Annotated in this window: 102 protein-coding genes and 1 pseudogene (2 of these 103 only partly in view); 56 read left to right on the plus strand and 47 right to left on the minus strand. The window is 72.9% G+C overall.

All coding sequences use genetic code 11. The features are described from left to right. Both ACIBST_RS14230 and ACIBST_RS14235 read right to left on the minus strand, forming a co-directional pair. Window positions 1–574, minus strand: partial view of a multicopper oxidase family protein gene (locus ACIBST_RS14230; RefSeq protein ID WP_397171756.1) — the 5' portion only. The gene continues 1037 nt to the left of window position 1, outside the view; 574 of the gene's 1611 nt are visible here — the first part of the coding sequence; its start codon is at window positions 572–574; its stop codon lies beyond the left edge, outside the window. Beyond that, on the minus strand, window positions 567–995 hold the full coding sequence (locus ACIBST_RS14235) for a hypothetical protein (RefSeq protein WP_397171757.1): 429 nt from the start codon (window positions 993–995) through the stop codon (window positions 567–569). The genes ACIBST_RS14230 and ACIBST_RS14235 overlap by 8 nt, the downstream gene beginning before the upstream one ends. Window positions 996–1100: 105 nt before the next feature. On the opposite strand from ACIBST_RS14235, the gene ACIBST_RS14240 reads away from it, so the two are divergent. Next, complete coding sequence (locus tag ACIBST_RS14240) at window positions 1101–2000, plus strand: LysR family transcriptional regulator (RefSeq protein WP_397171759.1); 900 nt, start codon at window positions 1101–1103, stop codon at window positions 1998–2000. Window positions 2001–2010: 10 nt separating this feature from the next. Here ACIBST_RS14240 and ACIBST_RS14245 read toward each other — a convergent pair whose 3' ends face one another. Then, window positions 2011–2982 carry a threonine/serine dehydratase gene (locus ACIBST_RS14245; protein WP_397171760.1) on the minus strand — a complete coding sequence of 324 codons (972 nt, stop codon included), beginning with the start codon at window positions 2980–2982 and terminating at the stop codon, window positions 2011–2013. Window positions 2983–3106: 124 nt separating this feature from the next. Between ACIBST_RS14245 and ACIBST_RS14250 the strand changes: the two genes are divergently transcribed. The 3 genes from ACIBST_RS14250 (at window position 3107) to ACIBST_RS14260 (ending at window position 6559) form a co-directional block, all read left to right on the plus strand. After that, a complete protein-coding gene (locus ACIBST_RS14250; RefSeq protein WP_397171762.1) occupies window positions 3107–4240 on the plus strand; it encodes a hypothetical protein in 1134 nt (377 codons plus the stop codon). Between the two features lie 177 nt (window positions 4241–4417). Next, window positions 4418–5110, plus strand: a complete 693-nt coding sequence (locus ACIBST_RS14255; protein ID WP_397171764.1) for a GNAT family N-acetyltransferase — start codon at window positions 4418–4420, stop codon at window positions 5108–5110. Window positions 5111–5389: 279 nt separating this feature from the next. Then, entirely contained in the window at window positions 5390–6559 is a 1170-nt protein-coding gene (locus tag ACIBST_RS14260) for an MFS transporter (protein ID WP_397171766.1), read from the plus strand. Window positions 6560–6589: 30 nt separating this feature from the next. On the opposite strand, the gene ACIBST_RS14265 is transcribed toward ACIBST_RS14260, so the two are convergent. Both ACIBST_RS14265 and ACIBST_RS14270 read right to left on the minus strand, forming a co-directional pair. After that, window positions 6590–6919 (minus strand): DUF3140 domain-containing protein, encoded by a 330-nt coding sequence (locus tag ACIBST_RS14265; protein ID WP_397171768.1) that lies wholly within the window; start codon window positions 6917–6919, stop codon window positions 6590–6592. Further along, entirely contained in the window at window positions 6916–7155 is a 240-nt protein-coding gene (locus ACIBST_RS14270) for a DUF2945 domain-containing protein (protein ID WP_397171770.1), read from the minus strand. The genes ACIBST_RS14265 and ACIBST_RS14270 overlap by 4 nt, the downstream gene beginning before the upstream one ends. A gap of 168 nt (window positions 7156–7323) precedes the next feature. On the opposite strand from ACIBST_RS14270, the gene gdhA reads away from it, so the two are divergent. Further along, window positions 7324–8667 (plus strand): NADP-specific glutamate dehydrogenase, encoded by a 1344-nt coding sequence (gene gdhA / locus ACIBST_RS14275; protein WP_397171772.1) that lies wholly within the window; start codon window positions 7324–7326, stop codon window positions 8665–8667. 47 nt (window positions 8668–8714) lie between these two features. On the opposite strand, the gene ACIBST_RS14280 is transcribed toward gdhA, so the two are convergent. The 8 genes from ACIBST_RS14280 to ACIBST_RS14315 all read right to left on the minus strand — a co-directional run bounded on the left by ACIBST_RS14280 (window position 8715) and on the right by ACIBST_RS14315 (window position 19082). After that, on the minus strand, window positions 8715–9128 hold the full coding sequence (locus ACIBST_RS14280) for a cytidine deaminase (protein WP_397171774.1): 414 nt from the start codon (window positions 9126–9128) through the stop codon (window positions 8715–8717). Between the two features lie 24 nt (window positions 9129–9152). Next, on the minus strand, window positions 9153–9899 hold the full coding sequence (locus ACIBST_RS14285; RefSeq protein WP_397171776.1) for an alpha/beta fold hydrolase: 747 nt from the start codon (window positions 9897–9899) through the stop codon (window positions 9153–9155). 251 nt (window positions 9900–10150) lie between these two features. Continuing rightward, window positions 10151–11899 carry a bifunctional metallophosphatase/5'-nucleotidase gene (locus tag ACIBST_RS14290; RefSeq protein ID WP_397171778.1) on the minus strand — a complete coding sequence of 583 codons (1749 nt, stop codon included), beginning with the start codon at window positions 11897–11899 and terminating at the stop codon, window positions 10151–10153. A 46-nt stretch (window positions 11900–11945) separates the two neighbouring features. After that, window positions 11946–12755, minus strand: coding sequence for a carbohydrate ABC transporter permease (locus ACIBST_RS14295; protein WP_397171780.1), 810 nt, complete (start codon window positions 12753–12755; stop codon window positions 11946–11948). Beyond that, window positions 12748–13680 (minus strand): carbohydrate ABC transporter permease, encoded by a 933-nt coding sequence (locus ACIBST_RS14300; protein WP_397171782.1) that lies wholly within the window; start codon window positions 13678–13680, stop codon window positions 12748–12750. Before ACIBST_RS14300 ends, ACIBST_RS14295 begins: the two co-directional genes overlap by 8 nt. A gap of 3 nt (window positions 13681–13683) precedes the next feature. After that, window positions 13684–14931, minus strand: coding sequence for an ABC transporter substrate-binding protein (locus ACIBST_RS14305; protein ID WP_397171784.1), 1248 nt, complete (start codon window positions 14929–14931; stop codon window positions 13684–13686). A gap of 63 nt (window positions 14932–14994) precedes the next feature. After that, window positions 14995–17397 (minus strand): phosphatidylserine/phosphatidylglycerophosphate/cardiolipin synthase family protein, encoded by a 2403-nt coding sequence (locus ACIBST_RS14310; protein WP_397171786.1) that lies wholly within the window; start codon window positions 17395–17397, stop codon window positions 14995–14997. Then, entirely contained in the window at window positions 17394–19082 is a 1689-nt protein-coding gene (locus ACIBST_RS14315) for a beta-N-acetylhexosaminidase (protein ID WP_397172576.1), read from the minus strand. The genes ACIBST_RS14310 and ACIBST_RS14315 overlap by 4 nt, the downstream gene beginning before the upstream one ends. Window positions 19083–19235: 153 nt before the next feature. On the opposite strand from ACIBST_RS14315, the gene ACIBST_RS14320 reads away from it, so the two are divergent. The 3 genes from ACIBST_RS14320 to ACIBST_RS14330 are packed head-to-tail and all read left to right on the plus strand — an operon-like array spanning window position 19236 to window position 22177. After that, the gene (locus ACIBST_RS14320) at window positions 19236–20408 is read left to right on the plus strand and encodes an ROK family protein (RefSeq protein WP_397171788.1); all 1173 of its coding nucleotides are present in this window, start codon (window positions 19236–19238) and stop codon (window positions 20406–20408) included. 49 nt (window positions 20409–20457) lie between these two features. Beyond that, window positions 20458–20916, plus strand: a complete 459-nt coding sequence (locus ACIBST_RS14325) for a MarR family winged helix-turn-helix transcriptional regulator (RefSeq protein WP_397171790.1) — start codon at window positions 20458–20460, stop codon at window positions 20914–20916. A 13-nt stretch (window positions 20917–20929) separates the two neighbouring features. After that, complete coding sequence (locus ACIBST_RS14330) at window positions 20930–22177, plus strand: epoxide hydrolase family protein (protein WP_397171792.1); 1248 nt, start codon at window positions 20930–20932, stop codon at window positions 22175–22177. 215 nt (window positions 22178–22392) lie between these two features. Here ACIBST_RS14330 and ACIBST_RS14335 read toward each other — a convergent pair whose 3' ends face one another. Together ACIBST_RS14335 and ACIBST_RS14340 are read right to left on the minus strand one after the other, a co-directional pair. After that, on the minus strand, window positions 22393–23292 hold the full coding sequence (locus tag ACIBST_RS14335; RefSeq protein WP_397171794.1) for an aminoglycoside phosphotransferase family protein: 900 nt from the start codon (window positions 23290–23292) through the stop codon (window positions 22393–22395). Window positions 23293–23568: 276 nt separating this feature from the next. Continuing rightward, window positions 23569–24792: an oxygenase MpaB family protein gene (locus tag ACIBST_RS14340; protein WP_397171796.1), complete on the minus strand. Its 1224-nt coding sequence runs from the start codon at window positions 24790–24792 to the stop codon at window positions 23569–23571. Between the two features lie 265 nt (window positions 24793–25057). Between ACIBST_RS14340 and ACIBST_RS14345 the strand changes: the two genes are divergently transcribed. Continuing rightward, window positions 25058–25729, plus strand: a complete 672-nt coding sequence (locus tag ACIBST_RS14345; RefSeq protein WP_397171798.1) for a TetR/AcrR family transcriptional regulator — start codon at window positions 25058–25060, stop codon at window positions 25727–25729. 28 nt (window positions 25730–25757) lie between these two features. On the opposite strand, the gene ACIBST_RS14350 is transcribed toward ACIBST_RS14345, so the two are convergent. Beyond that, the gene (locus tag ACIBST_RS14350; RefSeq protein WP_397171800.1) at window positions 25758–26198 is read right to left on the minus strand and encodes a hypothetical protein; all 441 of its coding nucleotides are present in this window, start codon (window positions 26196–26198) and stop codon (window positions 25758–25760) included. Window positions 26199–26547: 349 nt separating this feature from the next. On the opposite strand from ACIBST_RS14350, the gene ACIBST_RS14355 reads away from it, so the two are divergent. Next, a complete protein-coding gene (locus tag ACIBST_RS14355; RefSeq protein ID WP_397171801.1) occupies window positions 26548–29715 on the plus strand; it encodes an amidohydrolase family protein in 3168 nt (1055 codons plus the stop codon). Window positions 29716–29747: 32 nt separating this feature from the next. On the opposite strand, the gene ACIBST_RS14360 is transcribed toward ACIBST_RS14355, so the two are convergent. Continuing rightward, a complete protein-coding gene (locus tag ACIBST_RS14360) occupies window positions 29748–30254 on the minus strand; it encodes a hypothetical protein (protein ID WP_397171803.1) in 507 nt (168 codons plus the stop codon). Window positions 30255–30729: 475 nt separating this feature from the next. Between ACIBST_RS14360 and ACIBST_RS14365 the strand changes: the two genes are divergently transcribed. After that, window positions 30730–32289 carry an alpha/beta hydrolase gene (locus ACIBST_RS14365; protein ID WP_397171804.1) on the plus strand — a complete coding sequence of 520 codons (1560 nt, stop codon included), beginning with the start codon at window positions 30730–30732 and terminating at the stop codon, window positions 32287–32289. A 13-nt stretch (window positions 32290–32302) separates the two neighbouring features. Here the strand turns inward: ACIBST_RS14365 and ACIBST_RS14370 are convergent, their stop codons facing one another. Further along, window positions 32303–33988: a tetratricopeptide repeat protein gene (locus ACIBST_RS14370; RefSeq protein WP_397171806.1), complete on the minus strand. Its 1686-nt coding sequence runs from the start codon at window positions 33986–33988 to the stop codon at window positions 32303–32305. A 297-nt stretch (window positions 33989–34285) separates the two neighbouring features. On the opposite strand from ACIBST_RS14370, the gene ACIBST_RS14375 reads away from it, so the two are divergent. From ACIBST_RS14375 to ACIBST_RS14390, 4 genes are read left to right on the plus strand one after another with little or no spacing between them, the layout of a single operon-like run. Beyond that, a complete protein-coding gene (locus ACIBST_RS14375) occupies window positions 34286–35611 on the plus strand; it encodes an SWIM zinc finger family protein (RefSeq protein ID WP_397171807.1) in 1326 nt (441 codons plus the stop codon). Next, entirely contained in the window at window positions 35608–37098 is a 1491-nt protein-coding gene (locus ACIBST_RS14380) for a hypothetical protein (protein WP_397171809.1), read from the plus strand. Before ACIBST_RS14375 ends, ACIBST_RS14380 begins: the two co-directional genes overlap by 4 nt. A gap of 39 nt (window positions 37099–37137) precedes the next feature. Next, the gene (locus ACIBST_RS14385; RefSeq protein WP_397171811.1) at window positions 37138–38802 is read left to right on the plus strand and encodes a hypothetical protein; all 1665 of its coding nucleotides are present in this window, start codon (window positions 37138–37140) and stop codon (window positions 38800–38802) included. Next, window positions 38799–41558: a hypothetical protein gene (locus ACIBST_RS14390; protein ID WP_397171813.1), complete on the plus strand. Its 2760-nt coding sequence runs from the start codon at window positions 38799–38801 to the stop codon at window positions 41556–41558. The genes ACIBST_RS14385 and ACIBST_RS14390 overlap by 4 nt, the downstream gene beginning before the upstream one ends. A gap of 144 nt (window positions 41559–41702) precedes the next feature. On the opposite strand, the gene ACIBST_RS14395 is transcribed toward ACIBST_RS14390, so the two are convergent. Next, on the minus strand, window positions 41703–41912 hold the full coding sequence (locus ACIBST_RS14395; protein WP_397171814.1) for a heavy-metal-associated domain-containing protein: 210 nt from the start codon (window positions 41910–41912) through the stop codon (window positions 41703–41705). 151 nt (window positions 41913–42063) lie between these two features. Here ACIBST_RS14395 and ACIBST_RS14400 point away from each other — a divergent pair, with 151 nt between their 5' ends. The 8 genes from ACIBST_RS14400 (at window position 42064) to ACIBST_RS14435 (ending at window position 50112) form a co-directional block, all read left to right on the plus strand. After that, a complete protein-coding gene (locus tag ACIBST_RS14400; protein WP_397171816.1) occupies window positions 42064–43206 on the plus strand; it encodes an NAD(P)/FAD-dependent oxidoreductase in 1143 nt (380 codons plus the stop codon). A gap of 26 nt (window positions 43207–43232) precedes the next feature. Next, window positions 43233–43607 (plus strand): BlaI/MecI/CopY family transcriptional regulator, encoded by a 375-nt coding sequence (locus ACIBST_RS14405; RefSeq protein WP_397171818.1) that lies wholly within the window; start codon window positions 43233–43235, stop codon window positions 43605–43607. After that, window positions 43604–44554, plus strand: coding sequence for a M56 family metallopeptidase (locus ACIBST_RS14410; RefSeq protein WP_397171819.1), 951 nt, complete (start codon window positions 43604–43606; stop codon window positions 44552–44554). The genes ACIBST_RS14405 and ACIBST_RS14410 overlap by 4 nt, the downstream gene beginning before the upstream one ends. 364 nt (window positions 44555–44918) lie before the next feature. Next, the gene (locus ACIBST_RS14415) at window positions 44919–45164 is read left to right on the plus strand and encodes a hypothetical protein (RefSeq protein WP_397171821.1); all 246 of its coding nucleotides are present in this window, start codon (window positions 44919–44921) and stop codon (window positions 45162–45164) included. Window positions 45165–45290: 126 nt separating this feature from the next. Beyond that, window positions 45291–45878 (plus strand): DUF4396 domain-containing protein, encoded by a 588-nt coding sequence (locus ACIBST_RS14420; protein ID WP_397171823.1) that lies wholly within the window; start codon window positions 45291–45293, stop codon window positions 45876–45878. 1092 nt (window positions 45879–46970) lie between these two features. Next, window positions 46971–48410: an MFS transporter gene (locus ACIBST_RS14425; protein WP_397171824.1), complete on the plus strand. Its 1440-nt coding sequence runs from the start codon at window positions 46971–46973 to the stop codon at window positions 48408–48410. A gap of 32 nt (window positions 48411–48442) precedes the next feature. Further along, window positions 48443–48931, plus strand: a complete 489-nt coding sequence (locus ACIBST_RS14430) for a universal stress protein (RefSeq protein ID WP_397171825.1) — start codon at window positions 48443–48445, stop codon at window positions 48929–48931. 233 nt (window positions 48932–49164) lie between these two features. Beyond that, complete coding sequence (locus tag ACIBST_RS14435; RefSeq protein WP_397171827.1) at window positions 49165–50112, plus strand: NlpC/P60 family protein; 948 nt, start codon at window positions 49165–49167, stop codon at window positions 50110–50112. Window positions 50113–50249: 137 nt separating this feature from the next. Here the strand turns inward: ACIBST_RS14435 and ACIBST_RS14440 are convergent, their stop codons facing one another. From ACIBST_RS14440 to ACIBST_RS14455, 4 genes are read right to left on the minus strand one after another with little or no spacing between them, the layout of a single operon-like run. Next, window positions 50250–52490, minus strand: a complete 2241-nt coding sequence (locus tag ACIBST_RS14440; RefSeq protein WP_397171828.1) for a heavy metal translocating P-type ATPase — start codon at window positions 52488–52490, stop codon at window positions 50250–50252. Between the two features lie 28 nt (window positions 52491–52518). Next, entirely contained in the window at window positions 52519–53493 is a 975-nt protein-coding gene (locus tag ACIBST_RS14445) for a hypothetical protein (RefSeq protein WP_397171829.1), read from the minus strand. After that, complete coding sequence (locus ACIBST_RS14450) at window positions 53490–53702, minus strand: copper ion binding protein (RefSeq protein WP_358301136.1); 213 nt, start codon at window positions 53700–53702, stop codon at window positions 53490–53492. Before ACIBST_RS14450 ends, ACIBST_RS14445 begins: the two co-directional genes overlap by 4 nt. Before the next feature lie 22 nt (window positions 53703–53724). Continuing rightward, entirely contained in the window at window positions 53725–54006 is a 282-nt protein-coding gene (locus tag ACIBST_RS14455) for a metal-sensitive transcriptional regulator (protein ID WP_397171831.1), read from the minus strand. A gap of 114 nt (window positions 54007–54120) precedes the next feature. On the opposite strand from ACIBST_RS14455, the gene ACIBST_RS14460 reads away from it, so the two are divergent. Continuing rightward, window positions 54121–54702: an HD domain-containing protein gene (locus ACIBST_RS14460; protein WP_397171833.1), complete on the plus strand. Its 582-nt coding sequence runs from the start codon at window positions 54121–54123 to the stop codon at window positions 54700–54702. A 36-nt stretch (window positions 54703–54738) separates the two neighbouring features. Here the strand turns inward: ACIBST_RS14460 and ACIBST_RS14465 are convergent, their stop codons facing one another. The 4 genes from ACIBST_RS14465 to ACIBST_RS14480 are packed head-to-tail and all read right to left on the minus strand — an operon-like array spanning window position 54739 to window position 58834. Beyond that, window positions 54739–55500 carry an SDR family NAD(P)-dependent oxidoreductase gene (locus tag ACIBST_RS14465; RefSeq protein ID WP_397171834.1) on the minus strand — a complete coding sequence of 254 codons (762 nt, stop codon included), beginning with the start codon at window positions 55498–55500 and terminating at the stop codon, window positions 54739–54741. After that, on the minus strand, window positions 55497–56339 hold the full coding sequence (locus ACIBST_RS14470) for an amidohydrolase family protein (RefSeq protein WP_397171836.1): 843 nt from the start codon (window positions 56337–56339) through the stop codon (window positions 55497–55499). The genes ACIBST_RS14465 and ACIBST_RS14470 overlap by 4 nt, the downstream gene beginning before the upstream one ends. Further along, window positions 56329–57510 (minus strand): mandelate racemase/muconate lactonizing enzyme family protein, encoded by a 1182-nt coding sequence (locus ACIBST_RS14475; protein ID WP_352356031.1) that lies wholly within the window; start codon window positions 57508–57510, stop codon window positions 56329–56331. Before ACIBST_RS14475 ends, ACIBST_RS14470 begins: the two co-directional genes overlap by 11 nt. Beyond that, window positions 57497–58834, minus strand: coding sequence for an aspartate aminotransferase family protein (locus ACIBST_RS14480; protein ID WP_397171838.1), 1338 nt, complete (start codon window positions 58832–58834; stop codon window positions 57497–57499). The genes ACIBST_RS14475 and ACIBST_RS14480 overlap by 14 nt, the downstream gene beginning before the upstream one ends. 160 nt (window positions 58835–58994) lie before the next feature. On the opposite strand from ACIBST_RS14480, the gene ACIBST_RS14485 reads away from it, so the two are divergent. The 12 genes from ACIBST_RS14485 to ACIBST_RS14540 all read left to right on the plus strand — a co-directional run bounded on the left by ACIBST_RS14485 (window position 58995) and on the right by ACIBST_RS14540 (window position 74299). Next, on the plus strand, window positions 58995–59792 hold the full coding sequence (locus tag ACIBST_RS14485) for an IclR family transcriptional regulator (RefSeq protein WP_397171840.1): 798 nt from the start codon (window positions 58995–58997) through the stop codon (window positions 59790–59792). Between the two features lie 176 nt (window positions 59793–59968). Then, window positions 59969–61918, plus strand: a complete 1950-nt coding sequence (locus ACIBST_RS14490; RefSeq protein WP_397171842.1) for a hypothetical protein — start codon at window positions 59969–59971, stop codon at window positions 61916–61918. A 12-nt stretch (window positions 61919–61930) separates the two neighbouring features. Beyond that, window positions 61931–63997: a hypothetical protein gene (locus ACIBST_RS14495; protein ID WP_397171843.1), complete on the plus strand. Its 2067-nt coding sequence runs from the start codon at window positions 61931–61933 to the stop codon at window positions 63995–63997. Continuing rightward, window positions 63998–65218 carry a Gfo/Idh/MocA family protein gene (locus ACIBST_RS14500; RefSeq protein ID WP_397171844.1) on the plus strand — a complete coding sequence of 407 codons (1221 nt, stop codon included), beginning with the start codon at window positions 63998–64000 and terminating at the stop codon, window positions 65216–65218. Window positions 65219–65230: 12 nt separating this feature from the next. Beyond that, window positions 65231–66454 (plus strand): sugar ABC transporter substrate-binding protein, encoded by a 1224-nt coding sequence (locus ACIBST_RS14505; RefSeq protein ID WP_352356043.1) that lies wholly within the window; start codon window positions 65231–65233, stop codon window positions 66452–66454. Further along, window positions 66454–67308 carry a sugar ABC transporter permease gene (locus tag ACIBST_RS14510; protein WP_344207378.1) on the plus strand — a complete coding sequence of 285 codons (855 nt, stop codon included), beginning with the start codon at window positions 66454–66456 and terminating at the stop codon, window positions 67306–67308. Before ACIBST_RS14505 ends, ACIBST_RS14510 begins: the two co-directional genes overlap by 1 nt. Then, a complete protein-coding gene (locus ACIBST_RS14515) occupies window positions 67305–68150 on the plus strand; it encodes a carbohydrate ABC transporter permease (protein WP_344207377.1) in 846 nt (281 codons plus the stop codon). Before ACIBST_RS14510 ends, ACIBST_RS14515 begins: the two co-directional genes overlap by 4 nt. Further along, on the plus strand, window positions 68150–69172 hold the full coding sequence (locus ACIBST_RS14520) for an NAD-dependent epimerase/dehydratase family protein (protein WP_397171846.1): 1023 nt from the start codon (window positions 68150–68152) through the stop codon (window positions 69170–69172). The genes ACIBST_RS14515 and ACIBST_RS14520 overlap by 1 nt, the downstream gene beginning before the upstream one ends. Continuing rightward, window positions 69172–70188, plus strand: coding sequence for a dihydrodipicolinate synthase family protein (locus tag ACIBST_RS14525; protein ID WP_397171848.1), 1017 nt, complete (start codon window positions 69172–69174; stop codon window positions 70186–70188). The genes ACIBST_RS14520 and ACIBST_RS14525 overlap by 1 nt, the downstream gene beginning before the upstream one ends. After that, window positions 70172–71146: a hydroxyacid dehydrogenase gene (locus ACIBST_RS14530; protein ID WP_397171849.1), complete on the plus strand. Its 975-nt coding sequence runs from the start codon at window positions 70172–70174 to the stop codon at window positions 71144–71146. The genes ACIBST_RS14525 and ACIBST_RS14530 overlap by 17 nt, the downstream gene beginning before the upstream one ends. Continuing rightward, the gene (locus tag ACIBST_RS14535) at window positions 71143–72000 is read left to right on the plus strand and encodes a GNAT family N-acetyltransferase (protein ID WP_397171851.1); all 858 of its coding nucleotides are present in this window, start codon (window positions 71143–71145) and stop codon (window positions 71998–72000) included. The genes ACIBST_RS14530 and ACIBST_RS14535 overlap by 4 nt, the downstream gene beginning before the upstream one ends. Before the next feature lie 109 nt (window positions 72001–72109). After that, window positions 72110–74299 (plus strand): alpha-L-fucosidase, encoded by a 2190-nt coding sequence (locus tag ACIBST_RS14540; protein WP_397171852.1) that lies wholly within the window; start codon window positions 72110–72112, stop codon window positions 74297–74299. Window positions 74300–74333: 34 nt separating this feature from the next. Here the strand turns inward: ACIBST_RS14540 and ACIBST_RS14545 are convergent, their stop codons facing one another. Continuing rightward, complete coding sequence (locus ACIBST_RS14545) at window positions 74334–75884, minus strand: alpha/beta hydrolase (RefSeq protein ID WP_397171854.1); 1551 nt, start codon at window positions 75882–75884, stop codon at window positions 74334–74336. A gap of 138 nt (window positions 75885–76022) precedes the next feature. Here ACIBST_RS14545 and ACIBST_RS14550 point away from each other — a divergent pair, with 138 nt between their 5' ends. Both ACIBST_RS14550 and ACIBST_RS14555 read left to right on the plus strand, forming a co-directional pair. Beyond that, window positions 76023–77252 carry a histidine kinase gene (locus ACIBST_RS14550; protein WP_397171856.1) on the plus strand — a complete coding sequence of 410 codons (1230 nt, stop codon included), beginning with the start codon at window positions 76023–76025 and terminating at the stop codon, window positions 77250–77252. A 17-nt stretch (window positions 77253–77269) separates the two neighbouring features. Continuing rightward, complete coding sequence (locus ACIBST_RS14555) at window positions 77270–77956, plus strand: response regulator (protein WP_397171858.1); 687 nt, start codon at window positions 77270–77272, stop codon at window positions 77954–77956. A gap of 28 nt (window positions 77957–77984) precedes the next feature. Here ACIBST_RS14555 and ACIBST_RS14560 read toward each other — a convergent pair whose 3' ends face one another. Beyond that, window positions 77985–78692 carry an alpha/beta fold hydrolase gene (locus ACIBST_RS14560; protein ID WP_397171860.1) on the minus strand — a complete coding sequence of 236 codons (708 nt, stop codon included), beginning with the start codon at window positions 78690–78692 and terminating at the stop codon, window positions 77985–77987. Between the two features lie 82 nt (window positions 78693–78774). Here ACIBST_RS14560 and ACIBST_RS14565 point away from each other — a divergent pair, with 82 nt between their 5' ends. After that, window positions 78775–79722 carry a helix-turn-helix transcriptional regulator gene (locus tag ACIBST_RS14565; protein ID WP_397171862.1) on the plus strand — a complete coding sequence of 316 codons (948 nt, stop codon included), beginning with the start codon at window positions 78775–78777 and terminating at the stop codon, window positions 79720–79722. 346 nt (window positions 79723–80068) lie between these two features. After that, entirely contained in the window at window positions 80069–80455 is a 387-nt protein-coding gene (locus ACIBST_RS14570; RefSeq protein WP_397171863.1) for a hypothetical protein, read from the plus strand. 39 nt (window positions 80456–80494) lie between these two features. Here the strand turns inward: ACIBST_RS14570 and ACIBST_RS14575 are convergent, their stop codons facing one another. The 8 genes and pseudogenes from ACIBST_RS14575 to ACIBST_RS14610 form a co-directional block, all read right to left on the minus strand. Continuing rightward, window positions 80495–82189, minus strand: a complete 1695-nt coding sequence (locus ACIBST_RS14575) for a SulP family inorganic anion transporter (protein ID WP_397171865.1) — start codon at window positions 82187–82189, stop codon at window positions 80495–80497. Beyond that, window positions 82186–82527 (minus strand): ArsR/SmtB family transcription factor, encoded by a 342-nt coding sequence (locus ACIBST_RS14580; RefSeq protein WP_397171867.1) that lies wholly within the window; start codon window positions 82525–82527, stop codon window positions 82186–82188. Before ACIBST_RS14580 ends, ACIBST_RS14575 begins: the two co-directional genes overlap by 4 nt. Continuing rightward, the gene (locus ACIBST_RS14585) at window positions 82527–82742 is read right to left on the minus strand and encodes a hypothetical protein (protein ID WP_397171868.1); all 216 of its coding nucleotides are present in this window, start codon (window positions 82740–82742) and stop codon (window positions 82527–82529) included. The genes ACIBST_RS14580 and ACIBST_RS14585 overlap by 1 nt, the downstream gene beginning before the upstream one ends. A 339-nt stretch (window positions 82743–83081) precedes the next feature. Further along, entirely contained in the window at window positions 83082–84413 is a 1332-nt protein-coding gene (locus tag ACIBST_RS14590) for an amino acid permease (RefSeq protein ID WP_397171870.1), read from the minus strand. A gap of 181 nt (window positions 84414–84594) precedes the next feature. Next, complete coding sequence (locus tag ACIBST_RS14595) at window positions 84595–85383, minus strand: enoyl-CoA hydratase/isomerase family protein (protein ID WP_397171871.1); 789 nt, start codon at window positions 85381–85383, stop codon at window positions 84595–84597. Beyond that, entirely contained in the window at window positions 85380–86963 is a 1584-nt protein-coding gene (locus tag ACIBST_RS14600; RefSeq protein ID WP_397171873.1) for an AMP-binding protein, read from the minus strand. Before ACIBST_RS14600 ends, ACIBST_RS14595 begins: the two co-directional genes overlap by 4 nt. Further along, window positions 86960–87589: a TetR/AcrR family transcriptional regulator gene (locus tag ACIBST_RS14605; protein ID WP_364418813.1), complete on the minus strand. Its 630-nt coding sequence runs from the start codon at window positions 87587–87589 to the stop codon at window positions 86960–86962. Before ACIBST_RS14605 ends, ACIBST_RS14600 begins: the two co-directional genes overlap by 4 nt. A gap of 43 nt (window positions 87590–87632) precedes the next feature. Next, window positions 87633–87905, minus strand: a pseudogene (locus tag ACIBST_RS14610) (response regulator transcription factor); the annotation flags it as partial. A gap of 149 nt (window positions 87906–88054) precedes the next feature. Between ACIBST_RS14610 and ACIBST_RS14615 the strand changes: the two are divergent. Further along, a complete protein-coding gene (locus ACIBST_RS14615; RefSeq protein WP_397171875.1) occupies window positions 88055–89206 on the plus strand; it encodes a serine hydrolase domain-containing protein in 1152 nt (383 codons plus the stop codon). A gap of 1 nt (window position 89207) precedes the next feature. Here the strand turns inward: ACIBST_RS14615 and ACIBST_RS14620 are convergent, their stop codons facing one another. Beyond that, on the minus strand, window positions 89208–90647 hold the full coding sequence (locus ACIBST_RS14620) for an LCP family protein (protein WP_397171877.1): 1440 nt from the start codon (window positions 90645–90647) through the stop codon (window positions 89208–89210). 102 nt (window positions 90648–90749) lie between these two features. Continuing rightward, complete coding sequence (locus tag ACIBST_RS14625) at window positions 90750–90998, minus strand: hypothetical protein (RefSeq protein WP_397171879.1); 249 nt, start codon at window positions 90996–90998, stop codon at window positions 90750–90752. A 367-nt stretch (window positions 90999–91365) separates the two neighbouring features. On the opposite strand from ACIBST_RS14625, the gene ACIBST_RS14630 reads away from it, so the two are divergent. The 6 genes from ACIBST_RS14630 to ACIBST_RS14655 all read left to right on the plus strand — a co-directional run bounded on the left by ACIBST_RS14630 (window position 91366) and on the right by ACIBST_RS14655 (window position 95219). Further along, complete coding sequence (locus ACIBST_RS14630) at window positions 91366–92130, plus strand: ABC transporter ATP-binding protein (protein ID WP_397171881.1); 765 nt, start codon at window positions 91366–91368, stop codon at window positions 92128–92130. An 11-nt stretch (window positions 92131–92141) separates the two neighbouring features. Then, window positions 92142–92903: an ABC transporter permease gene (locus ACIBST_RS14635; protein WP_397171883.1), complete on the plus strand. Its 762-nt coding sequence runs from the start codon at window positions 92142–92144 to the stop codon at window positions 92901–92903. 10 nt (window positions 92904–92913) lie between these two features. Continuing rightward, window positions 92914–94122 (plus strand): cytochrome P450, encoded by a 1209-nt coding sequence (locus tag ACIBST_RS14640; protein ID WP_397171885.1) that lies wholly within the window; start codon window positions 92914–92916, stop codon window positions 94120–94122. A 77-nt stretch (window positions 94123–94199) separates the two neighbouring features. Next, window positions 94200–94526 carry a PadR family transcriptional regulator gene (locus tag ACIBST_RS14645; protein WP_397171887.1) on the plus strand — a complete coding sequence of 109 codons (327 nt, stop codon included), beginning with the start codon at window positions 94200–94202 and terminating at the stop codon, window positions 94524–94526. Next, window positions 94523–94879, plus strand: a complete 357-nt coding sequence (locus ACIBST_RS14650) for a DUF1048 domain-containing protein (RefSeq protein ID WP_397171888.1) — start codon at window positions 94523–94525, stop codon at window positions 94877–94879. Before ACIBST_RS14645 ends, ACIBST_RS14650 begins: the two co-directional genes overlap by 4 nt. 1 nt (window position 94880) lies before the next feature. Then, window positions 94881–95219 carry a DUF1048 domain-containing protein gene (locus tag ACIBST_RS14655; protein ID WP_397171890.1) on the plus strand — a complete coding sequence of 113 codons (339 nt, stop codon included), beginning with the start codon at window positions 94881–94883 and terminating at the stop codon, window positions 95217–95219. Here ACIBST_RS14655 and ACIBST_RS14660 read toward each other — a convergent pair. Next, window positions 95207–95965, minus strand: coding sequence for an ABC transporter permease (locus tag ACIBST_RS14660; RefSeq protein WP_397171892.1), 759 nt, complete (start codon window positions 95963–95965; stop codon window positions 95207–95209). The two genes, ACIBST_RS14655 and ACIBST_RS14660, sit on opposite strands and share 13 nt — an antisense overlap. Then, the gene (locus tag ACIBST_RS14665; protein WP_397171894.1) at window positions 95962–96888 is read right to left on the minus strand and encodes an ATP-binding cassette domain-containing protein; all 927 of its coding nucleotides are present in this window, start codon (window positions 96886–96888) and stop codon (window positions 95962–95964) included. The genes ACIBST_RS14660 and ACIBST_RS14665 overlap by 4 nt, the downstream gene beginning before the upstream one ends. Window positions 96889–97034: 146 nt before the next feature. Here ACIBST_RS14665 and ACIBST_RS14670 point away from each other — a divergent pair, with 146 nt between their 5' ends. The 6 genes from ACIBST_RS14670 (at window position 97035) to ACIBST_RS14695 (ending at window position 105214) form a co-directional block, all read left to right on the plus strand. Beyond that, window positions 97035–97712 (plus strand): helix-turn-helix domain-containing protein, encoded by a 678-nt coding sequence (locus ACIBST_RS14670; protein WP_397171896.1) that lies wholly within the window; start codon window positions 97035–97037, stop codon window positions 97710–97712. A 268-nt stretch (window positions 97713–97980) separates the two neighbouring features. After that, window positions 97981–98070 carry a K(+)-transporting ATPase subunit F gene (gene kdpF, locus ACIBST_RS14675; RefSeq protein ID WP_357972546.1) on the plus strand — a complete coding sequence of 30 codons (90 nt, stop codon included), beginning with the start codon at window positions 97981–97983 and terminating at the stop codon, window positions 98068–98070. Then, window positions 98070–99731, plus strand: coding sequence for a potassium-transporting ATPase subunit KdpA (kdpA, locus tag ACIBST_RS14680; RefSeq protein WP_397171898.1), 1662 nt, complete (start codon window positions 98070–98072; stop codon window positions 99729–99731). The genes kdpF and kdpA overlap by 1 nt, the downstream gene beginning before the upstream one ends. A gap of 1 nt (window position 99732) precedes the next feature. Next, window positions 99733–101838: a potassium-transporting ATPase subunit KdpB gene (gene kdpB / locus ACIBST_RS14685; protein WP_397171900.1), complete on the plus strand. Its 2106-nt coding sequence runs from the start codon at window positions 99733–99735 to the stop codon at window positions 101836–101838. Beyond that, the gene (locus ACIBST_RS14690; protein ID WP_397171902.1) at window positions 101839–102675 is read left to right on the plus strand and encodes a potassium-transporting ATPase subunit C; all 837 of its coding nucleotides are present in this window, start codon (window positions 101839–101841) and stop codon (window positions 102673–102675) included. A gap of 1 nt (window position 102676) precedes the next feature. Next, window positions 102677–105214, plus strand: a complete 2538-nt coding sequence (locus ACIBST_RS14695; RefSeq protein ID WP_397171904.1) for an ATP-binding protein — start codon at window positions 102677–102679, stop codon at window positions 105212–105214. A gap of 137 nt (window positions 105215–105351) precedes the next feature. Here ACIBST_RS14695 and ACIBST_RS14700 read toward each other — a convergent pair whose 3' ends face one another. The 3 genes from ACIBST_RS14700 to ACIBST_RS14710 form a co-directional block, all read right to left on the minus strand. After that, complete coding sequence (locus ACIBST_RS14700) at window positions 105352–105966, minus strand: hypothetical protein (RefSeq protein ID WP_397171906.1); 615 nt, start codon at window positions 105964–105966, stop codon at window positions 105352–105354. Window positions 105967–106098: 132 nt separating this feature from the next. Beyond that, window positions 106099–106737 (minus strand): response regulator, encoded by a 639-nt coding sequence (locus ACIBST_RS14705; RefSeq protein ID WP_397171908.1) that lies wholly within the window; start codon window positions 106735–106737, stop codon window positions 106099–106101. Next, a complete protein-coding gene (locus ACIBST_RS14710; protein ID WP_397171910.1) occupies window positions 106734–107783 on the minus strand; it encodes a sensor histidine kinase in 1050 nt (349 codons plus the stop codon). Before ACIBST_RS14710 ends, ACIBST_RS14705 begins: the two co-directional genes overlap by 4 nt. A gap of 87 nt (window positions 107784–107870) precedes the next feature. Between ACIBST_RS14710 and ACIBST_RS14715 the strand changes: the two genes are divergently transcribed. After that, window positions 107871–108404 (plus strand): hypothetical protein, encoded by a 534-nt coding sequence (locus tag ACIBST_RS14715; protein WP_397171912.1) that lies wholly within the window; start codon window positions 107871–107873, stop codon window positions 108402–108404. A gap of 88 nt (window positions 108405–108492) precedes the next feature. Here the strand turns inward: ACIBST_RS14715 and ACIBST_RS14720 are convergent, their stop codons facing one another. Further along, the gene (locus ACIBST_RS14720; protein ID WP_397171914.1) at window positions 108493–109617 is read right to left on the minus strand and encodes an FAD-dependent monooxygenase; all 1125 of its coding nucleotides are present in this window, start codon (window positions 109615–109617) and stop codon (window positions 108493–108495) included. Between the two features lie 63 nt (window positions 109618–109680). Between ACIBST_RS14720 and ACIBST_RS14725 the strand changes: the two genes are divergently transcribed. Then, the gene (locus ACIBST_RS14725) at window positions 109681–110133 is read left to right on the plus strand and encodes a MarR family winged helix-turn-helix transcriptional regulator (RefSeq protein ID WP_397171916.1); all 453 of its coding nucleotides are present in this window, start codon (window positions 109681–109683) and stop codon (window positions 110131–110133) included. 37 nt (window positions 110134–110170) lie between these two features. On the opposite strand, the gene ACIBST_RS14730 is transcribed toward ACIBST_RS14725, so the two are convergent. Further along, window positions 110171–111130, minus strand: coding sequence for an alpha/beta fold hydrolase (locus tag ACIBST_RS14730; protein ID WP_397171918.1), 960 nt, complete (start codon window positions 111128–111130; stop codon window positions 110171–110173). Between the two features lie 85 nt (window positions 111131–111215). Between ACIBST_RS14730 and ACIBST_RS14735 the strand changes: the two genes are divergently transcribed. After that, complete coding sequence (locus ACIBST_RS14735; protein WP_397171920.1) at window positions 111216–111803, plus strand: TetR/AcrR family transcriptional regulator; 588 nt, start codon at window positions 111216–111218, stop codon at window positions 111801–111803. A gap of 84 nt (window positions 111804–111887) precedes the next feature. Here ACIBST_RS14735 and ACIBST_RS14740 read toward each other — a convergent pair whose 3' ends face one another. Continuing rightward, on the minus strand, window positions 111888–114214 hold the 3' portion of the coding sequence (locus ACIBST_RS14740) for a type I polyketide synthase (RefSeq protein WP_397171922.1). 1486 nt of this gene lie beyond the right edge of the window; the window shows 2327 of its 3813 coding nt (coding positions 1487–3813); its start codon lies off the right edge, out of view — the gene reads right to left on this strand; its stop codon occupies window positions 111888–111890.

The raw sequence follows: 114214 nt of genomic DNA on the forward strand, positions 1-114214 counted from the left end.
CCAGCGGGAAGGTGTAGTCCCTGGTCCGCCTGCTCAGCACGGCCCGGGGGTCGCGCATGCCGCCCATGCCGGAGCCGTGCCCCATGTGCATGGTGGGCTCGGTCCAGCCCTCGGGCAGCACGAGGTCGGTCGGGTAGCCGTCGGAGGCGGCCGGGGTGCGCCCGCCGTGCAGGTGGACGACGGTCGGCACGGGCAGGTCGTTGCGGTGCGTCACGGTGATGGGCCGGCCCCGGCGGGCCTCGATGGTCGGGCCGGGGAAGGTGCCCCCGTACGTCCAGGCCCGGGTGCGCACGCCGGGCAGGATCTCCAGGGTCGTCTCGCGCTGGACGATCTCGTAGCGGTCGCCGCCGCCCGCGGTGCCGGACGGCGCCAGCACGGCGGGGATCGGCAGCGGCACCTGGAACGGCGGCGGCAGCGGCAGGTCGCTGCGCAGCTCGGCGCCGGTGATCGAGGGCCGCCGGGCCATCGCGGCCGAGGCGCCGAGCCCGGTGGCCGCCATCAGCCCGAGCGCGCCGCCGATGCCGAGCGCCTGCCGCCTGGTCACGCCGTGCGCAGGCCGGTCGAGCTCAGGCATCGCGGGCCGCCCGGCGCGGGAAGGGCCGCCGCCACACGTCGATGAACTGCACCGTGAGCGCGGCGACGGTCGCCACCCCCAGCGGGATGTGCAGCCACAACGCGCCGTCGAGCCCGGCGAAGTACTGCGCCGTCTCGGCCGCCACCACCGCCGCCGTGGCCAGGAACGGCCCGTTGCGGCGCAGGCGCGCCCACACCACGATCGTCACGATCAGCTGCAGGTATCCGATGGAGGTGACCACGTCGGCGCCGAGGGAGTGCCAGCGCAGGCTGTCGTAGTCGCCGGTCAGGTAGACGCCGGCGAACACCGGCTGCCCGGCGATCGCCGCCATGTGGGCGCTGACCGTCGCCCGCAACGTCCAGCCCGCGGGTGCCGTGCGGCGCGTGGCATCGGCTCGCGGTCCGTCGACCACGCTGAGCATCGAGGGTCCTCCTCATGTCCGTCCTGGTGAAACGCCTCCGACGCTATGGCTCCCGCGTTATCTTGTCCAAGATCTATATTGCTATGGTGTTATGCGTTGGGAGGCATGATGGATCTGAACGCACTCCGCCAGTTCCTGGTGGTGGCCCGGCTCGAACACCTCAGCGCCGCCGCGGAGGAGCTGCGCGTCGCGCAGCCGTCCCTGAGCCGGACGATCGCCCGCCTGGAGGGCGAGCTCGGCACGCCGCTGTTCGACCGCGGCGGGCGGCTCCGGCTGAACGACGCCGGCACGCTGTTCCGCGGCTTCGTCGAACGGGCGCTCGGCGAGCTCGACGCCGGGACGCGAGCCGTCGCCGAGGCCGCCGGCGAGGGGTTCGGCACCGTACGCCTGGCCTCGGAGACCTTCCTGACCCTCACCGGGCCGCTCGCGGCCTACAAGCGCGCCCATCCCTCCGCCGAGATCGAGCTCCACTGGGCCCCCGCCGACGACATGAGCCGCCGCCTGCGCGCCCAGGAGTTCGACCTGTGCGTCGCCTCCCAGCCGATCCACGCCGACGGGCTGGAGTCGGCCGAGCTGCTGGACGAGCCCGTCGGGCTGGCCACCGCGCTCGACCACCCGCTGGCCGGCCGCACGTCGGTGACCATCGACGAACTTGCCGACCAGCCCTTCGTCACCGCCCGCAAGGGACACTGGCAACGCCGGCTGCTCGACCGGCTCTTCGCCGCCAGGGGCCGCACGCCGCGGATCGTCTGCGAGGGCGACGAGTCCAGCGCCATCGCCGACCTGATCAGCACGGGGCTCGGCATCGGGCTCGTCCCGTCCCTGGCCCGCCGCTCCACCACCCGCGCCCCGCTGGCCTGGGTGGACGTCGACGACCCCGGCTGCCGCCGCACGCTCACCCTGTTCTGGGGCGCCGACAGCCACCTGTCCACCGCCGCCCGCCTGATGCGCACCACCATCACCAGCTGGGACTGGCTGGCCGGCGAACCCCAGGAGAAACGCTGAGCGTCGCGGTCTACGGAGGGGGTGGGGCGATCCAGCGGCGGTAGGCGTCCAGGTCGACGTTGGCGCCGCAGACGATGGTGACCACGTGCCGGCCGGCGAAGCGGTCGCGGTCTTCGAGGATCGCCGCGACGCCCAGCGCGGCCGACGGCTCCACGACCAGGCCGGCGTGGTCGAGGAGCAGCCGCATGCCGGCCACGATCGACTCCTCCCGCACCAGGACGGCGTCGTCGGCGACCACCAGGAGGTCGTCCAGGACGGCCGGGATCGGACGCCGGCCCGCGACGCCGTCGGCGATGGTGCGGGTCGGGCCGGTGGTGACGACGCGCCGCCGCCGCCACGAGCGGGTCATCGCGGGCGCGCCCAGCGGCTGGACGCAGATCACCTCGACGCCGGGCGCGAGCTCCTTCAGCACGTGCCCCACGCCCGTGGCCAGCGCCCCGCCGCCGAGGGCGATCAGCACCGCGTCGTACGGCGGCGCGGCCCCGGCCAGTTCCAGGCCGATGGTCGCCGCGCCCTCGCAGGTCTCGACGTCGAGGCTGTCCTCGACCAGCCGGATGCCGTCGCGCCCGGCCAGGGCCGCCGCCCGCTCGCGGGCCAGGTCGAAGTCGCCGTCGACGAGCTCCAGCACGGCGTCCAGGGCGCGGATGCGGTCGAGCTTGGCGGCGGGCGCCGAGCGGGGGGCCACGACGGTGACGTCGAGCCCCCGCCGGCGGCCGGACCAGGCCAGGGCCTGGCCGAGGTTGCCCGCGCTGGCGCACACCACGGCCCGCGCGCCGCCGTCGGCGAGCAAGCTCGCGACCAGCTCCGTGCCGCGGGCCTTGAAGCTGCGGACCGGGTTCGCCGTCTCCAGCTTGACGCTCACCGCGCACCCGAGGTGGGGCTCCAGCGCCGGACAGGGGAACAGCGGCGTGTCGAGGAACATGGGGTCGATCAACGGGCGTGCCGCCCGGATCCGGGCCGTGTCGAGCCGCGTCTGCCGCACGGCACAGGAGCGTAGCAACGGCCGGGTCAAGAGAACCCGGACACGCGGCGCGACCGTCCGTACACTTTCTGTCGCTGGTCTGCGTGGCCTTACGGCCCGGTCAAGAGAGGGCAGGTGGGGAGCGATGAGCGAGGTCCAGGGCGGCGGGCTGCCGCCGGGCGCCGCGGAGGCCACCGGGCCGGAGTCGGTGACCTGTCACGAGGATCTGGTGAGGCTGCTGGCCGAGCAGTTCGCCCGCGCCGACGTGTCGCTGCGGGAGTTGCAGGCGCGGGCCGACAGGGCGGGCGGCGTCCGGTTGCCGCGCAGCACGTGCGCGGACATGCTGGCCGGTCGGCGCTTTCCCAAGAAGGCGGTCATGGTGGCGTTCCTGCGGGGGTGCCGCGTGCCCGACCACCGGCTTCCCGCGTGGGAGCGGGCCTGGGACCGGGTGCGGATCAGTCGGCTGCCCGCCGGGGCCTGGGATGATCGCAGTTCGCAGGCGTCCGACGACCCGCCACCGTCCGCGCCCGGCCCGGCGGGACCGGCCCTTCCGGGTGAGGCGGCGGCGGTCCCGGCGGGGCCGGGCCTGCCTGGTGAGGCGGCGTCGGTCGTGGGCGGCGGTGGGGCGCGGCGGGCCGTCCTGCTCGCCGGGATCGCCGTGCCGGTGGCCGCCGCGCTGGCCCTGGCCGTCGTCGTCGCGCTGCGGCTGACGGGACGGCCCGAGCCGCGGCCCGAGGTCGCCTCCGGCCAGACCGTGGACCCCGGTCGAACCGTGGAGTCCGGCCAGACCGTGGATTCCGGCCAGATCGTCACCGACGACGGCCGGGCGTTCCCCCGCGGCGGGTCGAGCCGGTTCACCGTGAGCGTCAGCCCGGCCAACACCGGCGTACGGCTGATCCGCCGGCTCGACGCCGGCGTCGCCCTGCAGGACGCGACCATCACCGTCGACGGCGTGCCCGCGGCGAGGTGGCGGCCGCTGCTGGAGGACGCCGTACACAAGTGGCGGAACCAGATCGTCGACCTCCCGCCGCGTCTGACGGCGGGCCGGCGCGCGCTCACCGTCGTCAACACCTGCGTGTCCGACTCGGGGTTCAACGAGTTCCTCTACACCGTGGAGCACCGGATCAACGGCGTCTGGTCGGTCGCCGACCGGGTCGACGTGGGCCCCGAGCATCCCGCGAGCGAGGCGGCGCACGACTACCGCGTCGTACGCGGCGACTGGGCCCACCATCAGACCTTCGCCTACCCGCCGCGAAGGGAGGACTGGGACGTTCGCTAACGTAGCGGCCCGGGGGCAGGAGCCGGGCCGGGGTCGGGCCGGGGCAGGGGCTGGGCCTGGGCGGCAGGGGCTGGGCCGGGGCAGGGGCACTTTGGGGAGGTCATTAGGATGGCCGGCGCCGGATGGCCCCCCGTCCCTCAAGCCAGCCCCCGTACCACCCGAGAGGCGCACACCACGATGGCGGACTGCGACGCCACCCCGCTCGACGACCCGGTAGGCGCGTCACTGCGCGGCCGTCACGCGCACCTCGCCCGGCGGCTCGGTGCGGCGGCCACGTACCGGGCGGAGGTGGCGACCTTCTCCTCGGTCCCGGACGAGCCGGACGAGCGGGCGTGGGCCGACCTGGCCCGGCTGCTCGGGCCGGGCGAGCTCGCCGACCTGTTCAGCTCCCCGGCGGCCCCGCCGCCCGACTGGGAGCCGGTGTTCGCCCTCGACGGCCGCCAGCTGGTGTGGGACGGCGGCGACCACGTCCCCGCAGGGCCCGGCGACGTCACCGAGCTGGGCGCGGACGACGTCCCGCACATGCTCGACCTCGTGGCCAGGACGCGACCGGGGCCGTTCTGGGCGCGTACCCGCGAGATGGGCGACTACCTCGGCGTCTTCGACGGCGGGAAGCTGGTCGCGATGGCGGGCGAGCGGCTGCGGCCACCGGGCTGGACCGAGATCAGCGCCGTGTGCACCGCGCCCGAGGCGCGCGGCCGGGGGCACGCGGGCCGCCTGGTCGGCGCGCTCGTCTCGCGGATCGTGGCCCGCGGCGAGCGTCCGTTCCTGCACGTGGCCGAGGCGAACACCGGCGCGATAGCCCTCTACGAGCGGCTCGGCTTCCGAACCCGCAGAACCGTGACCTTCCGCGGCTTCCGCACCCCCTGACGCCTCCGGAGCTTCCGAACCCCGTGACCGCCCCGGACCGCCCACGGCGGCCCAGAACGATCCGGGAAATGTTCGGAAAAGCCCGGAAAGGCCCAGAAGGGGCCGGAAAGACACGACTCAGATCAGGCCCGGGCGGCCCAGATCAGGCCGAGGGCAGGCGCTCAGTGCCTGGTGGAAAACGCGTTGCCCCGGACGCTCGGCCGAACGTATGGTTTTGCGCTCGTGGTCACAGTCGTGGAACGGGTCCTGCCGGCCCGGTTGGGGACAGGGTTCCGATGGTTGCTGGCGTCGAGCTGGCTGACGAATCTCGGTGACGGGATCGCGGCCGCCGCCGGCCCGCTGCTGATCGCGACGCTGACCCGCGACCCGCTGATGATCTCGCTGTCCGCCCTGGTGAGCTGGGCGCCGCCGCTGGCGTTCAGCCTGTACGCCGGCGTCCTGTCCGACCGGCACGACCGCCGCAGGATCGTGCTGGCCGCGAACGCCGTGCGGGCCGTGGTGCTGGCGGCGCTCGTCGTGCTCATGGCGACCGGCACCGTGACCGTGGCGACGGCGCTGGCGGCGCTCACGCTCCGGTCCATCGCCGAGGTGTTCGCCGACAACGCGACGTCCACGCTGACGCCGATGATGGTCTCCAGGGACGACCTGCTCGTCGCCAACGCCCGCCTCGGCACCGGGTTCATCACGCTCAACCAGCTCGCCGGGCCGCCGATCGGCGCGGCGCTGTTCGGGCTGGGCCTGACCTGGCCGTTCGCGAGCCAGCTGCTCCTGGTGCTGGCGGGGATGGTCCTGGTCTCCCGCATCGCGCTGCCGGCGCGGGCCCGGCCGGACGGCGCGCCGCGCCCGAACACCGTGCGCGAGCTCGTCGCCGGGTTCAGCTGGACGGTGCGGCACCCGGCGGTCCGCACGCTGGCGCTCACCATCCTGATCTTCAACTTCACCTTCGGCGCGGCCTGGTCGGTGCTCGTCCTCTACACCCAGGAGCAGCTCGGCCTCGGCTCGATGGGGTTCGGCCTGATGACCACCATCGGCGGGATCGGCGGCCTGATCGGCACCGGCCTGTACGGGACGATCACCCGCAGGGTCAGCCTCGGCGCCCTGATGCGCATCGGGCTCATCATCGAGACGTTCACCCACCTGGGCCTGGCCCTGACCCGTTCGCCGTGGGTGGCCGGAGCCATCTTCCTGGTCTTCGGCGCGCACGCCTTCATCTGGGGCACCACCTCGGGCACCGTCCGCCAGCGCGCGGTCCCGCAGGAGCTGCAGGGGCGGGTGGGCAGCGTCAACACCGTCTGCGTCTTCGGCGGCCTGGTGGTCGGCTCGCTGATCGGCGGCGTGCTGGCCACCCGGTTCGGCGTCGCGGCGCCCTTCTGGTTCGCCTTCGCCGGTTCGGCGGTGTTCGTGGTGCTGCTGTGGCGGCAGCTCATGCTCATCGCCCACGACGACTGAGCCGCGGGCGCCGGGTGCCGCGCGGCCGCCTCACTTGAGCGGGTCGTGTCCCCAGTTCATCAGCGAGTAGCGCCACCGGCTCTCCCGGACGTCACCGGACGGGCGCTGCGCCAGGTGCCGGTGGATGTAGCCGATCACCTTGGTCATGTGCTCGTAGTCGTGGCCGGTCCAGGAGGAGCTGCCCTTGCGGAGGAGCCGGACGATCTCGCGGCCGGAGGCGTGGCCGGTCGACTCGCCGCCGCCGTCCTGCTTCTGGCCGACCTCCTTCGACTCCTCGGTGTCCAGCCAGCGTTCCAGCTCGTGCGCGGTCATGTTGACGGCCTGGCCGAACTCGGCCGCCACGTCCCGCTCGCCGCTCACCTGGCGTCCTTGCCCTTGCCCTTGCGCAGGGCGGACGGCTTGTGCACGGCCTCGCGCCCGCTCTTGTCGCTGCGCACGACGTACTGCGGGTCGTCGGGCGAGGCCGCCACCGTGCGGCCGGCCTCCTTCGTCCTCTTGGTGATCTTCTTCTCCACCTTGCCGCGGGCCGTGGACCCGTGGCTCTTCCAGGAGACCTCGTCACCCACGGACGGATCGTCCTTGCGCTTGCCGGTCATAGGATGCGCGCTACCCCAGCCCTCTCCCGCACTCGGCCGGGCGGGCAAACCTTCCTTTACCGTCGCCGTCCCGGGGGCGGCGACGGTGCCCTCGGGGCGGGGCGGCTGCTGCTCACGCGTGGCCGAATCGTAAAGTGAGCAGGATCGCACCAGTGATGTAGGGAGCCCTTGTTGCACGAGAAACTGTCGTCGACCTACGACAACGTCCTGCGCCGGAACCCCGGCGAGGTCGAGTTCCACCAGGCGGTGCGCGAGGTGCTCGAAAGCATCGGCCCGGTTCTCGGCAAGCATCCCGAGTACGCCGAATCGAAAATCATCGAGCGGATCTGCGAGCCCGAGCGGCAGATCATCTTCCGCGTGCCGTGGCTGGACGACCGGGGCGAGGTGCAGATCAACCGCGGCTTCCGGGTGGAGTTCAACAGCGCGCTCGGACCGTACAAGGGCGGGCTGCGCTTCCATCCGTCGGTCTACCTGGGCATCGTGAAGTTCCTCGGGTTCGAGCAGATCTTCAAGAACGGCCTGACCGGCCTGCCCATCGGCGGCGGCAAGGGCGGCTCGGACTTCGACCCCAAGGGCCGCTCCGACCGCGAGGTGATGAGCTTCTGCCAGAGCTTCATGACCGAGCTCTACCGGCACATCGGCGAGTACACCGACGTCCCTGCCGGTGACATCGGCGTCGGCGGGCGCGAGATCGGCTACCTGTTCGGCCAGTACAAGCGCATCACCAACCGCTACGAATCCGGCGTGATCACCGGCAAGGGCCTGGTCTACGGCGGCGCCCAAGTGCGCACCGAGGCCACCGGCTACGGCTGCACGTTCTTCGTGGACGAGATGCTCAAGGCCCGCGGCACGTCGTTCGACGGCAAGCGGGTCGTCGTGTCGGGCTCCGGCAACGTGGCCGTCTACACGATCGAGAAGATCGAGCAGCTCGGCGGCGTCGTGGTGGCCTGCTCCGACTCCTCCGGCTACGTGGTCGACGAGAAGGGCATCGACCTCGACCTGCTCAAGCAGGTCAAGCAGGTCGAGCGGGGCCGCCTGGAGACCTACGCCGAGCGCCGGGGCGAGCAGTCCGTCTTCGTCCCGGACCGCAGCGTGTGGGAGGTGCCCTGCGAGGTGGCGATGCCGTCCGCCACGCAGAACGAGATCACCGGCCGGGACGCCGCCTTCCTGGTGGACAACGGCTGCATCGCGGTCGGCGAGGGGGCCAACATGCCGACCACGCCGGAGGGCATCAAGGTGTTCCTGGAGGCGGGCGTCGCGTTCGGGCCGGGCAAGGCGGCCAACGCGGGCGGGGTGGCCACCAGCGCGCTGGAGATGCAGCAGAACGCCAGCCGCGACTCCTGGACGTTCGAGTTCTCCGAGCGCCGCCTCCAGGAGATCATGCAGGACATCCACGGCCGCTGCCTGCAGACCGCCGACGAGTACGGCATGCCGGGCAACTACGTGGCCGGCGCCAACATCGACGGCTTCCGCCGGGTGGCCGACGCCATGCTCGCGCTGGGCCTCATCTGACCGCGCCGGCCCCGGCCCGCCCTCGCCCGGACTGCGGGCGCGGGAGGTCAGGCCGGGGTGCCGGGAGGCAACTGGTGGTCGGCCCAGACGTAGGTCTCGGGCAGCAGGTCGAGGACGGGGACCGTACGGAGACGGTCGCCGTCGCCCACGATGACCTGAAGGGCCGGGAAGTAGTCCAGCAGGACCTGACGGCAACGGCCGCACGGCGGGACGACCCCGCGCTCCCGGTCCCCCACCGCGACGATCGTGTCCAGCTCGTACGCGCCCTGGGCGGCCGCCGCGCCGATGACGACCAGCTCGGCGCAGGGCCCGCCGGTGAAGTGGTAGGCGTTCACCGCCGTGACGATCCGGCCGTCGCGGGCGCGCGCGGCGGCCGCCATGGTGTGGTTGTCACCCCGGCAACGGGTGCGGGCGACCTCCGCGGCGGCCTGGACGAGTTCGTGGTCGACCTGCCGGCTCACTGCCCCTCCTCGTGACCTGGCGCGTCAGGCGCGGGTCTGCTCGCGCAGGAACGCGACGATCAGCTCGGTGACCTCTTCCGGCCGTTCCATGCTCGCCAGGTGGGCCGACCAGGGCAGCTCGACGTTGCGGGCGGCGGGCAGGTCGACCTCGGTGTGCCGGAAGTCGGCGACGTCGCGCGCGCCCGACACGGCCAGGCACGGCATCGTCACGGCCGCCGGGTCCACCTGGACCTTGACCGGGCCGACGACCCCCTCGGCGAGCTGGAGCTCGTAGGCGCGCAGCTGCATCTCGTGCACGGCCCGCCCGGCCTTCTCGTCGGCGTCGGGGCCCAGCCAGCGGTCGACCATGAGCTGGGCGGCGCCCGCCAGGTCGCCCGCCTCGACCAGCTCGTCCTCGCGCTGCCCGACCGCGCGCAGGTCGGCGCTCGGCTCCCGCCAGGGCAGGGCGGCGGAGAGCAGGATCAGCGCCTCCACCCGCTCGGGGCTGCTCGCGGCGACCTCCAGCGCCACCTTCCCGCCGTAGGAGGAGCCGGCCAGGAAGAACCGGTCGATGCCCAGGCTGTCGAGCAGGCTCAGCACGTCGCCGGAGTTGCTGTACGGCTCGGTCGGCAGCGGGCTCTGCCCGAAGCCGCGCAGGTCGCACCGGACCACCCGGAATCCGGCGGCGATCAGGGGCTCCCACTGGGGGTCCCACATGCGCCGGTCGCAGACCCCAGCGTGCAGGAGGAGCAGCGCCGGTCCGTCGCCTGCCACGTCATAAGAAATCGTCATCGCGCAGACGTTACCAGTCATTCACTGACCGGTTTGTCCCACGCGAGACGGCTCCGGGGCTTTTCCGGCGCCCCTGGCCATCCAGGCCGTCACGCCCAGCACCACGGCCGCCGGCACCCCCAGCGACACCGCGTTCAGCAGGTGGCCGGCTCCGGGCAGCCCGCCCACAAGGTGAGGATGCGCAGGAACTGCCGGAGCCCTGCCGCAACTCCGGGGCGCGGGGGGCCGCGCGGCCCCCCGCGCCGGGAGCACTACGGCAGTGCCACCGCCCGGTCCAGGGCGGGCGGGGTCAGCGGTCCCTGTCGCAGGTAGGCCCGCATGGCCTCGTAGTCGCGGCTGCCGCGCACCGCGTCGGTGTACCCGGCGAAGGCGGTGTAGCCGTCGGCGCCGAGCAGCGTGTACGCCAGCGCCGCGAGCCGGTAGGTCCTGCCGGTGTCGAGCGGCTGCCCGTTGATGACCACGTCGGCGGGGTTGATCCGGTCGCCCACGGGCCGGTTCGGGGAGTAGGAGAAGCGGACGTTCTTCGACACGGCCAGCGGGGCGAACTTCACGGTGCCGTCGGCCTGCGTCTGCCACTGCTGCTCAAGGGCCTGCTCAAGCTGCGAGCCCTTGACCGACACCGTGACCACCGGGTTGGCGTAACCCCAGGCGGCCCACGACTCGCCCATGAGCACCTTGCCGTCGGCGTCGGCGGCGTTGGCGCCCTTGGCGAACCTCAGGTCGCCGCGCAGCGAGTTCGAGCCCTTGGCCGGCGCCACGGCCACCATGGCCAGGTCGGCCTTGCCGCCCTCGGTCTGCTGGGAGTCGAAGTACTCCACGTCGGCCACGGCGTTGCCGAGCGTGCTCTGCCCGGTCGCGTCGCGGGTCCTGGTGAGGTCGCCGGTGACGGTCCCGTACGGCTTGGCGTAGGTCTCCTTCTGCATGGCGTTCCAGTGGTCGACCAGCTTGACCATGGCGGGGTCGGGGGCGACGTCGCGGGTCACCGGGTGGTTGGCCGCGGTGGTCGCGGTCCTGATGACGTCGCGGGTGCGGCGGTCGAGCTTGAGGTTGATCTCACTGATGAGGCGGCCGTGGTTGGCGGCCTCGACGACCGGGCGGGGGTTGCCCGCCGGGTCGGCGATCGAGCAGTTGAAGAACCAGTGCCAGTGGCCCGTCACGATGGCGTCGATGTCGGGCGAGGCGTTCTTGGCGAAGTCCCAGATGGGGCCGGCCTTCTGGTCCCCGCAGCCGCTGTAGTCCTCGCCGGCCTTGCCGCCCTCGTGCACGTTGGCGACGATGGCCTTGACGCCGCGGCGCTTGAGGATCTCGGCGTACTTGTTCGCCGTCTCCACCAGCGGCAGGTTGTCCAGCGACGGCTGGTAGGAGGTGGAGCCGTCCACGGTGGTGGGCGTGGTCAGGTTGATGAACCCGACGGGGATGCCCTGGAACCGCTTGATCACGTACGGCGGGAGCACCGGGCGGGTGTCGCCCTTCATGGTGATGTTGGCCGTGGAGATGTCGAAGTCGGCGCCCTGGAAGGGCTGCCCGTCGGAGTCGGTGAAGCAGCTGTCGAGCCCGACCTCGCCGAAGCACTCCCCCTTGCCCATGTGGTCGCGCAGGAACTCCAGCGACCGGTCCAGCTCGTGGTTCCCGACCGTGGTGAACTCCACCTTGATCTTGTTCAGGAACTCGATCGTGGGCTCGTCGGCGTGGTAGGACACCTCGGTGGGCCAGCCGCTGAAGTTGTCGCCGCTGGAGAAGGTGACCGTGTTCTCATGCCCCTGCCGGAGCCGGTCGAGATGCGCCGCCAGGTACGGCGCGCCGCCCACCACCAGCGTGTTCCCCTGCGGATCCTTGATCGTGCCGTCGGCGGCGTTGCTCTGCGGGGTGATGTAGCCGTGGAAGTCGGTGAGCGACAGCAGTTGCACGTCCACGGGCTTGGGCGCGGCCAGGGCCGGTGAGGCGGACGAGGCCAGAGTGACGCCTAAGGCGACAACGATCCACTTACGGAACGAAGACACGCATACTCCTAAATAAGGGGATAGAGCGGGATAAAAGACTGGCCGATCAGCCCTTCGAGCCGGTGAACGCGATCCCGGCGATCAGCTGCCGTTGCATGACCACGAAGAGAACGATCACCGGCAGCGAGGCCACGACGGACCCGGCGAAGAGGATGGGGTAGTTCGTCAGGTACTGGCCGCGCAGCGAGGCCAGCCCGGCGGAGAGCGTCATCATCTCGGGGTCGGTGTTGACCACCAGCGGCCAGAGCAGGCTGCTCCACGACCACATGACCGTCAGCAGCCCGAGCGCCAGCAGGCCGGGCCGGACCAGCGGCAACATGATCCACCAGTAGATCTGCAGCGGGTTGGCGCCGTCCAGCCGCGCCGCCTCGTCCAGCTCCCTGGGCAGGGTCTTGAAGAACTGCCGCAGCAGGAACGTGCCGAAGGCGCCGAAGACGCCGGGGGCGATGAGCGCCTGGAGGCTGTTGAGCCAGCCGAGGCCCTGCATGATCTCGTACCGGGGCAGCAGGAACAGCTCTCCCGGCACCATCAGCACGGCCAGGAACAACATGAAGACCGCCCCGCGCCCGGGGAAGTCCAGCCGCGCGAAGGCGAAGGCCGCCAGCGAGCACAGCAGCAGCTGCCCGGCCGTCACCGCGGCCGTCACGACCACGGTGTTGAGGAACTGCCGCCCGAGCGGCACGGTACGGAACACGTCGGCGAAGTTGTGCCACTGCCAGGAGGGGACCGCCGTGGGCGGCACCCGCATCGACTCGGTCATGGTCTGCAGCGAGACCACGAGCTGCCAGACGAACGGCATGACCATGATCAGGCCGCCGGCGAGCAGGACCGCGTGCACGATCCAGCGCCTACTCATAGTGGACCCACCGCCTCTGCAGCCGGAACTGGACGGCGGTCAGCATGAGGATCAGGGCCAGCAGCACGACCGCGATCGCGGCTGCGTAGCCGCGGCTGTTCTGCACGAAGCCCTGCTCGTAGAACAGGTAGACGATCGTGCGGCTCCCCGCCAGCGCCGGGCTCTTGGGGTCGATCATGAGGTAGATCAGGTCGAAGACCTGCAGCGTGTTGATCAGCGTGATCACCACGACGAAGAACGTGGTGGGCGTGAGCAGCGGCAGCGTGATGCGGAAGAACTGCCGCACCCGGCCCGCGCCGTCGATCGAGGCGGCCTCGTAGTAGTGCTTGGGAATGCCCTGCAACCCGGCCAGGAACAGCACCGCGTTGTAGCCGAGCGAGGTCCAGATCCCGACCACCGCGACCGCGTAGATAGCGAACTCGGGGTCGGACACCCAGTACGGCCCGTCGATCCCGGCCAGGCCGAGCAGGTAGTTGATCGGCCCGAAGTCGCCGTTGTACAGGTAGCGCCAGGTCAGGCCGACGGCCGCGGGCATGGTGACCACCGGCAGGAAGTACAGCGTGCGGTAGAAGCCGAGCCCGCGCAGCCCCGGCACGTTCAGCAGGGCCGCGATCACGATCGACAGCGGCACACCGACCAGCACGAGCACGGAGTAGAGCAGCGTGTTGCGCAGCGCGCCGGCCATCTCCTCGTCGCCCAAGAGGTTGGCGAAGTTGTCCAGGCCCACCCACGTCTGCCCGCCGAACACGCCCGACTCGGTGAAGCTGAGGTAGAGCGTCTGGACGATCGGCCACAGGTAGAACACGGCCAGTCCGAGGGCCATGGGCGCGATCAGCCCGTACCCCCACAGCCAGTCGCGTCGCGACCGCCGCCCCGGCGGGGCCGCCGCCCTGACGGCGGCGGCCCGTTCCTCGGTCAGCACCATCGGCTACTCCTTGGCCAGGATCTCGTTCATCTGCGCGGCGATCTCCTTGGCCGCCTCCGCGGTCGGCCGCTTGCCCGCCCACGCCTCGGCCAGGAGCTTGTTCTGCACGTCCTGCCACTTGGCGGTGTTGAGCGAGACGGGGTAGGGCACGCCGTTCGGGATCGAGGCGTCGAAGGTCTCCTTCAGGTGGTAATCGGGGAAGGCGGCGAACCAGCCGTCCTGGGTGCCGGCCCGCGAGGAGACCGAGGCGCCGCCGGAGTCGCTGAGGATCTTCTCGGCCTCGTCGGAGGACAGGAACGTGGCGAACTGCGCGGCCTCGGCCGGGTGCTCGCTCTTGGCCGAGACGGAGTTGGCCAGGCCGAGCAGGATGACGGCCTCCTGCGCCGGCCCCTTGGGCAGGGGCGCCACGTCCACCTTGCCGCCGCGCTCGGTGTTGGCCTTGAACGTGCTGGCCAGCCACGAGCCGCCGTAGTACATGGCGTACTTGCCGGTCATGAACAGCTGCACGGGGCTGGTGTCGGTGGTCGCCTGGGCGGGCGGGGCCACCTTGTCCTTGTTGATCATGTCGGTCCAGAACTCCAGGCCCTGGATGGAGCCGGGCTCGTCGAAGCCCGACTTCTTGCCGTCGGCGGAGATGACGTGGCCGCCGGCCTGGATCATCGTGGGGTAGAAGCCGCCCTGGTCCCACAGGGGAGCCAGCAGGCCGTACTGCTTCTTGGCCGGGTCGGTCAGCTTCTTGGCGGCGGCCTTGAGGTCGTCCCAGGTCCAGTCGGCGGTCGGGTACGCGACGCCGCCCTTGTCGAAGAGCTCCTTGTCGTACCAGAGCACGGGGACGCCGACGTCGCGCGGCATGCCGTAGAGCTTGCCGTCGTAGCGGTAGCCGTCCACGATGGCCTGCGGGAAGGCGCTGACGTCGGCGTTCTCGAAGGGGGCGATGACGCCGCCCTTGGCGTACATGCGCACGTTGAGGCTGTTCATCCAGAAGACGTCGGGGGCCGCGCCGCCGGTGGCCGCGGTCTGGAGCTTGGTCCAGTACTGGTCCCACGGGGTGATCTCAAGCTTGACCGTGATGTCGGGGTGCTGCTTCTGGAAGGCGTCGATGATCTTCTGGGTGCTGGGCTGGTCGTTCTTCTCCCAGATCGCGTAGCTGATCGTGACTTTTCCTGGCTTGGTGGCGGTGGTGTCGGAGCCGGAGCCACAACCGGCCAGTGTCATCGCCAGGGCGGCGGCGAGTGCCATACGCAGGCGCACGGGCAGTTCCTTTTCTCTAGAAGGCGTCGGGGGATGATGATCAGGGTCTCGATCGCGGCGGGCTCAGAGCCCGGTGTTGGTGAAGCCGGTCCTGGCCACGACGTCGCCGTATCCGTTGGCGTCGAAGTCCTCGACGTAGAACAGGTGGAACCCGCGGCCGTCGGCGGCGACGGCGGTGCCCGACTGGTCGCCGGCGGTGTTCGGGTTCATGCGCTCGCAGGGGAAGCGGCCGGTCGTCGTGCCGTCGGCGTTGAACCCGCGGGCGTACACCTCGTGGGAGCGGCCGGCGTTCCACAGGTCGGACTCGGTCCAGCCGACCACGAACCGCCCGGTGTCGTCGACGGCCACGGACGGCGACCCCTGGACGGCGCACCGGTAGGTCTGGTCCACCTTTCCGCAGAGCGGCGGGTACTCCTTGCCGCCGTCGGAGGGCGTGTTCGGCGCGTACCTGCCGAACGCGACGGGGATCTCGGCGAACCGCTGTCCCAGGGCGGGCGTCAGGCCGCGCGTGCGCACCCGCCAGACGGTCGTCACGTCGCCGCCGGTGACCGCCACGTTGTCGCTCCAGGCCACGACGCTGTCGCCGCCGGGGGTCGTCGCCACGGCGGGGGCCAGGTGCTGGGTGGCGGCGTTGGTGTTGATCCGGGTGGCGGGGGCGACGGTCGCGCCGGTCGCCGAGATCCGCCTGCCGTACACGTCGGGCGCCTGCTGCCAGACCACGGTCGCGGTGCCCGCGCCGTCCACCGCCACGTCGGGCCGGTCCCCCGTGCCCACCTGGAGCGGCGCGAAGGAACGGGCGGTCAGCGAGGCGTAGCCGGCCGCGCGGACGGTCCTGGTCGGCCCGTCCTCCCAGGTCACCGTGAACCCGCCGGCGCCGCGGACCGCGATCCTCGGCCGGGTCTGGTCGCCGCTCCACTGCGGGTCGTTGGCCCAGATCGTCGCGCTCAGCGTGCCCGACGGAGAGAGCCTGCGCACCGCGATGTTGTGCTCGCCGCGGCAGTCGCCGTCCTCGGCCCAGGCGACGTAGGCGTTGCCCGCGTCGTCCACGCCGGCCGACGGCTGCACGTGGTTCCAGCCGGTGGCGCAGCCGACGCCGCCCATCGAGACCTTGACGGGGCCGGTCACCGGCTGCCCGTCGCGGTAGATGCGCGCGTAGACCTCTGTGCCCTCCGCCGAGGCGCGGTCGCGGTCGTCCTCCCAGGCCACGGCCGTGTAGCCGGACCGCATGGCGGCGGCCCTGGGGGCGCGCTGGTCGTCGGGGCCGTTGGCGGTCATCTGGAGCCCGGCCCCGGGGAAGGCCCTGGGGACGATCTTGACGACCTCGTCCGTCAAGGAGGTGAAGTCGGCGTCGTAGGCGGCGTAGACGGCCGGGTCGTCGACGCGGACGAAGGAGTCGTCCGAGGCGGTCAGGGAGCCGCCGTTGAGGTTGTGGGAGCCGGTGTAGACGTAGCTGCGCCGTGCGCCGCCCGCCGCCGCCGACGGCCCGTCCACCAGGATGATCTTGGAGTGGATGCCGTCCGGGGCGCAGGTGTCGCCGGCCGGGTAGTGGCAGCCGCCGGGCCGGAAGGTGTGCACCACGATCCCGCCCTTGGCCAGCTCGGCGGCGGTCGCGACGGTCTGGTTGCCCTCGGCCACGAGCACCTGGACGTCGCAGCCCTGCTGCTTCTTGGCCTTGAGCTCGGCGATGACCAGCGGCCGGTCCGTGGCGAACTGCGACTGCACCACGCGGATCGCGCCGGGGCAGCCCACGTCCCGGATCATGGCCGCGACCAGGTCGGCGCTGCCGTAGGTGCTCTGGTCGTAGGCGGTGTCGCGGGGCTCCATCCAGACCGTGACCTTGCCGCCGGTCGAGGTGAACGGCGCCCGCCAGGAGGTGCGCACCTGGGAGACCAGCGTGTCGAACACCTGCCGGTAGCCGTCGGCCAGCGCGGCGTCGCCCGAGCTGATCAGCATGTTCTGGTGCAGGCCGGTGTCGGGGGCGAGGTTCTGGGAGCTCTGGACGACCACGTCGGTCCTGCCGTCCGTGAGCCGGCTGAACACGAGGAACTTGTGGTGGCTGATGTCGGTGTCCGGCCCGTTGCAGCCCCTGTCGCAGAGCGTGACGGGCACGCCGGCCGCGGCCAGCTCGTCCAGGAGCGCGTTGTGCCCCGATCCCTCGGACACCACCCGCACGTCGACCCGCCGGTCGTGCGCCGCCACCAGGGCGTCCTTGACGGCCTTGATCTCCAGCACGAAGGTCGCCACGCGCAGCGTGGAGTCCGGGGCGGCCAGCCCGATCAGCTCCAGCACCTTCGCGGGCAGGGGGTCGGCGAGCGTGCCGTCGACGCTCGGCCTGCTGAAGTACGCCGACAGCTCCGGAGCCGCCGCCTGCGCCGGGGCGACCAGGCCGAACAGGCAGGACAGGCCGGCGACGACCACGGACAGACGCCTGACCACGCTCGCCTGCCAGGACGGACGCTTGATCATGCTCGCTTCCCTTCGCTGAGGTTCCGCCGCAGGCCGCGGGTCCAGGCCGCCACCTCGGCCTCGGTCTCCGCCCGCTCCCGGGGCCGGCCGCGGACGTCCGGCCGGGTCTGCCACGGCTCGGGGCCGGTCTCCTTGCGGTACTCCACGCCCAGCGCGGCCAGCCGGCGCTCGTGGTGGCGCAGCCGCGCCAGGAAGTCGTCGAAGTCGCCGCCGGCGGGGCTCCACACGACCTCGGCGAAGGCCGACAGCCGCGGGAAGGCCATGTAGTCGAGCCCGCGCGGCGAGTCGATGTGCTCGGTCCAGAGGTTGGCCTGCGCGCCGAGGACGTGGGCGGCCTCGGCCTCGGTCAGCTCCGGCGGCACCGGCTCGTAGCCGTGGACGTCGCGCAGCGAGATCACGTTGCCGATCGGGACCGGCTCGTCGGGCCGGTCGGACTGCCGGAAGTCCAGGTAGAGCTCGGTGAAGGGGCAGGTGACCACGTCGTGCCCGGCCCGCGCCGCCGCGACCGCGCCGTACGTCCCGCGCCAGGACGCCACGGTCGCCCCCGGCGGCAGGCCGCCCTCGATGATCTCGTCCCAGCCGAGCAGCCGCCGCCCGCGCGCCGCCAGGTGGTCGGAGAACTGGCCGATGAACCAGCTCTGCAGCTCCTCCTCGTCGCGCAGGCCGAGCTCGGCGATGCGGCGCTGGGCCGACGGGCTCTGCCGCCACTGCTCCTTGGGGCACTCGTCGCCGCCCACGCAGACGTACTCGCCGGGGAAGATCTCCATGACCTGGTCGAGCACGTCCCGGTAGAAGGCGAGCGTGGCGTCCTCGACGTTGAGCACGTGGGGGGAGACGCCCCACCCGGTGGCGACCTCCAGCGGTTCGTCCAGGTTGCCCAGCTCCGGATAGGCCGCGATGGCCGCCTGCGAGTGGCCGGGCAGCTCGATCTCCGGCACCACGGTGACGAACCGGTCGGCCGCGTACGAGACGATCTCGCGCAGGTCGTCCTGGGTGTAGAAGCCGCCGTGCGGGCGGCCGTCGAACACGCCGTGCCGGCGGTCGCCGAGCGGGCTCTCCCTGCGCCAGGCGCCGACCTCGGTGAGCTTCGGGTAGCCCTTGACCTCCAGCCGCCAGCCCTGGTCGTCGGTGAGGTGCAGGTGCAGCACGTTGAGCTTGTGCGCGGCCAGCAGGTCGATGTACCGCAGCAGGTCGGGCTTCGGCAGGAAGTGCCTGGCGACGTCGATCAGGCAGCCGCGCCACCGGAAGCGCGGCCGGTCGGCGACGGTGACCGGGGCGAGCAGCCAGTCCTGCTCGCCGACCGCGCCCCTGCGGAAGGCCGCGGGCGGCAGGAGCTGGCGCAGGGTCTGCGCGGCGTAGAACGCCCCGGCCGCGTCGCCCGCCTCGACGCGCACCCCGTCGGGACGTACGGTCAGGCGGTAGCCCTCCGGGCCGGGCCCGGCGGTCAGGGCGAACTCGATCGCCCCCGGCCCCGGCGCTCCGGCGGGCAGCGGCAGGCCGGTGACGGGCGACAACGCGGCCCGCAGCCAGCCCTCCACCCGCGACAGGCCGGGAGCGGCGGCGATCACTGTGGTCGCGGTGAGGGCGAAGGGTTCCCCGCCGTCTGGGGTCACTTGGACGGGTCGTGGCAGCAGCAAGACAGGTCCCTGGAGGGGTCGGGGGGCGGGATCGTCGGTCGGTGACAGGGCGGGCGGCGGGTCGTAGCATGGCGCTCGGCTTCCGGTCGCCGCGAGCCGCCCGCGGCCATGCCCGTGATCTGGCCTCTTTTTTCTGGGTGAGCGCCTCGATCAGGATTTATGATGGAGCTCACCATTAAGATTCGTCAAGAAGGGTCATCAGTGACGCTCTCCGTGACCGGCGGCGACCTTCAGCGGCTCCGGCGGTTCAACGCGCTCGCCGCGCTCTCGGCCCTGCGCGCCGGCGGGCCGGCGACGCTGACCCAGCTCGCCGAGCGCGCCGACCTGGCCAGGGCCACCATCAAGGTGGTGGTCAAGGACCTGATGGAGCTGGGCTGGGTGGTCCAGATGGATCCGAGCGGCGGCGAGAAGGGCAGGCCCGCGCGCCGCTACCGGTTCCACGCGGAGGCGGGCCGGGTGCTCGGGCTCGACATAGGGGCGCACAAGGTGCTCGTGGTCGTGGCCGACCTCGACGGCAACGTCCTGCACACCACCCGCGAGCCGGTCACCCCCGAGCAGCCGCGCGCCGAGCGGCTGGCCGCCGTCGACCGGGCCGTCGACGCCTGCCTGACCGGCTCGGGCACCGCCGCGCCCGACGTCTGGCTCGCGGTCGCGGGCAGCACCGGCTATGTCGACCTCCAGGGCCGCGTCGTGCTCTCGCGGGCCATCCAGGACTGGTCGGACGTGCCGCTGGCCGACCACCTCGGCGACCGGCTGCGCTGCCCCGTCCTGGTGGAGAACGACAGCAGGCTCGCCGCGCTGGCCGAGTGCCGCAGGGGCATCGCCCGCGACGCGCGGAACCTGATCTTCCTGCACGTCGGACGCCGGGCCGGCGCCGCGGTCGTGCTCGACGGGGTCCCCCTGCGCGGCAGCGGCGGCGCGGCCGGGGAGATCGGCGTGCATCCGCTGTTCAACCTCGGTCATGTGGGCGAGCTGCTGCAGGCCGTCCCCTCGGTCGAGCCAGGGACGCCGCCGGAGGCGGTCGCGGGGGCGGTGTTCGAGGCCGCCAGGCAGGGCGACGTCGAGGCGCGCCGGGCCGTCCTGCGCTACGTCAAGGTGCTCGCGCTGGCCACCACCGCGATGGCGCTCACCGTCGATCCCGACCTGGTGGTGCTCGGCGGGGGGTTCTCGCGCTCGGCCGACGTGCTGATGGAGCCGCTGAGCGTCGAGCTGGAGACGATGTGCCTGCGCACGCCCGAGCTGCGGGCCTCCGTGCTCGGCGACGAGTGCGTGGCCATCGGGGCCGTGTGCCACGGCGTCGAGCATCTGACCAAGGTGCTCTTCGACCCCGAGATCGACCTGTCGGCCGCGGCGCCTCCGTCATTAATGGTGTAGCTCACCGAATGTATCGACGAATTACATCGAATTTCGATATGAATAGGGCGTGGCATCCTCTCAGACGGCCCCCGGCCCCGATCTCGACCTCGACGCGCTGGTCGGCGCGATCGAGGAGTTCAACGCGTACTTCATCCGGCTGCCCTCGGTCAGGAGGCTCAGCTTCTCGACCCTGTCCGTGCTGCACACGCTGGCGGGCAAGGGCCCGATGCGGCTCACCGACCTGACGGCGACGGAACAGCTCAAGCAGCCCGCGCTCACCAGCCTGGTCGCCAAGCTCGAACGGGACGGGCTGGTCTCGCGCCGCCCCGACCCGCGCGACGGCCGCGCCGTCCTGCTGACCCTCACCGAGGAGGGCAGGGACATCGTCCGCTCCCGGCGCGCCGACCGGGTGGCGCGCGTCGCCCGCCTGGTGGCGCACCTGAGCGACGACGAGCGCGCGGAGCTGGCCCGGTACGCGGGCGTCCTCGGCCGCCTGACCGAGATCGCCGCGCGTGTCGACGACTAGGAGGACAGTTCCCTTGACCCGCCCGACTCCCCCGCGGAACCGCCCCTTCCCGCTGCGCCCAGAGCCGCTGCACGTGCCGGACGAGGTGCTCGACGACCTGCGCCGCAGGCTCGCCATGACCCGGTGGGCGCCGTCCGCCGGGAACGACGACGGCTTCTACGGCGTGCGCGGCGCGTACCTGCGCGAGCTGGTGGCCTACTGGGCCGACGGCTTCGACTGGCGGGCGGCCGAGCGGGCGATCAACGCCTACGAGCACTACCGGGTGGACGTCGGCGGCGTGCCGGTGCACTTCATGCGCAGGCCCGGCGTCGGCCCCGCCCCCGTGCCGCTGATCCTCAGCCACGGCTGGCCCTGGACGTTCTGGCACTGGTCGAAGGTCATCGACCCGCTCGCCGACCCCGGCGCCCACGGCGGGGACCCGGCGGAGGCGTTCGACGTCATCGTGCCCTCGCTGCCGGGTTTCGGGTTCTCGGCCCCGCTGGACGGCCGGCCGGACATGAACTTCTGGAAGATCGCCGACGTGTGGCACGAGCTGATGACCGGCGTCCTCGGCCACGACCGGTACGCCGCCGCCGGATGCGACGTCGGGGCGCTGGTCACCGGGCAGCTCGGCCACAAGTACGCCGGCGAGCTGTACGCGATCCACATCGGCTCGGCGCAGAAGCTCACCCTCTTCAACGGCGACCGCGCCTGGGACCTGAGCGGCGGCACGCCCATCCCGGACGGCCTGCCCGCCGACGTGCACGCCCGCTTCGTCGAGCTGGACCGGCGGTTCGCGGTGCATCTGGCGGCGCACGTGCTCGCGCCGTCCACGCTCGGCCACGGCCTGTCCGACTCCCCCGCCGGCATGCTGGCCTGGATCCTGGAACGCTGGACGAAGTGGTCCGACAACCACGGCGACGTCGAGACCGTCTTCACCAAGGACGACCTGCTCACCCACGCGACGATCTTCTGGGCGGGCAACACGATCGACAGCTCGATCCGCACCTACGCCAACAACAACCGCTACCCCTGGACGCCGTCGCACGACCGGTGGCCGGTCGTCGAGGCGCCCACGGGCATCACGTTCGTCGACTTCGAGAACCCGCCCGGCGTGACGACCGGCGAGCAGCGGATCCGCAGCTTCCTCGACGGCGACCGGGCCGCCTGGTACAACCACGCCGGCATCACCTGCCACGATCGCGGCGGGCACTTCATCCCGTGGGAGATCCCCGACGAATGGGTCACAGACCTCCGCCGCACCTTCCGCCCCCACCGCTGACGCCCTCCTTCCCCCGGGCCGCCGTCGCCGGCAGGCCCGTCACCTGGTCCGTGGTGACGTGCGGCGCCGACCTTGGGATGGGACACCTCCGGGTTGCGCCTGTCGTCGAGCCGGCCGGCGAACGGCGGCGCGGGCGCCGTCCCGCCCACCTTCGGTCGCGGTGGCGCGAAGGGCGGCTTTCCTACATCCCGGTTCTCTGTCCCGCGCAGGCCGGGCTAGCCGGTGAGGGCCTCGGTGATCTGGCGGGTGGTCTGCGTGGCGACCCTCGGGTTGACGGCGGCGTAGGTGGTGTAGGCGTTCAGGCCGGTGGCCAGGGCCCAGCCGCGGCCCCGGGTCCAGGTGGCGTCGTCCACGCCGAGCGCGGCGCGGAAGGCGGCCCGGCTGCCGGCCGACATCAGGGTGAAGGCGATCATCAGGTCGGCGGCCGGGTCGCCGATGCCGAGCCCGCCGAAGTCGATGACCGCGCTGACGCGGCCGTCGGCGGTCAGCAGGTTGCCGGTGTGGAAGTCGCCGTGGAACCAGACCGGCGGGCGGTCCCAGCCGGGGGCGCTCATGGCCGCGTCCCACAGCCTGGTCATGGCGGCGCGGTCGAACACGCCGCCGAGCGCCGCGATGGCGGCCCGCGTCGCGCGATCCCGGCCCGCCAGCGGCTGCTGGGCGAGGTCGGGACGGGCCCGCAGCGACGGGACGGACCCGGGCGCGAACCGCTGCAGGGCGACCAGGAACTCCGCCAGCTCCTCGGCGGCCGCGGTGGAGCTGGCCAGCGCCTCGACGGTGGCCGGCTCGCCCGGCAGCCACCGGGACACCGCCCACCGCCACGGGTAGCCGAAGCCGGGCTCGCCCACCTCCACCGGCACCGGGACGGCCAGCGGCAGCCGCGGCGCGAGCCTGGGCAGCCACTCGCGCTCCTTGTCGGCCTGCCCGACGGCGTCGGCGTGGCGGGGCAGCCGGACGGACAGCTCCTCGCCCAGCCGGTAGATCACGTGGTCCGAGCCCGCCGGGTCGAGCAGCCGCAGCGGCAACGCGGCCCACTGCGGGAACTGCGTGTCGACCAGCCTCCTGACCAGGGCGGCATCGATCGTGGGACGGACAGGCGCGGTTCCCGGGACTGCCAAGGACGACTCCAGCGACGGGCCCGCTCGGTGCGGCGGGCGGCCGGACCATCACAGTGCACCGCGAGCCCGCATGTCGACCCGATTATCGAAGGACCGCCACCCGGCACGACCCGGCCGGCCGGCGCCCCCGCCCAAATACCGCCCGAACCCGACGCGCCCGCATGAGCCGCCACCGCCCGAACCTGCCCGAACCCGGCCGCGCCCGCGGGGCAGGCGGAGTCTGCCCCGCGGGGGTCGCCCGGGTTCGGTGCGCGTTTCCGGGGCGGAGCCGCCAGGTCAGCCGGGGCGGTTGCCGGTCGGGATCACGATCTTGGTCTGCGCGCCCTTGGTCAGGTAGAACGTGGTCCACTTCTTGATCATCTCGTCGAGCAGCCAGGCCGCGGCGGGCACCAGCGGCAGCCCGATCACCCCTTCCCGGAACGCCACCAGCAGCGGCCAGGCGGTCTTGACGACCGGGTCCCACAGCGGCTCGCGCGGGATGCCGTTCCAGTCGGCCGCCTGGTTGCCGGTGAGGTACCGGGAGAACGCGTTGACGAGCGGCTTGTCGATGCTGCCCGGGCTGGTCAGCTCCGCGAGCATGTCGCGCAGGATGTCGTTGAGCTCCACGCCCTCCGGCGTCGGCCCCATGTTCCTGGGCAGGACGATGTCCGACTGGGCGTAGGAGGTGTCCCAGGTGGCGGGGATGAACTCGTCCCTGATGCCGAGCATGTGCGCCAGCAGCTGCAACGAGTGCAGGTACGCCGCGGACTCGGCGGCGGAGATGCGCACCTTCCACTCGCGCATCCCGCGCATGGAGTAGGTCGCCAGGGTGTGCCACGTGACGAGCATGTCCTCCTGGCTGATCGGGATCGGCCCCGGCCAGTGGGGGGACGACTTGAGCAGGTGCCGCACCGCCGCGTGCACCAGCCGGGTCTTGACGGCCTCGACCACGGCCGTCCCGCCGGGCCCCCAGGCGTTCTGGGGCCTGACGGCGTACGCCAGGACGTTCGTCTTGGCGACCCGGTCCTTCAGGTCGGCGCCGCCCGCGGAGTAGTAGACCGCGCGGGCCTCCTTGGGGATGGCGGTGGCCAGCATGCCGGCCCCGACGATGGTGAGCACCACGATGTAGTTGCCCTTGAGGGCGTGGAAGCGCGACGCGGCGTCCAGCTTGCCCTGGTCGGCCCAGGACGGGAGCTGACGCGCCTGCTCGATGAAGGCCCGCAGGTCGGCCGGCAGCCCGGCGGGCAGGGGCTGGTCGTTGCGGTTCCAGTCGTAGAGCAGCCGGTTGACCTCGGGGATGACCCCGCGGTCGAACAGCGAGGCGAGGAGCGGGTCGGCGACGTCGTCCCATACCCAGCGAGGGTCGGCGCCGGTGCCGGAGCCGGCGACCGAGCCGGAGGCCGGCCACTCCCAGCCGTCGGCGAGGGTCTTGGCCTGGGCCGGGGACGTGATCCCCAGCGCGCCGAGGGCGCCCAGGGCGGTGCCCGAGATCAGTATCTCGCGCCTGCTCAGCTCTGCCATGCTCTGCACTCCTTCGAGATGGGGGTCCCGCTCAGGGCAGTCTCGATCGGCTCGCCGGAGATCCACCGAACAGGGAGCGCGTGTCGGCGCCGTCGCCGGAATCACGCCTGCTGAGTTCTCCCACGCCGCTTCCTCCTTCTCGTCCGGGGCCGAGAAGTGGGTGATACTGAGAAACAAACCATGAGTCTGTGTATCATCATGAGAGCACGTTGTGATGGACATCACAAGACCCGCCCCTGAGGCAGAATCGATCCAGGAGGTGATCGTGGAATCCGTGCTGTCCGGCTTCATGGCGCCGTCGGGCTCGGAGTCGTTGCTGGAGCGCGCCTTCGTCGACGCCGTCGAACGCGTCGGCGACCCCGACGAGCTGCGGGCGCGCATCCTCGACGCGGCCTACGAGCAGTTCTGCCGGATGGGCATCAGGCGCTCCACCATGGAGGACGTCGCACGCCTGGCCAAGGTGTCGCGGATCACCGTCTACCGGCGCTTCGACTCCAAGGACACGCTGGTCGAGCACGTGGTGCGCCGGGAGTTCCGCCGCTACTTCGACCAGTTCCTCATCGACATCGAGCAGGCCCGCACGCCGGCCGACCGGGTGGTCCTCGGCTTCGTCAGCTCGTTGCGGGCCATCCGCGGCAACCCGCTCATCGGCGGTCTCATCGCCACCGAGCCCGACCTGCTCGTGCCGTCCATGATGACCGACGGCGGCCAGACCCTCGCCACCGTGCGGCAGTTCGTCGCCGGCCAGCTCCGCCGGGAGCAACGCGCGGGCAACGTGTCCGACGGCCTCGACGCCGAGCTCGTGGCGGAGATGATGGTGCGCATCTCCACCTCCTTCCTGGCGATCCCCAGCGCCGTCATCGACCTCGACGACGACGGGCAACTCGCCGAGGTGGCCAGGCGCTTCCTCGTGCCCATGCTCCAGCCGCCCGCCTGACTCCCCCTGCCGCGCCGGCCCGCCGGCCTCACTTCCCGCCGGGGAAGGCGGCGCGCAGCGCGGCGCCGCGGGTGATGACGGCGACGCCGGCCAGGGCCAGCGCCGACAGGCCCTGGAGCACGGCGTACCAGGCCGGGCAGAGGCCGGGGATCAGGTCCACGCCGATGATCGCGACCGGCACGACGGTGGAAAGGGTGCGCACCCGGTCGAACGCCTTGTACGACCCCTCCGCGGCGCGGACGGTCATCCGGTACATCAGCGGAGCGACCGCGACCAGCACGACCCCCCGGACCCACATGAACGAAGACGCCTCCCCACCGATGAACGCCATCACCGCGACCACGCCGAGGACGATGACACCGACGGCCCCGAAGAGCGTGACGCACTTCCTCACCAGGGCCAACGCCTCCTGGGCACGGGCGTCGCCGAGGGCCGTCGTCGCGGTGGGGGTGTCGCCGGTGTTCGTCATGATCTGTCTCCTCCGTGTCGTTGTGGCAGCGAGCTTAGGAAGCACCCGCGGGGCCCGAACATGGGGTTGGCCGTACGGGTGGGTGGGGCTGGCCCCACTTCTGCGCCCGCCTGCCACGCCGCCCGTTCCGCCGGGACGGAATCCCGTGGAGCGATCCCGTCCCGGCCGTCCCTCTTGACTTATTCTTTTGACCGGCATATCTACTTTCCTGAAGACATATTCCAGCCACACCGCGTTGGCCGATCAGATGAACTCCGAGGCGATTAGGCAATTCGTCTGGGACCATGAATCGCGCGTCGTCACGTTCAGCCTTTCGCCGACCATCTGAACAGTGGAATGGAAATTCGCGATGTCTCACGCACCGGTTCCCTCCGACGTCTCCGCCGCCCCTTCCGGATCGAGGTCGGGGCCGTCCCGGCGGGCCGTCCTGGCGGGTGGCGGCGCCGCGCTCGCCGCCGCGCTGGCCCCGGCCGCACCGGCGCGGGCCCGCGTGGCGCGCGAAGCCGGCCGGACGGCCGTCACCTCCGGCACCGACTTCGCCGTCGCGCCCTCGCCCGACGGCCGCCTGCTCGCCCTCGACCTGCTCGGCGTCCTGTGGGTCTGCTCGGCCTCCGGGGGCGCCGCCCGCAGGCTCACCAGCGACCTGTACGACATCGCCCAGCCCGACTGGTCCCCCGACGGCGGGACCATCGTGTTCCAGTCCTACCGCGACGGCGTCTTCGACCTGTGGACGATCCGGCCCGACGGCTCCGCGATCAGGAAGCTGACCACCGGCCCGTACGACCACCGCGAGCCCCGCTACAGCCCCGACGGCCGCACCATCGCCTACTCCTCCGACGCCGGCGGCAGCTACGGCATCCACCTGCTCGACGTCGCCACCGGAACGAGCCGCGTCCTGACCGACGGCCCCGCCGAGGAGTACGAGCCGGCCTGGTCGCCCGACGGAAGCAAGATCGCCTTCGTCGTCGCCGACACCAGGATCGACGTCGTCGAGGTCGCCACCGGCACGCGCGGCACCGCGGTCACGGTGCCCGCCGGGCAGGTCGTCCACCAGCCGTCCTGGCTGCCGAACGGCGCCGACCTCGCCTACCACCACTTCCACTCGGGCGCCAACGACCTGGCCGGCACCGCGGGCGCGCTCGTCACGGGCGAGGAGGTGTTCCCGTTCCGCGCCCGGTTCGCCCCGGACGGACGCTATTTCTACACCTCCGCGGGCACCGTCAAAGTCCGCCGCCTCGGCTCCCCCTCCGCGGGCACGGTCGGCTTCACCGCCGCGCTGACGACGACCACTCCGAAGTACCGGAAAAAGGTCCGGGTATTCGACGAGCCGGGCTCATTCCCGGTCGTCGGAATCGGCAGCCCGGCCGTTTCACCGGACGGCTCCGCCGTCGCCTTCCGCGCGCTCAACGACATCTATCTCATGCGCTCCGGCGGCACCCCTGAACCGCTTTTCCGGGACCGCTGGTGGAAAGCCGACCCGGATTTCTCCCCCGACGGGCGGCGGCTGGCATTCGTCACCGACCGCACCGGCACGCTCAACGTCTGGGTCCGCGACCTGGACACCGGCGCCGACCGGCAGGTGACCCGGCTGGCCGACTCCGCCGCCCTGTCGGTCCGCTGGTCGCCGGACGGCAACGAGATCGCCTACCTGGACCAGGACGGCGCGCTGTGGGTCGTCGAGGTCTCCACCGGCGACCGCCAGAAGGTCTACGACGCGACCTTCGAGCCGGGCCGCCCGACCTGGTCGCCCGACGGCAGGACGCTGGCGATGGCCGCGGTGGTGCCGTACTCGCGGCGCTACCGGGAGGGGCTGTCCAAGATCCTGCTCGTGGACCGGGCCACCGGCGCCGGCACGTACGTCGATCCCGCGCCCCACCGGTCCCTGCAGACCCGCGGCGACGACGGGCCCGTCTGGTCGCCCGACGGCACGATGCTCGCCTTCGCCATGGAGTCGGTCCTGTGGGTCCTGCCCGTCGACCGGGCCGGCCGGCCCACCGGCGCGGCCCGTCAGGTCACCCGCGAGGTCTCCGACGCCCCCGTCTGGGCGGGCGACTCGGCCACCCTCCTCTACCTGAACGAGGGACGTCTCAAGAGGGCGAGCCTCGACGGGGCACCCGCCCGGCCGGTCCCGGTACGGCTGACCTGGCGCAACGACCCGGGCCCCGACCAGGTCGTCATTCACGCGGGCCGCATGTGGGACGGCGTCTCCGGCCGCGTCGTCCGTGACGTCGACATCGTCGTACGGGGCCAGCGCATCGCCGCGATCGAGCCGCACCGGGACGGACGGCCCGGCGACCTGATCGACGCCCGCGACAGGTTCGTCATGCCCGGCCTGATCGACATCCACCACCACCGCGAGATGCAGGGCTACGCCTACGGGTCGCGGCAGGGTCCGCTGTGGCTGGCCCTGGGCGTCACCACCACCCGCTCGCCGGGCTCGCCGGCGTACCACATGGTCGAGGAACGGGAGTCGGTGCAGTCGGGCGCCCGCCTCGCGCCGCGCTACCTGGGCACCGGCGAGGCCATCGACGGGGCGCGCATCTACTACAACTTCATGCGCCCGACGTACTCGCACGAGCAGCTGCGGCTCGAACTGCGGCGGGCCGCCGCCCTCGACTACGACCTGCTGAAGTGCTACGTGCGGCTGCCGGTGGTCTGGCACCGGGAGGTCATCGACTGGGCCCACCGCCAGGGCAAGCCCGTCAGCTCGCACTACCACTACCCGGCCATCGCCATGGGCGGCGACCAGACCGAGCACGTCGGCGCCACCAACCGGTTCGGCTACTCGCGCACCGTCACGAACGTCGGGTCGGCCTACTCCGACGTCATCTCCATGTTCAACGCCTCGAAGATGGCCAGGACCCCCACCCTGTTCAACTCCTCGACCCTGTACCGGGAGGACATCTCGCTGGTCACCGACGAACGGGTGCGCCGGCTCTACCCGAACTGGCGGATGGCCGCGCTCCGGGCGACCGTCACCGCGGCGCAGAGCGCCGACCCGGCGACGGTCCAGGTGGTCCGGACGAACCTCGCCAACCAGGTCGCCCAGCTCGCCGCGATGATCCGGGGCGGCGGCGTGGTCACCGCCGGCACCGACGCGCCGATCGACCACCTCGGGCTCAGCCTGCACATGAACCTGCGGGCCATGGTCCGGTACGGCCTGACCCCGCGCGAGACGCTCACCGCGGCGACCAGCACGTCCGGGGCCTACCTGGGCCTCCCGCTGGGCCGGATCGCCAAGGGCATGTACGCCGACCTGGCCATCGTCGACGGCGACCCGCTGGCCCGCGTCGAGGACGCGGCCAACGTCACGGCCGTCGTCGTCGGCGGCAGGCACCACACCGTCGAGCAGCTTCTCGCGCCCTACCCGTCCGCCACCAGCACCGATCAGGCGGCCTCCGCGGCCCCTGGCCGGGTCAAGGCACGCGTCCCCGTCCATCCGAGCACGGCGGGCCACTGGTGGAACGACCCCGCCCACCTCGACCAAGCCCGCACCGCCTGCTGCGACGGCCACTGAACGGGCTCCCGTCCCGCTCGCCCCGGCGCGGGTCAGAACATCACGTCGCGCCGGGCGATCACGAGCCACAGCGCGAGCGGCGGCCCGAGCAGTGCCAGGGCGACGTACAGGTTGAAGCGGTCCTCGTTGTCGTCGGAGACCGCCTTCTCGCGGTGCCACGCGTACGCGGTGAGCCCGGTCGAGAAGCTGGTGACCAGGAGCGCGACGGCCATGAACCAGAGGCTGACGGCCAGTTGCACCTTGTCCTCCTGGGACGGGTAGTCCTTGGCCAGGTCGTCGTACCCGAAGATCCAGCCGAGGGCGGCGAGGCCGACGAAGCCGCCGATCCACACGGACGCCGGCGCGACGTAGGCACGCAGGGTGTGGACGGCGTCGCGCACGGCGTCCCCGGCCCCGGCCTCCGGCGCACCGAGCCGCTGCTCGCTCCCGGCGAGCGGCGGCTCGGTGGCGGGGCTGGAGAGCGGGGCGTCGGGCAGCGGGACGGCGGGGGCCTCGACGGTGGTGTCGCGGGGCGGAGGCGCGGACTGGGCGGAACCCACCGGCTCGGGGCGGTCGGCAGGCGCGGAAGAGGGCGCTGAAGACGGCGAACGCGGCGCGCTCCCAGCCGGAGGCGACAGGTTCCCGCCCGCACGCGGCGCATTCCCGGCCGATGGCGGGGCGTTCTCGCCCGGACGCGGCGCTTTCCCGGCCGGAGGCGACGCGTTCCCGCCCGCACGTGGCGCGTTCGCGGCCGGGTGTGCGCGGCGGGGTGTCGTCTGGTGGCGGGAGAGGCGTACCTGCTGCCAGGCGAGGTAGATCTGCGGAACGCCGATCGCGATCGAGACCACGAGACTGACGATGCCCAAGTCCACCGCACCAGCGTCCGCCCTCGCCCCCGGCCCCGCAAGCGGAAAAGGCCCGGCGGGGACGCCGGAATGTCCGTACGGCCGATCCGGCTCGGCCGTTCGGCCGATCAAGATCAACCGCCCGGCCCCCTAGCGTCGGTGCCGACATCATCAGAAAAGGGGGCTTTCTGTGCGTGCGAGAAAGATCGTCACAGCCGTCGCCACGAGCGCGACCCTGCTGACGGGACTGGCGGGGATCGCGGTCACCGGCCCGGCGTCGGCGGCCGTCACGCGTGACGACGGGACCGACGACCTGGCGAGGTTCCACCGGCAGACGCCAGCCTGGCACCGCTGCGCGACCGGTCCCGGCGACGACGCCGGCGCGGCCCTGGACGCGGCGGGCGCCCAGTGCGCGGAGGTGACCGTCCCGCTGGACTACCGCAGGCCGCGGGGACGGACCGTGTCGGTGGCGATCTCACGGATCAGGGCGGCCGATCCCGGCGCGCGCCGGGGCGTCCTGCTGATCAATCCCGGCGGTCCGGGCGGGAGCGGGCTGCAACGGCCGCTGCTCGGCCGGCTCATGCCCGCCGTCGCGGCCCGTTACGACCTGATCGGGATGGATCCGCGCTTCGTCGGCCGCAGCACGCCGATCCGCTGCCGGTGGACGACCGACACCCCCACCCGCTCGGCCGGCCCGACCCGCCGCACGTTCGACGAGAGCGCCAGGCTCATGAAGGAGCTGGCCGCCGGATGCGTCCAGGGCAACCGTGACCTGCTGCCGCACGCCTCCACCCGGAACACCGCCCGCGACATGGACGTCATCCGAGCCGCGCTCGGCGAGCCCAGATTGTCCTACCTCGGCTACTCCTACGGCACCTACCTGGGCGCCGTCTACACGCAGCTGTTCGGCGCCCGCGCCGACCGGTTCGTGCTGGACAGCGCGGTGGGCCCGGACGTCTACGGCCCCGACCTGCTGTCCGCGAACGGCCCGGCGATCGACGCCGCGCTCCGGCACTGGGCCTCCTGGGCCGCCGCCCGCGACGCCGAGTACGGCCTGGGCGCCACCGAGGCCGACGTCCTGGCCACCGTGGAGCGGGTGAACCGGGCCGCGTCCCGCCGTCCGCTGCGCGTCGGGGGGTACCGGATCGACGCGCTCCACGTCCCCTACCTGCTGTTCGTCCGCCTCTACGACGACAGCGCCAAGGCGTACGCGGGCCTCGCCGCGGAGGTGCGGACGCTGGCCGGCGCCGCCCGCGGCCACGCGGTCACCGTCCCGGCGTCGCTGAAGGAGACGCTCGACGGCCTGTTCACCGGGTCGGGGCCGGCCGAGGACCGGGCGGGCACGCCGATCCTCTGCGCGGACCGGGCCGCCTCCCGTGACCTGGAGTCCTACTACCGCGGCATCCAGGCCCACCGCGCGGACGAGCCGCTGTTCGGGCCGATGACCCGCAACCTCGGCCCCTGCTCCTTCTGGCCGGCCGCGCCGGTGGAGGCGCCCACCGAGCTCGGCAACGACGTCCCGCTGCTGGTCGTCGGGGCCGACGGCGACCCCGTCACGCCCTTCGCCGGCCAGCGGTCCATGCACCGGACGCTGACCGGCTCACGCATGGTCACCCTGCGCGGCGCCTTCCGCCACGGCGCCTACCTCGCCGCGGGCGACGCCTGCGTGGACGCCGCCGTCAACCGCTACCTGGTGGACGGCGTCCTGCCCACCGCGGACCTCGCCTGCGACAGGACCGGCCGGGGGTGAGCCCGGCCGCGGGTCAGCCGGAGCGGGCGCGCCGGCAGCGGGCCAGCTCGGCGCGCAGGTCGCGGCGGAGCGCCCGGTCCAGGCCCGGCTGGGCGAGCGCGTCGGTGAAGTCGCGGGCCGCCTCCTCCCAGCGGCCGAGCCGGGCCAGCGCGGTGCCCCGGTTGTAGCGCGGCTCGGGCGCCGGCGACAGGGCCACCGCCCGGTCCAGGTCGGCGACGGCGGCGGTCACCTCACCGCGTTCGAATCGGACGGCGGCGCGATTGGTCCACGCCTCGACCAGCGTCTCGTCGCCCTCCAGCGCCTGGGTGAACAGGTCCTCGGCCGGTTCGCCGCGCTCGGAGCGGATCAGGCCGAGCGTGCACAGCAGCGCGGGGTCCTTGGGGGCCAGGTCGAGTCCGGCCAGCGCGTCCCGTTCGGCGGCGTCCAGCGCGCCGCGCTCCAGGTGGGCGTTGACCAGGGCGATCCGGGCGTCCAGGTGGCCGGGGTCGATGGCGAGCGCGCGCTCCAGGTCCTCGCGGGCCCGGTCGGCGCGGCCGCGTTCCAGGTGCAGCACGGCGCGGTTGTAGTAGGCCTCGGGCAGGTGCGGCCCCAGGCTGATGGCGGTGCCGTAGTCCTTGATCGCGGACTGGACGCGACCGGCCGCCCGGTGCAGGGCGGCCCGGTCCACGTAGTACTCGCTGTTGTCCGGATCGTGGGCGATCACGCTGTCCAGGTCGGCCAGGGCCCGCTCCGGGTCGCCGAGCGCCAGGTGCACCTGGGCGCGGTTGTGCCGCAGGCGGGCCAGGTGCTGCGGGTGCTCGCCCGGCGCCAGCACCGCGCCCAGCCTGGCCAGCCCGTCGTCCACCAGGCGCAGCGCCTGGTCGGGCGCGCCCGCCTTGGCGTCCAGCAATGCCAGGCCCTGCTCGTAGAAGACGGTGGAGATCACCTGGTGGCGCCGGTCGTCCAGGCCCTGCGCCAGGTCGAGCGCCCGCTCCAGCCAGTGCCGCGCCTGCGCGGGGTCCTGGCGGGCGGCCGGGAGGTGGCGGGCGTACAACATGGCGGTGGCGTACGCGGCGGACATGTTGATCTTCGGGTCGTCGGTGGCGGCGCGGGCCTCGTCGTAGAGGTCGAGCGCCTCCTCGGCGCGCTCCAGCGCCGCCAGGGCGGTGGCCAGGCCGGTGCTGCAGGCCCACCATTGCCGCAGGTCGCCGTCCGGGGTGACGAGGGCGCGTCCGTGGGCGGCGACGCGGGCCGCGTGGTGGTAGAAGCCGCGGGCCAGGCCGTCGCCGAGGGCCGCGCGGACGGCGTCCGGGGCCGTGGGCAGCGGCGGCGGCTCGTCCGGGCCGTCGGCGCGCAGGTCCAGGCGCAGCGGGGTGGCGGCGGTCCGCGAGACCAGGGTGTCCAGCAGTTCGGCGGTGGTCTCGTCGGCGTTCGCGACGTGGTCGAAGGTGACGGTGACCGGGCGGCGGAGGGCGCCGGCCCAGGCGGCGGCGAACTCGGCGGCGCCGTACGCCAGGCAGGCGGTGCGGCGGGCGGGGTGGAACCTGATCGGCTCCTCCTCGGCGGCCGGCCGCGCCGTGCGGTCGAGCCAGGGGGCGATCGCGTACAGCTCGACCCGATGGCGAGCGGCCAGGCGGGGACGGTCGGCGGCGATCGCGGCGAGGAATTCGGCGACCCCGGCGTAGGGCCCGTGGCCGCGATGGCAGTCGTAGCGGTTCACGGCCGCACCGGGATCCGCAGGGGCGGGCACCCGAGAGCGCCCGCCGTCTCGGCACCTACCAGCACCACTCGATCCAGAGCCGGCGGGCCCCGGACATCAGGCGCTGCGTGCTCCTGCGGCGGATGGTCATCTTCTTCATGGGCGCCTCCCGGGGGTGTGATCCACTTCAGGATGCCCAGAGCATAAACCGGCTTGTCCGAAATAAGTAGAGCATCCGGAATCAAAGATGATCCGGCCTCAGGATCGGCGGAAGGCGCCCCGGCGATCTTGTCGGTGGCGCGATCTATCGTCCCGGCCATGACTTCAGCGACGCAGGCGTACACGTACGCCGCGCCCTCCTCCCTCATCGACGGTCGCCTCGGGCTCGCGACCTCCGGCGGCCGTGCCCTGTCCGGCCCCGCCCTGGCCCCCCGCTTCTTCAGCGGCGTGGTGACCCAGGCCGCCCCCGCCGCGGCGGCCCTGCTCGGCGTCGCCGACGTGGCGCTGGCCCGCTACCACCAGCCGCAGGAGCGGGGCTGGGTGCGCGACCCGGTGGTGACGTGCAACGGCGACCGCCTGCGCTTCGAGTCGTTCTCCGCCTGCGGCGGCGTGTACGCCCGGCTCGACCTGCTGCAGGGCGCGCTCGACGGCGAGGTCTTCGACCGGGGCACCACCAACGTCGACGTGAACGCCCCGCTGCGGGAGGCGCTGGCGCGCATCGGCGCGCGCGACCCGCTGCACCTGGGAGTGGGCCTCGACGAGCTGGTCGTGACCACGACGGACGGCGCGGTGGTGGAGAAGAAGGTGCCGCTGCCCGAGCGCTGGCTGCGCGGGTTCGCCGAGGTTCAGGTCATCGCCTCGGGCATGGACCAGCGCGGCGAGCTGGCCGGCATGGCGGCGGTGCGCTTCCTGCGCGGGCTGCCCAGGAAGGGCACGGTGTGGGTGGCGCAGGCGGGGCGCGACCTGAAGGTCTCCGACCGCCCGGTTCCCGGCTCCGTCCAGCTCGCCGGCCCCAACCGGCTCGCCACCCTGCTGCCGCTGCTCCGCTTCGCCACGGCCCTGCGGGTGTACGGCCCGTCCGACGCCGCCTCCAGCGCCTGGGAGCTGGAGCTGCCGGGCATGCGCTACACGCTCACCCTGTCGCCCGAGCGCTGGCGCGGCTTCTCCGGCGAGGGCGCGGTGCTCGACGACCTGGCCACCGACGAGGCCGAGAACGACGCCGACGTGGTCGGCATGCTGCTCAACTTCGAGCCCGAGGTCGAGATCGGCCTGCTGGCCGACCGCGCCGGCATCCCCGCCGACCGGGTGCGGGCCGCGCTGACGCAGCTCGGCGTCGCCGGCCGGGTCGGCTACGACCTGGCCGAGGCCGCCCACTTCCACCGCGAGCTGCCCTACGACAAGGACAACGTGACCGTGCTCAACCCGCGCCTGGCCAGCGCGCGCAGGCTCGTCGAGGCGGGCGCCGTGCGGCTCGACGGGGAGTCGGCCACCGTCCGCACCGCGGGCGGCACGCGCCAGGTCTCGCTGGCCGACGGCTCCTGCACGTGCGAGTGGTGGTGGGACCACCGCGGCTCGCGCGGCCCGTGCAAGCACGTGCTGGCCGCCCGGATCGTCGCCCGCGCCGCCGTGGAGGTCTCCCGATGACCCTCTGGACGGAGATCCGCGACCTCGTCGTCCGCAAGGAGGCCGGCCGCCTGGCCGACCGGCTGGTCACGCTGACCGAGCGGGAGCGCGCCGAGCTGGCCGGGCAGCTGCCGGGCCTGGTCAAGGAGCTGCGCCGGGTCCGCACCGAGCAGGTGCGCGCCGAGTACCCCGACGACTTCGGGGAGATGGCCTCCTGGGAGGTCGAGAAGCTGTTCACCGGCATGGCCAGGGCGCTGCTGGTGGCCGGGGTCGGGCTCATCACCGGCCCGGCCGCCGCGGTGACGTGGATGACCGGCCGCGACGTCAACCGCCGCTGGGCGCCGGCCGTCAGGGTCGACCAGGTGTGCCGGGTGGCGGCCGCCCGTCCGCCGGAATGGCGCCGGGACGTCGCGGTCCGGCTGGCCCGGCGGGTGCGCCGTCCCGCCGACCGCATCGCGCCGCTGGCCCTGGAGCTGCTGCGCCAGTCCGGCGCGGTGCCGCCCGACCACGACCCGCTGGTGGCCGCCTGGCTGTCCCTGCCGACCGTGCCCGACGACCCGCTGGCCCCCGTGCTGCTGCCCCGGATCTTCGACGCCGACGGCGCCGGCCGCGTCCTGCGGGAGGAGACGCTGCGGCCCCGGCCCTCCCGCTGGCTGGCCGCCGTCGCCCGCAAGATCCCCAGGGAGCAGGCACTCGACGGTTGCGTGAGCCGGTTCCTGCGCGGCGGCGAGCAGCAGGACCTGCGGTTCTTCGTCCGGCTGCACACGCTGCTCGATCCCACGCCCGCGGAGTCGGCCGCCCGCCTGCGCGACTACCTGCGGTTGCTGCCGTCCGCGCCGGGCACGGTCGCCGAGTCGGCCGCCGCGCAGGTGCGGGCGGCGATGCCGCTCGACCACGCCGACCTGGTCGAGGCGGTCGACGCGCTCACCTTCCGGGCCGAGGCCAAGCTCGCCGTCACCGGGCTGCGCTGGCTCGACCAGGCGATCAGGGCCACGCCGGAGACCGCCCCCGACTTCGTCGCCGCGCTGACCACGGCGTACGCGCACACGTCCTTCGACGTGCGCAACCGCGCGGTCGAGCTGACGCTCAAACACGCCGGCCTGCTCACCGGCCACGCCGAGGCGATCCTCGACGCCGTCCGCGATCTGCCCGCGGACCTGGGCGCGAAGCTGGCCGGGCGGTTCGGCGGGGAGACCCCGGTCGAGGAGCTGCTGGAGGCCAAGGAGTTCCCGCCGCTGCCCGAGCCCGCGCGGCCACTGCCCTTCCCCGAGCCGTCGATCTTCCCCGGCGGGCACGAGCCCTGGATCGACGAGGAGCGCTGGCTGGCGGCCTTCGTCACCGGCGTCGCCGATGACCGGGCGGAACTGCGCCGCAAGCTCGCGCCGCGCGTCGAGCAGGCCCACATCGAGCAGGCCCACGTCGAGCAGGCCCACGTCGAGCACGCCCACGTCGAGCAGGCCCGCGGCCACTGGCGGCTCAAGGACGTGTTCCTCGATCCCGGCGAATAGCGGTCGGCGCTGGCCGCCGAGCTCGTCACGCCCGGCAGCGTGCCGGAGGTCCCGCCGATCCAGCCGGAGAGGTTCTGGGAGCGCGCCGGCCACTCCGTGCGATTGCGCGCCGTCCCCCGCGGGCGGGAGCCCGGCCAGGAGCCGCCGACCGGGCGGATCATGATGGGCGGCGGCCACCGGCCGGGCCGCTACCTCGACGACGACGCCCCGATGCGCGCCTTCTCCATCACCTGGACCAGCGACGAAGGCCCCGCCGGTGCGGTGGCCCGCGAGGGCGGCCAGGAGATCCCCCTCTCCGAAGGCCGCATCCGGCTGAACGATCCCGATGATCCCCGCCCGGTCCGGAAGCGGCCCGGCGTCCGGTACGACGACTCCGTGGAGGTCATGCCGTACCACCTGCTCGACCGCGCCTACGACGAGATGGCCGCGCTCGGCGTGGACCCCACCCGGATCGCGGCGATGCGGCTGGGGCGACCGGTGCCCCCGCCGGGCCCGGACGAGCCGCTCGCCCAGGTGACCATCGTGTTCGTCCCGCCGCGGCTGCGCTCGTACCTGCCCCACGCGCTGTCCGAGCAGGACGAGTGGCGGCGGCGCAACCGGCTGCCCCGCCTCGGCCGGGTCGGCCCGCTCCACGACTTCCTGCTGCACCGCCACGCTGAGCTCGCCGCGGCCCTCCGCGAGGACGCCCTGCCGCCGGTGCTGCTGGCCATGCCGACCTGGACGAGCGGCCACCTCGACCCCGACGTGCTGGTCGGCCGGCTGGAGACGTGCGCCGCCGCCGGGGTGGAACCGCTCCCCGCCGACCTGGCGCAGGCGCTGCTGCGGCTGCCGCGGGGCCGCCATCCGGCGGCGGCCGAGCGGGCCGCCAAGGTCGAGTCGGAGGCGGCGCGGTCGGCCGCCCGATGGCTCGCCGGTGACGGCATGGCCGACCCCGAGTGCGGCCACGGGTGGCGTCACATGGTCGACGCGTCCATGGTCGAGTTCGGCGACGCGGAGCCGGAGCCCTTCGCCGAGGTCAGGCTGCGGCCCGTGCTGCGGGTGACGGCCCCGACCGGCAATCGGCTGATCGACGAGGTGGCGCTGCGCGAGCCGTCCGAGTGGGCGGGCAGCGAGTCCCGCCACACCATGGGGGCGTGGCCCGCGGTCCTGCCCTCCCACCGCGAGGTCGTGGCCGTCAGCTTCCTGCCCTACCTGCTACAGGGCCACTGGGGCGACTGGCGCGCCCCGGCGGAGATCACCGGCCTGGAGCTCGCCCAGGGGCCGATGGGCGAGTCCGGGGCGCTGATCCTCGCCTTCCTCCTGGCCTCCGGCGTGCCCGAGATGATCCCGCTGGCCCTGCGCATGGCCGCCAGGGGCGAGCTGCCCGCCGAGGCGATCGGCCGTCAGCTCGCGCTGGCGCTGCGCCGCACCTGGCTGGAGACCACCCGCGCCATCGCGGCCCTGACCGGGCTGGCCGAGGCCGGCGGCCACCACGAGGTGTGGCGGGTCATGCGGGCCCTGCTGCCGGTGATGTTGCCCGGGGAGGGGCGGCGCGTCACCGTGAGCCACACCCGGCTCGTCGCCTTCGCCACCGACGTGGCCCTCTGGACCGGCGCGCGCGGGGACATCCCGGTCGTCGCCGAGCGCGCGGGCAGCCGCCGGACGACCCGCTTCGCCCACGCCTGCCGGCGCCTCCACGCCCAGCTCACCGGAGCCACGTCATGACCGCCGGCGACGTCCGCGCCGAGATCAGGCATCTCGTGCTCGCCTGTGACACCGAGCGGCTGGCCTCGCGGTTGCCGGGCCTCACCGGCGCCGAGCGGGCCGCCGTCGCCGCCGAGCTGCCGGGCCTGCTCGACGAGCTGCGCCCGCGGCTGCTCGCCGCCCGCTGGAACGCCTTCGACCAGCTCACCAGCCCCTGCGAGGCGCTGATGATGGTGGGCGCGGCGACCGTTCCGGGCCCGGCCGGCGCGGCGACCTGGCTGATGAAGCGCGATCTCGATCCGGGGACGTCCGCCGCGCCGAGCCCGTACCGGCTGGTCAGAGCGGTCTCCGGCCGCCCGGCGGCCTGGCGGGCCGATCTGGCGGTCCGGCTCGCGCGCCGCGTCCGCCGTCCCGACGACCGGGCCGCGCCGCTAGCCCTGGCGCTGCTGCGCGACGGCCCGGTCACCCCGCCCGACCACGAACCGCTGGTGGCGGCCTGGTTGTCGGCGGCGGTCGTGGCCGACGACCCGCTGACGCCCCACCTGCTTCCGCGGATCTTCGAGGCGGCCGGCGCGGGCCGGGCGCTGGCCGACGAGAAGCTCGCCCCCGAGCCGTCCCACTGGCTGGCCCTGGCCGGTCGCGCGCTGCCGCGCGAGCAGGTCGTCGCGGGCTGCGTGCGCCGGTTCCTGCTCGGCGGCGACACGCGTGACCTGCGCTTCTTCGTCCGGCTGCACACGCTTGTGGCGCCCGCGCCGGCGGAGTCGGCCGGACGGCTGCGCGACTACCTGCGGCTGCTGGCCACCGCGCCGGGCCCGGTGGCCGAGCTGGCCTGGCGGCAGGTGCGCGGGGCCCGGCTCGACCCCGCGGACGTCGCCGAGGCCGTCGAGTCGATGACCTTCCGCCCGGAGGCCGGGCTCGCGGTGAAGGGCCTGACCTGGCTCGACCGCGAGCTCGGCCCCCACCCGGAACGGGTGAACGACCACGTCACGGCGCTGACCAACGCGTACGGGCACGCCTCCCACGAGGTGCGCGACCGCGCGGTGGCCCTCACGCTCAAGCACGCCGGTCACGTCACCGACCCCACGGCGATCCTGGAGGGGGCCGAGCTGCTGCCCCCGGCCTCGGCCCGGCGGCTGCACGAGCGCTTCGGCGCGGGCCGGACCGGCGACTTCACCCCTGGCCTGCTGCCCGAGGTCACCGTGCCCGGCCCGTTCCCTGTCCGCGGCCCGGAGAGCGGCCCGCCGGCGGAGACGGGCTGGATCGCCGTCGAGGCGTGGCTGGCGGCGGTGGTGCGGGAGGCCCACGCGAACCCCGTGTCCCTGCGGGAGACGCTGGCCCGGCGGTTCGGCGAGGAACTGCGGCCGGTGCTGTACGACATGCCGGTGTGGGAGTCGCCGCGCGACTGGTGCACCGCGCTGGCCAGGGAGCTCGTCAACCCGGGCGAGGATCCGGGGCCGCCCGGCTCGCGTCCGCCGCGGGAGTGGCCGCCGTACCGGAGCGCGCCCGGCGACGTCGGGCAGGCCCTGTACGACGGCATGGTCAACCTCGCGGCCACGGCCTTCCGCCTGGTCCCCGGCCTGCGCACGATGCTCCCGCTGCACGGGCTGCCCGACGACGTGCAGGAGGAGCTGCTGCGGACGGACGACGCCGAGCCCGATCTCTACGACCCCGCCGCCCGACCGGCGCCCGCCGACTGGGACCGCGTTCCCCGGCCGGAGCTGAGCGCCGGTCCCACCATCTTCCTGCTGTCCCGCCTGGACGAGCTGCTGCGCGCCGCGAAGGCCGGAACCCTGCCCCCGGTCCTGCTGGCCACGCCCACCCGCGCCGACGGCCGCCTCGACCCCGAGACCCTGCTCACCCGCCTGGCCGGGTGCGCGCGCTCCGGCCGCGAGCCGCTGCCGTTCGACCTGGCACAGGCCCTGCTGCGCCTGCCCCCGGATCCGGCCCCCGACCTGGCCGAACGGGCGCGGGGCATCGGTTCGGAGGCCGCCGCCGCGGTGGCCCGCCGGCTCGGGCGCGGCGCGCCCCCGCCCCCTCGGGTCGAGGTGACCTGGGCTCCCGAGCCCGGCTCGGCGTCCCACGAGCAGGTCCTCGACCGGCACGGGATCGCCACGGTGAGCTGGCCGCCCGCCGCGCCCACCGGCCTCGCCCCCGCCGACGCCCTGCTGGGCGAGCCCTCCGTGAGGCGTCCCTTCCGGCGCGGGCCACGTGACTTCTGGCCCGGCATGACGCCCTGGCACCGGGAGCTCGCGGCGGCCCATCTGGCGCTCGGCCTGCTCGACCACTCGATCCCGCCCGGCATCGACGACCTGCGCGGCCTGGCGCTGGCCGACGGCGAGTCCGGCCCGGCCACGGCCCTGGTCCTGGCCTTCCTGCTCACCGCGGAGGGCGACGACGCGGTGCCCCCGCTGCTCGAACTGGCGGCCAAGGGCGCGCTCCCGGCCGCCGGGACGGGCCGTCTGCTGGGCCTGCTGAGCCGTCGCAGGGGCGTCGCGGCCGGCCTCGCCCTGCCGTCGCTGGAACTGGCCGCCCGGCAGGGCGCGCACGCCGAGGTGTGGACGATCCTGCGCCACTTCCTGGCCGTCTTCCTCCCGAGCGGGGGCGAGCGGGCCCGGCGGGCGCACACCGACGCCGTCGTGCTGGCCACGGACGTCGCCATGTGGGCCGGCGCGCGCGGCGGGATCCCGGAGGTGGCCGCCCACGCGGGCAGACGCGGCTCGACCTCGCTCACCCGGGCCTGCCGGGGCCTGCACCAGGCGCTGACCCGCGCCCCCTGAACCGGCCCGGCGCCGACCCCGCCGGCCAGGCCGATCCGGCGCTGTGATCAGCCCTGGACAGGCCGAAGCGGCGCTGGGATCAGCGCCGGACAGGCCGAAGCGGCGCCGGGGTCGGCCCGGCGCCGCTTCGGTGGTCTCGCCGGCTCAGCCGGCCACCAGCTCGTAGCCCGCCTCTTCGACGACGTCCCTGATCTTCGCGTCGTCGAGGGCGTCGGCGGAGGTGACGGTCACCTGCCCCGTGGCCAGCTCGACGTCGACCGAGGAGACCCCGGCGACCTTGCCGATCTCGGTCTTGACGGTGCCCGCGCAGCCACCGCAGGTCATCCCGGACACCGTGTAGGTCTTCGTGCTCATCGCCTCGCTCCTCTCGTTCATACCCCTGCCGGGTATATCGGAAGAGAACGTACGCCCGATCCTCCGGAAAGGCAACTCATACGGCGGAGGGGTATGTGAGACGCGCGTCACATTGCCTCACCCATACCCCTACCCGGTATCGTCGCCTCGCATGAGAACCCTTGACAAGATCGTCGTGGTCGGCGCCTCGCTGGCGGGGCTGCGGGCCGTCCAGACCCTGCGCCGGGAGGGCTTCGACGGCGAACTCACGCTGGTCGGCGCCGAGGCGCACGTGCCGTACAACCGGCCGCCGCTGTCCAAGAGCGTCCTGCGCGGCGACGAGGACGTCACGCTCCCCGGCGCCGAAGAGCTCGGCGACGACTGGCTGCGCGGCAGGCAGGCGGTGCGCCTGGACGCCGGGAGCCGCACGGTCGTCCTCGACGACGGCGCCGAGCTCGGCTACGACGGCCTGGTCGTGGCGAGCGGCGCCCGTCCCCGGCGGCTCGACGGCGTGCACGCCCTGCGCACCCTGGAGGACGCCCTGGCCCTGCGCGCCGAGCTGGCCGCCGGCCACGAGCACGTGCTGGTCATCGGCGGCGGGTTCATCGGCGGCGAGGTGGCGACCACGGCCAGGCAGCTCGGCCGCAAGGTCACCCTGGTCGACTCCGGCCCGCATCCCATGCACGCGGGGCTCGGCGCGCAGGCGGCGCGCTGGCTGGCCGGGCACCACGAGCGCAACGGCGTCGAGCTCGTCACCGGTGTCCGGGTCACCGGCGTGACCGGCGGCCAGGTGCGGCTCGACGACGGCCGCGTGCTGTCCGCCGACCTGGTCGTGGGCGGCATGGGCGTGACCCCCAACACCGAATGGCTGGCGGGCAGCGGCCTGACCGTGGACGACGGCGTGCTGTGCGAGCCGACGCTGTACGCCACCGGCTCGGTGAACGTCGTCGCGGCGGGCGACGTGGCCCGCTGGCCGCATCGCCTGTACGGCGACGCCCTGATCCGCGTCGAGCACTGGTCCAACGCCAACGAGCAGGGCGCGGTGGCCGCCCGCAACCTGCTGGCCGGGCCCGACGAGGCGCAGCCGTTCGCGGACGTGCCCAACTTCGCCACCCACGTGCACGGCGCCCGCATCCAGACGGCCGGGCTGCCCCACCTGGCCGACGAGGCGCGCGTCGTCGCCGGCGACCCGGAGGAGGACCGCTTCGCCGTGGCCTTCGCCCGCGACGGCGTGCTGGTCGGGGCGGTCGCCGTCAACGCCCCGAAGGACCTGATCAGGCTCAAGCGGTCCATCGCCGCGGGCGAGGCGCTCTGACTACGACCGCGGGTAGCATGACCGGCATGATGCGTGGCCTTGGCGAGCTCGAATCCACGATCATGGACTGGATGTGGGCCAGGCGGCGTCCCGCCTCGGTCCGCGACGTCTTCGAAGACCTCAAGCAGCGGCGGACCATCGCCTACACCACGGTGATGACCGTGATGGACAAGCTGCACACCAAGGGCATGCTCCGGCGCGAGGCCGTCGGCCGCGCCTACGTCTACGAACCGGTCGCCTCCAAGGAGGCGTACACCGCCGACCTGATGCGCCGCGCGCTCGCGGGCAGCGGCAACCAGGCCGCCACCCTCGTGCACTTCCTCGAACGGCTCACCCCCGAGGAGGCCGTGGCGCTGGAGGCGGCCCTTCAGGTCTACCCGCACCGGGGCCGTCCCGCATGATCGCCGCCGTCGTCCTGGCCTGTTACACGGTGGTGGCGGCCGTCTGGCTGCCCGCGCTGGGGCAGCGGGCCGCAAGGTGGTCCGACCGGGCGCCGCGGCTGGCGATCGCGCTGTGGCAGGCGGGCGCGGCGTCCGTGGTCGCCTCGGCGGTGCTCGCCGCGCTGGCCTTCGCCGTGCCGGCCGAGCTCGTGGGCCACGGGCTGGCGGGGTTGTTCGAGGCGTGCGCCGACATGCTGGGCGACGGCTCCGGCGTGTCCCGGGCAGGGTTCGCGGCCATGCTGGCGGCCGGCGCGGTGCCGGCCAGAGTGCTCTGGTGCGGCGGGACGGTGCTGGTGAGGGCCGCCCTGGAACGCCGCCGGCACGCCGCCATGCTGCGGCTGCTCGGGCGGCGCGACGCAGAGCTGGGCGTGGTGGTGATCGACTACGACGAGCGGCTGGCGTACTGCGTGCCGGGCCGGCGCGCGCAGACGGTCATCACCACGAGCGCGCTGCGCGCCCTGACGCCGGAGCAGATCGCCGCCGTGCTGGAGCACGAGCGGGCGCACCTGCGCGGCCGTCATCATCTGGTGCTGGCCGGGGCCGAGGCCCTGGTCCGGGCGTTTCCCAGGGTGCCGTTGTTCGAGCGGGCCAGGACCGAGATCGCCCGGCTGGTCGAGCTGCTCGCCGACGACGTCGCGGCCCGCCGCCACCCGCGCGCCCAGATCGCCGCGGCGCTGGTGGGCCTGGCCACCGGGCGCGCGCCCGCGTTCACGCTCGGGGCGGGCGGGGAGACGGCGCTCAGCCGCGTACGCCGGCTGCTCGGCCCCGAGCAGCCGCTCGGCCGCCGCGAACGGCTGACCGGGCTGCTGGCGGTCAGCGCGCTGCTCGGCGGGCCCGCGGCGGTGGCGCTCGCGCCGGGCGTCGGCTCGTTCCTGGCCCACCACTGCCACTCGCTGCTGCCGCTCTGACCTACTACTGCCGTTAGTAGCCAGGGGCCGGACAGGGTCAGGCGACGCCCCAGCGCGCCCAGTGCCGCACGCCCCGCGACCGGCTGCACGGGCCAGCGGTCCCATCACCCGGGTGATCGGGTTGAGCCGGTCGTCCTTGAGGACCACAGAGGAGAAGCGCACCGTGGGCCAGGTCAGGAGCAGCGCCGCGGCCGGCGCCAGGCCGACCGCCGTCACGGCCGTGGCGGTGGCCGCCCGCTCCATGTAGAGCTTCGTCGCCGCGACGGCCCCGGCCCGGCCGACAGCGGCGTACACGAAGGCCACGGCTCGGCTTCCGTGGTCAGTCCGGTTGCGGGCGCAGTTGGTCTTGAGCAGGTCGAGCCCGATGAGCACGAGCAGCACGCCGCCGGCCACCTGCAACCCCCTGCAAGGAGACGCCGAGCGCGTCGAACAGCCCGTCGCCGAACACGGCTGCTCCGTGGAGCCGCTGGGCATGGTCCGGCGCAGCCACACCGCGCCGCCGCGTTCCCGCCTGTTCATGGCCACCCGAACGGGGGTGGCAGCCGCGCTGTTCCCGAGCCGGACGGACGGCGTCGGGCCGCGCTATCTACTATACAGAATAGTATTCTGACCTCTCGGCCAGACCGGCCCCCGACCTCCCTCTTCGCCCTCATGCCGCGGACAGAGGGCTCACCTCCCTCTTTACCGGCATACCCCATACCCCTAAAATCGGTCACCCCACCTAAGGAGTATCACCATGGACCATAGTGGACATCACCCTCCCTCCTCCCCCTCGGAGCACCATCCCGCCGCTCCGCCCGCCGCCACGTGGGCCATGGCCGCCCAGGCGACCCTGCACTGCCTGACCGGGTGCGCGATCGGCGAAGTGCTCGGCATGGTGATCGGCACCGCGCTCGGCCTGTCCAACCTCGCCACCGTGATCCTCTCGGTGGCGCTGGCCTTCGTGTTCGGCTACGCGCTGACCATGCGCGGCGTCCTGCGCGCCGGGGTGGACTTCAAGTCGGCGCTGAAGGTGGCGCTGGCCGCCGACACCATCTCGATCGCGGTGATGGAGGTGCTGGACAACACCGTGATGGTGACCGTGCCGGGCGCCATGGACGCCGGGCTGGGCAACTGGCTGTTCTGGGTGGCGCTGGCCGGGTCGCTGCTGGTGGCGTTCCTGCTGACGACGCCGGTGAACAAGTGGCTGATCTCCCGCGGCAAGGGTCACGCCGTGATCCACCAGTACCACCAGGGCCACGGCGGCCATGGCGGCCATGGTGACCACGGCGGCCACCAGGGCCATGAAGACCACCAGGGCCACGCGGGCCATCACGGCCACTGACAGGACACCTCCTCAGGTACACCATGAGCCGCCCCGCCCGCCGTCCGTGATCGCCCGCGCATTCCCGGACGAGAGGCGGGCCCGCTCGCGGACACCCGCCACGAGCGGCCCTCCGACCACCGCACAGGCCGGCCCCTCGACGTCGAGCCCGGAGAGCATGACGGTCCGACACGACACCCGGCTCGCCGCCACGAGCGCGCATTTCCCTGGCACTGTCGCGGCCCCATCCACCCCCGAGCCAGGAAGGCACGGCAACTCCGGCCCCGGCTCACCGCCATGAGCTGACACTTCCTGCCGCCACCACGGGCCGCACCGACGCCAAGCCAAGAGAGCGCGGCGAAGCCCCCGCGGGCCGCCTCCCACCCCACATAGCCCGCACACCCCGCCTCTCACGCACCGCACATACCCCCGCCCCGCATACCCAGGCCCCGCATGCCGGGGGCCCGCATGCCTCGCATACGCAGGGCTCGCCCCCGGCCTCGCATACGCGGGGCTCACCCACTCCGGCCTGGCATACCGGGGGCCGCGTTCCGAAGGCCACCCGTATACCCCCGCCCCCTACAGGCACCGGCCCACATACCCGGGGCTCGTGTACTGGGGGTCCGCATACCCCGGCCCCTACAGACCTCGGTCCACACACCTGCCCCCCTCGCATACCCGGGCCTCGCATGCCGGACCCACACACCCCAGGCCCGATACGCCGGGCCCGCATACCCCCGGCCCGCATACCTCTGTCCCGCATACCCCCTCCCTGCATACAGCGCGACCCATCTCACACACCCCACCCTCCGGCACTTCCCGCACACCGCGGCCCGTGGCGCGTCACCTGCGCGCCCTGCCTCCTGACGCCTCGCCCTAGGCGGCCGGAGCTGCGGAAATACCGTCAGCGTCCGGCCATCGGGCCGGGTCGCCGAGGCGTGGGGGCCCGTCGTCGCGCAGGGCCGTCCGGACGATCTCCGTCGCGCGGACTTGACAGATACCCCCCCGGTGTATGTATGTTCATCGCCAGATACCCCCTACCGGTATTAATAAAGAACCAAAAGACCCGCCCGCATCCCCCACCGGGGTACGGCGTAGTGCTGGAGAACGCTCATGTCCGCACCATCCCCCCGGCGATGGACCGCCCTGGCCCTGATCGCCACGGCCCAGTTCATCGTCATCATGGACACGTCGATCATCGGCGTGGCCCTCCCCCGCATCCAGGAAGACCTCGGCTTCTCGCAGGAGAACCTGTCGTGGGTCTTCAACGCCTACGTCGTCGCCTTCGGCGGGCTCCTGCTGCTCGGCGGCCGGCTCTCGGACCTGTTCGGCGCACGCAAGCTGTTCGGCGCCGGCTGGCTCATCCTGCTCGCCGGCTCGCTCGTGGCCGGCATCGCCCCCGAGGTGTGGGTCGAGCTCACCGGACGCGCCGTCCAGGGCGTCGGCGCGGCCCTGATCGCCCCGTCCGCGCTGACCCTGCTGATGATGCTGTTCGGCCACGACCCCAAGGAGCTCACCAAGGCCCTCGCCCTGTACGGCGCGGCCGCCCCGGCGGGCGGCACCGCGGGCGTGTTCCTCGGCGGCGTCATCACCGAGTACCTGAGCTGGCCCTGGGTCTTCTACATCAACATCCCGATCGCGCTCGTCGCGCTCTTCGCCACCCGTCCGCTGATGCCCGCCGGGCAGTCCCAGCGCGGCTCCATCGACGTCCTCGGCGCGCTGACCGTCACCGCCGGACTGGGCGCGGCCGTCTACGCGATCGTCCGGGCGCCCGAGGTCGGCTGGGGCTCCGCGCAGACCTGGGGCGTGCTGGCCGCCGCGATCGCGCTGCTCATCGCCTTCCTGGCGATCCAGGCCCGCCGCCGCGAGCCGCTGATGAGGCTGTCGATCTTCCGTACGCCCAACCTCGCCGCCGCCAACCTGACCCAGCTCCTGCTCGGCGGAGCCTGGATCCCGATGTGGTTCTTCCTGAACCTGTACCTGCAGCAGGTCCTCGGCTACAGCGCCTTCCCCAGCGGCGCGGCCCTGGTGCCGATGACCGTCCTCATCATGCTCGGCATGATCGTCCTGGCGCCGCGCGCCATCAACCGGTTCGGCCCCAAGGCCGTCACGGTGGCGGGTCTCGTCCTGCTCGCCGTCGGGATGGGCTGGCTGTCGCTGATCAGCCCCGAGGGCAGCTTCGCGGTCGACGTCCTGCCCGCCAGCCTGGTGGCCGCGCTCGGCATGTCGCTGGCCTTCATCCCCTCGCTCGGCACCGCCATCTCCTCCGCCCGTCCCGAGGAGGGCGGCCTGGCCTCCGGCATCGTCAACACCAGCTACCAGGTCGGCTCGGCCCTCGGGCTGGCCGCCATGACGGCCGTCGCCGCCGCCAACGGCGCCGCCCAGCTCGGGAACCTGCCCGCGCTGACCGACGGCTTCTCCTCGGCCTTCGTCGGAGCCGCCGGCATCGCGGTCGCCGGCGCCCTGATCGCCGCGCTGACGCTCCGCTCGCGGGCCGCCGCACCCGCCGAGGCCGCCGACACCGCCGGGACCACCGCCGCCACCCGCGGCTGACCTCGACGCTCACAGCTCCGAAGGAGATCCCCATGTCCATCCTCATCGCCTACGACGGTTCACCCGACGCCCGCCACGCCGTCGAGGAGGCCGCCCGGCTGTTCCCCGGCGCGTCCGCGGTGGTGCTGTACGCCCGTCAGCCTCTGGAGAGCCTCGCCGCCCACCTCGAAGGGCATCCCGCCCTGGAGGACCTGCGGGACATCGACGCCAGGACCTTGGACGCCTCGGAACGGCTGGCCGCCGAGGGCGCCGACCTCGCCCGCTCCCTCGGGCTGCGGGCCGAGCCGCGGGTCGCCTCGGTCCCGGAGGAGGTGGTGGCCGCCGCCATCGTCGAGGCCGCCGAGGAGGTCGGCGCCTCGCTGATCGTCCTGGGCTCGCGCGGACGGCAGGGGCTGCGGGCGCTGCTGTCGGGCAGCACGTCCACCCATGTCATGCACGCCACCGCGCGACCCACGCTGATCGTCCCGTCCAAGCCGCTGGCCGACGCCCGTCGCGCCGCCGAGCACCGCGCGGTCCGCTGAGGCCGCCGAGAGACGCCCGGCTCCTTTCGGAGCCGGGCGTTTCGGCGTTCCGGTGAACGCGCCGAACGCGGCGTGCGTATCCCCCAACGAGCCGGAACGACGGCCTGTTATGCCGGATAGTACCGGTGAAATGCCAACAAACAGGGCGGACTTCTGTACTATTCCGCCTCAGGCATGGAGACGTACGAGGAGGCATCGTAGTGGTCGTGGCGACGAGGCTGGGGCGAGCGGCAGTGGCCGTGACACTTGCGGCGGTCGCGGCGGTCTCCATCCCGGGCGTCGCCTCGGCCGATCCCTCGCCCGCCAGGGCCAGGGCCAAGCTGGTGAAGCTGAACGAGCGCGCCGACGAGGTGGTCGAGCAGTACAACCAGGCGACCGAGGCGCACAAGAAGGCCAAGCAGAAGTACGACGCGCTCAACGCCGAGGTCGCCCGCAAGAACGCCCAGGCCGACGGGTTACGCCAGGACCTCGTCTCGGCGGTGGTCAGCGACTACCAGTCGGGCCCGCTCACGACCTGGGGCCGTTTCGTCGCCGACGGCACCCCCGACGAGGTGCTGGGCGGCATGGCCGCCCTGGAGCAGATCTCGCGGGCCAGGGCGGCGAAACTGGCGGCGTTCCAGGCGACGACCAAGGACCTGCGCGCCCGGCGCGACGAGGCCCGGACCGTCCTGGCCGAGGCCGACGCGGCGCGCGACAAGGTTCGGGCGGAGAAGGCGCGGGTCGACAAGCTCGTCAAGGCGCAGACGAAGCTCCTGCGCAGGCTGGGCGCCTTCCGGACGGGCGATCCGAACAGCGCCGGCATCAAGTACACCGGCTCGGCCTCCGGCAGCGCCCGCCTGGCGTTGCAGTTCGCCTTCGCCCAGGTCGGCAAGCCCTACCAGTACGGCGCCGAGGGCCCGAACTCCTACGACTGCTCCGGCCTCACCCAGGCCGCCTGGCGCACGGCGGGCGTCGAGCTGCCCCGCACCACCTGGACGCAATGGGCCTGGGGCGCGAGCAGGCGCGTCTCGCTCGACGCGCTGCAACCCGGCGACCTGCTCTTCAGCAAGGGGCTCGGCCACATGGGCATGTACGCCGGCAACGGGAAGATGGTCCACGCGCCCCAGACCGGTGACGTCGTCAAGGTGGTCGACCTCGACGACTACTGGCGCACCCGCCTGCTCGGCGCGATCCGCCCCTGACCGGCCACGGTGCCGGACGTGACGTCCGGCACCAGGTGGGCCGTGGGAGGCGCTCGGGCCGGGGACGCGAGAAAGGCTCCGAGCGTCGTGCCCGGAGCCCTCTTCACGTGTGGCCGTTGTTCAGTTGAGGCGGTTGTTCACTTGAAGCGGCGCAGCCGCAGGCTGTTGCTGACCACGAACACGCTGGAGAAGGCCATCGCGGCCCCCGCGATCATCGGGTTGAGCAGGCCGAGCGCGGCCAGCGGCAGGGCGGCCACGTTGTAGGCGAACGCCCAGAACAGGTTGCCCTTGATCGTGCCGAGCGTCCGGCGGGAGAGCCTGATCGCGTCGGCGGCCACCCTCAGGTCACCGCGCACCAGGGTCAGGTCGGACGCCTCGATCGCGGCGTCCGTGCCGGTGCCCATGGCCAGGCCCAGGTCGGCCTGGGCGAGCGCGGCCGCGTCGTTGACGCCGTCGCCGACCATCGCCACGACCTTGCCCTCGCCCTGGAGCTCCTTGACGACGTCGACCTTGTCGGCGGGCAGCACCTCGGCGATCACCTCGTCGATGCCGACCTCGGCGGCCACCGTCTTGGCCACGGCCTCGTTGTCGCCGGTCAGCAGGACCGGGGTGAGACCGAGCGCCCGGAGCTGCTGGATGGCCTCCTTGCTGGTGGGCTTGATCACGTCGGCGACCACCAGCACCGCGCGGGCCTTGCCGTCCCAGCCGACCGCCACGGCGGTCCTGCCGCCCGCCTGGGCGGCGTGCAGGGCGCGTTCCAGGTCGGACGGCAGGTGCTGGGACCACTCCTCCAGCAGCCTCGGCCGGCCCACCAGGACCGCGTGCCCCTCGACGACGCCCTGGACGCCGAGGCCCTCGACGTTCGCGAAGTCCTCGGGGGTGGGCAGGTCGCCGACGCGGGCGGCGGCGCCCTTGGCGACGGCCTGGGCGATCGGGTGCTCGGAGGCGTGCTCCAGAGCGCCCGCCAGGCGCAGCACCTCGGCCTCGTCCTCGCCGTCGGCCAGGTGCACGCCGGTGAGCGTCATGCGGCCCTCGGTGACGGTGCCCGTCTTGTCGAGCACCACCGTGTCGATGCGGCGGGTGGACTCCAGCACTTCGGGGCCCTTGATCAGGATGCCGAGCTGGGCGCCCCGGCCGGTGCCGACCAGCAGCGCCGTCGGGGTGGCCAGGCCGAGCGCGCACGGGCAGGCGATGATCAGCACGGCCACCGCGGCGGTGAACGCCGCCCCGACGCCGTCGCCGGTGCCGAGCCAGAAGCCCAGGGTGCCCAGGGCCAGCGCGATCACGATCGGGACGAAGATGCCCGACACGCGGTCGGCCAGCCGCTGCACCTGCGCCTTGCCCGTCTGGGCGTCCTCGACCAGCTTGGCCATCTGGGCGAGCTGCGTGTCGGCCCCGACCCGGGTGGCGCGGACGACCAGCCGGCCGCCGGCGTTCACGGTCGCGCCGGTGACGGCGTCGCCGGGACGCACCTCGACGGGCACGGACTCGCCGGTCAGCATCGAGGCGTCGACCGCGGAGGTGCCCTCCTCGATCACGCCGTCCGTGGCGATCTTCTCGCCGGGACGCACGACGAACCGGTCGCCCACGGCCAGCCGGTCGCTGGGGATGCGGGTCTCCACGCCGTCGCGCAGCACCGCGACGTCCTTGGCGCCCAGTTCCAGCAGGGCGCGCAGGGCGGCGCCCGCCCGCCGCTTGGAGCGGGCCTCGAAGTAGCGCCCGGCCAGGATGAACGCGGTCACCCCCGCCGCGGCCTCCAGGTAGATGTTGCCCGAGCCGTCGGTGCGCTCGATCGTGAACGCGAAGGGGTGGGTCATGCCGGGGGTGCCGGCCGTGCCGAAGAACAGCGCCCACAGCGACCAGCCGAGCGCGGCGATGGTGCCGACCGAGATCAGCGTGTCCATCGTGGCGGCGCCGTGGCGCAGGTTCGTCCAGGCGGCCTTGTGGAACGGCCAGCCGGCGTAGACGACGACCGGCGCGGTGAGCACCAGCGACATCCACTGCCAGTTCGTGAACTGCAACGGCGGGATCATCGCCATCGCGATCACCGGCACCGCCAGCACCACCGAAGTGATCAGCCGGCTGCGCAGCGGCCGCAGCTCGTCCTCCGGCTCCCGCTCGCCCGGCTCGCCCTCGGTACGGGGCGGCGCGGGCAGCGCGGCGGTGTAGCCGGCCGCCTCCACCTGGGCGATCAGCTGCTGCGGATCGACGCCTTCGGGGAAGGTGACCTTCGCCTTCTCGGTGGCGTAGTTGACCGTGGCGGTCACGCCGTCCATCTTGTTGAGCTTGCGCTCGATGCGGTTGGCGCACGAGGCGCAGGTCATGCCGCCGATCGAGAGTTCGACCGCGTTCTGCCGGTCATCGGTGACAGAGGTCATCACCGTTCCCCTTTCCCAGTGGCTGTTCTCAGTGCTTGTGGTTGCCGTGCCCGGCGGGCGTCGCCGAAGCGTCGGGGGTGGCGGGCCGCGGTCCGGCCGCGAGCGTGAAGTCGGCGGTACGGACCTCGCCCTCGTGCTGGAAGTCCAGGAACAGGCGGTATTCGCCGCCGCTCGGCACCTCGGCGTAGAAGACGATCTCGGGGCCCGGCTGCGTCTTGCCGTCGCCCGGCTCGCCGTCGGGGTGGACGTGCAGGTAGGCCAGGTCACGGCCGCGGAGGGCGACCAGGTGGCCGAAGGCGCCGAGGTAGGGCTGCAGGTCGGTGACCGGCTTGCCGTCCTTGCTGACCTTGAGGGTGAGCTTGCTGGCCTGGCCCGGCGTCAGGTCGCCGTCGAGGGTGACCTCGTAGCCGTCGACCTTGGAGGTGCGGCCGGTCTCCGGCAGCGGCTTGGGCTGGTAGTCGCCCGCCACGGCCAGGTCGGCGCCCAGCGTCAGGGCCTCGCCGCCGGTCGGCGCGAAGTCGGCGAAGGCGCGGTAGGCGCCCGCGTCGGGGAAGGTGACCTTGACCGACCAGATGCCGTCGGCCGACATCTCCGGATGGACGTGCTGGAAGCTGCCCAGGTCGCGGGAGACCACGATGAAGTGCAGCTTCTTGTCGTGCTGGACCTGGTAGTCGGTGACCGGGCGGCCGTCGGGGCCGGTCACGGAGAAGCGGAAGTCGGCGGGCTCGCCGGGCTTGAGCGACGTGGTGAGCGGGTTGAGGGTGTAGCCGTTCTCGGACACTTGGAGCCCCCCGGGGGTATCGTTCTTCTTCGTCGTCGTCTGCTGGGCTGTGTGCTCGTCGTGGCCCGCGCTCCGCGCGGTCGCCGGGGTGGCCGTCATGGCGCTGTGGTCGGCGGCGGGTGCGGCCCCGACCGGGCCCACGGCCTTGCCGGCGCCCAGGGCGCCGCCGAAGACGACGGCCAGCCCCAGGGCGTAGGAGCCGAGCTTGGCTGCGGTGTTCACGACTGGTTCGCCACTTCGTACCCGGCCTCCTCGACGGCGGCGACGATCTTCGCCGCGTCGATCGGGCTGTCACTCTCGACGGTCAGCAGGCCGGAGGCCAGATCGACCTCGACGCCGGTCACCCCGGCCACCTCGCCGACCTCCTCCTTGACCGAACTGACGCAGTGGCCGCAGGTCATGCCCTTGACGGTGTAGGTGGTGGTGCTCATATCGGTCTCTCCTTCAATCCGGTCAGGAACGAACAAGTCTGGCGATGGCGTCGGAGGCTTCCTTGACCTTGGCCTCGGCCTCCGGGCCGCCCTTCAGGGTGGCCTCGGCGACGCAGTGGGCCAGGTGGTCCTCCAGCAACGACAGGGAGAACGACTTCAAGGCGCTGGTCGCGGCCGACACCTGGGTCAGGATGTCGATGCAGTACTTGTCGTCCTCGACCATGCGCTGCAGGCCGCGGACCTGCCCCTCGATGCGGCGCAACCGCATCCCTTGATCCTGCTTGCTACCGCTGTGTCCAGCCATGTCAGCCCTCCCTCGGCTCGTTGCCGTTGAGGACACTATACCCCCCTATGGTATCCAGAAGGCAAGTGGCGGCCCCCGCGACAAGATCCGGCGGCCGGATGAAAGGCTGAAGGCATGTTCCCGGAGACTCCCGCCGCCGCCGCGGCGCTGTCGGTGGCCGGCCGCTACTGCTCGCCCGCGCTGCTCAACCACTGCGTCCGCGCCTACCTGTGGGGGGCGATGTACGGCGCGGCCCACGGCATCGCCTTCGACGACGAGCTCTACTACGTCTCCGCGCTGCTCCACGACATGGGGCTGACCGAGCCGTTCGACAGCCACCGGCTGCCGTTCGAGGAGGCGGGCGGGCAGCTCGCCTGGGTGTTCGGCACGGCGGCCGGCTGGCCGGCGGAGCGGGCCGAGCGGGCTGTCGAGATCATCAGGCTGCACATGCGCGCCGACGTGTCCGCCGCCGACGACCCCGAGTCCCACCTGCTGCAGGTCGCCACGAGCTGGGACGTGGTCGGGCGGCGGCCCGAGGAGTTCGCGCCGGACGCCCGGGCGGAGCTGCTCGCCCGCTACCCCAGGCTGGGCTTCGGCGCCGAGTTCCTGGCCTGCTTCGAGGACCAGGCCAGGCGCAAGCCGGACAGCGCCGCCGCCGCGTCGGTCCGGAACGACGTCGCCGGGCGGATCGCCGCCAACCCGCTGGACGGCGGCTGACCCGGGCCCGGCGACTGATCCGAGTCCGGCCGCAGGTCAGGGACCGGGGCGCAACGAGTTCCGGTACGGCGGCATGAACCGCGCCCTCGGCATCTGGTCGGCCAGCACGCCGCCGTCCACGACCAGGGTGGAGCCGGTGACGTAGCGGGCCGACTCCGAGGCCAGGTACGCCACCGCCCCGGCCACGTCGTCCGGCCTGCCGTACCCGCCGCGCAGCGGGATGCGCTCCTCCCACGCCGCCTCGAAGGCCGCGCGGTCGAAGGGGAAGTCGCCGTCGATCGGGGTGGCGATCATGCCGGGCGCCACGGCGTTGACGGTGATGCCATGGGCGCCCAGCTCGGCGGCGAGCGAGCGGGTGATCAGCTCCAGGGCGCCCTTGGAGGCGTTGTAGTGGGCCAGCCCGGCCTCGGCCATGAGGCCGTTCTTGGAGGAGACGTTGACGATCCGCCCCCGCACGCCGTCCGCGATCATGTGCTCGGCCACCCGCTGGGCCAGGAAGAACGGCGCGTCGCAGTTGACCCGCATGACGGCCTGCCAGCCGGCCACGGTGATCTCGTTGAAGTGTTCCAGCCGGGCCACCCCGGCGTTGTTGACCAGGACGTGGATCGGCCCGTGGTCGCGGCGGACCGCGTCGGCGAGCCCGGCCAGACCCTCGGTGTCGGCCAGGTCGAAGTCGTAGGCGCAGCCCGCGCCCGGCCGGTCGACGGTGATCACCCGGTAGCCGTCGGCCGTCAGGCGCGCGGCGATGGCCTGGCCGAGGCCCCTGGCGGCCCCGGTGACCACGGCCAGTTCGGTCATGACAGCCCCAGCAGGTCGAGCGACGGGCGGTGGATCAGCTTCTCGATCTCCTCCCGGTCCAGGGGCGGCAGCCCGGGGATGCCGGGGACGGCGCCGACCGCGCGCAGCCCCGCCACCGAGGCGTCCACCGTGGTGAAGGGGTAGTCGCTGCCGAACAGCAGCTTGCCCCACACCCCGTAGTCCTGGGCCAGGCGCAGGCTGTGCCAGAGCTGGAAGGGACGGTAGTGCAGGGCGGAGACGTCGGCGTAGACGTGGCGGTGCTTGCGGATCACCGCGATGCACTCGCCCTCGTACGGGTGGCCGAGGTGGGCCAGGACCATGCGCAGCTCGGGATGCCTGATGGCGACCTCGTCCAGGTGCACCGGCAGCGCGTAGCGCAGGGGCGCGGCCGAGACGAACGTGGTGCCGGTGTGCACGAGCAGCGGCAGGCCGTGGCGGGCGGCGTAGGCGTACAGGTCGTCCAGCTCGGGGGCGGCCGGGTCGAAACCGGCGTACATCGGCATGAGCTTGATGCCGCGCAGCCCCAGGTCGCGGTGGCCGTGTTCGAGCTCGTCGCGCCAGCCGGGCTGGGTGGGGTCGAGCGACAGGTAGCCGATGAGCCGGTCGGGGTGCTCGCCGGCGTAGGCGGCCACGGCGGCGTCGTCCACCCACAGGCCCGACCGCCTGGCCTTGCCGCCCACCACCACGGTACGGGTGCCGTCGGGCGAGGTGGCGGCGTAGTCCGCCCAGCGCACGGTCAGGTCGACGTGACCGCCGTGCGCGCGGGCGGACTCGGCCGCGAACGGGTCGCCGACGTCGTCCGGGCAGGTGAACAGGTGGGAGTGGACGTCAACGATCACGCTTCTCCCAGCCCTCCTTGAACATGTTCCAGAACCGGTGGGACGGCGGGTGCTCGGCGAAGACCTCGTCGGCCAGCTCGACGCCGAGGCCGGGCCGCTCCGGCAGGCCGACATGGCCGTCGACCACCGGCAGCACGCCCTTCAGCGCGTCGAAGACGTACGGCTCCAGCATGCCGTCGAACGTCTCCAGGACGAGCAGGTTCGGCATGCCGAGCACGGCGTGCACGGAGGCCGTGGTGCACAGCGGCGAGTTGGAGTTGTGCGGGGCGACGAGCATGGCGTGCACGTCGGCCTGCGCGGCCAGCTTCCTGATCTCGGTGAACCCGCCGGCCATCGACAGGTCGGGCTGGATGATGTCGACCGCGCCGGTGGCGAACAGCCGGGCGTACTCGTAGCGGTTGTGGAAGTGCTCGCCGCCGGAGATGGGCATGGCGGCGCGGGCGCGCAGCTCGGCGTACCGCTCGATGTGCGTCCACGGCAACGGCTCCTCGAACCAGCCGAGGTCGAACGGCTCCAGCTCGCGCACGAGCCGGACGGCGGTCGGCATCGCGAACCGGGCGTGGCCCTCGACGAACAGGTCGAGGTCGGGCACGGCCTCGCGGACGGCCGCGACGATGTCGACCGAGAGCCGCAGCTCGGCCCGGGACAACTCGCCCAGCCCGGCGCCGAACGGGTCGAACTTCAGCCCGGTGTAGCCGCGGGCGGCGACCTCCTTGGCCTTGGCCGCGAACACCTGCGGGTCGCGCTCCCCGGTGTACCAGCCGTTGGCGTAGACCCGCACCCGGTCGCGGCAGGCGCCGCCGGTCAGCCGGTAGACGGGCACGCCGAGCGCCTTGCCCATGATGTCGTGGAGCGCCTGGTCGACGCCGGAGACGACGATGCCGCCGACGTCGCCGCCGCGCAGGAAGTCGCCCTGGTACATGCGCAGCCAGATCTCCTCGACGTCGAAGGGATCGGCGCCGATCAGGTGGCGCTGTGCCATGGCCTCGGTCAGCGAGCAGGTCTCCCGTCCCCGGTAGGGGTGGGTGATCTCGCCGATGCCGCTCAGCCCTTCGTCGGTGTGGATGCGCACGTAGGAGAAGTCGCGCCAGGCGGTGCCCAGCGAGAGGGTCTCGACGCGGCTGATCCGGCCGGCGGGCCCGGCCGGGCGGCTGGTGTCAACGGTGAGCATCGGCACCGCCCATGGTGCTGACGTCGGTCAGGTCGAGCACGTCGCCGCGGGCCAGCCGGCCCGCGGTGGCGGCCGCCTCCAGCAGGTGGTCGGCGTCGGCGTCGGTGTGGGCGTAGGAGACGTGGCTGCGCTTGAGGTTCAGCGGCAGCTCGAAGACGCCGTGCTCCAGCAGCCGGCGGCGGTACCCGATGAACATGTTGGCATCATTGCGCAGCAGGTCGTCGTAGGTGCGGGCGGGTCCGGTCATGAAGTAGCCGACGAAGACCGAGCCGTACCCGCTGACCAGCGCCGGGATGTCCAGCGAGGCGAAGACCTCGGCCAGGCCGGTCCTGATCCGCTCGCCGAGGCGGAAGACGTGCTCGTGCACCGGCTCCTCGCGCAGCTTGCGCAGCGTGGCCAGGGCGGCCGCCACGACGGCGGGGTGGCCGTTGTAGGTGCCGGCGAAGAAGGCGGGGCCGCCCGGCCGCGAGCTGAACAGCTCCATGAGATCGGCGCGGCCTCCGAGCGCGCCCACCGGGTAGCCGTTCGCGATCGCCTTGCCCATGGTGGTGAGGTCGGGGGTGATGCCGCAGATCGCCTGCCAGCCGCCCAGGTGGTGGCGGAAGCCGGTGATGACCTCGTCGAAGATCAGCACGCTGCCCGCCCTGGTGCACTCGGCGCGCAGCGTCTCCAGGAACTCCTGCTCGGGCAGCAGGCAGCCGACGTTGTGCGGCACCGGTTCCAGGATGACGGCGGCGATGTCGTCGCCGTGCTCGGCGAAGGCCCGGCGTACCGCCTCGGGGTCGTTGAACGGCAGGACCAGCGTGGCCTGGAGCACCTCGGGCAGGATGCCGGTCGAGATGGGGTCGTGCGTGCCGACCTTCTCCGGCGCGGAGATCACGTTGAGGCTGACCGCGTCGTGCCAGCCGTGGTAGCAACCCTGGAACTTCACCACGAGCCGGCGGCCGGTCGCGGCCCTGGCCACGCGCAGGGCGTGGAAGGTGGCCTCGCTGCCGGTGCTGGTCAGGAGCACCTTCTCCACGCTCGGCACGAGCTCCACCAGCGTCTCGGCGAGCTCGACCTCGCCGGCCGTGACGCCCACGCCGCACAGGTCCACCGTACGGCCGGCCTCGGCGACGGCCGCGCTGACGTCGGGGTCGTTGTGGCCGAGCAGCGGCGGGCCGAAGGCCGCGTGGTAGTCGACGAACTCCCGTCCTTGCGAGTCGCGGAAGCGGGCGCCGGCGGCATGGGTGATCACCAGGTCGGTGAGCCCGGGGATGCTGCGCTGCCCGCTGTTCACGCCGCCGGGGATGACCTGGCGTGCGCGCTCGGCTAGGTGCTTCAAATCTCTCTCCTCCGACGCGCCTCCCGGCCCGGCCCGGCCTGGAAGCGCTGATCGTCCGCCACAAATTCCGAACAGTGTTTGGCAATACCGAACAGGTGAGGGAGATTGAAACACGAGATTGGGTGGGGGTCAACGATGAATTCCGCTAAGCTGTTCGGCTGTGACGAACACTGCTGCTGAGGAATCGCGATATTGGGTCCGCAGCGTCGCCCGCGCCGCCGAGGTGCTGGAGGTCCTGTCGCGCGTGGGGCCGGGTGGCGGCATGAGCGTGACCGAGGTCGCGGCGGCCTGCGGGCTGAGCAAGAGCGCCGCCTTCGCCACCCTCTACACGCTGCGCGGCCACAGCCTGGTCGCCGACGACGGCGAGGGCATGAACCGCCGCTACCGGCTGGGCATGGCGCTGGCCAGGCTGGGCGCCAGGGCCCAGGAGCAGCTCTCGCTGCGCGACGTGGCCCGCCCCGCGCTGGTCCAGCTCACCGAACGCACCGGGATGAACTCCCGGCTCGCGGTGCCCGAGGCCGGCCAGGCCGTCGTCGTCGACCAGGTGAGCAACGGCGAGCGCATCCAGGTCGACCTGCGGATGGGCACCAGGGAGCTGCCCCACTGCACCGGGCTGGGCAAGGCGCTGCTGGCCGAGATGAGCGACGAGGAGGTCGCCAGGGTCGTCGGCCACGTCGGCCTGCCGCGCCGGACCGGCAACACGATCACCGAGCTGCCGCTGCTGCTGGCCCACCTGAAGACGGTCAGGGAGCTCGGCTACGCGGTCGACGACGAGGAGGACGCCGACGGCATCTTCTGCATCGGCAGCGCGCTGCGCGACCACACCGGCGCCTGCGTCGGCGCGATCAGCGTCACCTCGCTCAAGCGCGACCTGCCCGCCTGGCGCTACCAGGAGCTCGGCCGGGAGGTGAGAGAGACGGCGGCGATGATCTCCCAGGAGCTGGGGCATCCCACGTGACGGCTTGACAGATGCCGCACCCACTGTCTAACGTCCTCGCCAATCGTTTCGGGCGAAGATCCGACTCCGAGCGCCGCGGCCCCCGGCGCCGGACGTCAGGGCCGCAGCACCGCCGCCTGCCCGCCTTCGCACGTCGCCCGGCCTTCCCATCACCCCGTTCCCGAAGGCCTCCCCCCATGAACCAAGTAGCCGACGTCGCGCGCCTTCTCGCGCTCGACGCCTCCCGACTCGCCGACGGCACGCTGCTGCGTGTCGCGGGCTATCACCGCGCCGGTGACGGCGGCGGCAAGCTCGTCCGCTGGGACGCCGCCTCCACCGCGCCCGCCAACGGCGGCACCGTGCTCGGCTCCGCGCCCAAGGGCCGCTGGATCCAGCTCCACGACGGCTGCCTCGACTTCCGCGCCTTCGGCGTCTTCGACGACAAGACGCCCGCCGACGCCGCCCTGGAGGCCATGGCCGGCGACCCGGCCGTCTCCAGGATCGAGGCCCACACCGACCTCAACTTCGTCAAGCGCCACACCTTCCGGCGCTCTGACCTGGTGCTCGACTTCGGCGGCCACACCATGACCACCGCCGGCATCGAGAAGAACTCCCACGACAACCCCTTCGGCGCGGTCCTGTTCTTCCAGGGCGAGCGGACCGGGACCACCGTCACCGGCACGCTCACGGCCACGCTCCCCGACCTGGCCGACGTCTTCGAGGTCGACTCCCGGCAGTTCCGGGTCGGCCAGTGGTGGGCCGTGGAGGTCAACGCGCTGGCCGGCACGTACGAGCGCGAGCTCCAGCGCCTGGTCCAGATCACCCAGGTCGTCGACGGCCGGCACGTCCGGGTCAACTACAAGAACGGCTGGGAGCTGGCCGCCGGCCGCACGATCACCTGGACCCTGGTCGAGCCGGTCGAGCGCGTGCACGTGCGCGGCCTGCGCTTCGAGGCGGCCCCGGGCGGCGACGAGTACACCGGCTCGCACCCGGTCGCCTACGAGTACGCCGTCCACTGCGACGTCGAGGACGTGCACGCCACCGGCAGCTTCTGGCCGGTGATCATGCGGCGCTGGTGCACCCACTTCCGCACCGAGCGCTGCAGCCTGAAGAACCCCCCGACCGTCATGTACGGCGGAGCAGGCTACCTGACCCAGCAGATCTACTGCCTGTATGGCCACGTCGCCGACTGCACCACCTCCAACGTCCGCCATCTCAACGACTTCACCGCCAGCGCCTACTGCACGGTCGAGAACTGCCACGGCGACGGCGACGACGAGGGCGGCAACCCCTTCACCACCCACGGCCAGTACGAGCACGACCTGGTCTTCACCGGCAACTCCGGCCTCATGGACATCGCCAACAGCGGCGCCCTGTGGGGCACCAGCGCCAAGCGCATCACCGTGCGCAAGCACCTGTGCTCGTGGTTCGTCGCCGGAACGAAGATCACCGACCTGACGCTTGAGGACGTCCGGGTGATCCCGCGCTCGACGTTCGACCCGGCGGGAACGCTCCAGGTGAACGCCGACGGCCTGCACATGCGCGGCTGCTCGGCCAGGACCGTCGCGATCGGCCAGCGGTCCAGCCGCTCCGGCCGGCCCAACGTCATCGAGGGCTGCTCCTTCGACCTGCCGAAGGACCAGGTGCTGGTGCAGACGCCGGTGAGCAACGCGCTGCACTTCAAGGAGTGCGCCGTCACCGGCCTCGACGGCGCCACCCTGCGCGGCTCCGGCCCCTTGCGCTTCACCGACTGCGACCTGAGCGGATCGGGCAAGGTCTCGCTGGGCTCGGCCGACGTCGTGATCAGCGGCGGCCGGCTCGACGGCGTGCAGGTCGAGCTGAGCGCCGTGCGCGACCAGCGGCTCCGCCTGGAGGGCGTCACGCTGGAGAACTCCGCCCTCGGCCGGGCCGCCGGTCCGGGCGTCCTGACCTGGGAACTGGCCGCCTGCACGGCCACCGGCACCCGCGTCGAGCCGGCCGCGGGCGACAACCGCTGGCGCGCCGCCGGCTCCCGGTTCACCGGCGGCCGGCTCGACCTGACCGCCGCCACCGTCCTGGTGCACACCGGCTGCACCGAGGAGGGCGTCGAGCGCGCCTTCCCGCCCGCCGGCCCCCGCGTCCTCATCGCCGACACCCTCGCACTGTAAGGAACCACCCCCATGGAACGTCGTGACATCCTGCGCGTCACCGGTTTAGCGGCTGTCGGCACCGTCCTGATGGCAAAGCCCGCGCTCGCCGAGCCGGACAAGAAGCCCAAGGACGAGGTGCACGCGGTCGGCACCGTGGCCGAGCTGCTCGCCTTCGAGGCCGCCAAGCTGGCGGACGGCACGCTGGCGCAGGTCGCGGGCTACCTCAAGCCGGGCGACGGCGGCGGCAAGCTCGTCCGCTGGGACGCCGCCTCCACCACGCCGTCCAACGGCGGCACCGTGCTCGGCTCCGCGCCCAAGGGCCGCTGGATCCAGCTCCACGACGGCTGCCTCGACTTCCGCGCCTTCGGCGTCTTCGACGACAAGACGCCCGCCGACGCCGCCCTGGAGGCCATGGTCGGCGACCCGGCCGTCTCCAGGATCGAGGCCCACACCGACCTCAACTTCGTCAAGCGCCACAAGTTCCAGCGCTCTGACCTGGTGCTGGACTTCGGCGGCCACACGATGCGCACCGTGGGCATCGAGAAGGCCGGCCAGGACGACCCGTTCGCGGCGGTGATGTTCTTCCGCGGCAAGGTCACCGCCACCACGGTCAGCCACAAGCTGAGCGCCCCGGTGCCCGACCTGTCGGACGTCTTCGAGGTCGCCGACTCCGCCGCCTTCAAGGTCGGGCAGTGGTGGAGCGCCGAGGTCAACGCGCTGTCCGGCCGCTGGGAGCGGGAGCTGCAGAAGCTGGTCGAGGTCACCCAGATCGTCGACGGCACGCACATCCGGGTCAACTACAAGAACGGCTGGGAGCTGGCCGCCGGCCGCACGATCACCTGGACCCTGGTCGAGCCGGTCGAGCGCGTGCACGTGCGCAACCTGCGCTTCGAGGGCGTCGCGGACGGCGACCAGTACACCGGCTCGCACCCGCTGGCCTACGAGTACGCCGTCCACTGCGACGTCGAGGGCGTCCACGGCACGGGCACGTTCTGGCCGCTGATCATGCGGCGCTGGGCCACCCACTTCCGCACCGAGCGCTGCACGCTGAAGAACCCCGCCAGCGTGACCTGGGGCGGGGCGGGCTACCTGACCCAGCAGATCTACTGCCTGTACGGCCACGTCCGCGACTGCCACACGGCCAACGCCCGCCACCTGAACGACTTCACCGCCAGCGCCTACTGCTACGTGGAGAACTGCCACGGCGACGGCGACGACCAGGGCCCGTTCGTCACCCACGGCCAGTACGAGCACGACCTGACCTACACCGGCAACTCCGGCCTGATGACCTTCGCCAACTCCGGCGCGGCCTGGGGCTCGGCGGCCAAGCGCATCACCGTGCGCAAGCACGTCTGCTCGTGGTTCGTGGCCCGGGTGAAGGTCACCGACCTGACGCTGGAGGACCTCCAGGTCATCGGCAAGCCGTCGCTGGAGGGCTCGGGCATGATCTGGGTCAACGCCGACGGCGTGCAGATGCGCGGCTGCTCGGCCAGCCACACGCTGATCGTCTCCCAGCAGTCGAAGTTGTCGCGCCGGCCCAACCTGATCGAGGGCTGCGTCTTCAACGTCCCGGCCAAGAGCGAGATCGTCCAGGCGAACGTGACCGCGCCGCTGCACGTCAGCCGCACCACCTTCCACGGCCTGAACGGCAACGCCTTCAACGGCGCCGACCTGCGCCTGTCCGGCTCGACGCTGAACGGCGCCGAGGGCGCGGCCCCGCTGGTCCTGGCCGGTTCGGTGTCGCTGACCGGCTGCACGGTGAAGAACGTGGGCCTGGCCGCCGCCGGCAAGGCCGACCAGCGCATCCGCCTCGACGGCGGCACCGAGCTGGCCGAGGCCGGGCTGTCGCGGGTGGAGGCCGCCGGGCTGGTCTCCTGGCAGCTCGCCGGGGTCCGCAGCCAGAACGCCGGGGCCCACGTCCAGCTCGACTCCGGCCGGAACCGCTACGCGGCGACCGGCTGCCAGTTCGGCGGCGGCCGCCTGTCGATCAAGGCCTTCGAGGTGGTCCAGCACACGGGCAACGTCGAGGAGGGCGTCGCCAGGGAGCTGCCGGCCGACGGCCCGAAGGTCCTCACATCAGGAAATCTGGTGATTTAAGTGCGAAAGATAACGCTGGCGGTCGCGGGAGCGGGCAACCGGGGGCAGACCTACGCCTCCTGGATCTCCGCGCACCCCGATCGCGCGGAGCTGGTCGCCGTGGCCGACCCCGACCCCGCCCGCCGGGCCAAGCTGGCCGGCCCCGGCGTGCGCGAGTTCGGCGACTGGCGCGACCTGCTGCGCGAGCGGGTGGCCGACGCCGTCGTCCTGGCCACCCAGGACCGCCTGCACGTCGAGCCCGCCATCGCCCTGGCGCGGGCGGGCTACGCGCTGCTCGTCGAGAAGCCCATGGCGCCGACCGAGGAGGAGTGCCGCGAGATCGTCTCGGCCGTCGGCGAGACCGGCGTGCTGCTGGCCGTCTGCCACGTGCTGCGCTACACGCCCTACACCGCGCTGGTGAAGGAGACCGTGGACAGCGGCGTGCTCGGCGAGGTGATGAGCGTCGAGCACCTGGAGCCGGTCGGCTGGTGGCACCAGGCGCACTCCTACGTGCGCGGCCCCTGGCGCAGCGAGCGCCTGGCCAGCCCGATGCTGCTGGCCAAGTCCTCGCACGACCTCGACTGGCTGACCTACGTCACCGGGCTTCGGATCGAGCAGGTCGCCAGCTTCGGCTCGCTCGGCCACTTCAGGCCCGAGCGGCGCCCGGAGCAGGCCGCCGACCGCTGCCTCGACTGCGTCCTGGAGCCCCGGTGCCCGTACTCGGCTCCGCGCCTGTACCTGGACCGCGGCTACGACTGGCCGACCAGCGTCCTCGGCGAGAACGAGGAGCAGGTCATGGACGCCCTGCGCACCGGCCCGTACGGCAGGTGCGTCTACGCCTGCGACAACGACGTGGTCGACCACCAGGTGCTCGCCATGCAGCTGACCGGCGGCGCGACCGCGACCTTCACCATGACCGCCTTCACCGAGCAGACCCACCGCCAGACCAGGATCTTCGGCACCCACGGCCGGCTGATCGGCGACGGCGAGTCGGTCGAGGTGCTCGACTTCCGCGACGGCCGCAGCAGCCGGCGCAGCGTCGCCGAGACCGGCTCGAACGCCGGCGACGGCCACGGCGGCGGCGACGACGGCGTGATGGACGCCTTCGTCACCGCCCTGGCCACCGGCGACCCCGCACACGTGCGCTCGGGCCCCACCGAGTCGCTCCACAGCCACCTCGCGGTCTTCGCCGCCGAGAAGGCCCGGCACAGCGGCACGGTCGTCACCGTGCCCGCACTCTAGGAAGGAACCATCATGCGACTGCGCGCGCTGGCCGCCGCTGCGGCCGCCCTCGGCACGCTGACCGCCTGCGGCGGCGGCTCCGGAGGCGACGAGAAGCAGACCGTGACCATGTGGATCTACCCGAACATCGCCGACCAGCCCAAGCACCAGGCGTTCTGGGACGAGCAGACCAAGGCGTTCGAGGCGGCCAACCCGAACATCGACGTCAAGGTCGAGATCTACCCGTGGGCCAAGCGCGACGAGGCGCTGTCCACGGCGATCGCCGGCAACAAGGCGCCCGACGTGGTCTACCTCATCCCCGACCAGCTCCCCAAGTACGCCAGGACGCTGGAGCCGGTGGACGCCTACCTCGCCGACAAGGCCGACTACCGGGACAACGCCCTGAAGTCGGTCACCATCGACGGCAAGGTCATGGGCGCGCCGATCCTGATGTCGGCCAACCCGCTGGTCTGCAACCAGAAGGCGTTCGACGCCGCCGGCGTCACCGAGTTCCCCAAGACCTGGGACGACGTGCTCGCCCTGGCCCCGAAGTTCAAGGCCAAGGACGTCGACGTCACCAACTACTGGGCCGACCCCGCCGCCACCCTCAACCAGTCGTTCTACCCGCTGCTGTGGCAGGCCGGCGGCGACGTGTTCAGCCCCGACGGCAAGTCGGCGGCCTTCGGCGGCGCCGAGGGCGTCAAGGCGCTGACCTTCCTGAAGAAGCTGGCCGACGGCGGCTACGTGGAGAAGGACCTGCTGACCGGGCTGCCCAAGTTCGAGCAGACCAGGACCGCGCAGAACAAGGTGGCCTGCACCTGGCAGCAGCTGCCCGCCGACGTCGAGTCGTTCTGGGGCAAGGAGAACATCAAGGTCCTGCCGCCGCTGACCGACGCCAAGCAGGTCGCCTACGGCACGGTCGGCTCGCTGGCCCTGCTCAAGGCGTCCGACCACAAGGAGGCGGCGGGCAAGTGGATCGGCTTCGCCACCGGCGCCGCCCCGAGCAAGGCCTACGACCTGGCCTCGGGCTACTTCTCCCCGCGCAAGTCCACCGGCTCGCTGTACGCGGCCGACCCGGTGCAGGCCGAGGTGGAGAAGGCGCTCGACCTGACCACGGCCGGGCCGCTGCACGAGAAGGCGCGTGACGTGATGGGCGTCCTGGCTCCCGAGATCCAGGCCGCGCTGATCGGCAAGAAGACGCCCGAGCAGGCGCTCGCCGACGCGGCCAAGGCCGCGGACGCGCTGCTGGGTGGCTGATGGCGGCGATCGACGTCAGGCGGTGGGAGGCGCGGACCGGACTGCTGTTCGTCCTGCCGTGCCTCCTGCTCTTCCTGCTGTTCCGGTTCGGCCCGTCCGTCGCCGGGGTGCTGCTGGGGTTCTTCGACTCCTCCATCGGCGCCAGCCCGGAGTGGACCGGCGTGGACAACTACCGGCGGATGGCCGCCGACCCCGTCTTCTGGGAGTCGCTGCGCATCACGCTGATCTACACGATCCTGTACGTGCCGGCGTCGATGGCCGCCTCGGTGGGCATGGCGCTGCTGGTGCGCCGCGCCTTCCGCGGGGCCGCCTTCTTCCGCTCGGTCTTCTTCCTGCCCGTCGTCACCAGCCTGGTCCTGGCCGGGACGGTCTTCACCTGGCTGTTCTCCTCCGAGGGGCCGATCACCAAGCTCACCGGGCAGTCGTGGCTGGCCTCCACCACGCTGGTCATCCCGGCGCTGGTGATCGTCTCGGTCTGGTCCAGGTTCGGGTACGGCATGCTGATCGTCCTGGCCCGGCTGCAGGACCTGCCGCGGGAGCTGGAGGAGGCCGCGCTCACCGACGGAGCCTCCACCTGGCAGCGGTTCCGCTACATCGTGGCCCCGCAGCTTCGCCCCGCGCTGTTCTTCGTCGCCGTGATCGAGACGACGAACTCCTTCCAGGTGTTCGACCTGGTCTACGTGATGACCGGCGGCGGCCCGGCGCACGGCAGCTTCACGCTGGTCATGGCCCTGTACGAGCAGGCGTTCAAGAACTTCGACTTCGGCTACGCCAGCGCCATCGGCGTCGCGCTGTTCGTCATGACCCTCGTGGTCGCGCTGGTCCAGCGCCTGATGATCGGGAGGTCGAAGTGACGACATACCGCCCGTACAAGGCGCTGGAGCCGACCAGGGCCGGCAAGGTGGCCAGGTTCGTCCTGCTGGCCGTCGCCACGCCGGTCACGCTGTTCCCGTTCTACGCGATGGTCGTGCTGTCGCTGAAGCCGGGCACGGCCGTGACGTTCCCGGAGAGCATGCTGCCCTGGCCGGTGGACTTCAGCGCCTACGGCGAGGTGCTGGGCGGCCGCGACCTGGTCACCTGGACGGTCAACACGCTCATCTACTCCGTAGTCAGCGTGGTGGCCGTGCTGCTGCTGGCCTCGCTGGCCGGGTACGCCTTCGCCAAGAAGCGGTTCCCCGGCCGCGAGCCCATGTTCTGGTCGTTCCTGGCCATGGTCATGGTGCCCTACCACGTGACGCTCATCCCGACGTTCATGCTCATCGCCGAGCTGGGCGGGGTGGACACGTACTGGGGGCTGATCCTGCCGACGCTCGCCAACGCGCAGGCGGTCTTCCTCATGCGGCAGTTCATCATGGGCCTGCCGGACGAGCTGTTCGAGGCGGCCCGGCTCGACGGCGCCTCCGAATGGCGGATCTTCATCAGGATCGTCCTGCCGTTGTGCAAGCCGATCCTGGCCACGCTGGGCGTCTTCGTCTTCCTGTGGCACTGGAACGACCTGCTCTGGCCGCTCATCATCGGCGGCGGCGCCGACATGCGCACCCTGACCGTGGGCATCGCCTCCCTGCAGACGGAGAACGTCCCGCTCAGCGTCGTGCTGGCCGGGGCCACGGTCGCGTTCGTACCGATCTTCGCCGCCTACCTGGTCGGCCAGCGTTATTTCACCGAAGGAGTCACGATGTCGGGGATCAAGGGCTGATGTTCACCTCCGTCGACGATCTGGAAGAGCACCTCACCCGCCCGTCCGAGTCGCTCGTCGCCGACCTCGCCGCCGGCTCCGGCGACCTGGTCGTGCTGGGCGCCGGGGGCAAGATGGGGCCCACGTTGTGCCGCCTGGCCCGGCGCGGCCTGGACGCCGCCGGGCGCGGCGCCGACCGCGTCTTCGCCGTCTCCCGGTGGTCCGACCGGACCGCGGCCGGCGCCCTGGCCGGGCACGGCGTGGACGTCGTCCCCTTCGACCTGCTCGACGGCGACCTGGGCACGCTGCCCGACGCCGCGGACGTGGTCTTCATGGTCGGGGCGAAGTTCGGCACGTCCGCCGCGCCGTACCTGGCCTGGGTGGTCAACGCGGCCCTGCCCGCCCGCGTCGCCGAGCGGTACGGCGGTGCGCGCGTCGCGGCGCTGTCCACGGGCAACGTCTACCCGCTGGTGCCCCTGTCGTCCGGCGGGAGCGTCGAGGGCGACCCGGTCGGGCCGGTGGGCGAGTACGCGATGAGCTGCCTCGGCCGCGAGCGCGTCTTCGAGCACGCGGCCGCCGCCCGCGGCACGGCCGTGACGATCGTCCGCCTCAACTACGCCGTGGACCTGCGGTACGGCGTCCTGGCCGACATCGGGCAGCGGGTGCTGTCCGGCGCCGCGGTGGACGTGACGACCGGGCACGTCAACGTGGTCTGGCAGGGCTACGCCAACGAGGTCGTGCTGCGCTCGCTCGGCCATGCGACGGCGGGCACGCCGTTCACGCTGAACCTGACCGGCCCCGAGACCGCCTCGGTGCGCCGGGTGGCCGCCGCCTTCGGCGCCCGCCTCGGCAGGCCGGTGTCCTTCGAGGGTGCCGAGGCCGGGACGGCGCTGCTGAACGACGCCACGCTCTGCCACCGCCTGTTCGGCTACCCGCAGGTGCCGCTGGGCACGCTGGTCGACTGGCAGGCCGACTGGCTGGCCGCCGGGCTGCCGACGTCGGGCAAGCCCACCAAGTTCGCCGTACGAGACGGGAGATTCTGATGCCCACGCCGAATCCCGCGCTGTCGCGGCTGCGGGCGGGGACCGTCATCCCCGCCCACCCGCTGGCGCTCACCGCGGACCGGACGCTGGACGAGCGCCGTCAGGCCGCGCTCACCCGGTACTACCTGGCGGCGGGGGCCGGCGGCCTGGCCGTGGGCGTGCACACGACCCAGTTCGAGATCCGCGGGGCCGGGCTGCTGGAGCCGGTCCTGCGCCTGGCCGCCGACGTGGCCGGTGAGTCCGCCCGGGAGTCCGCCCGGGAGCGGCCGGTGCTGGTCGCCGGGGCGTGCGGGCCGACCGCGCAGGCGGTGGCCGAGGCCGAGCTGGCCGCCTCGCTGGGGTACGACGCCGTGCTGCTCTCGCCGGTCGTGCCGGGCGCCTCCGAGGACGACCTGCTGGCGCGGGCGCGGGCCGTGGGCGAGGTGCTGCCGGTCGTCGGCTTCTACCTCCAGGCGGCGATCGGCGGGCCGGTGCTGTCGCGCGGCTTCTGGCGGGCCCTGGCCGACCAGCCCTCCACTGTCGCGGTGAAGGTGGCGGCCTTCGACCGCTACCGCTCGCTGGACGTGGCGCACGGCGTGGCCGCCTCCGACCGGGCCGGCGAGGTCGCCCTCTACACGGGCAACGACGACCACATCATCGGCGACCTGCTGGCCGAGCTGCCCGGCGGCCTGCGCTTCGCCGGCGGCCTGCTCGGCCAGTGGGCGGTGTGGACGCGGGCGGCGGTGGAGATGGTCGACGGCCTGCGCGACGACCCGGCGCGGTGGTGGGGCCGGGCCACGGCGCTCACCGACGCCAACGCCGCCGTCTTCGACAGCGCCAACGCCTTCGCCGGCTGCATCGCCGGCGTGCACGAGGTGCTGCGCAGGCAGGGCCTGCTGGCCGGCACCTGGTGCCTCGACCCGGACGAGGGCCTCTCCCCCGGCCAGGCCGAGGAGCTGACCCGGGTCAGCGCCGCCTACCCGTGGCTGACCGACGACGACTTCGTGGCCGAGCACCGCGATGCCTGGCTCGGCTGACTCCGCCGTGCGCGTGCTGGTCAGCGTCCCGCCGGCGCTGCGCGCGCAGTTCTTCCCCGACCCCGCCGCCCTGCTGGCCCTGGGTGACGTGCGGCTGCTCGACGACCACCGCGCGCTGCCCGAGGCGCTGCCCGGCACCGAGGTGCTGGTGACCTCGTGGGGGGTGCCGCCGCTGACCGCCGACCTGCTCGACCGGGCTCCTGGGCTGCGGCTGGTCGCGCACACCGGGGCGACGGTCAAGCCGTTCGTCACCGGCGAGCTGTGGGCGCGGGGCGTCCGGGTGACGCAGGCGGGCGCGGCGATGGCCCGGTCGGTGGCGGAGGTGGCGCTGACGTTCACGCTGGCGCTGCTGCACCAGGTGCACCGCTTCGACCACGCCCTGCGCGGCGGCCTGCCGTGGGAGGCGGCCGAGCGGGCGCCGGCCAGGCGGGAGATCCTCGGCTGCCCGATCGGCGTCATCGGCGCCTCCAGGACCGGCCGGGCCTACCTCGACCTCGTCCGCGCGCTCGGGGCCGAGGTCACCGTGGCCGACCCGTACCACGAGGGCGCCGTGGAGCTGGACGAGCTGCTGTCCACCAGCCGGATCGTGGCCGTGCACGCCCCGGCCCTGCCGGAGACGCGCCACCTGCTCGGGGCGCGGGAGCTGGCGCTGATGCCCGACGGCGCCGGGCTGGTCAACACCGCCAGGTCGTGGCTGGTGGACGAGGCCGCCCTGCTGGCCGAGCTGCGTTCGGGACGGCTGGACGCGGCGATCGACGTCTTCGACGAGGAGCCGCTGCCGGTCGGGCACCCGTTCCGCGCGCTGCCGAACGCGCTGCTCACCCCGCACCAGGCGGCCGGCACCGATTCGGGGCGGGCCCGCCAGGGCCGGGTGGTGGTCGAGGAGATCGCCCGGTATGCCGGCGGCCTCCCGCTGGCGCACGAGGTGACGCCGGAGCTGCTGGGGAGGATGGGATGACGTCCCTGCGCACCGCCCGTCCGGGCGACCGGGAGGCGCTCTACGCGCTGTGGGCCGCCTGCTTCGACGCCCCGCACGTGGTGCCCCTGTACGAGACCGACCCCGGCCGGTACGGCCGGACGTTCGTGACCGGCGACGTGTCGGCCTGCGTGTACTACCTGCCGCGCCGGCTCCACGACGGCCTGGGCGGCGAGGTGCGGGCAGGCGGCGTGGCCAACGTCGCCGCCCACCCGTCGGTGCGCGGGCGCGGGCACGTCCGGCGGCTGCTGGCGCTGGCGGCCGAGGCGATGGCGGCCGACGGCTGCGCCTGGTCGTTGCTGTTCACCGGCACGCCGGGGGTCTACAAGGAGTGGACCGGCTTCGAGCTGCGGACGGTGTCCGGCCCGTTGCGCCGCACCGGCCCGGCCGGGCGCGGGCTGCGCCGGATCCCGGTGGCCGAGGCGGCGGTCCTGCGGGAGGTGTACGAGCGGCACAACGTGCGGCGTCCGCTGACCGCCGTGCGCGACGAGGCGCACTGGCGGGACCGGCTGCCCATCTGGTACGGCGACCCGGTCGAGCTGCTGGCCGGGGACGCCGGGTACGCCGCCGTGCGATGGGACGGCGGCGTCCTCGACGTGCTGGAGGTGGCCGGAGACCTGCCCGGGGTGCTCTCCGCGCTGGCCGCCGAGGCGGCGGCCCGGGGCGTCCGCACCGGCAGGGCCAGGCTGACCTGGGACGAGCCGGCCCTGCCGCACCTGTTCGCGAGCGTCGTCCGGGAGCGGGACCGCACGGGGATGGCCCGCGCGATCCTGGGCGATCCGGGGCCCGTGGTGAGCGCGGAGAACGCGGCCCACTGGCCGGCGGACTACTTCTGACGGCCGGGCCTTCCCGAACAGACATCGGATGAATCTCCGTGCGGCTCTTGCCGAGGGAACGGAGATCGGGCTACCTTTCCTCCAATCTCTTCACCGCTTTGGAGTGGACATGGCCCGCTTACGTCGACTTCTCGCCGTCTCCATGCTCGGTATCATCGGATGTCTTCCCGCTCCTGCTCAGGCCGCCACGGACGGCCCCTACGAGCCGACCGTCGAATCCCTGAACAGTCACCCGACCCCTAAGTGGTTCAACAACGACAAGTTCGGCATCTTCCTCCATTGGGGGGCGTACTCCGTCCCGGCCTGGGGCCCGCGCGGCAGTTACGCCGAGTGGTACTGGTACTACATGAACTCCCCCGGCAACGCGACCAACAGCTACCACCGGGACACCTACGGGCCTGACTTCGCCTACGACCGCTTCGCCGAGCAGTGGAAGGCCGAGAAGTTCGACGCCGCCGACTGGGTCAAGCTCTTCAACGACGCCGGGGCCAAGTACTTCGTCCTCACCTCCAAGCACCACGAGGGCGTCGCCCTGTGGGACAGCAAGGTCAGCGAGCGCGACACCATGGCGCTGGGCCCGAAGCGGGACCTGGCCAAGGAGCTGTTCACCGCGGCCCGCGCCGACGGGAAGCTGCGCGCGGGCTTCTACTACTCGCTCATGGAGTGGTACAACCCGCTGTTCACCGGCCACCCGGCGACCAACCCGTACACCGGGCAGCCGGTGCCCTACACCGGGGCCCCGCAGAGCGGCGACTACGTCAAGGACTACATGCTCCCGCAGATGCGGGAGCTGATCGACGGCTACGACCCCGACATCCTGTGGTGCGACGGCCAGTGGGACCGATCGGCCGCCCAGTGGCAGACGGCGGGGGTGATCGCCGACTACTACAACAAGGCGGCGAAGAAGGGCAAGGAGGTCGCGGTCGCCAACCGGTGCAAGATCGAGAGCGGCGCGCTGGACAGCCACGAGCTGGACTTCCAGACGCCCGAGTACTCCGTCAAGCCGGACATCGACCCCGTCAAGTGGGAGTCCAGCCGCGGCATCGCGCACTCCTACGGCTACAACCAGAACGAGCCCATCGAGGACTACCTGACCTCCGACCAGCTCGTGGACTCCTTCGTGGACATCGTCAGCAAGAACGGCAACCTGCTGCTCGACGTGGGCCCGAAGGCCGATGGCACCATCCCCGACGTGCAGCGGGAACGCCTGCTGGACATGGGCTCCTGGCTGAAGGTCAACGGCGAGGCCATGTACGGCACCACGTACTGGACGCGCGCCGAGGAGAAGGGCGGCCCGGACGACGTCCGGTACACCGTCAAGGACGGCGTCCTCTACGCGACCGCGCTGAAGTGGCCGGGCGAGCGGCTGACGCTGGGCGCGGACGTCCCGGCGGGCCCCGGGACCCGGATCACGCTGCTCGGCTCCGACGCCGGCCCGCTGCCGTGGCAGCGCGACGAGCAGGGCCGGGTGGTCGTCACCACGCCCGCCGAGACCGGGCGGTACGCCTGGTCGTTCAAGATCGAGACGCCCGGCGTGACGGCCCTGCCGCGCTTCGGCACCGACCTGCCCGAGCACGTGCAGGCCGGTGAGAGCGTCACCGGCAAGGTGACCGTCACCAACCCCGGCTCCACGCCGCTGCGGGCGGCCTCGCTGACCCTCGCCGCGCCCGACGGCTGGACGGTCACCCCGGCGAGCACCCGGATCGGCCACCTGGCCGCCGGGGCGAGCACCGAGGTGCCCGTCACCGTGACCGTGCCGCCCGGGGCCGAGCCCGCCGCGCTCGGGATCCAGGCGACGCTCAAGTCAGGACGGCTGCGCGCGGCGTACCGGATCCCCGTCTCGGTGGTGCTGCCGAACCTGGCCGAGGGCAAGCCGGCCACCCAGCAGAGCACCGGCTACGACGCCCCGGCCACGCGGGCCGTGGACGGCAACACCGACGGCGGCTTCTGGAACGGCTCGGTCACCCACACCCAGGAACCGGCCAGAGAAGCCTGGTGGCAGGTCGATCTGGGCGCCTCGGCCGCCCTGGACAGCGTGGAGATCTGGAACCGCACCGACTGCTGCGCCGACCGGTTGCGGGACTACTGGGTGATGTCCTCCGAGCAGCCGATCACCGCCGACGGCCTGGAGGCGGCCCGCACGACGCCGGGCGTGACCGCCGTGCACGTGCAGGAACAGGCCGGCCGGCCCAGCACGGTCAAGCTGCCCGCCGGCAGCACCGGCCGGCACGTGCGCATCCAGCTCTCCTCCGGCACCGACCCGCTCGCCCTGGCGGAGGTGCGGGTGAGGGGCCGCTAGAACGGGCGGCGGAACCACGAGGCGCCGCTCCCGGTCAGGGGCGGCAGGTCTGGTCGGCGGCGGGGAGTGCGCCGGTGGCCAGGTAGGCGTTGACCTTGGCGTCCACGCAGGCGTTGCCGTACTCGCCGTAGATCCCGTGGGCGATGACGCCGCGCAGGGTGAGCAGGCGGGAGCCGGTCAGCGCCCGGTGCATGGCCTTGCTGCCCTCGTAGGTGGTGGCGGTGTCGCCGGTGGCGGACACGATCAGCGCGGGGGTGGGGTTGGCGACGTGCGTGAGCGGCTCGCGCGGCTCGTCCGGCCAGAAGGCGCAGGGCCAGATGTTGTTCTTGACCGGGCCGAAGAGCGGGTGGCGCGCCCGGCTGCGCTGGACGTCGTCCCAGTAGACGTCGGGGTCGCCCGGCGCGGCCCGGTCGCCGCAGGTGATCGCGGCGGCCGGGCCGGCCAGCGGCGAACCGGCGCTGGTCAGGACGAAGGCCAGGAATCCGGCGAGCTCCGGGCCGGGTTCGGCCGGGCGGCCGTGCGCGGCCTCGTTCAGCGTCCGGACGGTGGCGGCGAACTCGGCGCGCGCCTCGGGACGGTCGTTCGCGGAGCCGACGGAGAGCAGGTACGGGACCGCCTGGTCGTCCACCTCGTACCGGCCGACGCGCAGCGGGCGCTTCTCCGCGGCGGCGACGATCGCGTCCACCGTGGCGAGCACGCGGGCGGGGGTCGCGCCGAGCCCGTGGACGCCGTGGCGTCCGGCGGCCCAGGACGCCCAGGCGCGCAGCGCGCGGTCCGCCTCGTCCTCGGTGCCCCGCATCGCCCTGGGGCCCCACTTGTCCGGGTCGCCCGCGCTGTCCAGGACCACCCGGTCGGTGCGGCCGGGGAACATCTGCGTGTAGACCGCGCCCAGGTAGCTGCCGTAGGAGTAGCCGAGGAAGGAGATCCGGCGCTCCCCCAGGGCGCGGCGCACCAGGTCGATGTCGCGGGCCGTGTCGCGGGTGTTGACGTACGGGAGCACGTCGGCGTGCCGCCGGGCGCAGCGCTCGGCCAGGTCGCGCTGCACCGCCACCTGGTGGTCGAACCGGGCGCGGGTCGAGCCGGCCGAGCGCAGCCACAGGCCGATGGGCCAGCCGCAGTCGAGCGGCGTGCTGCGCCCGACGAAACGCGGGTCCAGGCCGATGATGTCGTACCGGGCGGCGACGTCCTTCATGGCCGCGCGCGTCCGCAGGGGCATGCCGAGCGTGCTCTCGCCGGGGCCGCCGCTGTTGAGGACCAGTGTGCCGATGCGGTGGGCGCGGTCGGTCGCGGGGATGCGGGACAGCGCGAGCTTGATGGCGCGGCCGTCCGGCCTGGAGTGGTCGAGCGGGACGGCGAGCTCCGCGCAGCGCGCGCCCGCCTGGTCGAGCTGCCTGCCGACGGCGTCGTCCGGGCCCTGCGAGCAGCGGTTCCAGTCGAGCGCCGGGGGTTTCCGGCCGGTCGCCGCGGGCGCGCCGGTGACGGCCCCGGCCGGGGGCGCGACGGCGACGGACAGGGCGATCAGGGCCAGGACGGGGGCCAGGACGGGGACCAGGCGACCGGGCGGCCGCACACGTGTCGGTTTCATGGCCGGGGACGCTATTGCGGCCGGACGCCCGGCACGATACAGCCCGCCGCACGCCCTTGGTACAGCCCGCTGTAGTGTCCGGCCCCGGACGGCGACGGGATACTGGTGCCCCGGTACGCAGGTCAGGAGGAGGTGCGCATGCGTGACCGCGCCTTCCCCGGCTCGATCTCCCGGCTGTTCTCCGGTCCGAGGTCCCGGCTGTCGTCCGGCTCGGTCTCCCGGCTGTCGTCCGGCTCGGCCTACCTGCTGGGCACGCTGGCCACCGCCGTGGCCACGGCGCTCGTGCTCCCGGTGCTGCTCGCGCCGGCGGCGGGGCGGGGCTGGGCGGCCTGGCACCGCCGGCGGGCCGGCCGGCTGCTCGGCGTCCCGTCCGACGGGATGCCGGGCGGGGTACCGGGCGGCGGGGTGCCGGGCGGGCGGCGGGATCTCGCCTGGGCGCTCGCGCACGTCGTCACCGGGTTCCCGTTCGGGCTGGCCGCCCTGCTGTGCCTGGGCAACATCGTGGTCGCCGCGGTGGCGATGGTCTCGTGGCGGGCGTTCCCGGCGGACGCGCGTCCCACGCTGTTCTCGTTCTTCGACGTCGCCGTCGACGATTGGGCGACCGCGCTGGGCGGGGGGTCGGCCCAGATCGTCGTCCTCGGCGCGGCGGCCTGGTGGGGGCTGCCCGCGCTGGCCCGGCTGCACGCCCGGCTGTCCCTGGCGCTGCTCGCGCCGTCGGCCCGCGAGCGGCTCACCGCGCGGGTCGACGTGCTGACCAGGAGCCGGGTCGGCGTGGTCGACGCCCATGGCGCTGAGCTCCAGCGCATCGAACGCGACCTGCACGACGGGACGCAGGCCCGCCTGGTGACCATCGCCATGCACCTGGGCCTGGCCCGCGAGTCGCTCGCCGACGACCCGGACACGGTCGCCCTGCTGCTCCAGGAGGCGCACGAGACGGCGGAGGAGGCGATGGCCGAGCTGCGCGCGGTGCTCCAGACGATCTACCCGCCGATCCTCGCCGACCGCGGGCTCGACGGCGCGCTGACGGCGCTGGCCGCCCGGTCGAGCGTGCCGGTCCACATCGAGCTCGCCGGCCTGGGCGCGCTGCCGCCGTCCGTGGAGACGGTGGCCTACTACGTGATCGCCGAGGCGCTGACGAACGTGACCAAGCACGCCGCCGCCACGCGGGCGTCCCTGCGGATCGAGCGCGCCGGCGACGTGCTGTCCATCGAGGTCACCGACGACGGCCGGGGCGGCGCCGACGAGGCGCGCGGCACCGGGATCCCCGGCATCCGCCGGCGGGTCGCCGCCCTCGACGGCACGCTCCGCCTCGACAGCCCGCCGGGCGGCCCCACCACGCTCGCCGTCCGGATGCCGTGCGCATCGTGATCGTCGAAGGAGGTCCCTTGCGGGTCGTGATCGCCGAGGACAACGTCCTGCTGGCCGGCGGGCTGAAGCTGCTGCTGGCGGCCAGGGGCTGCGAGGTCGCCGCGGTCGTCGGCGACGGCGAGGCGTTCCTGCGCGCCGTCGCCGAGCACCGTCCCGACATCGCCATCGTCGACGTGCGGCTGCCGCCGTCGTTCCGCGACGAGGGCATCCACGCCGCGCTGCGGGCCCGCCGCGAGCACGGCGCGCTGCCGATCCTGGTGCTCTCGCAGTACGTCGAGCGCGAGTACGCCGGCGAGCTGCTCGCCGACGGCCGCGGCGGCATCGGCTACCTGCTCAAGGACCGCATCGGCCGGGTGGCCGAGTTCGTCGACGCCCTGCGGCGGGTCGCGGCCGGCGGCACCGCCATGGATCCGGAAGTGGTCACCCAGCTCTTCGCCCGCCGCGCCGACGACCCCCTCGCCGCCCTCACCGCCCGCGAGCGGGAGTCCCTGGCCCTCATGGCTCAGGGGCACGACAACGCCACCATCGCCGAGCGCATGCGCATCTCCGACAATGCCGTCCACAAGCACATCGGCAACGTCTTCGCCAAGCTCGGCCTGGCGCCGGACGACTCCGGCCACCGCCGCGTCCGCGCCGTGCTCGCCTACCTGGACGGCACGCCGCGCCCGCCCGAGCAGGCCCCCGTCCGCGGGCAGCCGCGCTGACCCGGCCTTCCCCGGCGGGCCGCGGACGTCAGAGCAGCGCGGCGAGCTCGGCCGGCCGCGAGAACATCGGCCAGTGGCCGGTCGGCAGCTCGGCGAACGTCCACTCAGGCGTGCCGAGCGCGGCGAACGCCGGGTTCCCCGAGTCGATCAGCTCGCGGATCACCGCCACCGGCATGGTCGAGGCGACCATGGTCTTCGGCGTCGCCGGGATGCGCTCCGGCCGCCGCGCCGGCTGCACGACCGCGCCCCACGGCTGGGGCGTCGCCTTGGCGCGGATCTGCTCCCAGCGCTCCTCGGTCAGGCCCGCGAACTTGCCTTTTCCCTCCTCGTAGGCGGGGACGTCGAGCGCGTGACCGTCCCCGACCTGGGCGCGCCAGGCCTTCTGGGTGTCCTCGTCGTTGAAGTCGATCACCGCCGCCCCGGACGGCAGCGGCCCGGCGTCCACGTAGACGACCCGGCTGAGCCGCTCGGGATGCCGGTCGGCGACCGCGGTCACCGGGACGTTCGCCCCGCTGTGCCCGACCAGGACGACGTCGTCCCATCCGTCCATCGCCGCCAGGATGTCGGCGACGTGCGTCTCCACGCCGACCTCCGGTGACAGCTCGCCGGCCCGCTCCGCCACCCCCGTCAGGGTGACCGCCCGTACCTGGTGCCCGGCGGCGCGCAGTTCGTCGGCCACCTCGTCCCAGGCCCAGGCGCCCAGCCAGAATCCGGGTACCAGCACGTAGTTCGCCATCTCGTCGTCCTTCCAAGTGAGCCGATGTCGCTACGCTAAAGCCGCAAGCGGACAGAACCCGCCCGGATTAAGAGGGTGACCTGTGTCATATCCGGCGACCCGGATGCTGGCGATGCTCGAACTGCTCCAGGCCCACCACGTGCTGGGCGGCCGCGACCTCGCCCAGCGGCTCGGCGTGGACGAACGGACCGTCCGCCGTTACGCCGCCCGGCTCGCCGACCTGGGCATCCCCGTCGCCGCCGAGCGCGGCCGGTACGGCGGCTACCGGCTGATGCCCGGCTACAAGCTGCCGCCGCTGATGCTCACCGACGACGAGGCCACCGCCGTGGTCCTCGGCCTGCTCGCCGGCCGCCGCCTGGGCCTGGCCGCCGAGGCCACCGAGGCCGCCCTGGCCAAGATCCGGCGGGTGCTGCCGGACACGCTGCGGCAGCAGGCCGGCGCGCTGGAGGAGACCCTCGACTTCACCCTCGCCGCACGCGCGGCGCGGACGCCCGCGAGCCGGGCCGTGCTGACCCTGGCCGCCGCGATCCGCGACCGCCGCCGGGTCACGCTGGGCTACCGCTCCTGGAAGGGCTCCACCACCGAACGCGAACTGGACGGCCACGGCCTGGTCTTCCACTCCGGCCGCTGGTACGTGACCGGACTCGACCACCTGTCCGGCGAGCTGCGCACCTTCCGCCTCGACCGGATCTCCTCCGTCGTCCCCGGGACGGCCTCCTACGAGATCCCCGCGGAGTCCGACCCGGTACGGCAGGTCACCGCGTCGCTGGCCCGGGTGCCGTACGCGCACCTCGTCGAGGTCGTCCTGGACGTGCCCCTCGCCGAGGCGGCCCGTCGCGTCCCGCCGTCGGTGGCCGAACTCACCGAGACCCCGGACGGAGTGCTGCTGCGGATGCGCGCCGAGTCCCTGGACGGCATGGCCACCATGCTGGCCGGGCTCGGCTTCCCGTTCACGATCCGGTCGCCGCCGGAGCTGCGCACGGCCGTCCGCCGGCTGGCCCAGGGTCTGCTGGACCGGACTCCAGAGTGAGCCCGGCCGCCAGCGGACCGAGTGGTACAGGTCGAAGGCGTGGTTGCCGCCGCGCAGCTCGGCGTACACGACGGGGATCGAGACGGTCGGCGCCGGGCTCGGCGTGGGGTTCGGGCCCGCGCGGGTGCTCCGCTCGCCGCCGGCGTCGCGGCCGGCCCTCTCCGCCGTACGGCCGGCCGCCTCGCTCACGGCCGGCCAGGCCCGGCGGTCCTGGCCGCGGGCCGGGCCGGGCGGGTGCAGACGAGTCCGTCCGGGTCCGTCCGACCTGCTGTTGGACACCCCGGCCCGGCCGCTTGCGTGGGGTGCGAGGCGGCCGACCGGGCCGCCCGCAGCGAAGGAGAGACCCGTGAACGCATCCAGCGCGCCGCGCCCCCGGACCGGGAAGGTCACGGCGGCCCTCGCCGCCACCGCACTCGCCGCCGGGCTCGGCCTGGCCGCTCTCGCCACCACCGCGTCACCCGCCCAGGCGGCCGGCCCCGCAGCAGGCTCCGCAGCAGGCCCCGCGACCGGCCAGCCGGGCCTGGACCGGCTGCACGCGTACTGCCAGAGCCTGGGCCACCTCAATTCGGTGGCCCAGAATCCGAAATCGGTCTGGAGCTGGCGCTGCGTCGGCGTGGACGGCACCATGCACGGCATCAACATGCACGACGCGTGCCGCTGGCAACACGGCGCGGGCCTGTCCCACGCCGCCTTCCACGACGAGCACAACGCCTTCTCCTGGTACTGCTACTGATCGCGCCACCACACCGGCCCGCCCCGCCGTCGTCGGTGGTCAGCCGATGGGGGCGGGGAGGACGCCGGTGCGGTGGAGGTGGCGGCGGGCCGCCGTGATGGCCTCCGGGGTCGAGGCGAACACCTGGCCGGCCTCGTCCAGGCGGGCGATGGCGCCCAGGGCGCGCAGCGGGCGGTGGTGGCCGTCCCGGATGCCGGAGACGTACACGGTGATGCCGCGTCGTTCCAGGCGGGTGATGGCGTCGCCGAGGACCAGGGCGCCGCTGGCGTCGATCGTGGTGATGCGGGACATGCGCAGGATCACCACCGAGACGTCGGCGACCTCCGACAGCTCCAGCAGGAAGCGGTGCGCCGCGGCGAAGAACAGCGGCCCGTCCAGCCGGTAGGCGACGATGTGCTCGGCCAGCAGCTCGTGCTCCTCGGCGTCGTGGTCGCCGGGCAGGTCGGCCTGAAGGGGCACGGTGTCCAGGCGCACGTTCCTGGCGATGGCGCGCAGCGCGAGCGCCCCGGCCACGATCAGGCCGAGGATGACGGCGGTGACCAGGTCGAGAACGAGAGTCGCGACCGCGGTCGAGGCCAGGACGACGGCGTCGGCCCGGGTGGAGCGCACCATCGACGTCACCGAGCCGACCTCGACCATCCGCGCCGCGGTGGCCAGCAGCACCCCGGCCAGGGCCGCCAGCGGGATGCGGGCGACCAGGCCGGCGGCGGTGAACACGATGACGCCGAGGATCGCGGCGTGCGCGAGCGCGGCCAGCCGGGAGGACGCGCCCGCGCGCACGTTGACGGCGGTGCGGGCGATCGCGCCGGTGGCCGGGACGCCGCCGAACAGCGGGGCCACCAGGTTGGCGATGCCCTGGCCGAACAGCTCGCGGTCGGGGTCGTGCCGGTGGTTGACGCTCATGCCGTCGGCGACGGCGGCCGACAGCAACGATTCCAGCGCGGCCAGCGCGGCCACGGCGAACGCGGGGGCGACGAGGGAGCTCAGCGCGGCGACGTCCAGGAACTCCAGGGACGGGGCGGGCAGCCCCGCGGGCAGGGCGCCGATGCGCGTCACCGGCAGCCCCGCCAGCTCCGCGACGAGGGTGGCGGCTACGACGGCGAGCAGCGAGAACGGCACTGCGGGCCGCAGGCGTCCGCCGACCAGGATCAGCGCCGCGACCGCCGCGGCCATGGCGAGGGCGGCCCAGTTCGGACGGGCGGCGAAGTCGCGTACCGCCTGCCAGGCCACGGCCAGCACCTTGTCACCCGCAGGAGTGGGCACGCCGAGCGCGGCGGGCACCTGCTGCATGCCGATCACGCAGGCGATGCCCAGGGTGAACCCCTCCACCACCGGCGCGGGCACCAGCATCATGAACCGGCCCGCCCGGGCCAGGGCCAGGCCGAGCAGCAGCAGCCCGGCCAGCAGCCCCACCGTCAGCACGCCGGTGGCGCCGTGCGCGTGCATGATCGGGACGAGCACCACCGTCATCGCCCCGGTCGGCCCGGACACCTGCAGGGCCGAGCCGCCGAAGACGGCGGCCAGCGCGCCGGCCACCACCGCGGTGGCCAGCCCCGCCTGCGCGCCCAGCCCGCTGGAGATGCCGAAGCCGAGCGCCAGCGGCAGCGCCACGATGGCCACCGTCAGCCCGGCCAGCAGGTCGCGGCGCGGATGACGGCCGAACGCGGCCAGATCGGCCCGGCCGGGCAGGACGGGGCGCAGACGGGCCCAGCCCGCCCGGAGCACTGAGGTCACCGTTCGCCGGCCTCCGACTCAAGCAGCTCGTTCAGCAGCGCGTGCCGGCCGGAGAGCTTGGCCTGCAGCAGGTGGCGGGCGGCGCGCAGCAGCTCCGCCACGTCGCCGCCGGACAGCGCGTACACGACGGTCGATCCGTCGCGGCGGGCGGTGACCAGCTCCGAGCGGCGCAGCACGGCCAGGTGTTGCGACAGGCCGGTCGGCTCCACCTGGATCTCGGCCAGCAGGTCGCGCACCGGCATCGGGCCGTCCTGGAGCAGCTCCAGCACGCGGATCCGCACCGGATGTCCGAGCAGCCGGAACAGCTCGGCCTTGGCCTCGTACAGGGGGACGGACATCAGCGCGCCCCCTCTCCCCCGCGGGCCGGGCCGGGGGCTGCGCCGGGGCTTTCGTCCGTGTCCACGCCGTGTGCGCGGGCCATCCGCAGCACCTCGTCCAGCCCGCCGGCGGCGGCCAGCGCGGCGTCGGCGTCGCCGTCCTGCTCGGCGGCGCGCAGCGCGCCGGCCGCCTCATCCACCCGGCGCCGGATCGCCGCAGCGAACGCCTCGCTCACACTGTCTCCCGTCTGCACGTCTGTCCTGACGGGATAAGTGTCATACGAATTGCGAAAATTCGCAACTGCGATATGCCTGAGACCAGGCTCGTCTCTTTGTCATCCGGCTGTCGAGGCTGGCCCGTCCGGCGGCGGCCCGACCCGCGCCTACGGAATCGCCGAGCGCGAGCGAGGAGGCGCGGGCCGCGGTGGCTGACGGCGCCGACGCCCCTGAGGTCCCCCGACCGGCCATGTGCCCACCCGCTCGGGCCGGTGCCCGAGCCGGTGTCCGGGCCGGTGCTCGGGCCAGTGGCGGGGCGGCCGCTCAGCCAGCGGTCGGGGCAGTGGCCGGGCGGCTGCTCAGGCGAGCGCGTCTGCGGGGCGTTTGCGGCGGGATCTGATCTCGTAGGCGAGCAGTGTGCCGCCGACGGCCACGGCGACCGCCCCCACCACCGGCAGCGCCTCGGCGGACGAGGCCACGGCGGCGAACGCCAGCACCAGCAGCGCCACCACCACCCGGCTCAGCCACGGGAACCCCCACATGCGCAGCCGCAGCAGCTCGGGCGACTCGGCCTCCATGCGCCGGCGCAGCCGGAGCTGGCTGAGCGCCACGAAGACGTAGAGCAGCAGCACCAGCAGCCCGGCGGTGTTGATCAGCAGGTCGAAGGCGTCGTCGCCGACCGCGAACGCGCCGGCCATCAGGGCCAGCGCGAGCGCGCCGCCGCCGAGCAGCGCGGGCGCGGGCACCCCGGACGCCCGTACCCGCGCAGCCGCGGCCGGGGCGTCGCCGCGGGCGGCCATCGCGCACAGGACGCGCGAGGCGGCGTACAGGGCGGCGTTCATCACCGACACGACCGCGACCAGGATCACCCAGGTCATCAGGGTCGCCGCGCCGGGTATGCCGAGCTCGGCGATGGCGGCGGCGAACGGGCTGTCCGCGCCGTTGGACGGGACGCGGTCCCACGGCACGACCGCCAGGATGACCAGCACCGAGCCGACGTAGAAGATCAGCACCCGCCACACCACCCGCAGGGTGGCCCGCGCGACCTCCTTGGCCGGTTCGGCCGACTCGGCGGCGGCGATGGTGACGATCTCCGCCCCGAAGTAGGAGAACAGCACGGTGACGAGCGCGGTGAGGACCGCTCCCCAGCCCTTGGGGGCGAACCCGCCGTGCCCGGTCAGCGCGGTGAGACCGGCGCCGCCGCCGGACGGCCACAGCCCCAGGACGTACAGCGCCCCGGCGGCGAGGAACGCCACGATCACCACGACCTTGACCGAGGCCAGCCAGAACTCGGTCTCGCCGAACAGCCGTACCGAGACCAGGTTGGCAGCGGTGAGCGCCACCAGCAGCGCGACGGCCGTCGGCAGCACGGGGACGGCGCCGGACAGCGAGTGCAGCAGCTTGGCCCCCGCCACGCCCTCGAACGCGACCGCGACGACCGCGAACAGCCAGTAGCACCAGCCCACCAGGAACCCGGCCCGCGGCCCGAGGGCGGTACGGGCGTAGTCGGCGAACGAGCCCGCCGAGGGCCGGGCGGCGGCCATCTCGCCGAGCATCCGCATCACCAGGACGACGATCAGGCCGCCCAAGGCGTAGGCGACCAGCGCCGCCGGGCCGGTGTCGGCGATCACCTTGCCGCTGCTGACGAACAGGCCGGCGCTGATGACGCCGCCGAGCCCGATCATGGTCATGTGACGTCGTTTGAGTCCGCGGTGGAGCGATCCCCCGCTGTCGTGCCCGGTCATGGCGTTCGGCTCCCTGCTGTTCTCGGATAGGGGAGGTCGGACCCCGGCCCATGGCCGGGCCGGGGTCTGGTTGATCGCGGGGGCGGTACGGGTGGCGGCGGTCAGTGGCCGCTGTCAGTGGCCGCCGTCAGTGGCCGCGGTAGACGGCGGGCCGCCGTTCGACGAAGGAGCGGACGCCTTCGCGCACGTCCTGGCCGCGCAGGCAGGCCAGCAGCCCTTCGGTCTCCAGGTCGAGCACCTCTTCCAGGTCCAGCTCCCAGACCTGCCGCATGGCCTGCTTGATCAGGCGTACCGGGGTGGGCGCCGCGGCGGCGATGCGTTCGGCCAGCTCCAGCGCCGTGTCGAGCAGGTCGGCGTCGGGGACCAGCCTGCTGACCAGCCCGGCGCGGTACGCCTCGGCGGCGCCGACGGTCTCGCCCGTCAGCAGGAGGTCCACCGCGCGGCCGTGGCCGATCAGGCGGGGCAGCGAGTAGAGCACGCCGTTGCTCGGGAACAGGCCGCGGTGCACCTCCTTGAAGGCGAACGAGGCGGCGTGCCCGGCCAGCCGCAGGTCGCTGGCGATGGCCAGCTCCACGCCGACGCCGACCGCGATCCCGTTGACCGCCGAGATGATCACCTTGGGGTGGGTGGTGAAGCGGCGGGTGAGGTCCTGGAGCGCGGCGGTCCGTTCGACCAGGTCGGCGTCCGACCCGGCGGCGAGCTGCGCGCCGGCCTCCTTCAGGTCGGTCCCGGCCGAGAAGGCGCGGCCGGTGCCGGTGAGCACCAGCGCGCCCACCGCGTCGTCGCGGGCGGCCTCGTCCAGGACGGCGACCAGCTCGCCGTAGGTGCGCTGCCGGAAGGCGTTCAGCACCTCGGGCCGGTCGAAGGCGACCACCAGGGCCGAGCCGGTGCGGCGCACCCGCAGATCGGTGCTCATCGGTTGCCCTCCCGGGCGTCGTAGGCGCCGTCCCGTCCGGGCGGCAGCAGGTGCTTGGCGACGCGTTCGGACGGCGTCATCGGGAACGTCTCGACGAACTCCACGAACCGCGGCGTCTTGAAGTCGGCCAGCCGCTCCCTGACGTAGGCGACCAGCTCGTGCGGCTCGACGGGCTCGGCGAGCTGCACGAACGCCTTGACCTCCTCGCCCAAGAGCTCGTCGGGCACCGGGATCACGGCGGCGGCGCGCACGGCCGGGTGGCCGGTCAGCACCGCCTCCACCTCGGCGGCGGCGATGTTCTCGCTGCCGCGCCGGATCATCTCCTTGAGCCGCCCGACCAGGTGGTAGTGGCCGCGATCGTCCCGGTGGCCGAGGTCGCCCATGGGGTACCAGCCGTCGCGCAGCAGCGGCTCGTCCCGGTTCCAGTAGCCGGTCAGCATCGGCCGGCCGCGGACCATGATCTCGCCGACCTCGCCGTCCGCGGCGTCGGATCCGTCCTCCCGGACGATCTTGACCTCCTTGCCGGGGACCGGCCGTCCCATGGCGCCGGTGCCGACGCACGCGGTGTCCTCCGGCCGGACGGCCAGCACGACCCCGGCCTCGGTGCTGCCGTACGCCTCCCGCCAGGGCGCGCCCCAGCGCTCCTCGATCGCGGCGTGCCGGGCGGGCGCGATGCCCGAGCACAGGACGAGCCGGACGCGGTGGGCCCGGTCCAGTTCGGGGTCGGGCGGCTGCTTGAGCAGCAGCAGCGGCATCGTGCCGAGGACGTAGAAGAAGGTGGCGCCGTGCTCGCGCACCGCCGGCCAGAAGCCGGAGGCGGAGAAGCGCGGCAGGATCACCAGCGGGATGCCGGTCAGCAGGCACAGCACCGTGTTCCACTGCGGGTCCATGTAGTAGAACGGCTGGGCGGTGAGGTCCACGTCGTCCGGGGTGACGGCGGCGACGTCGGCCGCCAGCTCGGCCAGGTGGAGCCAGTAGCGGTGGGTGAGCATGCAGCCCTTGGGGAACCCGGTGGTGCCCGAGGTGTACTGGAGGTTGAGCAGGTCGTCCCAGCCGACGTCGGGCAGGCCGGACGCACCGGCCGCGGCGGCAGTCTCGGCCCCCGCGTCGAAGGCGCCCGCGGGGACGGGTCCGGGCGCGGGCCCGGCGTCGGCGGGGTCGAGCAGCCCGACCTCGCCCAGGCCCAGCGCCAGCAGCGCCCCGGCCGCGGCGGCCGAGCCGGCCAGGGCCAGCACCGGCGCGGAGTCCTTGACGACGTGGGCCAGGTCGGCGCTGCGATACCCGGGGTTCAGCGGGACGATCACCGCGCCCAGCTTGGCGATCGCCAGCCACGCGACCGGGAAGCCGACGCCGTTGCCCAGCATCACCGCGACCCGGTCGCCGCGGCGGACGCCGTGCGCGGCCAGCACCCCCGCCAGCCGGTCGGTCCGCCGCTCCACCTGGGCGACGGTGGTCTCGACGCCCTCGAAGCGGAACAGCACCCGGTCGCCGTGGGCGGCGGCCCGATCCCTGAGCAGGCCGCCGAGCCCGCCCGCGATCCGCCCGGCCGCTCCCCCGCCGGACGGCGGCGCCGCCGTCACGCCCGCCGCCGGGTGGCCATGTCGAACATCATGACCAGCTCGGCGGCGCAGTCGGCCAGGTCGACGGCCTCCTCGTCGAAGACCCACTGGAGCATGACGCCGTCGATCGCCCCCTGGACGGTGGCGGCCAGCGTGCGCGGCGAGAAGTCGCGGAAGTCGCCGCTGTCCTGGCCGCGCCGCAGGATGCCCTCCAGGTGGTGGCGGCACGGGTCGTACATGTCGGCGTTGAACCGGCGCTTGGCCTCGGGCGATCCGAAGCTGCCCCAGATGTCCACCAGCGCGACGAAGTTGGCGCGGTTGGCCGCCATGAACTCGAAGCTCGCCTCGATGAAGGCGCGCAGCCGGTGCGGGGCGTCCGGCGCCCGGTCCACCCGGGCCTTGATGAACCGGTTGGTCTCGGTGAACAGGGCGTTGACGACCTGCTGGATCAGTTCGTCCCGGCCGGCGAAGTGGTAGGAGATCACGCCCCTGCTGACGCCGACGTCCTGGGCGATCCGGGCCAGCGACGCCTGGGGCAGCCCGGCGGTGGCGATGGTGGAGATGGCGCCCTCCACGATCTGCCGCCGCCGGGCCTCCTCGATGAACGAGGCCTTCTTCTGGCCGTCCTGATCGATTTTTGACCGCATGGCCAGGATTCAAGCCCGGCGGACGGCGTGCGGCAAGCCCCGCTCACCGACTGTGCGGTTTCCCCCACCCCTCGCCGGGCCGTTCTCCGGGCCGTTCGCCGGGTCGTTCTCCGGGCCGGCCGGTCGCCGCCAGGTAGTGCAGCACCGCCAGCACCCGGCGGTTGCCGGCCGCCGACGCGGGCAGGCCGAGCTTGGCGAACACCGCGGTGACGTGCTTCTCCACCGCGCTCAGTGACACGTACAGCCGCTCGGCGATGCCGGTGTTGGACCAGCCCTCGGCCATCAGGGCGAGCACCTCGCGCTCCCGGGGCAGCAGGGACTCGTCCCAGCCGGGGTCGGGCATGGCGGCACCTCCTCGGTGCGGGAAACCGCACGATCCGGGCGAACCTCTTGTCTCACTCATACCATCTGGATTAAATCCTGGCCATGCGGTCAAAAAATCATCATCACGTTCGGAAAACCTGCGTGCTCGGCGTCGTCCTGGCCGGTGTAGTGCTCGGCGGCGGCCTCGCCGTCCCGGCCCACGCCCGGACGGCGCACGTTCCCGCCACCGCGGCCCGAAGCGCCACGGACGCCACGGACGAGCAGCTCCGCTGCCTGCTGGACGGCGTCGTCACGCCGCCCGTGCCTGGCGCGATCCTCACCGTGACCGGCCCCGGCCGCGCCTTCGACGGCGCTGCCGGCGTGTACGAGCTGGGCGGGCGCGCCCTGCGCAGCTCCGACGCCTTCCGCACGGCCAGCGTCACCAAGACGATGACCGCGGCCCTCGCGCTCCGCCTCACCGAACGCGGCGACCTGCGCCTGGACGCCCCCATCAGCGAATACCTGGACCGGAAGCTGGTCGCGCGCATCCCGTACGGGTCGCGGATCACCGTCCGGCAGCTCCTCGACCACACCGCCGGCCTGTACGACTACGTGGGGGACGAGAAGTGGTTCCAGTACGTGCTCGACCATCCGGACAAGACCTGGAAACCGATGGAACTGGTGGACTGGGCGCTCCGGTCGGGCAAGCCCTACTTCGCTCCCGGCAAGGGCTACCACTACTCCGACACGGGCTACGTCCTGGCCGGGATGGTCATCGAGAGGGCCGGCCGCGAGCCGCTGCACCGGCTGTACCGGTCGCTGCTGCTCCAGCCGCTGAAGATGGACCGCACGTACCTGGAGTGGTGGGAGCCGCACCGCGGCCCGCGCGCCCACAACTACCTCGGCGAGCGCGACACCTACGACTACAACCCGACCTTCGACACGTTCGGCGGCGGCGGCCTGGTCTCGACCGGGGCCGACCTCAACCGGTTCATGCGCGGCCTGTTCGAGGGCAGGCTCTTCAAGAGCCCGGCGACGCTGCGGACGATGCTGCGCAGCACCCCGCAGAGCGTCAAGGCCGGATCGCCGTACGGGCTGGGCATCGCCCGGCTGACCGCGACCGGCGAAGCCGTCTACGGGCACAGCGGCTTCTTCGGCGCGTTCCAGATCTACGTGCCGGACAAGCGGCTCGCGATGACCGGCACCCTCACCCAGTCGGAGACGGTGTCCAAGAAGCAGAACAGCGAGTTCATCGAGAACGCCCTGCGGGTGAGCCTCGGCCAGGCGCCCACCGGCCCCTGCGGGAGCCGGTAGATCAGGCCATGCAGGAGTCGGCCAGCTTCCCCGACGACGCCATCGCCGTCCTGGTGGGCGTGACGGAGGGACGGGCGGACGGCGTGCCCGACGGCCGGGCGGACGGCGTGCCCGCGGCGACGGTGGCGGGCGCGCGGTGCGACCGGACGATGGCCCTGCGGACGTCGGCCCGGATGCGCGGGAAGTCCGGATAGGCCGGGTTGTAGCGCGGCGGGACGATCGACAACGTCCCCACCCGGGCGCCCTTGACCTTGTCGGCCAGCGGCACCAGGTCCTGCAGCAGCCCGCGCGGGATGTCGGTGCGGAACGTCTGCCGGGCCGCGCCGGCCAGCTGCTTGAACTTCAGCAGCACGTTGGCCGGGTCGAGCTGGTCGAGCATGGCGGAGATGACGCAGTGCTGGCGGCGCATCCGGGTGTGGTTGTCGCCCCCGGCGCAGTTGGAGCCGTCGTGGTCGCGGGCCCTGCCGTACCAGAGGGCGTCGTTGCCGTTCAGCCGGCGGGTGCCCGCCTTGATCACGCCGCCGTCGCTGCGGCCCACGCCGTAGCAGATGTCCTGCTCGACGTGGATGCGCACGCCGCCGAGCGCGTCGATCAGCCGGGCCACGCCCCACATGTTGACCAGCACGTAGTAGTCGATCTTGAGGCCGAGGATCTCGCCGACCGCGTCCTTGACGGCGTCGGGGGCCCGGGTGGGCGAGTTGCGGAACGGCGTGGGATGGGTGTCGGCGTAGGCCCAGACGCCGTTCAGCAGGTCCTCCGACTCCCGCCCTGCCCCCGCGATGTAGAAGCCCTTGGGCGGCGGGAACAGCCGGCCCATCACGCTGTCCCTGGGGAAGGGCGCGTTCTCCATCTCCCTGGGCAGCGCGAACAGCACGGTGTCGCCGGTCCTGACGTCGATGCTGGCGACGTTGATGCTGTCGGTGCGGATGCTCGTCCCGTTGCGGCCGCGCGCGCCGTCGCCGCCGAGCAGCAGGATGTTCACCCTCGTCCGGCCGGCCCACGGGTCGGCGTGGTTGATGGGCGTGGGCTCGGGGGCGTTGAACACGTCGGTCAGCGTGGCGTCGACCTCCGACACCGTCTGCGAGGCCACCACGAACGGCGACATGACGGCCGCGACCAGCAGCAGCGCCACGCCGTCCGACCAGACCAGCCGCCGCCGCGGCCGCAGCACGGTGTAGGAGGCGACCACCAGCAGCCCCCACGCGACGCCGACGCCGACGGCGCCACCGCTGATCGCCTTGGCCCAGGCGGCCTGGGTCGCCATGGCCCAGCCGCCCGCCGAGACCACCACGACGGCCACCGCCACGCCCGCGGCCAGGAACAGCCCCAGCAGCGCCAGCCCGAGCAGGCGGTACCCGGCCCGCAGATGGGCCGCGCCCGGAATCACGATCGACAGCGCCGTCCAGCCGATGGCTGCCCCCGCGCCCCGTTTGGTGCCCATCCGCCCTCATGATCTCTATGTGGTACGTCCCCCGAGATCATAGGTTCGGGCCTGATTGCCCACGTACGCAACTTATCCGGCGGATTATGCGGAAGAAGGGCGTCAGTCCACGTACGCCCACAGGTCGTAGGTGGTGGAGCCCGGGTAGCTCTGCGGATAGTGCGTGCTGCACCACCAGGTCTGCCAGCGCCCGTTCTGCTGGCCCGACTGGCCGAAGGAGACGCAGATGTCGTACGGCAGGCCGGTGTAGACGACCTGGAGCGTGGACGTGGCCTCCGCCGGCGTGCTCGCCAGGACGGGTGCCAGGGCGGTGACCGCGGCAAGCGCCAGGGCGGTGATTCCGCGACGCATCGGCTCTCCCCTCATCAAGGGTCGGATTGTGCGAATGGCGATCACCGTGAATTGCACGACAGGGCTCGTCCGCACCGCAACCTCGGCCCTCGCCCGGCCCCGGCGACCAGCGCGAACGTCCCGCGGGCGATGAAAGGTTCATCCCGCCGCCCCTGACGGCGTCAGGACAGGGTTGTGCCGTGTCAGCACGGCGTCGGCGCGGTGTCAGCGCGGCCCGCGAAGGTGGACGCCATGACCACCACGACGATCACGACTATTCGGTGTTGCTAGGTACCAGTACTTCGTGCCACTATGTAGCCAGTAGTCAGCGCCACTGAGTAGCTGCCCCGACGGCGAGACCCCCCGGAAGAGAAGACAGGGCCAAGTGATGACGACACAACAAGCTCCGGCGATCCAGGTGCACGGCCTGGAGAAGTCGTACAAGGAACTCGACGTGCTGCGCGGCGTGGACTTCGAGGTGGCGCGGGGCAGCATCTTCGCCCTGCTCGGCTCGAACGGCGCGGGCAAGACCACGCTGGTGAAGATCCTGTCCACGCTGCTCAAGGCCGACGCCGGCACGGCCAGGGTCAACGGCCTCGACGTCGCCGGGCAGGCCGCCCAGGTACGCGAGTCCATCAGCCTCACCGGCCAGTTCGCCGCCGTGGACGAGATCCTCAGCGGGCGGGAGAACCTCGTGCTGGTCGCCCGGCTGCGGCACCTCAAGAACCCCGGCAAGATCGCCGACGACCTGCTCGAACGGTTCTCGCTGACCGACGCGGGCGGCCGGAAGGCGGCGACCTACTCGGGCGGCATGCGCCGCCGCCTCGACATCGCGATGAGCCTCATCGGCGACCCGCCGGTCATCTTCCTCGACGAGCCGACCACCGGCCTCGACCCCCAGGCGCGCATCGAGGTGTGGCAGGCCGTCAAGGACCTCGCCGCCCAGGGCACCACCGTGCTGCTCACCACCCAGTACCTGGACGAGGCCGAGCAGCTCGCGGACCGGATCGCGATCCTGCACGAGGGCCGGATCATCGTCAACGGCACCCTCGCCGAGCTCAAGCAGCTCCTCCCGCCCGCCAAGGTCGAGTACGTCGAGAAGCAGCCGACCCTGGAGGACGTCTTCCTCACCCTCGTCGGCACGAAAGCCTAAGGACCACCACGATGAGCAAGCACTTCTTCGGCGACACCACCGTCCTGCTGGGACGGTCCCTGCGTCACATCTCCCGCAGCCCCGACACCATCGTCACGACCGCGATCATGCCGATCGCCATGATGCTGATGTTCGTCTACGTGTTCGGCGGCGCGATCAGAACGGGGTCGGACTCGTATGTGAACTACATGCTGCCCGGCATCCTGCTCATCACGGTCGCCTCCGGCATCGCCTACACCGCCTACCGGCTGTTCATGGACATGAAGGGCGGCATCTTCGAACGGTTCCAGTCCATGCCGACCGCGCGCTCGTCGGTGTTGTGGGCGCACGTGCTGACCTCGCTGGTGGCCAACCTGGTCTCGCTGGTGGTCGTGATGCTCGTCGCCCTGCTCATGGGCTTCCGATCGAGCGCGGGCCTGTCGGCCTGGCTGTCGGTCGCGGGCATCCTGATCCTGTTCACCCTGGCGCTGACCTGGATCGCCGTCATCCCCGGCCTGACGGCCAAGACCATGGAAGGCGCGAGCGCGTTCTCCTACCCGCTCATCTTCCTGCCGTTCCTCAGCTCGGCGTTCGTGCCCACCGACACCATGCCCACCGTGGTGCGCGTCTTCGCCGAGAACCAGCCGGTGACCTCCATCGTCAACGCCGTCCGCGCCCTGTTCGCCGAGCAGCCCGTCGGCAACGACATCTGGATCGCCCTCGCCTGGTGCGTCGGCATCCTGGTCGTCGCCTACGTCTTCGCCATGAACACCTACCGCCGCAAGATCTCCTAGGAGGACGCTCATGACCGACTCTCTCCACACCGTCACGCCGATGCCCGCCGAACGCCGTCCCGGCTGCCCGTTCGACCCGCCGAAGGAGCTCGTCGAGGCCCGCGAGCACGGCCCCATCAGCCGCTTCCCCTTCGCCGACGGACACCAGGGCTGGCTGGTCACCGGCTACGACCTGGCCCGTTCGATCCTGGCCGACCCCCGCTTCAGCTCCCGCAAGGAGCTCATGAGCCACCACCCGACCATCGACTACGGCGACATCGAGGTGCCCCCGGCCCCGCCCGGCGAGTTCCTGCTCATGGACGAGCCGCAGCACGGCCGCTACCGCAAGCCGCTGGTCGGCAGGTTCACCGTCCGCCGGATGCGGCTGCTCACCGAGCGCGTCGAGCAGATCACCGCAGAGCACCTGGACGCCATGGAGCAGGCCGGCCCCACCGCCGACCTGGTTACCGCGTTCGCCAAGCCCATCCCCGCCATCGTCATCTGCGAGCTGCTGGGCGTGCCGTACGAGGACCGGGGGCGCTTCCAGGAGAACATCGACAAGTTCCTCGGCGGCGAGGCCGGTGACGAGGAACTGATCGCCGCCTACCTCGCCACCCGGCAGTACCTGGCCGAGCTCGTGGCCGCCAAGCGCGCCCACCCGACCGACGACGTGCTCAGCGACCTGCTCGACAGCGACCTGACCGACGAGGAGCTGCAGGGCATGGCCCTGATCCTGCTGTCGGCCGGGTTCGACACCACCGCCAACATGCTGGCCCTCGGCACCTTCGCCCTGCTGCAGAACCCCGACCAGCTCGCCGCGCTGCGCGCCGACCCCGCGCTCGCCGACCAGGCCGTCGAGGAGCTGCTGCGGTACCTGTCGGTCGCCAAGCAGTTCTACCGGGTGGCCCTGGAGGACGTCGAGCTGGCCGGCCAGACCGTCAAGGCCGGCACGATGGTCATCCTGTCCCTCAACACCGCCAACCGCGACCCCGAGCGTTTCCCCGACCCCCACGCCCTCGACCTGCGCCGGCAGGACGGCGGCCACCTGGCCTTCAGCCACGGCATCCACCAGTGCCTGGGCCAGCAGCTCGCCCGCGTCGAGATGCGCGTCGCCTTCCCCGCGCTGCTCGGCCGCTTCCCCACCCTGCGCCTGGCCGTACCGGCCGACCAGGTCGCCCTGCGACCGGAGTCCGCCGACATCTACGGCGTCAAGAGCCTCCCCGTCACCTGGGAAGCCTGACCCCGGTACCAGGTGTTACCGTACAGCAGTACTCGGTGGCACCGAGTAGCACAGGAGGGGGCGGGAGAAGAGCCACCATGGACAACCTGACGGAGATGCTGAAGGGCACGCTGGAGGGCTGCGTGCTCGAGATCATCGGCAGCGAGGAGACCTACGGGTACGCCATCACGCGCCGGCTGAACGACCTGGGCTTCGCCGACGTCGTCGAGGGGACGGTCTACACCATCCTGCTGCGACTGGAGAAGAACGGGCTCGTCCAGGTGACGAAACGGCCGTCCGAACAGGGCCCGCCGCGCAAGTTCTACGCGCTCAACGACACGGGACGCGAGGAACTAGCGACGTTCTGGGCGAAATGGGCGTACATCACATCCCGGATCGACAAGCTCAAGGAGGGCGGGAAATGAGCTTCTGGGAGACCATCACCGGCAGCGATCTCAGCAGGGATTACAAGGCGTTCGAAGCCCGGGCCGCGGCGCTGCCGGCCGACCACCGGGCGGCCTGGGACCAGATCAAGGGTCAGCTCTTCCACTACTCCGACTTCACCGGCCGGAACCTGATGCCGATCTTCGACGGCGTCCTGGGGCTGCTGGAGGAGACGGCGGCCGACGGGCAGAACGTCCACGAGGTGCTGGGCGACGACATCCCGGGATTCTGCGCGGCCCTGGCCGGCGAGTCAGGGGGCCGCAGCTTCCGCGACCGCTGGCGCGAGCAGTTGAACAGGAACGTCGCCAAGAAGCTGGGCCGGCTGGGAGGCTGACATGGGCATCCAGGACATCATCGAGGGCAAGAAGCAGTGGCGGGCGCACCTGGCGCGGGTCAAGGCGCTGCCGCCCGACTACCAGATCGTCTACAAGGAGATGCAGCGGTACTACTTCAAGGTGGGGCCGGTCGGGCTGACCGACGGTTCCCTGCTGCCGGGGATCGTCGACTTCTTCGAGGAGGGCGTCGCGGCCGGCAAGGGAGTCATGGAACTCATCGGCGCGGACGTCGCCGCCTTCGCCGACGGCCTGATCAAGGACTCCCGCACCTACGCCGACCTCTACCAGGAGTCCGTCAGCGGGAAGACCGGCCCCACCGGGAAACCTCACCGGTTGTAGAGCCGGCGGGCCCACAGGTACCCGCCCAGCGCGATGACCGCGCTCCAGAGTGCCGCCGCCGCGAGGCCGGGCCCCGCCGGCCGCCCGGCCAGCAGCGCGCGCAGGGTCTCGATGACCGGCGTGAACGGCTGGTGCTCGGCGAACCAGCGCAACGGGCCCGGCATCGACTCCGGCGGCACCACGCCGCTGCCCAGGAACGGCAGCAGCATCAGCGGCATCGGCAGGTTGCTGGCCGTGGCCACGTTCCTGGTGACCATGCCCAGCGCGGCCGACAGCCAGGTGATGGCGAAGGTGAACATGGCCAGCACGACCACCACCCCCAGCCAGTCCAGCACGGAGGCGGCGGGGCGGAAGCCGATCAGCAGGGCCGTCAGCATGACGGCCGCGATCGCGGTGAAGTTCTGCACGAGCGCGCCGAGCACGTGCCCGGTCAGGACCGAGACGCGGGCGATGGCCATGGTCTTGAACCTGGCGACGATGCCCTCGGTCATGTCCATCGCCACCGCGATCGCGGTGCCCTGCGCGGCGCTGGCGACCGTCATGATCAGGATGCCGGGCGTGACGTAGGCGACGTACGCGGCGCGGTCGCCGCCGATCCCGGCGCCCATGATGCCACCCAGGACGTAGACGAACAGCAGCAGGAACACCACCGGGACGCCCGCGTAGGTGAGGATCAGCGTGGGGTAACGCCACATGTGCCTGATCTGGCGGCGCAACATCGTCGCCGAGTCGGTGACGGCTCTCATCGTGCGGGCTCCTCGGTCAGGACCAGGAAGACGTCGTCCAGGCCGGGCGTGCGCGTCGACAGTTCGGCGACGGCGACGGCGTGCGCGTCCAGCAGCTCCAGGAGCTCGCGTAACGCGCCGACGCCGGTGCCGGGGATCTGCATCGTGAGGGACTCCTCGTCGCGCGAGCTCGCCCCGACCAGCGAGACCGCCCTGCGGTAGCCGTCGAGGTCGGCGAGGCGCACGACGACGTGCCCGCCGGGGACCATGCGCTTGAGCTCTTCGGGAGTGCCCTCGGCCACCAGCCGGCCCTGGCTGAGCAGCGCGATGCGGTCGGCGAGCTCGTCGGCCTCCTCCAGGTACTGGGTGGTCAGGAAGATGGTCACGCCGTCCTGCCGGACGAGGTCCCGGACGATCTGCCACATCGTGCGGCGGCTGCGCGGGTCCAGGCCCGTGGTGGGTTCGTCGAGGAAGATGAGCCTGGGCGTGCCGACCATGGTCATGGCGAGGTCGAGCCGGCGGCGCATGCCGCCCGAGTAGGCGGCCGCGGGCTTGCCCGCGGCGCCGGTGAGGTCGAAGCGCTCCAGCAGTTCGCCGGCTCGGCGGCGGCCCTCGGCGCGGCCGAGGTGGAGCAGGTCGGCCATGAGCCGCAGGTTCTCCTCGCCGGTGAGCAGGCCGTCGACCGCGGAGAACTGGCCGGTGACGCCGATCGCGGCCCGCACCTTGTCGGGCTCCCTGGACAGGTCGTGCCCGGCGACCCGGAGCTCGCCGGCGTCGGCCTTGATCAGGGTGGACAGGATCTGCACCGTGGTGGTCTTGCCCGCGCCGTTGGGGCCGAGCAGCGCGAAGACGCTGCCCTGGGGGATGGACAGGTCGATGCCGTCCAGAACGCGGTGAGCGCCGTAGGACTTGCGCAGCCCCGCCACCGAGACGATGTTCAACATGATTGAAAGCTACGTTGCTTTCAGAAATTCCGTCAATCAACAGAACTACATAAGCGCAGGTAGAATGCGTGAATTCGGTACGTTGGCGCTGAGGCTGAATGCAATGAAACGTTGCATTGTGTGAACGCGAACGCAATAGTGGTGCCGTGGCAGAAGGAAGGTTGACCCTGCACGACCGCAGGCGCATCGCGACCGGTCTCGCCGAAGGCCGCTCCTACGCCGAGATCGCCAGGCGGCTCGACCGGCCGACCTCGACGATCAGCCGCGAGGTCGCCCGCAACGGCGGCCCCGGCGACTACCGTCCCGAGCGGGCGCACCAGGCGACGGCGCGGCGGGCGCGGCGCGGCGCCCCGGCGCGTCCGGCCGAGGCCCGGGACCGCGAGGTCTTCGAGGCGGAGGAGGGAGCCGTCGAGCTGGCGGTCGCGATGGGCCTGCCCAAGATGGTGGCGCGCGTGCTCATCGGCCTGTGGCTGAGCGCGGACGGCCGGCTCACCGCGGCCGAGCTGGCGCGCGGGCTGAAGGTCAGCCCCGCCTCGATCTCCACGGCGGTGGGCTACCTGACCCAGCAGGGCCTGATCAGGCGCGAACGCGACCCGCAACGACGCCGCGACGTCTACGTGGTCGACGACGACGCCTGGTACCACTCGACGGTGATCAGCGCGCGGCAGACGCTCGCGGCGGCGGAGGTCGCCAAGACGGCGGGGCAGACGCTCGGGCTCGACACGCCCGCGGGTCGCCGGCTGGCCAGGGGCGGCGCGTTCCTGGAGAAGATCAGCCTGGACGCCCTGGCCTCGGCCGAACGCTGGCGCGACCTCCTGCCGTGACCCGGGCGCGGCCCGGACCCGGCTGCCACAGGGGGCACGGGCCGCGTAGGGAGGCCGTCAAGATTCGAGCCGCGGCCGTATGGAAACCGTCAAGAACGGCAAAACACCCCATTTTCCGGCGTTTGCTGGACCTGCGCGCCGCCCGTCGAGGGGCGGCAGTGGTCTCATCATCGAACTGAGGAGTGGGGATGGCCGACGTCATCTTCGTCGCCCTGACGATCGCGATCTTCGTGGTCTTCGGGCTGGTCGTGAGGGCGGTGGAGCGGCTGTGAGCGCCGTCAACGCCACCGGTCTCATCGTGGTCGCCGGTCTGGTGATCTTCATGGTCGCCGCCCTGCTGTTCCCGGAGCGGTTCTGATGAGCACGACCGTCGCAGGGATGATCTTCATCGCGTCCCTGATCGTCGCCCTGGCCCTGGTGCACAAGCCGTTCGGCGACTACATGTACCGCGTCTACTCCACGGCCCGGCACAACGCCGTCGAGCGCGGGATCTACCGCCTGCTCGGGGTGCGGGCCGACACCGAGCAGAGCTGGCCCGTCTACGCCCGCAGCGTGCTGGCCTTCTCGGTGATCTCGGTCCTGGTGGTGTACGGCCTCCAGCGCCTGCAGGACAAGCTGCCGCTGAGCCTGGGCATGGAGCCGGTCACCGACCACATCGCCTGGAACACCGCGATCAGCTTCGTCACCAACACCAACTGGCAGGCCTATTCGGGCGAGTCCACGATGGGCCACCTGACCCAGATGGCCGCGCTGGCCGTGCAGAACTTCGTCTCGGCGGCCGTCGGCATGGCGGTCGCGGTCGCGCTGGTGCGCGGGTTCGCCCGCCGCAAGGCCGGCACGATCGGCAATTTCTGGGTGGACCTGGTCCGCGGCACGCTGCGCATCCTGCTGCCGATCGCCTTCGCCGGCGCGCTGGTGCTGGTGGCGGGCGGCCTGGTGCAGAACCTCTCGGGCGTGCACGAGGTGACCACGCTGACCGGCGGCACGCAGGGCATCACCGGCGGCCCGGTCGCCTCCCAGGAGGTCATCAAGGAACTGGGCACCAACGGCGGCGGCTTCTCCAACGCCAACTCCGCCCACCCGTTCGAGAACGCGGCGAGCTGGACGAACTGGTTCGAGATCTTCCTGATCCTGGTGATCCCGTTCTCGCTCACCCGCACCTTCGGCCGGCTGGTCGGCCAGGTCCGGCAGGGGTACGCGATCCTCGCGGTGATGGGCCTGCTGGCCCTGGCGAGCGTCCTGCTCACCAACGTCTTCGAGCTGTCGGGGAACGCGACCGTGCCGCAGGCGGTGGGCGCGGCGATGGAGGGCAAGGAGCTGCGCTTCGGCGTGTCGAACTCGGCCACGTTCGCCGCCTCGACCACCCTGACGAGCACCGGGGCGGTGAACTCCTTCCACGACTCCTACACGCCGTTCGGCGGCATGATGACGATGGTCAACATGATGCTCGGCGAGGTCGCGCCCGGCGGCGTCGGCTCGGGCCTGTACGGCATGCTGATCCTCGCCGTGATCACGGTGTTCGTGGCGGGCCTGATGGTCGGCCGCACCCCCGAGTACCTGGGCAAGCGCATCGGCGCCCGCGAGATCAAGCTCGCCTCCCTGTACTTCCTGGTGACCCCGGCCCTGGTGCTGGTCGGCACGGCCTGCGCGATGGGCTCGGCGCAGCAGCGCGCGGCCATGCTGAACGGCGGCCCGCACGGCCTGTCGGAGGTGCTCTACGCCTTCACCAGCGCCTCCAACAACAACGGCTCCGCCTTCGCCGGCCTGACCGTCAACACCCCCTGGTACGACGTGGCGCTCGGCCTGTGCATGGCCTTCGGCCGCTTCCTGCCGATCATCCTGGTGCTGGCGCTGGCCGGTTCGCTGGCGGCGCAGTCGCCCGTCCCGGAGGGCGCCGGCACGCTGCCGACGCACCGGCCGCAGTTCGTCGGCCTGGTCGTCGGCGTGACGATCATCCTGGTCGCCCTCACCTTCCTCCCGGCACTCGCGCTCGGCCCGATCGCAGAAGGACTGTCCTGACATGTCAACCCCCGTACTGGACAAACCCTCTTCCGCGCGGCGGGACGGCCGCCTGGGCGGCGGCCTGCTGGATCCCAGGCAGCTCGTCAGGTCCCTTCCCGACGCGGTCAGGAAGCTGAACCCGGCCACGCTGTGGCGCAACCCCGTCATGCTGATCGTCGAGGTCGGCGCGGTGTTCACCACCGTCCTGGCGATCGTCGATCCGTCGTTCTTCGCCTGGGCGACCGTCGTGTGGCTGTGGCTGACCGTCGTGTTCGCCAATCTGGCCGAGGCCGTCGCGGAAGGGCGCGGCAAGGCGCAGGCGGCGACGCTGCGCAAGGCCAAGACCGACACCCGGGCCCGCCGCCTGCGCGGCGACGCCGAGGGCGGATGGGACACGGTCGGCGCGCCCGAGCTGCGGCAGGGCGACCTGGTGGTGGTCGAGGCCGGCGAGGTCATCCCCGGCGACGGCGACGTGGTCGAGGGCATCGCCTCGGTGGACGAGTCGGCCATCACCGGCGAGTCCGCCCCCGTCATCCGCGAGTCCGGCGGCGACCGCTCGGCGGTGACCGGCGGCACGAAGGTGCTGTCCGACCGGATCGTCGTGAGGATCACCCAGAAGCCCGGCGAGAGCTTCGTCGACCGCATGATCGCCCTGGTCGAGGGCGCGAACCGGCAGAAGACGCCCAACGAGATCGCGCTCAACATCCTGCTGGCCGCCCTGACGATCGTCTTCCTGGTCGCCACCGTCACCATGCAGCCGCTGGCCATCTACTCGAAGTCCATCAACCCCGGCGTGCCGGACTCGCTCGCGCTGAACGCCGACGGCGTCACCGGCATCGTGCTGGTCTCGCTGCTGGTCTGCCTGATCCCCACCACGATCGGGGCGCTGCTGTCGGCCATCGGCATCGCCGGCATGGACCGCCTCGTCCAGCGCAACGTCCTGGCGATGTCCGGACGCGCGGTCGAGGCGGCCGGCGACGTGTCCACGCTGCTGCTGGACAAGACCGGCACGATCACGCTGGGCAACCGGCAGGCGGCCGAGTTCGTCCCGGTGGACGGGATCACCGAGGCCGAGCTGGCCGAGGCCGCGCAGCTGTCCAGCCTCGCCGACGAGACCCCCGAGGGCCGCTCGATCGTGGTGTTCGCCAAGGAGCGGTACGGCCTGCGCGAACGCGAGATCCACGGCGCCGAATGGGTGCAGTTCACCGCCCAGACCCGCATGTCCGGCGTGGACCTGGACGGCCGCGAGGTCCGCAAGGGCGCGGCCACCGCGGTCATGAAGTGGGTGCGCGACAACGGCGGCCACCCCACCGACGACGTCGGCCACATCGTGGACGGCATCTCCGCCTCCGGCGGCACCCCGCTGGTGGTGGCCGAGCGGGGCCGCGTGCTCGGCGTCATCCACCTCAAGGACGTCGTCAAGCAGGGCATGCGCGAACGCTTCGACGAGATGCGCCGCATGGGCATCCGCACCGTCATGATCACCGGCGACAACCCGCTCACCGCCAAGGCCATCGCCGACGAGGCCGGCGTGGACGACTTCCTGGCCGAGGCCACCCCCGAGGACAAGCTCGCCCTGATCAGGAAGGAGCAGGAGGGCGGCCGGCTGGTCGCGATGACCGGCGACGGCACCAACGACGCCCCCGCCCTGGCCCAGTCGGACGTCGGCGTGGCCATGAACACCGGCACCTCGGCCGCCAAGGAGGCCGGGAACATGGTCGACCTGGACTCCAACCCGACCAAGCTCATCGAGATCGTCGAGATCGGCAAGCAGTTGCTGATCACCAGGGGCGCGCTGACCACGTTCTCGATCGCCAACGACATCGCGAAGTACTTCGCGATCATCCCGGCCATGTTCGCCGCGGTCTACCCGGGCCTGGACGCGCTCAACGTCATGCGCCTGTCCAGCCCCCAGTCCGCGATCCTGGCCGCGGTGATCTTCAACGCGCTGGTCATCGTCGCGCTGATCCCGCTGGCGCTGCGCGGGGTGCGCTACCGGCCTTCCAGCGCGTCCAAGCTGCTCTCGCGCAACCTGTACGTCTACGGCCTGGGCGGCATCGTCGCCCCCTTCATCGGCATCAAGCTCATCGACCTGCTGATCCAGTTCCTTCCGGGGATGTCATAAATGGAACGCCTGCCAAGCTGGGTCCGCCAGCACCTCGCCGCCCTGCGCGCCGTCGCCGTCCTGACCGCGCTGCTCGGCATCGTCTACCCGCTGGTCACCACCGGGGTCGCCCAGGCCCTGTTCCACGGGCACGCCAACGGCTCGCTCGTCGAGAAGGACGGCAGGGCCGTGGGCAGCTCGCTCATCGGCCAGTCCTTCACCGACGCCGACGGCAACCCGGTCAGGAAGTACTTCCAGTCCCGTCCGTCGGCGGCGGGCGACGGCTACGACCCGACCTCGTCCGGCGCGAGCAACCTCGGCCCCGAGGACGTCGTGGACACGCTGCCGGTCGCCGGTGAGGAGGGCCGGCAGTCGCTGCTCACCCAGGTCTGCGCCCGTTCCAGGGCGGCCGGCGAGCTGGAGGGCGTCAGCGGCGCCCGCCCGTACTGCACCCCGGACGGCGTCGGCGCGGTGCTGAAGGTCTTCCCCGACCGGGCCGTCAGCGTCAACCAGGCGTGCCCGGCCACTCCGTTCATCCCCACCTACCAGGGCAGGAAGGTGGAATGCGGCAAGCCGGGCGAGGACTACGCGGCCGGGCGGACCGTCCCCGTGCGCGGGACCGCCGGGGCCCCCGCCGTGCCCGCCGACGCGGTCACGGCCAGCGGCTCCGGGCTCGACCCGCACATCTCCGTCGCCTACGCCGAGCTCCAGGCCCCTCGCGTCGCCAAGGAACGCGGCCTGGACCGGGCCGAGGTCGACCGGCTCATCCAGCGGCACACCACCGGACGGGCGCTCGGCTTCATGGGCGAACCGGCGGTCAACGTGCTCGACCTCAACCTCGCCCTCGACGGGAAGTGACATGAGGGGGCGGTTGCGGGTCTACCTCGGGGCGGCGCCCGGGGTCGGCAAGACGTACGCGATGCTCGGCGAGGGCCGCCGCGCGCGGGAACGCGGCCGGGACGTGGTCGTGGGCCTGGTCGAGACCCACGGCCGTCCCCGCACCGCCGAACTCCTGGAGGGCCTGGAGATCATCCCGCGCAGGACCGTCGTCCACCGCGGGGCCACCTTCACCGAGCTCGACGTGGACGCCGTCATCGCCCGGCGGCCGAAGGTGGCGCTGATCGACGAGCTGGCCCACACCAACGTGCCCGGCTCGAAGAACGTCAAGCGCTGGCAGGACGTGGACGAGATCCTGGACGCCGGCATCGACGTGATCTCCACGGTGAACATCCAGCACCTGGAGTCGGTCAACGACGTCGTCCAGGAGATCACCGGCGTGCCGCAGCGCGAGACCGTGCCCGACGAGGTGGTGCGCCGCGCCGACCAGATCGAGCTGGTGGACATGTCACCGGAGGCGCTGCGCCGCCGCATGGCGCACGGCAACGTGTACGCGCCAGAGAAGGTCAGCGCCGCCATGTCCAACTACTTCCGCGTCGGCAACCTCACCGCGCTGCGCGAACTCGCGCTGCTGTGGGTGGCCGGCAAGGTGGACGACCAGCTCGACCGCTACCGCGCCGACCACGGCATCGCCACCACCTGGGAGACCCGCGAGCGCGTCGTCGTCGCCCTGACCGGCGGGCCGGAGGGCGACACGCTGGTCCGCCGGGCCGCCCGCATCGCCGCCCGCACCAAGGGCGCCGACCTGCTGGCCGTGCACGTCACCAGCGCCGACGGGCTGGCCGGCGCCGACCCGGCCAGCCTGGCCCGCCAGCGCACGCTGGTGGAGGACATGGGCGGCAGCTACCACCAGGTCGTCGGCGACGACGTCCCCCGGGCGCTGCTCGACTTCGCCCGCGGCGTCAACGCCACCCAGCTCGTCCTCGGCGCCTCGCGCAGGGGGCGCTTCGCGCAGATCTTCTCCCGGGGCGTCGGCGTGGAGACCACCGCCCGGTCCGGCTCGATCGACGTCCACATGATCACGCATGAGGAGGCCAAGCAGGGACGCCGGCGGCCCGCCCGCACGCGGGCCGCGCTCACGCGCACCCGGCGGGCGAGCGGCTGGGCGCTGGCGGTGGCCGGGATGCCGCTGCTGACGGCCGCGCTGGCGCCGTTCCGCGACATGCTGTCGCTGCCCAGCGAGATCCTGTTCTTCCTGTGCCTCACCGTCGGGGTCGCGCTGGTGGGCGGCATGTGGCCGGCCATCACCGCGGCCGTCGGCGGTTCGCTGCTGCTCAACTGGTTCTTCACCGCGCCGGTCGGCGAGTTCACCATCGCCGCCCCGGAGAACCTGTTCGCGCTGGTCGTGTTCGTGCTGGTGGCGGCGGCGGTGAGCACGATCGTGGACATCGCCGCCCGCCGGACGAGGGAGGCCGCGCGGGCCGGCGCCGACGCCGAGCTGCTGTCCACCATGGCCGGTCACGTGCTGCGCGGCGAGGCCGCGGTGTCCTCGCTGCTGGAACGCATGCGCGAGACCTTCGGCCTGACCTCCGTCACCCTGCTGGAACGCCGGCCCGAGGCCGCCCGCGTGCCCGACCAGCAGTCCGACCCCGACGCCTGGCGGATCGTGGCGACCTCCGGCGGCGCCCCCGCCACCTGCCCGGGACGCTCCGACACCGACGTCGTCATCGACGAGGAACTGGTCCTGGCGGCCAGGGGCGAGCCGCTGGAGGCCGCCGACCGCACGGTGCTGGAGGCGTTCGCCGCCGAGACCGCCGTCGCGCTGCGCCAGGAACGCCTGCAGCAGGAGGCCGAGCTCGCCCGCCCGCTCGCCGAGGCCGACCGGATGCGCACCGCGCTGCTGGCCGCCGTCAGCCACGACCTGCGCACGCCGCTCGCCTCCGCCAAGGCCGCCGTCGAGAGCCTGGGCAGCACCGAGGTCGCCTGGTCGGAGCGGGACCGGTCCGAGCTGCTCGCCACCGCCAAGGAGTCGCTGGACAAGCTGGACCGGCTGGTGGCCAACCTGCTGGACATGAGCCGCCTGCAGGCGGGCGTGCTCGGGGTGAGCGCTCAGCCGCTGGCGCTGGAAGAGATCGTGCCGCGCGCCATCGACGATCTCGGCCCGCTGCGGGACCGCGTCGAGGGGGACGTCTCCGTCGAGCTGCCCGACGTGCTGGCCGATCCGGCGTTGCTGGAACGCGTCCTGGTCAACCTCATGTCCAACGCCGTGCGCTTCAGCCCGCCCGGCCGGACCGTGCTGGTCACCGCGAGCGGGCACGGCGACCACGTCGAGATCCGGGTGATGGATCGCGGCCCCGGCATCCCGCCGGAGGCGCACGACCGCGTCTTCCAGCCGTTCCAGCGGCTCGGCGACCGCGACAACCACTCCGGCGTCGGGCTCGGGCTGGCCCTGTCCCGCGGGCTCGCCGAGGCCATGGGCGGCTCGCTCGTGCCCGACGAGACCCCCGGGGGCGGTCTCACCATGATCCTCACCCTGCCCGCCGCCGGTCCCGGACGGTGAGCGCTCGGGGCTGGTTCCGGGTGTCAGTCGCCGGGCGTCGTGGGCCCGTCCGGCCCGCGGAGGTGAACCGCGGCTCCGCGCCGCGTCCCCTCAGCAGCGTGCTGACACCAGGCGGTCGACGGGTCGCACCCCGATCGTCACACGGCGGCCGGTACGGCGGGCTCGGCCACGCGGTGCCGGCCGTCGGCCGCACGGGACGCCCGCGACACCCGGGCCATCGCCAGGAAGGAGACCAGCAGGCAGGCGGCGCCCAGCGGCATGAGGTCCTTCTCCACGAACGGCACCATGACGTCGGCGACCACCAGGACGGGCGTCCACGCCTTGACGCGGCGCTGGACGGCGAGCTGGAGGACCAGGCCGATCTGGGCGACGAAGAACAACATCGGCCCGAAGTCGTAGACCACCTGCTGCACCCCGGGAACCGACTGGACCTGGTCGAAGAGCACGCCCATCGCGGCGTGGTCGGCCGAGCGGAATCCCACGACGATGTCGATGGAGAACTGGGCGATCAGCGTGGTGATGCCGACATATCCGGCTACGGCCAGCCCTGTCGCCAGACGGCCGCGGCCGGCCAGCCTGCACATCTCGTGGAAGGTCACGGCGAAGAACGCCAGGGCGCCGATGAAGGCCAGGTGCCCGGTCGTCCAGGCCAGGCCGGGACCGCGGCTGCCGTCCAGGCCGTCCAGGATGCGGAGGACGCCGTAGGTGAAGGTGAGCACGGGGGCGGCGACGAAGGCGATGCGGGGGTTCATCTCGTTGACTCCTTAGCGGTGATGACCTCCCCAATCCTGGTTTTCCGCGGCCTGCCGGACATCGCCGGAGCGGGCGAAGTCCCGTCTCGCTCTTGAGCGGGATGCGGTACCCCGCCTCCCTCCTGAGAGGGATCATTCCCCGACCGGGCCGACGAGGCCGAGCTCGTAGGCGAGCACCGCCGCCTGGGTGCGGTCGCGGGCGCCGAGCTTGTCCAGGAGGTTGCCGACGTGCGTCTTGACCGTCTCCCTGGTGACGTGCAGCGCGGCGGCGATCTCCGCGTTGCTTCGCCCGAGCGCGATGTGCCGCAGGACGTCCAGCTCGCGCGGCGTCGGCTCGACGGGCAGGCTCTGGCGGGCGCTGCCCACGTGCGGCGAGGCGATGCGGCGCAGCGCGTCGGGGAAGAGCACCGCGTCGCGCCGGTGCACCAGGCGGACCGCCTCCACCAGCTCGCCGGCGGGCGAGCGTTTGAGCACGTAGCCGGCGGCTCCCGCGCGCAGGGCGCCCCAGACGAGCTGGTCGCTCTCGAACGTGGTGACCATGACGACGCGCGTCCTCGGCGAGCGGCGGGCCAGCTCCCGGGTCGCGGCCAGGCCGTCCATGACCGGCATGCGGATGTCCATCAGCACGACGTCCGCGCCGGCGCCGGCCGTGACCGCCGCTCGTCCGTCGGCGGCCTCGGCCGTCACCTCGATGTCGTCGTGCAGGGAGAGCATGGTCGCCCAGCCCGAGCGGATGAGCTGCTCGTCGTCGGCCAGGACGACCCGGATCACAGCGGCAGGCTCGCCCGGACGCGCCACGTTCCGCCCACCTCCTCCCAGGTGCACGTCCCGCCGGCGAGCCGGGCCCGCATGCGCATGCCGGTAAGGCCGCGCCCCGGCTCCCCCGGCCTGCTCAGGGTCGCGTTGTCCATGGTCAGGGTCAGTTCGGCGGCGGCGGCGACGGCGAGCGTGACCGGGCCGTGCCCGTGCCGCAGGGCGTTGGTGAGCGCCTCCCTGGCGATCGCGAACGCGGCCCGCGAGGTCGTGGGCGACACCTTGCCGAGGTGGCCGACGCTGACCCGGACGTCGAGGCCGCGGGTGAGCGTGCCGAGCGCCTCCAGGGTGGGCGTCCGGCCGGCCGCGCCGTCGTCGAGCACGCCGAGCAGCACGTCGAGCTCCTGCTGAGCGTTGCGGGCGGTGGTCGTCAGGTGGCCGAGCGACTGGGCGGCGAGCTCGGGGGCGGCGCGGCGCAGCGCCGCCTCGGCCGCCATGGCCTGCACCAGGACGACGCTGAGTGCGTGGCCGACGGAGTCGTGCAGCTCCAGGGCGAGCGACTGGCGGCGGTCCAGCTCGTCGATCAGCCGGGACGGCTCGGAACGCAGCAGCCGCCGCGCGACCCAGCGCTGGCCGAGCCCGGCGGCGACCATCGCGGCCAGCACGACGGCGATGAGCAGCAGCACCTCGGCCACCTGGCCGGGCGCCGCCTGCCACGCCCGCGGCAGCAGGCCGGGGGACAACGCCAGGACGGCCGCGCTGAGCGTCCCGCCGACGTACAGGTGCAGGCTGGACAGGGCCACCAGGTAGAGGCGGTCACCGCGTTCGGGCACGTCCACGTCGAGCAGGTCCGACAGCGCGATCACCTCCAGGCGGCGGGTCAGCGGCAGCAGCGCGAGCAGCACCGAGGCGGGCAGGCACGCCGCCCACAGCGCCAGCAGGCGGCCCGGCGTCGGCTCGGCCAGGATCGGCAGGCCGAGCCCGGCGGCGACCGGAGCCAGCAGCGCGGCGCCCAGGAGCTGGTAGACCCCGGCCCGCGCGGCCTGGGCGAGAGGGCGTTTCACGTGGACCGACGTTAGCCGACGCCGCCGGGGCCGCACTCCCCCGCCGGGGGGAGGCAGGGCGGCCCGGTCGTTCCTAGCGTGAGCGCCATGACGAGAACTGATCGTTCGCGCGGCGCCGCGGCGCCGCTCCCCGTGGCCGCCGCGACCGCGGGATCGCCGGTGACCGGTGGGCGGCTGCGCACGGCGTGGCGGGCCGCCCACGCGCCGGTGGCCGGGGTGCCCCGCTGGGCGCGGATCGCCGCCTACGCCGTGCCGTTCACCGTGCTGCCGTCCAGCCTCTGGCGGTTGCCCGCGGCGTTCGACCGCGGGATCGGGCTCGGTGAACGGCTGTACGTCGTGCTCCTGTCGATCGTGTCGGAGCTGGCGGCGTTCACCGCCGTCGGGCTGGTGGCCGCGTGGGGTGAGCGGTTTCCCCGCTGGGTCCCCGGGTTGCGTGGCCGCAGGGTGCCGACGCCGGCCGCCGTCGTTCCGGCGGCGTCGGGCGCCGTGATTCTCACGGTCCTGTGGACCGCGGCCTTCGTGACCGAGCTCGCCGGGGTGACCATGCGCGGCGAGCCGATCCCGCCGGACTTCCCCAGCCAGGCGGGCGGCTGGGAGGCCGCGATCTTCGCCGTCTGCTAACTTCCGCTCCTGCTGTGGGGGCCGCTGCTCGCCGCCGTCACCTACGCCTACCACCGGCGCCGGAGCCCGCGACCCGGCGTGCCCGCTCTCAGTGGGCGAGGGCGGCGGTGAGGCGGTTGCTGAAGCGGGCGAGCAACCCGCTCTGGGACGTCTCGGAGACCATCCGGCCGACGAACGGCGGGATGCGCCAGTTGGCGGGGCTGCGCCGGGCCAGCCTGGACACCAGGTTGACGTGCGGGTAGCGGGCCCGTTCGTAGGCGCGCAGCCGTTGCGCCGGGTCGCCGCCCTTGGCCAGCTCGCGGCCGAGCACCCAGACGTCCTCCAGGGTCTGGTTGGCGCCCTGTCCGAGGGTGGGCGGCATGAGGTGGGCGGCGTCGCCGAGCAGGGTGACGCGGCCCTTGCCCCACTCCTTGCGCACCTTCTGCCAGTGGTGGCCGAAGAAGTCGAGGTCGGCCTCCGACGCCTGGGCGAGCAGCTCGGGGACGGGCGACGCCCAGTGCCCGAAGCGGCGCCGCAGCTCGGCCAGGGGCGCGGCGGGGCGCGGCTCGCCGGGGGCCCAGCGCACGTCGAACCACCACTGGAGCTTGCCGTCGCCGGCGGGGATGATCCCGCAGGCACCTTCCTTACCGGTGATCATGAGGTGCAGATGGGTGCGGGCGAGGTCGATGTCGATCCGGCTCAGGGCCTGCCAGGTGCCGAACGTGGCCGTCCGGACGGGCACGTCGCCCCACAACTCGCGCCGGACGACCGAGTGGTGGCCGTCGGCGCCGATCAGCAGGTCGCCGGTGGCCGTCGAGCCGTCGTCGAAGGTCGCGGTCACCCGGTCGCCGTCCTGGGTCACGGTGCGGCAGGCCGTGCCGTAGCGGATCAGGTCGCCCGGCAGCCCGTCGGCCAGCCGTTCCAGCAGGAGACGGCGGGAGACCGACTTGTTCGGGAAACCGTAGAGCGCGGCCGCGTGGGCCATGTCGGAGGTGAGCCGCAGCCGGCCGTCCGCGGTCAGCGCGTCGATCCGGTCGAACCGGCCGCCGACGCCGTCAAGGGTGACGCCGAGGTCGTGCAGCACCGCGGCGCCGTTGCTGAAGATGCTCAGCCCGGCGCCGCCCGTGCGCATGGTGGTGGCCTGTTCGTAGATCCGCACCTGGTGGCCGGCGGCGAGCAGGCTGCGCGCGACGGCCAGGCCGCCCACTCCGGCGCCGATGACGACAACGTTCATTTTATCTCCAAAACGAAGTTACTTCGATTCAAAGATACATCGCTGTGAAGTACATTGGGGCGAGTGACCGACAACCACCCAGAAGCGGACGTCTACCGCGAGTTCCTGATCGCGGTCATGCTGCACATCGAGGCCATCGCCGACCGGCTCGGCGTGCACCATGTGGACGTGGCGGCGCTCATCCTGCTGGAGATGCGCGGTCCCCTCCCGGTGGGGGCGATCTCGGAGGAGCTGGGGCTGCCGTCCGCGTCCGCGACCCGGCTCATCGACCGCCTGGAGAAGGCCGGCTACGTACGGCGGGTGCGCGGCGAGCGCGACCGGCGCATGGTCACGGTGGAGCTGCTGGAGGACGGCATGGCCGAGTACCACGCCACCCGCGTCACCTCCGAGCGGCACCTGGAGCAGATCCGCGGCCAGTTCGCGCAGGAGCAGGTGCCGCTGATGCTGGGCCTCCTCGCCGGCGTCGCCCGCGCCTACCGCTCGGCCACCAAGGAGATCCGCGAGGAGTCCGGCTGAGGCGCCCCGGCAGCGCCTGGCATGCCGGATCGCGGCGTCAGTGCGTGTCGGCGGCGCCCCCGGCGCTGTCGCCGGCGCTGTCGATCTCGTCGGCGAAGGCGAGGACGCGGCTGTTGACGCGGTCGGGGAACTCGCCGTTGAGGGCGTGGGAGGCGTCCGGCCACAACTCGACGACGCCCCTGCCGAGCAGGCGGCGGGCACGCAGGGCGGCCTTGCGCGGGTTGTGGATGATGCTGCGCCCGGCGATCAGCGCGAGCACCGGCACGTCCAGCCCGGCCACCTGCTCGTCCGTGGGGTACGCGGGCGGCGGCAGGAAGGCGGTGAAGTCCCGCATCCCGGACGAGATCAGGTTGGCGACGGGCTCGTCGGCGGAGGCGTCGGCCCCGCCGGAGATCCAGCTCAGCAGCTTCCTGCGCCACGACTCGGGGAAGAACGGCACCACCGAGCCCAGCGAGAAGACGACGACCTTCCAGGTGATCCGGCCGAACAGGTTGGCGGGATCGAGCACGCTCACCGAGGCGATCCGCTCCGGCACGCGCAGGGCCAGGTGGAAGGCGCTCCACCCGCCGATGGACACCCCGACCAGGTGCACCCGGCCGAGGCCGAGCCGGTCCAGCAGTTCGGCCAGCCAGGTCGCCTGGTCGTCCGCGCCGCCGAACGCCCGGGTCTGCACCGACAGGCCGGGCTCGCCGAGCAGGTCGACGGTGTAGACCGGCCGCCGGGCGACGAGGCCGGCCAGGTTCGCCTCCCACATCGGGGTGGCCGAGGTGCGCCCCGGCAGCAGGAGCAGCGGCACGCCGTCGCCGCCGCCGAAACGGTAGACCCGGACGGATCCGAAGCCGGTCACCACGTCGTGGGTCTGCCCGGGTTCGGGGAGCCGGGCCATGGCGTCGTCGTAGGCGCGGCGGTAGCGCGCGAAGGCGGGGGCGTCGCGGAAGTGGCCGAGCCGCCGCGCGCGGAACTCGGCTCCGATGTTGGCTTCCACAGGGTCGTTCACGTGCGGCATCCTTCGTTCGCCCTTCGCGATACGATCGTATCGCAACAATGTCACGATACACTCGTATCGCAAAGGAAGGGGGGCCGTGCCGAAGCAGGTGGACCACGCGGCGCGGCGGGCCGAGATCGCCCACGCCGCGCTCCGGCTGTGCGCCCGCGACGGCCTGGCCGGTGTGAGCATCGGAGGGGTCGCCCAGGAGGCCGGCGTCTCCAAGGGGCTCGTGCAGCACTATTTCGGGGCGAAGGCCGACCTGATGCGCGCGAGCGCGCAGCTGCTCAGGCAGGAGATCGAAGGCCATGTCCGCGCGGCGCTGCGGGAGGCCGCCGGGCCGGCCGACACGCTGCGGCGCACGCTGCTCGCCGTCGTCGAGCTGGGCTCGCGCGCTCCGGTGCTGCTGCTGGCCGGGCACGCGTTCCTGGCCAGGGCCGTCGCCGAGCCCGACGTACGCGAGCTGTACCGCGCGGGCGGCGACGCGGTGCACCGCGAGATCGCCGCGCTCGTGGCCGCCACCGCCGCGGACCCCGGCGTCGAGGCGGGCGCGGAGGCTCACGTGCTGCTCGCGCTCGCGCGCGGGCTGGCCGACGGGGTGCTGGTCGGGGAACTGGACATCGCGGAGGCGACCGCGGTCCTCGACCACCAGCTCCGCCGGCTCGACCGACCGGCGAGCTCCTGACCGAACGCCGCCGGCCGGCGGGTCTCCCAACGGGACGCCGCGGGCGGCCCGGGGAGATCGTCCGCCGGGCCGCCCGCGGCGCTCTCATCCGCCGATCGCGGGCAGTCCCTCCGGTACGGCCTCCGCCGCCGCCTCCGGCCCGGCGGCCGCGAGCAGCTCCACCAGCCGGTCCGCGATCGCGGAGATGGTGGGCTGCTGCCACAGCAGGGTCGCGGGCAGGCGGCAGCCGAAGCGCTTGTCCAGACGCCGCCGCACCATGACCGTCATCACCGAGTCCAGCCCCTGCTCGACCAGCGGACGGCGGACCGCCAGGTCCTCGGGGGCCAGCCGCATCACGGCCGCGATCTCCGCCCGCACCTCGGGCAGGACGCGGTCGCGCAGATCCTCCGCCGCCAGCCCGGCGAACGACTCGGCGGGCCCGCCCAGCTCGTCCTCGGCCGGGACGGGCGCGTCGATCACCGGGTAGCGCAGCCCCGTGAGGTGTCCCACCACCCGGCCGTCCAGGTCGGCCAGCAGCGCCCGGACGGTGTCGTCGGCGCCCTGGTCCACGGCCGCGTCGATGACCACCGTCGCGGGCGGGGCGCCGGTCAGCACGACCTCGTCGATGTGCACGACCATGCGCAGCACCGGATCGCCGGGGAACACGCAGGGCGCCACGGACATCGCCGCGTCCAGCGCCGGGGCCCAGCTCCCGGCGTCCCCGGTGCGGACGGTGGCGCGCAGCGCGCCGTCGCCGCCCAGCAGCGTCTCGATCGTCCAGTCGAAGCCCGTCGAGGGCACGCCGACGGCGGCCAGCCGCTGATGCACGAACCCGGGGTCGATCGCGGTCAGAGCGCCGGCGTCGGGCAGCACGTCGGGCTTGACCTGGCCGGGAGCGGCCACGTCGGCGGTGACGTGCACCAGCCAGGCCGGTTCGGGCTCGCCGGGGGCGGCCGGCGTGCGGGCCGCGAGCCGGACCGCCGGAGGCTCGTGCACGACCTGGACCTGCCGGCGTTCCGCGGTCATCAGCGGATGCGTCATCTCCACGCCGGTGAGCGTGACGTCCTCGTCCTCGGCCGCGTGCAGGAACGTGTTGACCAGCACGGCGGCGGGCACGATCTCGACCCCGTTGAGGGTGTGGCTGCCCGGGTAGGGCCGGTTGGCGTCCTCCAGGCTGGTCCGCCACACGCGGGTGCGGCTGCCGGCGAGGCTGGTCACGGCTCCGAGCAGGGTGTGGGAGCGCACGTCGTGCCCGCGGTTGTCGTCGTCGCCGGAGCCCTCGCGCCAGTGGCGGCGGTGCTGCCAGGCGTACGGCGGCAGGTCGGTGAGGCCGCCGTACGGCTGCAGCCGGTTCCAGTCCACCTCGACGCCGTGGCAGTGCGCCGTGCCCACCGCGGCCAGGAAGGCCGGCAGCTCCGGCTGGTTCCGGCGCAGCGAGGTGCCGACGAACACGTCCTCGAACCCGTGCTCCGACAGCGTCTCGGTGACGGAGTGCGCGACCACCGGGTGGGGGGAGATCTCCAGGAACACGCGGTGGCCGTCCTCGGCCACGGCCGTCGCCGCCGCGGTCAGCCGCACGGGGTCGCGCAGGTTCGCCGCCCAGTACGCGCCGTCCGGCACGGGCATCGCCCGGGGGTCGGCCAGCGCGGTCGTGTACATGGGGATGCGGGGCGGCCCGAACGACAGGTCGGCGACGGCGGCGGCCAGCTCGACGGCCAGCGGGTCCATGTGCGGGCTGTGGAAGGCGACGTCCGAGGCCACCCGCCGCACCACGATGCCCTCGGCCGGCCAGTCCTCCACCACCGCCTCGACCGCGGCGACGTCGCCGGACAGCACGGTGGAGACCGGCGACGACGAGATCGCGGCCACCAGGTCGGTCCGGCCGGCCAGCCGCTCCGCCGCCTCCTCGAAGGACAGGCCGACCATCACCATGGCCCCCTTGCCCTCGGCCTGCCGCAGCAGCCGCGAGCGGCGGCAGATCAGGCGGGCGCCGTCGGCGACGGTCATCGCGCCGGCCGTCACCGCCGCCGCGATCTCGCCGACGGAATGGCCGATGACGGCCCGCGGAGCGACCCCGTACGCGTTCCAGAGCCGGGCGAGGCCGAGCTGCATCACGAAGATCATGGTCTGCACGCGGTCGATCGAGTCGAGCTCGCCGTCGGCCAGGACCTGCCGCGGCGAGAAGCCGATCTCCTCGGCGAAGATCGGCTCCACCTCGTCGACCAGGGACGCGAAGTCCGGCACGGCGAGCAGTTCCCGCCCCATCCCGCGCCACTGGCAGCCCTGCCCCGAGAACACCCAGACCGGCCCGGGGCCGAGCTCGGGCAGCACGTCGCCGGTGAGCACCGCCTCGGCCGGCACGTCGTCGGCGAGCCTGCGCAGGTGGGCCGCCAGCTCGTCGCCGTCCGTCCCGATCACGACGGCGCGGCGGG

Origin of the sequence: Nonomuraea sp. NPDC049684, assembly GCF_044465345.1 — a bacterium.
GTDB lineage: Bacteria > Actinomycetota > Actinomycetes > Streptosporangiales > Streptosporangiaceae > Nonomuraea.

What these genes read in the sequence shown, in the direction of transcription:
- ACIBST_RS14420 (WP_397171823.1), top strand. Translation starts at nt 45,291, where the DNA reads ATGGACCATAGTGGACATCACCCTCCCTCCTCCCCCTCGGAGCACCAT.
- ACIBST_RS14355 (WP_397171801.1), top strand. Translation starts at nt 26,548, where the DNA reads ATGTCTCACGCACCGGTTCCCTCCGACGTCTCCGCCGCCCCTTCCGGA.
- ACIBST_RS14400 (WP_397171816.1), top strand. Translation starts at nt 42,064, where the DNA reads ATGAGAACCCTTGACAAGATCGTCGTGGTCGGCGCCTCGCTGGCGGGG.
- ACIBST_RS14425 (WP_397171824.1), top strand. Translation starts at nt 46,971, where the DNA reads ATGTCCGCACCATCCCCCCGGCGATGGACCGCCCTGGCCCTGATCGCC.
- ACIBST_RS14300 (WP_397171782.1), bottom strand. Translation starts at nt 13,680, where the DNA reads ATGGTGCTGACCGAGGAACGGGCCGCCGCCGTCAGGGCGGCGGCCCCG.
- ACIBST_RS14375 (WP_397171807.1), top strand. Translation starts at nt 34,286, where the DNA reads ATGACTTCAGCGACGCAGGCGTACACGTACGCCGCGCCCTCCTCCCTC.
- ACIBST_RS14350 (WP_397171800.1), bottom strand. Translation starts at nt 26,198, where the DNA reads ATGACGAACACCGGCGACACCCCCACCGCGACGACGGCCCTCGGCGAC.
- ACIBST_RS14395 (WP_397171814.1), bottom strand. Translation starts at nt 41,912, where the DNA reads ATGAGCACGAAGACCTACACGGTGTCCGGGATGACCTGCGGTGGCTGC.
- ACIBST_RS14695 (WP_397171904.1), top strand. Translation starts at nt 102,677, where the DNA reads ATGAGGGGGCGGTTGCGGGTCTACCTCGGGGCGGCGCCCGGGGTCGGC.
- ACIBST_RS14590 (WP_397171870.1), bottom strand. Translation starts at nt 84,413, where the DNA reads ATGACCATGATCGGGCTCGGCGGCGTCATCAGCGCCGGCCTGTTCGTC.
- ACIBST_RS14390 (WP_397171813.1), top strand. Translation starts at nt 38,799, where the DNA reads ATGACCGCCGGCGACGTCCGCGCCGAGATCAGGCATCTCGTGCTCGCC.
- kdpA (WP_397171898.1), top strand. Translation starts at nt 98,070, where the DNA reads ATGAGCACGACCGTCGCAGGGATGATCTTCATCGCGTCCCTGATCGTC.
- ACIBST_RS14340 (WP_397171796.1), bottom strand. Translation starts at nt 24,792, where the DNA reads ATGGCAGAGCTGAGCAGGCGCGAGATACTGATCTCGGGCACCGCCCTG.
- ACIBST_RS14645 (WP_397171887.1), top strand. Translation starts at nt 94,200, where the DNA reads ATGGACAACCTGACGGAGATGCTGAAGGGCACGCTGGAGGGCTGCGTG.
- ACIBST_RS14540 (WP_397171852.1), top strand. Translation starts at nt 72,110, where the DNA reads ATGGCCCGCTTACGTCGACTTCTCGCCGTCTCCATGCTCGGTATCATC.
- ACIBST_RS14560 (WP_397171860.1), bottom strand. Translation starts at nt 78,692, where the DNA reads ATGGCGAACTACGTGCTGGTACCCGGATTCTGGCTGGGCGCCTGGGCC.
- ACIBST_RS14620 (WP_397171877.1), bottom strand. Translation starts at nt 90,647, where the DNA reads ATGGGCACCAAACGGGGCGCGGGGGCAGCCATCGGCTGGACGGCGCTG.
- ACIBST_RS14660 (WP_397171892.1), bottom strand. Translation starts at nt 95,965, where the DNA reads ATGAGAGCCGTCACCGACTCGGCGACGATGTTGCGCCGCCAGATCAGG.
- ACIBST_RS14440 (WP_397171828.1), bottom strand. Translation starts at nt 52,490, where the DNA reads ATGACCTCTGTCACCGATGACCGGCAGAACGCGGTCGAACTCTCGATC.
- kdpB (WP_397171900.1), top strand. Translation starts at nt 99,733, where the DNA reads ATGTCAACCCCCGTACTGGACAAACCCTCTTCCGCGCGGCGGGACGGC.
- ACIBST_RS14525 (WP_397171848.1), top strand. Translation starts at nt 69,172, where the DNA reads ATGCCCACGCCGAATCCCGCGCTGTCGCGGCTGCGGGCGGGGACCGTC.
- ACIBST_RS14535 (WP_397171851.1), top strand. Translation starts at nt 71,143, where the DNA reads ATGACGTCCCTGCGCACCGCCCGTCCGGGCGACCGGGAGGCGCTCTAC.
- ACIBST_RS14545 (WP_397171854.1), bottom strand. Translation starts at nt 75,884, where the DNA reads ATGAAACCGACACGTGTGCGGCCGCCCGGTCGCCTGGTCCCCGTCCTG.
- ACIBST_RS14240 (WP_397171759.1), top strand. Translation starts at nt 1,101, where the DNA reads ATGATGGATCTGAACGCACTCCGCCAGTTCCTGGTGGTGGCCCGGCTC.
- ACIBST_RS14580 (WP_397171867.1), bottom strand. Translation starts at nt 82,527, where the DNA reads ATGTCCGTCCCCCTGTACGAGGCCAAGGCCGAGCTGTTCCGGCTGCTC.
- ACIBST_RS14430 (WP_397171825.1), top strand. Translation starts at nt 48,443, where the DNA reads ATGTCCATCCTCATCGCCTACGACGGTTCACCCGACGCCCGCCACGCC.
- ACIBST_RS14410 (WP_397171819.1), top strand. Translation starts at nt 43,604, where the DNA reads ATGATCGCCGCCGTCGTCCTGGCCTGTTACACGGTGGTGGCGGCCGTC.
- ACIBST_RS14295 (WP_397171780.1), bottom strand. Translation starts at nt 12,755, where the DNA reads ATGAGTAGGCGCTGGATCGTGCACGCGGTCCTGCTCGCCGGCGGCCTG.
- ACIBST_RS14635 (WP_397171883.1), top strand. Translation starts at nt 92,142, where the DNA reads ATGAGCAAGCACTTCTTCGGCGACACCACCGTCCTGCTGGGACGGTCC.
- ACIBST_RS14700 (WP_397171906.1), bottom strand. Translation starts at nt 105,966, where the DNA reads ATGAACCCCCGCATCGCCTTCGTCGCCGCCCCCGTGCTCACCTTCACC.
- ACIBST_RS14250 (WP_397171762.1), top strand. Translation starts at nt 3,107, where the DNA reads ATGAGCGAGGTCCAGGGCGGCGGGCTGCCGCCGGGCGCCGCGGAGGCC.
- ACIBST_RS14605 (WP_364418813.1), bottom strand. Translation starts at nt 87,589, where the DNA reads ATGCGGTCAAAAATCGATCAGGACGGCCAGAAGAAGGCCTCGTTCATC.
- ACIBST_RS14310 (WP_397171786.1), bottom strand. Translation starts at nt 17,397, where the DNA reads ATGATCAAGCGTCCGTCCTGGCAGGCGAGCGTGGTCAGGCGTCTGTCC.
- ACIBST_RS14530 (WP_397171849.1), top strand. Translation starts at nt 70,172, where the DNA reads ATGCCTGGCTCGGCTGACTCCGCCGTGCGCGTGCTGGTCAGCGTCCCG.
- ACIBST_RS14505 (WP_352356043.1), top strand. Translation starts at nt 65,231, where the DNA reads ATGCGACTGCGCGCGCTGGCCGCCGCTGCGGCCGCCCTCGGCACGCTG.
- ACIBST_RS14455 (WP_397171831.1), bottom strand. Translation starts at nt 54,006, where the DNA reads ATGGCTGGACACAGCGGTAGCAAGCAGGATCAAGGGATGCGGTTGCGC.
- ACIBST_RS14595 (WP_397171871.1), bottom strand. Translation starts at nt 85,383, where the DNA reads ATGAGCACCGATCTGCGGGTGCGCCGCACCGGCTCGGCCCTGGTGGTC.
- ACIBST_RS14285 (WP_397171776.1), bottom strand. Translation starts at nt 9,899, where the DNA reads ATGACGATTTCTTATGACGTGGCAGGCGACGGACCGGCGCTGCTCCTC.
- ACIBST_RS14715 (WP_397171912.1), top strand. Translation starts at nt 107,871, where the DNA reads ATGACGAGAACTGATCGTTCGCGCGGCGCCGCGGCGCCGCTCCCCGTG.
- ACIBST_RS14235 (WP_397171757.1), bottom strand. Translation starts at nt 995, where the DNA reads ATGCTCAGCGTGGTCGACGGACCGCGAGCCGATGCCACGCGCCGCACG.
- ACIBST_RS14630 (WP_397171881.1), top strand. Translation starts at nt 91,366, where the DNA reads ATGACGACACAACAAGCTCCGGCGATCCAGGTGCACGGCCTGGAGAAG.
- ACIBST_RS14475 (WP_352356031.1), bottom strand. Translation starts at nt 57,510, where the DNA reads ATGCTCACCGTTGACACCAGCCGCCCGGCCGGGCCCGCCGGCCGGATC.
- ACIBST_RS14495 (WP_397171843.1), top strand. Translation starts at nt 61,931, where the DNA reads ATGGAACGTCGTGACATCCTGCGCGTCACCGGTTTAGCGGCTGTCGGC.
- ACIBST_RS14465 (WP_397171834.1), bottom strand. Translation starts at nt 55,500, where the DNA reads ATGACCGAACTGGCCGTGGTCACCGGGGCCGCCAGGGGCCTCGGCCAG.
- ACIBST_RS14665 (WP_397171894.1), bottom strand. Translation starts at nt 96,888, where the DNA reads ATGTTGAACATCGTCTCGGTGGCGGGGCTGCGCAAGTCCTACGGCGCT.
- ACIBST_RS14640 (WP_397171885.1), top strand. Translation starts at nt 92,914, where the DNA reads ATGACCGACTCTCTCCACACCGTCACGCCGATGCCCGCCGAACGCCGT.
- ACIBST_RS14720 (WP_397171914.1), bottom strand. Translation starts at nt 109,617, where the DNA reads ATGAACGTTGTCGTCATCGGCGCCGGAGTGGGCGGCCTGGCCGTCGCG.
- ACIBST_RS14625 (WP_397171879.1), bottom strand. Translation starts at nt 90,998, where the DNA reads ATGCGTCGCGGAATCACCGCCCTGGCGCTTGCCGCGGTCACCGCCCTG.
- ACIBST_RS14550 (WP_397171856.1), top strand. Translation starts at nt 76,023, where the DNA reads ATGCGTGACCGCGCCTTCCCCGGCTCGATCTCCCGGCTGTTCTCCGGT.
- ACIBST_RS14490 (WP_397171842.1), top strand. Translation starts at nt 59,969, where the DNA reads ATGAACCAAGTAGCCGACGTCGCGCGCCTTCTCGCGCTCGACGCCTCC.
- ACIBST_RS14690 (WP_397171902.1), top strand. Translation starts at nt 101,839, where the DNA reads ATGGAACGCCTGCCAAGCTGGGTCCGCCAGCACCTCGCCGCCCTGCGC.
- ACIBST_RS14405 (WP_397171818.1), top strand. Translation starts at nt 43,233, where the DNA reads ATGATGCGTGGCCTTGGCGAGCTCGAATCCACGATCATGGACTGGATG.
- ACIBST_RS14380 (WP_397171809.1), top strand. Translation starts at nt 35,608, where the DNA reads ATGACCCTCTGGACGGAGATCCGCGACCTCGTCGTCCGCAAGGAGGCC.
- ACIBST_RS14450 (WP_358301136.1), bottom strand. Translation starts at nt 53,702, where the DNA reads ATGAGCACCACCACCTACACCGTCAAGGGCATGACCTGCGGCCACTGC.
- ACIBST_RS14255 (WP_397171764.1), top strand. Translation starts at nt 4,418, where the DNA reads ATGGCGGACTGCGACGCCACCCCGCTCGACGACCCGGTAGGCGCGTCA.
- ACIBST_RS14520 (WP_397171846.1), top strand. Translation starts at nt 68,150, where the DNA reads ATGTTCACCTCCGTCGACGATCTGGAAGAGCACCTCACCCGCCCGTCC.
- ACIBST_RS14460 (WP_397171833.1), top strand. Translation starts at nt 54,121, where the DNA reads ATGTTCCCGGAGACTCCCGCCGCCGCCGCGGCGCTGTCGGTGGCCGGC.
- ACIBST_RS14510 (WP_344207378.1), top strand. Translation starts at nt 66,454, where the DNA reads ATGGCGGCGATCGACGTCAGGCGGTGGGAGGCGCGGACCGGACTGCTG.
- ACIBST_RS14655 (WP_397171890.1), top strand. Translation starts at nt 94,881, where the DNA reads ATGGGCATCCAGGACATCATCGAGGGCAAGAAGCAGTGGCGGGCGCAC.
- ACIBST_RS14270 (WP_397171770.1), bottom strand. Translation starts at nt 7,155, where the DNA reads ATGACCGGCAAGCGCAAGGACGATCCGTCCGTGGGTGACGAGGTCTCC.
- ACIBST_RS14650 (WP_397171888.1), top strand. Translation starts at nt 94,523, where the DNA reads ATGAGCTTCTGGGAGACCATCACCGGCAGCGATCTCAGCAGGGATTAC.
- ACIBST_RS14415 (WP_397171821.1), top strand. Translation starts at nt 44,919, where the DNA reads ATGAGCACGAGCAGCACGCCGCCGGCCACCTGCAACCCCCTGCAAGGA.